Annotated in this window: 109 protein-coding genes and 1 riboswitch (2 of these 110 only partly in view); of the genes, 50 read left to right on the top strand and 59 right to left on the bottom strand. The window is 70.6% G+C overall.

What is annotated here, in order from left to right:
- A protein-coding gene (gene aroA, locus ACZ66S_RS05915; protein ID WP_469899962.1) for a 3-phosphoshikimate 1-carboxyvinyltransferase crosses the window boundary here: on the bottom strand, nt 1-979 show its 5' portion. Its footprint begins 347 nt before the window's first position; 979 of the gene's 1,326 nt are visible here — the first part of the coding sequence; the start codon lies at nt 977-979; the stop codon falls past the left edge of the window.
- A gap of 84 nt (nt 980-1,063) precedes the next feature.
- Nucleotides 1,064-1,777: a M50 family metallopeptidase gene (locus ACZ66S_RS05910; protein WP_469899961.1), complete on the bottom strand. Its 714-nt coding sequence runs from the start codon at nt 1,775-1,777 to the stop codon at nt 1,064-1,066.
- A 50-nt stretch (nt 1,778-1,827) separates the two neighbouring features.
- Here ACZ66S_RS05910 and ACZ66S_RS05905 point away from each other — a divergent pair, with 50 nt between their 5' ends.
- The 10 genes from ACZ66S_RS05905 to ACZ66S_RS05860 all read left to right on the top strand — a co-directional run bounded on the left by ACZ66S_RS05905 (nt 1,828) and on the right by ACZ66S_RS05860 (nt 11,863).
- The gene (locus ACZ66S_RS05905; protein WP_469899960.1) at nt 1,828-2,640 is read left to right on the top strand and encodes an SOS response-associated peptidase; all 813 of its coding nucleotides are present in this window, start codon (nt 1,828-1,830) and stop codon (nt 2,638-2,640) included.
- Between the two features lies 1 nt (nt 2,641).
- Nucleotides 2,642-3,280: an alpha/beta hydrolase family protein gene (locus ACZ66S_RS05900; RefSeq protein WP_469899959.1), complete on the top strand. Its 639-nt coding sequence runs from the start codon at nt 2,642-2,644 to the stop codon at nt 3,278-3,280.
- 257 nt (nt 3,281-3,537) lie between these two features.
- Nucleotides 3,538-4,221, top strand: a complete 684-nt coding sequence (gene sigR / locus ACZ66S_RS05895) for an RNA polymerase sigma factor SigR (protein ID WP_053847920.1) — start codon at nt 3,538-3,540, stop codon at nt 4,219-4,221.
- Nucleotides 4,218-4,529: a mycothiol system anti-sigma-R factor gene (gene rsrA, locus ACZ66S_RS05890; protein WP_469899957.1), complete on the top strand. Its 312-nt coding sequence runs from the start codon at nt 4,218-4,220 to the stop codon at nt 4,527-4,529. The genes sigR and rsrA overlap by 4 nt, the downstream gene beginning before the upstream one ends.
- A 133-nt stretch (nt 4,530-4,662) precedes the next feature.
- Complete coding sequence (locus tag ACZ66S_RS05885; RefSeq protein WP_469899956.1) at nt 4,663-6,003, top strand: HD-GYP domain-containing protein; 1,341 nt, start codon at nt 4,663-4,665, stop codon at nt 6,001-6,003.
- Entirely contained in the window at nt 6,000-7,268 is a 1,269-nt protein-coding gene (locus ACZ66S_RS05880) for an HD-GYP domain-containing protein (protein WP_469899954.1), read from the top strand. Before ACZ66S_RS05885 ends, ACZ66S_RS05880 begins: the two co-directional genes overlap by 4 nt.
- A gap of 104 nt (nt 7,269-7,372) precedes the next feature.
- Nucleotides 7,373-8,353: a tetratricopeptide repeat protein gene (locus ACZ66S_RS05875; protein WP_469899953.1), complete on the top strand. Its 981-nt coding sequence runs from the start codon at nt 7,373-7,375 to the stop codon at nt 8,351-8,353.
- Between the two features lie 125 nt (nt 8,354-8,478).
- On the top strand, nt 8,479-9,129 hold the full coding sequence (gene def, locus ACZ66S_RS05870; protein ID WP_469899952.1) for a peptide deformylase: 651 nt from the start codon (nt 8,479-8,481) through the stop codon (nt 9,127-9,129).
- Nucleotides 9,130-9,410: 281 nt separating this feature from the next.
- A complete protein-coding gene (gene cyc1 / locus ACZ66S_RS05865; protein WP_469899950.1) occupies nt 9,411-10,496 on the top strand; it encodes an epi-isozizaene synthase in 1,086 nt (361 codons plus the stop codon).
- Complete coding sequence (locus ACZ66S_RS05860; RefSeq protein WP_469899949.1) at nt 10,493-11,863, top strand: bifunctional albaflavenone monooxygenase/terpene synthase; 1,371 nt, start codon at nt 10,493-10,495, stop codon at nt 11,861-11,863. The genes cyc1 and ACZ66S_RS05860 overlap by 4 nt, the downstream gene beginning before the upstream one ends.
- 4 nt (nt 11,864-11,867) lie before the next feature.
- Here ACZ66S_RS05860 and ACZ66S_RS05855 read toward each other — a convergent pair whose 3' ends face one another.
- Nucleotides 11,868-12,830 (bottom strand): GlxA family transcriptional regulator, encoded by a 963-nt coding sequence (locus tag ACZ66S_RS05855; RefSeq protein WP_469899948.1) that lies wholly within the window; start codon nt 12,828-12,830, stop codon nt 11,868-11,870.
- Nucleotides 12,831-12,922: 92 nt separating this feature from the next.
- Here ACZ66S_RS05855 and ACZ66S_RS05850 point away from each other — a divergent pair, with 92 nt between their 5' ends.
- Nucleotides 12,923-13,093, top strand: a complete 171-nt coding sequence (locus ACZ66S_RS05850) for a hypothetical protein (protein ID WP_469899946.1) — start codon at nt 12,923-12,925, stop codon at nt 13,091-13,093.
- A 26-nt stretch (nt 13,094-13,119) separates the two neighbouring features.
- Here the strand turns inward: ACZ66S_RS05850 and ACZ66S_RS05845 are convergent, their stop codons facing one another.
- From ACZ66S_RS05845 to ACZ66S_RS05815, 7 genes are all read right to left on the bottom strand, one after another.
- A complete protein-coding gene (locus ACZ66S_RS05845) occupies nt 13,120-13,653 on the bottom strand; it encodes a hypothetical protein (RefSeq protein ID WP_469899945.1) in 534 nt (177 codons plus the stop codon).
- 71 nt (nt 13,654-13,724) lie between these two features.
- Complete coding sequence (locus ACZ66S_RS05840) at nt 13,725-14,738, bottom strand: ribonucleotide-diphosphate reductase subunit beta (RefSeq protein WP_469899944.1); 1,014 nt, start codon at nt 14,736-14,738, stop codon at nt 13,725-13,727.
- Nucleotides 14,738-17,110, bottom strand: a complete 2,373-nt coding sequence (locus tag ACZ66S_RS05835) for a ribonucleoside-diphosphate reductase subunit alpha (protein ID WP_469899942.1) — start codon at nt 17,108-17,110, stop codon at nt 14,738-14,740. The genes ACZ66S_RS05840 and ACZ66S_RS05835 overlap by 1 nt, the downstream gene beginning before the upstream one ends.
- A 122-nt stretch (nt 17,111-17,232) precedes the next feature.
- Nucleotides 17,233-17,361: riboswitch (cobalamin riboswitch) on the bottom strand.
- Between the two features lie 52 nt (nt 17,362-17,413).
- Nucleotides 17,414-17,917, bottom strand: a complete 504-nt coding sequence (locus tag ACZ66S_RS05830) for a GNAT family N-acetyltransferase (RefSeq protein WP_469899941.1) — start codon at nt 17,915-17,917, stop codon at nt 17,414-17,416.
- Nucleotides 17,918-18,024: 107 nt separating this feature from the next.
- The gene (mctP, locus tag ACZ66S_RS05825) at nt 18,025-19,635 is read right to left on the bottom strand and encodes a monocarboxylate uptake permease MctP (RefSeq protein WP_469899940.1); all 1,611 of its coding nucleotides are present in this window, start codon (nt 19,633-19,635) and stop codon (nt 18,025-18,027) included.
- The gene (locus ACZ66S_RS05820; protein WP_053847906.1) at nt 19,632-19,883 is read right to left on the bottom strand and encodes a DUF3311 domain-containing protein; all 252 of its coding nucleotides are present in this window, start codon (nt 19,881-19,883) and stop codon (nt 19,632-19,634) included. The genes mctP and ACZ66S_RS05820 overlap by 4 nt, the downstream gene beginning before the upstream one ends.
- Before the next feature lie 504 nt (nt 19,884-20,387).
- The gene (locus tag ACZ66S_RS05815) at nt 20,388-21,152 is read right to left on the bottom strand and encodes a GntR family transcriptional regulator (RefSeq protein WP_469899938.1); all 765 of its coding nucleotides are present in this window, start codon (nt 21,150-21,152) and stop codon (nt 20,388-20,390) included.
- 307 nt (nt 21,153-21,459) lie between these two features.
- Here ACZ66S_RS05815 and ACZ66S_RS05810 point away from each other — a divergent pair, with 307 nt between their 5' ends.
- The 4 genes from ACZ66S_RS05810 (at nt 21,460) to ACZ66S_RS05795 (ending at nt 26,187) form a co-directional block, all read left to right on the top strand.
- Entirely contained in the window at nt 21,460-22,743 is a 1,284-nt protein-coding gene (locus ACZ66S_RS05810) for an extracellular solute-binding protein (protein WP_469899937.1), read from the top strand.
- A 124-nt stretch (nt 22,744-22,867) separates the two neighbouring features.
- Nucleotides 22,868-23,848: a carbohydrate ABC transporter permease gene (locus ACZ66S_RS05805; RefSeq protein WP_469899936.1), complete on the top strand. Its 981-nt coding sequence runs from the start codon at nt 22,868-22,870 to the stop codon at nt 23,846-23,848.
- Nucleotides 23,845-24,696, top strand: a complete 852-nt coding sequence (locus ACZ66S_RS05800; RefSeq protein WP_469899934.1) for a carbohydrate ABC transporter permease — start codon at nt 23,845-23,847, stop codon at nt 24,694-24,696. The genes ACZ66S_RS05805 and ACZ66S_RS05800 overlap by 4 nt, the downstream gene beginning before the upstream one ends.
- 9 nt (nt 24,697-24,705) lie before the next feature.
- On the top strand, nt 24,706-26,187 hold the full coding sequence (locus ACZ66S_RS05795; protein ID WP_469899932.1) for a glycoside hydrolase family 3 protein: 1,482 nt from the start codon (nt 24,706-24,708) through the stop codon (nt 26,185-26,187).
- Nucleotides 26,188-26,324: 137 nt separating this feature from the next.
- Here ACZ66S_RS05795 and nagB read toward each other — a convergent pair whose 3' ends face one another.
- Entirely contained in the window at nt 26,325-27,110 is a 786-nt protein-coding gene (gene nagB / locus ACZ66S_RS05790; protein ID WP_469899931.1) for a glucosamine-6-phosphate deaminase, read from the bottom strand.
- A 237-nt stretch (nt 27,111-27,347) separates the two neighbouring features.
- Here nagB and ACZ66S_RS05785 point away from each other — a divergent pair, with 237 nt between their 5' ends.
- Nucleotides 27,348-27,989 (top strand): TetR/AcrR family transcriptional regulator, encoded by a 642-nt coding sequence (locus ACZ66S_RS05785; RefSeq protein ID WP_469899930.1) that lies wholly within the window; start codon nt 27,348-27,350, stop codon nt 27,987-27,989.
- A gap of 369 nt (nt 27,990-28,358) precedes the next feature.
- Nucleotides 28,359-29,825 (top strand): sensor histidine kinase, encoded by a 1,467-nt coding sequence (locus tag ACZ66S_RS05780; RefSeq protein ID WP_469900860.1) that lies wholly within the window; start codon nt 28,359-28,361, stop codon nt 29,823-29,825.
- A gap of 176 nt (nt 29,826-30,001) precedes the next feature.
- Here the strand turns inward: ACZ66S_RS05780 and ACZ66S_RS05775 are convergent, their stop codons facing one another.
- A complete protein-coding gene (locus tag ACZ66S_RS05775; RefSeq protein ID WP_006142322.1) occupies nt 30,002-30,259 on the bottom strand; it encodes a WhiB family transcriptional regulator in 258 nt (85 codons plus the stop codon).
- A 321-nt stretch (nt 30,260-30,580) separates the two neighbouring features.
- The gene (locus ACZ66S_RS05770; RefSeq protein WP_469900859.1) at nt 30,581-31,549 is read right to left on the bottom strand and encodes a diacylglycerol/lipid kinase family protein; all 969 of its coding nucleotides are present in this window, start codon (nt 31,547-31,549) and stop codon (nt 30,581-30,583) included.
- 169 nt (nt 31,550-31,718) lie between these two features.
- Between ACZ66S_RS05770 and ACZ66S_RS05765 the strand changes: the two genes are divergently transcribed.
- Nucleotides 31,719-32,168 (top strand): hypothetical protein, encoded by a 450-nt coding sequence (locus ACZ66S_RS05765; RefSeq protein WP_469899928.1) that lies wholly within the window; start codon nt 31,719-31,721, stop codon nt 32,166-32,168.
- A gap of 185 nt (nt 32,169-32,353) precedes the next feature.
- On the opposite strand, the gene ACZ66S_RS05760 is transcribed toward ACZ66S_RS05765, so the two are convergent.
- The 3 genes from ACZ66S_RS05760 to ACZ66S_RS05750 all read right to left on the bottom strand — a co-directional run bounded on the left by ACZ66S_RS05760 (nt 32,354) and on the right by ACZ66S_RS05750 (nt 34,450).
- Nucleotides 32,354-33,499 carry an RNA polymerase sigma factor SigF gene (locus ACZ66S_RS05760; RefSeq protein ID WP_469899926.1) on the bottom strand — a complete coding sequence of 382 codons (1,146 nt, stop codon included), beginning with the start codon at nt 33,497-33,499 and terminating at the stop codon, nt 32,354-32,356.
- Between the two features lie 17 nt (nt 33,500-33,516).
- On the bottom strand, nt 33,517-33,930 hold the full coding sequence (locus ACZ66S_RS05755) for an ATP-binding protein (protein WP_469899924.1): 414 nt from the start codon (nt 33,928-33,930) through the stop codon (nt 33,517-33,519).
- A 259-nt stretch (nt 33,931-34,189) separates the two neighbouring features.
- On the bottom strand, nt 34,190-34,450 hold the full coding sequence (locus ACZ66S_RS05750) for a UBP-type zinc finger domain-containing protein (protein ID WP_469899922.1): 261 nt from the start codon (nt 34,448-34,450) through the stop codon (nt 34,190-34,192).
- Between the two features lie 85 nt (nt 34,451-34,535).
- Here ACZ66S_RS05750 and ACZ66S_RS05745 point away from each other — a divergent pair, with 85 nt between their 5' ends.
- A complete protein-coding gene (locus ACZ66S_RS05745; RefSeq protein ID WP_469899920.1) occupies nt 34,536-36,134 on the top strand; it encodes a Na+/H+ antiporter in 1,599 nt (532 codons plus the stop codon).
- A 26-nt stretch (nt 36,135-36,160) separates the two neighbouring features.
- On the opposite strand, the gene ACZ66S_RS05740 is transcribed toward ACZ66S_RS05745, so the two are convergent.
- Nucleotides 36,161-37,054 carry a 1-aminocyclopropane-1-carboxylate deaminase/D-cysteine desulfhydrase gene (locus ACZ66S_RS05740; RefSeq protein WP_469899919.1) on the bottom strand — a complete coding sequence of 298 codons (894 nt, stop codon included), beginning with the start codon at nt 37,052-37,054 and terminating at the stop codon, nt 36,161-36,163.
- Between the two features lie 22 nt (nt 37,055-37,076).
- Nucleotides 37,077-37,667: an N-acetylmuramoyl-L-alanine amidase gene (locus ACZ66S_RS05735; RefSeq protein ID WP_469899917.1), complete on the bottom strand. Its 591-nt coding sequence runs from the start codon at nt 37,665-37,667 to the stop codon at nt 37,077-37,079.
- A 313-nt stretch (nt 37,668-37,980) separates the two neighbouring features.
- Between ACZ66S_RS05735 and ACZ66S_RS05730 the strand changes: the two genes are divergently transcribed.
- The 3 genes from ACZ66S_RS05730 to ACZ66S_RS05720 all read left to right on the top strand — a co-directional run bounded on the left by ACZ66S_RS05730 (nt 37,981) and on the right by ACZ66S_RS05720 (nt 41,497).
- Nucleotides 37,981-39,387 (top strand): family 2B encapsulin nanocompartment shell protein, encoded by a 1,407-nt coding sequence (locus ACZ66S_RS05730; RefSeq protein WP_469899916.1) that lies wholly within the window; start codon nt 37,981-37,983, stop codon nt 39,385-39,387.
- 167 nt (nt 39,388-39,554) lie between these two features.
- Nucleotides 39,555-40,724 carry a family 2 encapsulin nanocompartment cargo protein polyprenyl transferase gene (locus ACZ66S_RS05725; RefSeq protein ID WP_469899915.1) on the top strand — a complete coding sequence of 390 codons (1,170 nt, stop codon included), beginning with the start codon at nt 39,555-39,557 and terminating at the stop codon, nt 40,722-40,724.
- Between the two features lie 167 nt (nt 40,725-40,891).
- Nucleotides 40,892-41,497 carry a GNAT family N-acetyltransferase gene (locus ACZ66S_RS05720; protein WP_469899913.1) on the top strand — a complete coding sequence of 202 codons (606 nt, stop codon included), beginning with the start codon at nt 40,892-40,894 and terminating at the stop codon, nt 41,495-41,497.
- A 112-nt stretch (nt 41,498-41,609) separates the two neighbouring features.
- Here ACZ66S_RS05720 and ACZ66S_RS05715 read toward each other — a convergent pair whose 3' ends face one another.
- A complete protein-coding gene (locus ACZ66S_RS05715; protein ID WP_469899911.1) occupies nt 41,610-42,200 on the bottom strand; it encodes a TetR/AcrR family transcriptional regulator in 591 nt (196 codons plus the stop codon).
- Between the two features lie 117 nt (nt 42,201-42,317).
- On the opposite strand from ACZ66S_RS05715, the gene ACZ66S_RS05710 reads away from it, so the two are divergent.
- The 4 genes from ACZ66S_RS05710 to ACZ66S_RS05695 all read left to right on the top strand — a co-directional run bounded on the left by ACZ66S_RS05710 (nt 42,318) and on the right by ACZ66S_RS05695 (nt 43,762).
- Entirely contained in the window at nt 42,318-42,902 is a 585-nt protein-coding gene (locus ACZ66S_RS05710) for a dihydrofolate reductase family protein (RefSeq protein WP_469899909.1), read from the top strand.
- A 38-nt stretch (nt 42,903-42,940) separates the two neighbouring features.
- Entirely contained in the window at nt 42,941-43,138 is a 198-nt protein-coding gene (locus tag ACZ66S_RS05705) for a hypothetical protein (RefSeq protein WP_469899907.1), read from the top strand.
- Nucleotides 43,139-43,208: 70 nt separating this feature from the next.
- On the top strand, nt 43,209-43,532 hold the full coding sequence (locus tag ACZ66S_RS05700; protein WP_469899906.1) for a DUF952 domain-containing protein: 324 nt from the start codon (nt 43,209-43,211) through the stop codon (nt 43,530-43,532).
- Nucleotides 43,529-43,762 carry a hypothetical protein gene (locus ACZ66S_RS05695; RefSeq protein WP_469899905.1) on the top strand — a complete coding sequence of 78 codons (234 nt, stop codon included), beginning with the start codon at nt 43,529-43,531 and terminating at the stop codon, nt 43,760-43,762. The genes ACZ66S_RS05700 and ACZ66S_RS05695 overlap by 4 nt, the downstream gene beginning before the upstream one ends.
- On the opposite strand, the gene ACZ66S_RS05690 is transcribed toward ACZ66S_RS05695, so the two are convergent.
- From ACZ66S_RS05690 to ACZ66S_RS05680, 3 genes are read right to left on the bottom strand one after another with little or no spacing between them, the layout of a single operon-like run.
- Nucleotides 43,752-44,492 (bottom strand): VOC family protein, encoded by a 741-nt coding sequence (locus ACZ66S_RS05690; protein ID WP_469899904.1) that lies wholly within the window; start codon nt 44,490-44,492, stop codon nt 43,752-43,754. The genes ACZ66S_RS05695 and ACZ66S_RS05690 overlap by 11 nt on opposite strands.
- A 53-nt stretch (nt 44,493-44,545) precedes the next feature.
- A complete protein-coding gene (locus ACZ66S_RS05685) occupies nt 44,546-44,959 on the bottom strand; it encodes a VOC family protein (RefSeq protein ID WP_469899903.1) in 414 nt (137 codons plus the stop codon).
- 9 nt (nt 44,960-44,968) lie between these two features.
- Complete coding sequence (locus tag ACZ66S_RS05680) at nt 44,969-45,364, bottom strand: helix-turn-helix transcriptional regulator (RefSeq protein WP_387722747.1); 396 nt, start codon at nt 45,362-45,364, stop codon at nt 44,969-44,971.
- 103 nt (nt 45,365-45,467) lie between these two features.
- On the opposite strand from ACZ66S_RS05680, the gene ACZ66S_RS05675 reads away from it, so the two are divergent.
- The 5 genes from ACZ66S_RS05675 (at nt 45,468) to ACZ66S_RS05655 (ending at nt 50,502) form a co-directional block, all read left to right on the top strand.
- Nucleotides 45,468-46,622, top strand: coding sequence for an inorganic phosphate transporter (locus ACZ66S_RS05675; RefSeq protein WP_469899902.1), 1,155 nt, complete (start codon nt 45,468-45,470; stop codon nt 46,620-46,622).
- Between the two features lie 17 nt (nt 46,623-46,639).
- On the top strand, nt 46,640-46,876 hold the full coding sequence (locus ACZ66S_RS05670) for a hypothetical protein (protein ID WP_469899900.1): 237 nt from the start codon (nt 46,640-46,642) through the stop codon (nt 46,874-46,876).
- A gap of 28 nt (nt 46,877-46,904) precedes the next feature.
- Nucleotides 46,905-47,777 carry a polyphosphate kinase 2 gene (gene ppk2, locus ACZ66S_RS05665; protein ID WP_469899899.1) on the top strand — a complete coding sequence of 291 codons (873 nt, stop codon included), beginning with the start codon at nt 46,905-46,907 and terminating at the stop codon, nt 47,775-47,777.
- Nucleotides 47,778-47,929: 152 nt separating this feature from the next.
- Complete coding sequence (locus tag ACZ66S_RS05660; RefSeq protein ID WP_469899898.1) at nt 47,930-49,702, top strand: aminotransferase class I/II-fold pyridoxal phosphate-dependent enzyme; 1,773 nt, start codon at nt 47,930-47,932, stop codon at nt 49,700-49,702.
- Entirely contained in the window at nt 49,699-50,502 is an 804-nt protein-coding gene (locus tag ACZ66S_RS05655) for a phosphatidate cytidylyltransferase (protein WP_469899897.1), read from the top strand. The genes ACZ66S_RS05660 and ACZ66S_RS05655 overlap by 4 nt, the downstream gene beginning before the upstream one ends.
- 92 nt (nt 50,503-50,594) lie before the next feature.
- On the opposite strand, the gene sodN is transcribed toward ACZ66S_RS05655, so the two are convergent.
- The gene (gene sodN / locus ACZ66S_RS05650; protein ID WP_020136639.1) at nt 50,595-50,990 is read right to left on the bottom strand and encodes a superoxide dismutase, Ni; all 396 of its coding nucleotides are present in this window, start codon (nt 50,988-50,990) and stop codon (nt 50,595-50,597) included.
- A 145-nt stretch (nt 50,991-51,135) separates the two neighbouring features.
- Here sodN and sodX point away from each other — a divergent pair, with 145 nt between their 5' ends.
- Nucleotides 51,136-51,573, top strand: coding sequence for a nickel-type superoxide dismutase maturation protease (gene sodX, locus ACZ66S_RS05645; RefSeq protein WP_469900857.1), 438 nt, complete (start codon nt 51,136-51,138; stop codon nt 51,571-51,573).
- On the opposite strand, the gene ACZ66S_RS05640 is transcribed toward sodX, so the two are convergent.
- Complete coding sequence (locus ACZ66S_RS05640) at nt 51,477-52,106, bottom strand: CGNR zinc finger domain-containing protein (protein ID WP_469899896.1); 630 nt, start codon at nt 52,104-52,106, stop codon at nt 51,477-51,479. The genes sodX and ACZ66S_RS05640 overlap by 97 nt on opposite strands.
- Before the next feature lie 98 nt (nt 52,107-52,204).
- Here ACZ66S_RS05640 and ACZ66S_RS05635 point away from each other — a divergent pair, with 98 nt between their 5' ends.
- On the top strand, nt 52,205-52,963 hold the full coding sequence (locus ACZ66S_RS05635) for a class I SAM-dependent methyltransferase (protein ID WP_469899895.1): 759 nt from the start codon (nt 52,205-52,207) through the stop codon (nt 52,961-52,963).
- A 57-nt stretch (nt 52,964-53,020) separates the two neighbouring features.
- Here ACZ66S_RS05635 and ACZ66S_RS05630 read toward each other — a convergent pair whose 3' ends face one another.
- The 3 genes from ACZ66S_RS05630 to ACZ66S_RS05620 are packed head-to-tail and all read right to left on the bottom strand — an operon-like array spanning nt 53,021 to nt 55,710.
- Nucleotides 53,021-53,782 (bottom strand): amino acid ABC transporter ATP-binding protein, encoded by a 762-nt coding sequence (locus tag ACZ66S_RS05630; RefSeq protein WP_469899894.1) that lies wholly within the window; start codon nt 53,780-53,782, stop codon nt 53,021-53,023.
- The gene (locus tag ACZ66S_RS05625; protein ID WP_469899892.1) at nt 53,779-54,720 is read right to left on the bottom strand and encodes an amino acid ABC transporter permease; all 942 of its coding nucleotides are present in this window, start codon (nt 54,718-54,720) and stop codon (nt 53,779-53,781) included. The genes ACZ66S_RS05630 and ACZ66S_RS05625 overlap by 4 nt, the downstream gene beginning before the upstream one ends.
- A gap of 30 nt (nt 54,721-54,750) precedes the next feature.
- On the bottom strand, nt 54,751-55,710 hold the full coding sequence (locus ACZ66S_RS05620) for an ABC transporter substrate-binding protein (protein ID WP_469899891.1): 960 nt from the start codon (nt 55,708-55,710) through the stop codon (nt 54,751-54,753).
- 643 nt (nt 55,711-56,353) lie between these two features.
- On the opposite strand from ACZ66S_RS05620, the gene ACZ66S_RS05615 reads away from it, so the two are divergent.
- From ACZ66S_RS05615 to ACZ66S_RS05600, 4 genes are all read left to right on the top strand, one after another.
- Entirely contained in the window at nt 56,354-57,577 is a 1,224-nt protein-coding gene (locus ACZ66S_RS05615) for an NAD(P)-dependent malic enzyme (protein WP_469899889.1), read from the top strand.
- Between the two features lie 530 nt (nt 57,578-58,107).
- The gene (locus tag ACZ66S_RS05610; RefSeq protein WP_469899887.1) at nt 58,108-59,073 is read left to right on the top strand and encodes a zinc-binding dehydrogenase; all 966 of its coding nucleotides are present in this window, start codon (nt 58,108-58,110) and stop codon (nt 59,071-59,073) included.
- Nucleotides 59,074-59,178: 105 nt separating this feature from the next.
- The gene (locus ACZ66S_RS05605; RefSeq protein ID WP_007384656.1) at nt 59,179-59,388 is read left to right on the top strand and encodes a helix-turn-helix domain-containing protein; all 210 of its coding nucleotides are present in this window, start codon (nt 59,179-59,181) and stop codon (nt 59,386-59,388) included.
- Complete coding sequence (locus ACZ66S_RS05600; RefSeq protein WP_469899886.1) at nt 59,388-59,963, top strand: Clp protease N-terminal domain-containing protein; 576 nt, start codon at nt 59,388-59,390, stop codon at nt 59,961-59,963. The genes ACZ66S_RS05605 and ACZ66S_RS05600 overlap by 1 nt, the downstream gene beginning before the upstream one ends.
- A 92-nt stretch (nt 59,964-60,055) precedes the next feature.
- Here the strand turns inward: ACZ66S_RS05600 and ACZ66S_RS05595 are convergent, their stop codons facing one another.
- Complete coding sequence (locus tag ACZ66S_RS05595; RefSeq protein ID WP_469899885.1) at nt 60,056-61,135, bottom strand: PadR family transcriptional regulator; 1,080 nt, start codon at nt 61,133-61,135, stop codon at nt 60,056-60,058.
- A gap of 1 nt (nt 61,136) precedes the next feature.
- Nucleotides 61,137-62,159, bottom strand: coding sequence for a DUF4097 family beta strand repeat-containing protein (locus ACZ66S_RS05590; RefSeq protein WP_469899884.1), 1,023 nt, complete (start codon nt 62,157-62,159; stop codon nt 61,137-61,139).
- 146 nt (nt 62,160-62,305) lie between these two features.
- On the opposite strand from ACZ66S_RS05590, the gene ACZ66S_RS05585 reads away from it, so the two are divergent.
- Complete coding sequence (locus ACZ66S_RS05585) at nt 62,306-63,151, top strand: hypothetical protein (RefSeq protein ID WP_469899882.1); 846 nt, start codon at nt 62,306-62,308, stop codon at nt 63,149-63,151.
- Between the two features lie 639 nt (nt 63,152-63,790).
- Here the strand turns inward: ACZ66S_RS05585 and ACZ66S_RS05580 are convergent.
- From ACZ66S_RS05580 to ACZ66S_RS05560, 5 genes are all read right to left on the bottom strand, one after another.
- Entirely contained in the window at nt 63,791-63,970 is a 180-nt protein-coding gene (locus ACZ66S_RS05580; RefSeq protein WP_319295185.1) for a DUF6104 family protein, read from the bottom strand.
- Nucleotides 63,971-64,057: 87 nt separating this feature from the next.
- Nucleotides 64,058-67,894, bottom strand: coding sequence for a multifunctional oxoglutarate decarboxylase/oxoglutarate dehydrogenase thiamine pyrophosphate-binding subunit/dihydrolipoyllysine-residue succinyltransferase subunit (locus tag ACZ66S_RS05575; RefSeq protein WP_469899880.1), 3,837 nt, complete (start codon nt 67,892-67,894; stop codon nt 64,058-64,060).
- A 291-nt stretch (nt 67,895-68,185) separates the two neighbouring features.
- The gene (locus tag ACZ66S_RS05570) at nt 68,186-69,295 is read right to left on the bottom strand and encodes a HAMP domain-containing sensor histidine kinase (protein ID WP_469899878.1); all 1,110 of its coding nucleotides are present in this window, start codon (nt 69,293-69,295) and stop codon (nt 68,186-68,188) included.
- On the bottom strand, nt 69,292-70,029 hold the full coding sequence (locus ACZ66S_RS05565; RefSeq protein ID WP_031038660.1) for a response regulator transcription factor: 738 nt from the start codon (nt 70,027-70,029) through the stop codon (nt 69,292-69,294). The genes ACZ66S_RS05570 and ACZ66S_RS05565 overlap by 4 nt, the downstream gene beginning before the upstream one ends.
- A gap of 123 nt (nt 70,030-70,152) precedes the next feature.
- Nucleotides 70,153-70,830, bottom strand: a complete 678-nt coding sequence (locus tag ACZ66S_RS05560; RefSeq protein WP_469899876.1) for a spermine/spermidine synthase domain-containing protein — start codon at nt 70,828-70,830, stop codon at nt 70,153-70,155.
- Nucleotides 70,831-70,968: 138 nt separating this feature from the next.
- On the opposite strand from ACZ66S_RS05560, the gene ACZ66S_RS05555 reads away from it, so the two are divergent.
- On the top strand, nt 70,969-71,751 hold the full coding sequence (locus tag ACZ66S_RS05555) for a rhomboid-like protein (protein ID WP_469899874.1): 783 nt from the start codon (nt 70,969-70,971) through the stop codon (nt 71,749-71,751).
- Between the two features lie 979 nt (nt 71,752-72,730).
- Here the strand turns inward: ACZ66S_RS05555 and ACZ66S_RS05550 are convergent.
- Complete coding sequence (locus tag ACZ66S_RS05550) at nt 72,731-73,384, bottom strand: GNAT family N-acetyltransferase (protein ID WP_469900855.1); 654 nt, start codon at nt 73,382-73,384, stop codon at nt 72,731-72,733.
- 189 nt (nt 73,385-73,573) lie between these two features.
- On the opposite strand from ACZ66S_RS05550, the gene lon reads away from it, so the two are divergent.
- A complete protein-coding gene (gene lon, locus ACZ66S_RS05545; protein WP_469899872.1) occupies nt 73,574-75,988 on the top strand; it encodes an endopeptidase La in 2,415 nt (804 codons plus the stop codon).
- A 74-nt stretch (nt 75,989-76,062) separates the two neighbouring features.
- On the opposite strand, the gene ACZ66S_RS05540 is transcribed toward lon, so the two are convergent.
- Nucleotides 76,063-76,899: a lysozyme gene (locus ACZ66S_RS05540; protein WP_469899871.1), complete on the bottom strand. Its 837-nt coding sequence runs from the start codon at nt 76,897-76,899 to the stop codon at nt 76,063-76,065.
- Nucleotides 76,900-77,134: 235 nt separating this feature from the next.
- On the opposite strand from ACZ66S_RS05540, the gene ACZ66S_RS05535 reads away from it, so the two are divergent.
- Nucleotides 77,135-77,629, top strand: coding sequence for a MarR family winged helix-turn-helix transcriptional regulator (locus tag ACZ66S_RS05535; RefSeq protein WP_469899870.1), 495 nt, complete (start codon nt 77,135-77,137; stop codon nt 77,627-77,629).
- A gap of 235 nt (nt 77,630-77,864) precedes the next feature.
- Here the strand turns inward: ACZ66S_RS05535 and ACZ66S_RS05530 are convergent, their stop codons facing one another.
- Nucleotides 77,865-78,653, bottom strand: a complete 789-nt coding sequence (locus ACZ66S_RS05530) for a protein phosphatase 2C domain-containing protein (protein WP_469899868.1) — start codon at nt 78,651-78,653, stop codon at nt 77,865-77,867.
- Nucleotides 78,654-79,025: 372 nt separating this feature from the next.
- Here ACZ66S_RS05530 and ACZ66S_RS05525 point away from each other — a divergent pair, with 372 nt between their 5' ends.
- The 5 genes from ACZ66S_RS05525 to ACZ66S_RS05505 are packed head-to-tail and all read left to right on the top strand — an operon-like array spanning nt 79,026 to nt 84,563.
- A complete protein-coding gene (locus tag ACZ66S_RS05525; RefSeq protein ID WP_469899867.1) occupies nt 79,026-81,746 on the top strand; it encodes a sensor histidine kinase in 2,721 nt (906 codons plus the stop codon).
- A complete protein-coding gene (locus ACZ66S_RS05520) occupies nt 81,743-82,246 on the top strand; it encodes a roadblock/LC7 domain-containing protein (protein WP_469899865.1) in 504 nt (167 codons plus the stop codon). The genes ACZ66S_RS05525 and ACZ66S_RS05520 overlap by 4 nt, the downstream gene beginning before the upstream one ends.
- A complete protein-coding gene (locus tag ACZ66S_RS05515) occupies nt 82,243-82,647 on the top strand; it encodes a DUF742 domain-containing protein (protein ID WP_356028179.1) in 405 nt (134 codons plus the stop codon). Before ACZ66S_RS05520 ends, ACZ66S_RS05515 begins: the two co-directional genes overlap by 4 nt.
- Nucleotides 82,628-83,284 carry a GTP-binding protein gene (locus tag ACZ66S_RS05510; RefSeq protein WP_469899863.1) on the top strand — a complete coding sequence of 219 codons (657 nt, stop codon included), beginning with the start codon at nt 82,628-82,630 and terminating at the stop codon, nt 83,282-83,284. The genes ACZ66S_RS05515 and ACZ66S_RS05510 overlap by 20 nt, the downstream gene beginning before the upstream one ends.
- Before the next feature lie 25 nt (nt 83,285-83,309).
- On the top strand, nt 83,310-84,563 hold the full coding sequence (locus ACZ66S_RS05505) for a styrene monooxygenase/indole monooxygenase family protein (RefSeq protein ID WP_469899862.1): 1,254 nt from the start codon (nt 83,310-83,312) through the stop codon (nt 84,561-84,563).
- On the opposite strand, the gene ACZ66S_RS05500 is transcribed toward ACZ66S_RS05505, so the two are convergent.
- The 4 genes from ACZ66S_RS05500 to ACZ66S_RS05485 all read right to left on the bottom strand — a co-directional run bounded on the left by ACZ66S_RS05500 (nt 84,512) and on the right by ACZ66S_RS05485 (nt 87,731).
- Nucleotides 84,512-85,606 carry a C40 family peptidase gene (locus ACZ66S_RS05500; protein WP_469899860.1) on the bottom strand — a complete coding sequence of 365 codons (1,095 nt, stop codon included), beginning with the start codon at nt 85,604-85,606 and terminating at the stop codon, nt 84,512-84,514. The genes ACZ66S_RS05505 and ACZ66S_RS05500 overlap by 52 nt on opposite strands.
- Before the next feature lie 103 nt (nt 85,607-85,709).
- Entirely contained in the window at nt 85,710-86,012 is a 303-nt protein-coding gene (locus ACZ66S_RS05495) for a hypothetical protein (protein WP_469899858.1), read from the bottom strand.
- Nucleotides 86,005-86,652: a TetR/AcrR family transcriptional regulator gene (locus ACZ66S_RS05490; RefSeq protein WP_469899857.1), complete on the bottom strand. Its 648-nt coding sequence runs from the start codon at nt 86,650-86,652 to the stop codon at nt 86,005-86,007. The genes ACZ66S_RS05495 and ACZ66S_RS05490 overlap by 8 nt, the downstream gene beginning before the upstream one ends.
- Nucleotides 86,653-86,792: 140 nt before the next feature.
- Nucleotides 86,793-87,731 carry an AurF N-oxygenase family protein gene (locus tag ACZ66S_RS05485; RefSeq protein WP_469899856.1) on the bottom strand — a complete coding sequence of 313 codons (939 nt, stop codon included), beginning with the start codon at nt 87,729-87,731 and terminating at the stop codon, nt 86,793-86,795.
- A gap of 90 nt (nt 87,732-87,821) precedes the next feature.
- On the opposite strand from ACZ66S_RS05485, the gene ACZ66S_RS05480 reads away from it, so the two are divergent.
- Nucleotides 87,822-88,925, top strand: coding sequence for a ferritin-like domain-containing protein (locus tag ACZ66S_RS05480; protein WP_469899855.1), 1,104 nt, complete (start codon nt 87,822-87,824; stop codon nt 88,923-88,925).
- A gap of 6 nt (nt 88,926-88,931) precedes the next feature.
- On the opposite strand, the gene ACZ66S_RS05475 is transcribed toward ACZ66S_RS05480, so the two are convergent.
- The 7 genes from ACZ66S_RS05475 to ACZ66S_RS05445 form a co-directional block, all read right to left on the bottom strand.
- Nucleotides 88,932-89,441, bottom strand: coding sequence for a DUF3291 domain-containing protein (locus ACZ66S_RS05475; protein ID WP_469899854.1), 510 nt, complete (start codon nt 89,439-89,441; stop codon nt 88,932-88,934).
- 45 nt (nt 89,442-89,486) lie between these two features.
- A complete protein-coding gene (locus ACZ66S_RS05470; RefSeq protein ID WP_469900853.1) occupies nt 89,487-90,950 on the bottom strand; it encodes a peptidoglycan D,D-transpeptidase FtsI family protein in 1,464 nt (487 codons plus the stop codon).
- Between the two features lie 23 nt (nt 90,951-90,973).
- Nucleotides 90,974-92,335, bottom strand: a complete 1,362-nt coding sequence (locus ACZ66S_RS05465; protein WP_469899853.1) for an FtsW/RodA/SpoVE family cell cycle protein — start codon at nt 92,333-92,335, stop codon at nt 90,974-90,976.
- A gap of 52 nt (nt 92,336-92,387) precedes the next feature.
- Nucleotides 92,388-92,837, bottom strand: a complete 450-nt coding sequence (locus ACZ66S_RS05460; protein ID WP_469899851.1) for an SH3 domain-containing protein — start codon at nt 92,835-92,837, stop codon at nt 92,388-92,390.
- A 93-nt stretch (nt 92,838-92,930) separates the two neighbouring features.
- The gene (locus tag ACZ66S_RS05455) at nt 92,931-94,166 is read right to left on the bottom strand and encodes an ATP-binding protein (RefSeq protein ID WP_469899849.1); all 1,236 of its coding nucleotides are present in this window, start codon (nt 94,164-94,166) and stop codon (nt 92,931-92,933) included.
- A complete protein-coding gene (locus tag ACZ66S_RS05450; protein WP_469899847.1) occupies nt 94,163-94,930 on the bottom strand; it encodes a hypothetical protein in 768 nt (255 codons plus the stop codon). The genes ACZ66S_RS05455 and ACZ66S_RS05450 overlap by 4 nt, the downstream gene beginning before the upstream one ends.
- Before the next feature lie 92 nt (nt 94,931-95,022).
- Nucleotides 95,023-95,529 (bottom strand): protein-tyrosine phosphatase family protein, encoded by a 507-nt coding sequence (locus ACZ66S_RS05445; protein ID WP_469899846.1) that lies wholly within the window; start codon nt 95,527-95,529, stop codon nt 95,023-95,025.
- Nucleotides 95,530-95,649: 120 nt separating this feature from the next.
- Here ACZ66S_RS05445 and ACZ66S_RS05440 point away from each other — a divergent pair, with 120 nt between their 5' ends.
- Nucleotides 95,650-96,453 (top strand): nuclease-related domain-containing protein, encoded by an 804-nt coding sequence (locus ACZ66S_RS05440; protein ID WP_469899844.1) that lies wholly within the window; start codon nt 95,650-95,652, stop codon nt 96,451-96,453.
- Nucleotides 96,454-96,658: 205 nt separating this feature from the next.
- Here the strand turns inward: ACZ66S_RS05440 and ligD are convergent, their stop codons facing one another.
- Nucleotides 96,659-97,540: a non-homologous end-joining DNA ligase gene (gene ligD / locus ACZ66S_RS05435; RefSeq protein ID WP_469899842.1), complete on the bottom strand. Its 882-nt coding sequence runs from the start codon at nt 97,538-97,540 to the stop codon at nt 96,659-96,661.
- Between the two features lie 61 nt (nt 97,541-97,601).
- Between ligD and ku the strand changes: the two genes are divergently transcribed.
- Nucleotides 97,602-98,621, top strand: a complete 1,020-nt coding sequence (ku, locus tag ACZ66S_RS05430) for a non-homologous end joining protein Ku (RefSeq protein WP_469899841.1) — start codon at nt 97,602-97,604, stop codon at nt 98,619-98,621.
- 51 nt (nt 98,622-98,672) lie between these two features.
- On the opposite strand, the gene ACZ66S_RS05425 is transcribed toward ku, so the two are convergent.
- The 7 genes from ACZ66S_RS05425 to ACZ66S_RS05395 form a co-directional block, all read right to left on the bottom strand.
- On the bottom strand, nt 98,673-99,173 hold the full coding sequence (locus tag ACZ66S_RS05425; RefSeq protein WP_469899840.1) for a peptidylprolyl isomerase: 501 nt from the start codon (nt 99,171-99,173) through the stop codon (nt 98,673-98,675).
- A gap of 96 nt (nt 99,174-99,269) precedes the next feature.
- Nucleotides 99,270-99,671 (bottom strand): hypothetical protein, encoded by a 402-nt coding sequence (locus ACZ66S_RS05420; protein ID WP_469899839.1) that lies wholly within the window; start codon nt 99,669-99,671, stop codon nt 99,270-99,272.
- An 8-nt stretch (nt 99,672-99,679) separates the two neighbouring features.
- Nucleotides 99,680-100,192: a SigE family RNA polymerase sigma factor gene (locus ACZ66S_RS05415; protein WP_469899838.1), complete on the bottom strand. Its 513-nt coding sequence runs from the start codon at nt 100,190-100,192 to the stop codon at nt 99,680-99,682.
- A 377-nt stretch (nt 100,193-100,569) separates the two neighbouring features.
- On the bottom strand, nt 100,570-100,728 hold the full coding sequence (locus tag ACZ66S_RS05410) for a hypothetical protein (RefSeq protein ID WP_469899836.1): 159 nt from the start codon (nt 100,726-100,728) through the stop codon (nt 100,570-100,572).
- A gap of 297 nt (nt 100,729-101,025) precedes the next feature.
- Nucleotides 101,026-102,090: an acyltransferase family protein gene (locus ACZ66S_RS05405; RefSeq protein WP_469899835.1), complete on the bottom strand. Its 1,065-nt coding sequence runs from the start codon at nt 102,088-102,090 to the stop codon at nt 101,026-101,028.
- A 164-nt stretch (nt 102,091-102,254) separates the two neighbouring features.
- Complete coding sequence (locus ACZ66S_RS05400) at nt 102,255-103,145, bottom strand: SDR family oxidoreductase (RefSeq protein ID WP_469899833.1); 891 nt, start codon at nt 103,143-103,145, stop codon at nt 102,255-102,257.
- A gap of 93 nt (nt 103,146-103,238) precedes the next feature.
- Entirely contained in the window at nt 103,239-103,904 is a 666-nt protein-coding gene (locus ACZ66S_RS05395; protein ID WP_469899832.1) for a hypothetical protein, read from the bottom strand.
- 695 nt (nt 103,905-104,599) lie between these two features.
- Here ACZ66S_RS05395 and ACZ66S_RS05390 point away from each other — a divergent pair.
- Complete coding sequence (locus tag ACZ66S_RS05390; RefSeq protein ID WP_469899831.1) at nt 104,600-106,528, top strand: DNA cytosine methyltransferase; 1,929 nt, start codon at nt 104,600-104,602, stop codon at nt 106,526-106,528.
- Nucleotides 106,529-107,206: 678 nt separating this feature from the next.
- On the opposite strand, the gene ACZ66S_RS05385 is transcribed toward ACZ66S_RS05390, so the two are convergent.
- The 3 genes in view from ACZ66S_RS05385 to ACZ66S_RS05375 are tightly spaced (each overlapping or abutting the next) and all read right to left on the bottom strand, a layout consistent with a single transcriptional unit that may run on beyond the window.
- Nucleotides 107,207-109,207 carry an AIPR family protein gene (locus ACZ66S_RS05385; protein WP_469899829.1) on the bottom strand — a complete coding sequence of 667 codons (2,001 nt, stop codon included), beginning with the start codon at nt 109,205-109,207 and terminating at the stop codon, nt 107,207-107,209.
- Nucleotides 109,200-110,204, bottom strand: coding sequence for a PD-(D/E)XK motif protein (locus ACZ66S_RS05380; RefSeq protein ID WP_469899828.1), 1,005 nt, complete (start codon nt 110,202-110,204; stop codon nt 109,200-109,202). The genes ACZ66S_RS05385 and ACZ66S_RS05380 overlap by 8 nt, the downstream gene beginning before the upstream one ends.
- Nucleotides 110,201-111,424: the 3' end of a Z1 domain-containing protein gene (locus tag ACZ66S_RS05375; protein WP_469899827.1), read on the bottom strand. 1,572 nt of this gene lie beyond the right edge of the window; only the last 1,224 of its 2,796 coding nucleotides appear in the window; its start codon lies off the right edge, out of view — the gene reads right to left on this strand; its stop codon occupies nt 110,201-110,203. The genes ACZ66S_RS05380 and ACZ66S_RS05375 overlap by 4 nt, the downstream gene beginning before the upstream one ends.

Genomic DNA, 111,424 nt, shown 5'->3' with positions numbered 1-111,424 from the left:
GCTCGCCGACCTCGCCGAGGTCGACATCGATGCCGTGGATCCCACCCGAACCGGTGAACACCAGGCCGTAGTCGGTGAGTTCGCAGGAACCGCCCATCTCGGTGAAGATCTCGCGCAGCCGGTCACCTGGCTGGGTGGTGCGGGCCGGCCAGTCCGGGACCACCACCTTGCCGCCGGTCACCAGGGCCGCCGCCAGGAACGGCTGGGCGTTGGAGAGGTCGGGCTCGATCGTGAGGTCGCGGCCCAGCAGGGCGCCCGGCGTGACCCGCCAGACGTTCGGCTCGCCGCCCGACTCCGGGGTGTCCACCTGGGCGCCGACCGCGCGCAGCATGTCCACGGTCATCCGGATGTGCGGCAGCGACGGGAGGGTCGCACCGACGTGCCGGACCTCGACGCCCTGGTTGAAGCGCGGGCCGGAGAGCAGGAGCGCCGAGACGAACTGGGACGAGGAGGACGCGTCGATCTCGACCGTCCCGCCGTCCAGGGCGCCCCCGCCGTGCACCGTGAGCGGCAGCGCGCCGCGGCCGTCGTCGTCGATCCGCGCCCCGAGGACGCGCAGCGCGTCGATCACGCCGTGCAGCGGGCGCTCGTACGACCTCGGGTCGCCGTCGAAGCGGACCGGGCCGTCGGCCAGGGCGGCGACGGGCGGGAGGAAGCGCATGACGGTGCCGGCGTTGCCGACGTCCACCGTGGCGGGGCCGCGCAGGCCCGCCGGCAGGACCCGCCAGGTCTCCCCGGTGCCGTCCGGGCCGACCCCCTCCTCGATGCCCACGCCCATCTCGCGCAGGGCCGCCGCCATCAGGAGGGTGTCGCGGGAGCGCAGGGGGCGGCGGAGCCAGCCCGGCTCACTGGCGAGGGCGGCCAGGACGAGGGCCCGGTTGGTGACTGACTTCGACCCCGGTACGTGGACCGTCGCGTCGACGGCTGCGCTCGCGTGGGGGGCGGGCCAGAGGGCGGTGTCTGAGGGGTTCGAAGCCATGGGGTCACTTTAGTCGGGGGGTGGGTTCCCGGTGCGGCGCCGTCCGGCCCGCGGCGCCACGGTGACGCCCCCTCCGGGACCGCGTCACACCTCCAGCAGCCACCTGCCGCCGCCGATGAGCGAGCACAGGCTCACCGCGTGGAACAGGAACAGCCACAGCCCCGCGGGCACGTTCGTCAGACGGGACAACTGGTCCGCGTCCGAGTCGCCCGCCCCACCCCTCGTCCGCTTCGCCTGTAGCTCGAAAGCGGGACGCACCCCGCCCAGCAGCAGGAACCACACCACCGCGTACGCGAACGCCGCCTGCACCTGGGGGCCGGCGAGCCAGGACACCACCACGAACGTGCCGCCGGTGAGCAGCACCGTCAACGCCCCGTACGCGTTGCGGATCATCACCAGCATCGCCACCAGCAGGGCCGTCGCCGCCCACAGCAGCAGGGTGATGCGGCCGGCGGCCAGCAGGGCGGCGCCGCCGAGACCGAGCAGCGGGGGAGCGGTGTACCCGGCCGCGGCGGTGAGGATCATGCCGAGGCCGTGCGGCTTGCCCCGGCTGACCGTGAGGCCGCTGGTGTCGGAGTGCAGCCGTATCCCGGTGAGCTGACGGCCGGTCAGCAGGGCGACCAGACCGTGACCGCCCTCGTGGGCGATGGTGATGGCGTTGCGCGACAGCCGCCACAGCGGATGCGGGACCACTATGGCCAGCGCCGCCGCCAGGGTGGCCAGCACCACCCACAGGTCGGGATCGGGCTGGAGCCCGGTGAGTTCGTCCCAGAGAGAGGTCGCTGTGCTGGTGTCCATGTTGCGCGGTGGCTCCCTCTCGTCGTACGGAGTCTGGCAGTGTGGCACGTATGTGCGGACGGTATGCAGCCAGTCGTGGGCCCGAGGATCTCGCAGGAATCTTTGAGATCGGGACGGGGGTCCCGGAGATCCTGGAGCCCGACTACAACGTGGCCCCGACCAAGGAGGTCTATGCCGTCCTCGACCGTCCTCTCAAGGACGTCGAGGACCCGCGGCCGGTTCGGCAGCTCCGCAAGCTGAGGTGGGGGCTGATCCCGAGCTGGTCGAAGACGCCCGAGGGCGCGGCCCGGATGATCAACGCCCGCGCGGAGACCGTGCACGAGAAGCCGTCCTACAAGCGGGCCTTCGCCACCCGGCGCTGCATCATCCCGGCCGACGGCTACTACGAGTGGGTCACCGGCACCGGCGAGCGGGAGCTGGAGGTCGAGGGGAAGAAGAAGCGGCCGCGCAAACAGCCCTACTTCGTGCTGCCCGCCGACGGTTCGGTGTTCGCGATGGCCGGGCTGTACGAGTTCTGGCGGGACAGGACCCTGCCCGACGACCACCCGCAGGCATGGTGGGCCACCTGCTCGGTGATCACCACCGAGGCGGAGACCGGCCCGCTGGCCGTCTCCCCGGCCGAGGGCCCGCGCTCCCTGGCCGACATCCACCCCCGGATGCCGCTGATGCTGACCCCGGACCGCTGGGACACCTGGCTCGACCCCTCCCGCACCGACCTCGGCGAGCTGCGCTCCCTGCTCGCGCCGCCGCCCGAGGGGCTGATGCGGGCCTACCCGGTGAGCACGGCCGTCAGCAACGTCCGCAACAACGGGCCGGAGCTGCTGAAGGAGCTGGACGGTCCCGAAGAGGGCACACTCTTCTGACGTGACCCAAGAGACCACCGAGATCATCGGCACCGAGACCGGGGACGCCCGCGTCACCTGGCACCCGGCGGAGCAGGCACGGTTCGTGCTGGCCGTCGGTCACGGCGCCGGCGGCGGCATCGAGGCGCGGGACCTCCAGGCACTCGCCCGGGTCCTCCCCGGCCACGGGGTGAGCGTGGCGCTCGTCGAGCAGCCCTGGCGGGTGGCCGGCAAGAAGCTCGCGCCCGCGCCGAAGACGCTGGACGTGGGATGGCGGGGACTCTGGCCCGCCCTGCTGGAGCCGGGGCTGCCGGTGATCTCCGGCGGCCGCAGCGCGGGCGCCCGCGTCGCCTGCCGTACGGCCGCCGAGCTGGGCGCCCGTGCCGTGCTCGCCCTCAGCTTCCCGCTGCACCCGCCGGGCAGGCCGGAGAAGTCCCGCGCCGCGGAACTGCTCGGGTCCGGGGTGCCCACCCTGGTCGTCCAGGGCGGCAACGACCCGTTCGGGAAACCGGAGGAGTTCCCGGCCGGCTCCTTCGAACTGGTCGAGGTGGCGCACGGCGACCACGGCTTCGCCGTGCCGAAACGCGCCCCGATCACCCAGGAGGAGGCCGTGACGGTCATCACGGACGCGGTCGTGAAGTGGGTCGGGTCACTGGGGTGAAACCCCGGGAATGTTGAGCCGCGAACCTCTGTTGAGGCGGACAGAAGCGCTGAGGAACAGCGCAGACCGTCGTAGGAGAGGAAGTCCGCCGCATGGGTTCGACCTTCTGCCCGAGCCGCAGCAGCCGCGCTGACCTGGACTGGACGGTGCTGCATGCGGCCAAGACCACCCCCATTCGAGGGGCGGCCGGGACGGGTAGTCGTCTATCCTCCAATTCCGGTGGCACCGGTTTCGTTGCTGCCCGGAATCTTGAGGAGGTGGGTCCGGTCACTGGGATCGACGCAGGGACCGACAACGGCCAGGCGGAGCTGCCCGAGGGCCAGGGCGCGAGCACGGAGTCGACCGCGGAGCGCACCGCGCGCTTCGAGCGGGACGCGCTCGAATTCCTCGACCAGATGTACTCGGCCGCCCTGCGCATGACGCGCAACCCGGCCGACGCCGAAGACCTGGTGCAGGAGACGTACGCCAAGGCGTACGCGTCCTTCCACCAGTTCCGTGAGGGGACCAACCTCAAGGCGTGGCTGTACCGGATCCTCACCAACACGTTCATCAACTCGTACCGCAAGAAGCAGCGCGAACCCCAGCGCTCCGCGGCCGAGGAGATCGAGGACTGGCAGCTCGCGCGCGCCGAGTCGCACATGTCGACGGGCTTGCGCTCCGCCGAGTCGCAGGCGCTCGACCACCTGCCCGACTCGGACGTGAAGGAAGCGCTGCAGGCGATCCCCGAGGAATTCCGCATCGCCGTCTACCTCGCTGACGTAGAGGGCTTTGCGTACAAGGAGATCGCGGACATCATGGGGACACCCATCGGTACGGTGATGTCCCGCCTGCACCGCGGCCGCCGTCAACTGCGCGGCATGTTGGAGGACTACGCGCGCGAGCGCGGGCTCGTCCCGGCCGGTGCCGGGGAGTCGAACGAAGCGAAAGGCTCGGGCTCATGAGCTGCGGAGAGCCGCACGAGACGGACTGCAGTGAGGTACTCGATCATCTCTACGAGTTCCTCGACAGCGAGATGCCGGACGTCGACCGCGCCAAGTTCAAGCAGCACTTCAGCGAGTGCTCGCCGTGCCTGGAGAAGTACGGCCTCGAAGAGGCCGTGAAGAAGCTCGTCAAGCGCTGCTGCGGTCAGGACGACGTGCCGACCGACCTGCGCGCCAAGGTCCTGGGGCGGCTCGACCTGATCCGCTCGGGACAGGCCGTGCCCGAGCACGACGTGGCGGCCTCGCCGGCGACCCCGCAGGAGTCCTGAGCACGGCGCCGGACTCCCGGGCCCGCCCGGTCGTCGTTCACCCGAACGTGCTAATCGGCAGGCGCACCCCGCGCCGCCTCCCCTCGCCGCCCTAGGCTCCTCGCAACTGTGCGGACTGGGCTGGAGGGGCGACATGGAGGCGGTACCGGCACGCGCGCGTGCGTACGTCGCCTGTGTCGCCGCGGTCGCACTGCTCTGTCTGCTGCCGCTGCCGGACACCCGCACCCCCTGGTGGGCGCTCGCCCTGCTCGCCGCGCTGTACGCGTGCTGCGAGCAGGCCGCCGCCCGGTGGCGGTTCGCCGGCACCTTCCACCCGGTCCTGCTCGCCGGCGCCTTCCTGCTGCCGCCCCCGGCCGCCGCCCTCGTGGCGCTGCCGGGGGCGCTGCTGTCCCCCGTCGAGCGGCGCCCGCGGGGGCTGCGCCGGGTCTGGCGGGCCGCGCAGCTCGCGGTGAGCGTGTGGGCGGCCGCACGGGTGCACGGGGCGCTGGGCGGCCGGGACGCGGTCGCCGCCGCCCACTTCCCGTACGCGCTGCTCCCGGCCGGGCTCGCGGTGCTCGTCTTCTGCCTGCTGCTGAGCGCGCTGGACGGCGGGATCCTGGCGCTCGCCGTGGGCGCACCTCCCACGCCGTTCGGGCAGTGGGGGAGGATTCCGGTACGGCGGGCCTGGCGCGGTCTGTTCCTGCGCTCCCTCGCCCCCGTCGCCGTCCACGGACTGGCCGGGCTGATGATGGCCGTGCTGTGGCGCAGCCCCTACGGTCCCGGCGCCGCCCTGCTCGTGCTGCTGCCGATGTGCGTGTCGTGGTGGGTGTTCGCCCAGTACCACCGGGAGCGGGCCGCCCACCAGGCCACCATCCGGGCGCTGGTGCAGGCCGTCGACATCAAGGACGAGTACACCCGCGGGCACAGCGAGCGGGTCGGACAGGCGTCCATGATGATCGCGCGGGAGCTCGGCATGGACGACGCCCGGGTCGAGGTGCTGCGGTTCGCCGGCATCCTGCACGACGTGGGCAAGCTCGGGGTGCCGACCCGGCTGCTCAGGAAGGACGGCCCGCTGACCCCGCAGGAGCGGCGGATCATCGAACTGCACCCGGAGTACGGGCACGAGATGGTGCGGGGCATCTCCTTCCTCGGCGAGGCGCGGGCCGCCGTACTGCACCACCACGAGCGGCTGGACGGCAGCGGGTACCCGTACGGACTGGTGGGGGGTCAGATCCCGGAGTCGGCCCGGGTGGTGGCCGTCGCCGACGCCTTCGACGCGATGACCTCCACCCGCTCCTACCGGCGGGCCCGGCCCGTCGGCGCCGCGCTGGAGGAGCTCGAGCGGTGCGCGGGCAGTCAGTTCGACCCACGGATGGTGACGGCCCTCGTCCAGGCGCTGACCCGGCACGGCTGGCACCCGGCGGTCACGGCCGACGAGGCCCCCGTGCCGCACCCGCGGCCGAGCGTCCCGGGGCGGCCGGGGGTGCGCCGGTGAGCGCCCCCGGCGCGCCGAGGCCGTCCCGACGGCGCCCGCCGCTCCTCGTCCTCGTCCACGGCTCCGCCGCCCTGCTCGCCCTCGGCTCCCTCGGTCTCGTCCTCTGGACCGGCCTGGAGGAGCGCGGCACCGCCCTCGCCTTCGGGGTCCTGATCACCGTCGGTGAGCTCAACCGGCGCGGCGGCCCGTACGTCCGGCAGGCCGCGCCGCTCGGCGCCGCCGGGGCGCTGTCGTACGCCCTGCTCGGCGAGAACGCCGGCACGCCCTCCCATCACGGCGCCGCCCAGGCCGTCACCGTCGTCCTCGCCGCCACCCTCGTCGGCAGCGTGCCGCACGTCGGACGCGGGCAGGGGCCCACCGCCGACCAGACGGCCCGCCGTGTCCTCACCGTCGGCTTCGCCGCCGTGTGCTTCCAACCCCTCTACAACCAGGGCACGTTCAGCCAGTGGGACGGCCCCTTCTACGCCCTGCTCCTGCTCGCGCTGCTGTCGCTCACCGCGCTGTGCGACGCGCTGCTCGCGGCCGCCCTCGCGCACTCCCGCACCCGCTGGCCCTTCGGCCCGCTGCTCCGGGACGAGCTGCGCGCCCTGCTCGGCATCGGCTCCGCGGTCGTCGCCACCGGGGCCGTGATGGCGCTCGCGGTGGCCGTCGCGGGACTGTGGGCGCTGCCCGTCTTCTCCGTGCCGCTGCTGCTCACCCAGCTCTCCGTCCGCCGGTACGCCGCCGTTCGCTCCACCTACCGGCAGACCATCGCCTCCCTCGCCCGGGCCACCGAGATCGCCGGGTACACGCCCGCCGGGCACGCCCGCAGGGTCGCCGCGCTCAGCCGCGAGGTCGGGCGGGACCTGGGGATGTCCCGGCCCGAACTCACCGTCCTGGAGTACGCGGCCCTCATGCACGACATCGGCCAGCTCAGCCTCGTCGATCCGGTGCCCGCCGGTGCCACCGCCGCCCTGCCCCTCGCCGAGCAGCGCCGCATCGCACTCCTCGGCGGGGCCGTCGTCCGGCAGACGGGCGTCGACGCGGCCGTCGCCGTGGTCGTGGAGCGGCAGGCCGACCCCTGCCGGGAGCAGCCGATGGCCGCGCGGATCGTGCGGGCGGTCAACGCCTACGAGGAGAAGGCGCGCGACGCCGGCCCCGGCGGGCCGCTGACCGCGCTCGAGGAGCTGCGCCTCGGCACCGCGGGGGACTACGCTCCGGAGGTCGTGGAGGCGCTGGCCCGGGTGCTGTCGAGAGACTGTCTGACCTCGCCCGTGACGGGGTAACCCATGGGTAATGAGCGCCCTTCCGAGCACACGTGGTTGGATGCGGGAGAGAGGGTGTCCGGGGGCACAGCCAGCCCACTCGACGGAACCGGCAGGCGGGAATCGTGAGGATCTTCGGCAAGGGACGGCACCGGCCCTCCGCCTCCTGGCGGCAGGCCACGGACCGCGCGTTCACGCTGATCGGCGACGGTCGGTACGAGGACGCGGGCGCGCTGCTGACACGTGCAGCGGACCTGGAGCCCTGGCTGTCCGAGTCCTGGTTCAACCTCGCCCTGCTGCACAAGTTCCGGCACGACTGGGAGCAGGCGAGGGCCGCCGGACTGCGTGCCGTGGCCCTGCTCGACCGGGAGACCGGGGCGCCCGACTGGTGGAACGTCGGCATCGCCGCGACCGCGCTCCAGGACTGGCCGCTGGCCCGGCGCGCCTGGCAGGCCTACGGGCTGCGGGTGCCCGGTGGGGCCACCGCGTCCGGTGAGCCGCTCGGCATGGACCTCGGCAGCGCGGCCGTACGACTGTCCCCGGAGGGCGAGGCCGAGGTGGTCTGGGGGCGGCGGCTGGACCCCGCCCGTATCGAGGTGCTGTCCATCCCGCTGCCGTCCTCGGGGCGGCGCTGGGGCGAGGTCGTGCTGCACGACGGGGTGCCGCACGGCGAGCGGACCACGACCGCCGGGCACGCCTACCCCGTCTTCGACGAGATCGAGCTGTGGGCGCCCTCGCCCGTGCCGACCTGGGTGGTCCTCCTGGAGGCGGCCACCGAGGCCGACCGGGACGCGCTGGAGCAGCTCGCGGCCGACGCCGGGTTCGCCGCGGAGGACTGGTCGTCGTCGGTACGGCTGCTGTGCCGGATGTGCTCCGAGTCGCGGATGCCGTCCGACGAGGGCGACGGGGAGCATCTCGATCCGCACGACCACAGTGAGCCGGGTCATCCCGGGCCGCTGGGGCACCGGACGGACGGGCAGCTCTGGGTGCCGGAGCGGGAGTGCGGGGTGGCCGCGCCGGCTTCGCTGGTTCGGGGGCTGCTGGACGGGTGGGTGGCGGACAGCCCTGACTCCCGGGACTGGCGCGATCTCGAAGAGGTGTGCTGACGGCTCTCGACCGCGGGTCCGTTGCGGCTGGTCGCGCAGTTCCCCGCGCCCCTGTGGGGCACGGCCCCCTTACCCTGTATCAGCAGCTCCCCCTTAGTTCTTGTTCAGGAAGGCATCCGTAGGTCATGGCCCAGCAGGACACCGATCAGCAGCAGGCGGGCGTGCTCCCCGTCGACGACGAGGGGTTCGTCGTCGACACCGAGAACACCGAGGAGCGGGAGAACGCCTGGCGTGAGCGCGGCACCTCGCGGCCCATCACCGTCGTCGGGAACCCCGTGCTGCACAAGGAGTGCAAGGACGTCACGGAGTTCGGCGAGGAGCTCGACCGACTGGTCGCCGACATGTTCGCCAGCCAGCGCACCGCCGAGGGCGTCGGCCTCGCCGCCAACCAGATCGGCGTCGACCTGAAGGTCTTCGTGTACGACTGCCAGGACGACGAGGGCCGGCGGCACGTGGGTGTCGTGTGCAACCCGAAGCTCGTGGACCTGCCCGCCGACCGGCGCCGGCTCGACGACAGCAACGAGGGCTGCCTCTCGGTGCCCACCGCGTACGCGCCGCTCGCCCGTCCCGACTACGCCGAGGTCACCGGGCAGGACGAGAAGGGCAACCCGGTCAAGGTCCGCGGCACCGGCTACTTCGCCCGGTGTTTGCAGCACGAGACCGACCACCTCTACGGCTACCTCTACATCGACCGGCTCTCCAAGCGGGAACGCAAGGAGGCCCTGCGGCAGATGGCCGAGAACGAGCCCCGCTACCCCGTGGTCGCCAACGACTGACGTCCCACGACCCCCGTCCGCACGGCGCCTGTTCAGGAAGCACTCCCCGAACAGGCGCCGTTCGCATGTGCGTCGCACGTTCGATCGGATGTGCTCACTTAGTGATCCGATTCAAGTCACACATGGGGAGAATCTCGACACTGTGGGGTAGTGAATGAAGCAAATCCGTTCCCAGAATGGTCAGTTGTGGTGCTGAATAGGAAGTGCGGGGATACGCAACGGCGCACGCCCGGTTCAGCGGCAGGGGCGTGCGCCAACTGGCGGCTGGAAGGGGTTTGTTCGTGCCTGCTTTCCCACACAGCACCACATCGACGCCGACGGCGATCGCGGTTCCACCGTCGCTCTCCCTCCCGGTGATCGAGGCAGCGTTTCCCAGGCAACTGCATCCGTATTGGCCCAGGCTCCAGGAGAAGACACGCACCTGGCTTCTGGAAAAACGGCTCATGCCGGCGGACAAGGTTGCGGAATATGCCGACGGACTGTGCTACACGGACCTCATGGCGGGGTACTACCTCGGCGCCCCGGACGAGGTCCTCCAGGCGATAGCGGACTACAGCGCGTGGTTCTTCGTCTGGGACGACCGGCACGACCGTGACATCGTCCACCGCCGTCCCGGCGCTTGGCGGCGGCTGCGGTTCCGGTTGCACGCGGCGCTCGACTCGCCACGGGATCATCTGCACCACGAGGATCCGCTGGTCGCCGCCTTCGCCGACAGTATGGTGCGGCTGTACTCGTTCCTGCCGCAGACGTGGAACACCCGGTTCGCCGGACACTTCCACGAGGTGATCGAGGCCTACGACCGGGAATTCCGCAATCGCACCAGGGGAATCATCCCCACGGTCGAGGAATACCTGGCGCTGCGCCGCCTCACCTTCGCGCACTGGATCTGGACGGATCTGTTGGAGGCGAGCGCGGGACGCGAACTCCCGGACTGGGTTCGGAAACACTCGGCCTACCGGCGGGCGGCACTGCTGAGCCAGGAGTTCGCCGCCTGGTACAACGACCTCTGCTCACTTCCCAAGGAAATAGCGGGAGACGAGGTCCACAATCTCGGCATCAGTCTCATCAAACACGAGGGGCTCACCCTCGAAGAAGCGGTCCGGGAAATGCGGCGACTGATCGACAAATGCGTGGACGCATTTCTCGTGGCCGAGGCGGACGCCCTCCGATTCGCCGACGGTCTCGACGACGGCACCGCGCAGGGAAAGGAACTGAGCACCGCCGTCCGGGCCTGCGTCCGCAATATGCGCAACTGGTTCAGCACCGTCTACTGGTTCCACCACGAGTCCGGCCGTTACATGGTCGAAAGCTGGGACGACCGGTCCACGCCCCCGTACGTCAACAACGAAGCGGCAGGTGAGAAATGACCGTCGAATCCGTGAAACCCGGAACCACGGTGGCTCCCGGGTCGGGTGAGCCGCCCATCGCCGGCGGGGGCGTCCCCGTCCTCGGCCACGGCCTGCGCCTGGCCCGTGACCCGCTGACCTTCCTGGCCGGGCTGCGGCGGCACGGCGACGTCGTCCGCCTCCGGCTCGGCCCCAAGACGGTGTACGCGCCCACCACCCCCGAACTGACCGGGGCCGTGGCCCTCAACCCCGACTTCATCATCGCCGGACCGCTGTGGGAGTCCCTGGAGGGGCTGGTCGGCAAGGAGGGCGTGGCCACCGCGAACGGCCCCCAGCACCGGCGTCAGCGGCGCATCATCCAGCCAGCGTTCCGGCTCGACGCGATACCGGCCTACGGGCCCATCATGGAGGAGGAGGCGCAGGCGCTGGCCGAGCGCTGGCAGCCCGGCGAGACCGTCGACTGCACCCTGGAGTCCTTCCGGGTCGCCGTGCGGATCGCGGCCCGCTGTCTGCTGCGCGGCGACTACATGGACGAGCGCGCCGAGCGGCTGTGTGTCGCGCTCACGACCGTCTTCCGGGGGATGTACCGGCGGATGGTGATACCCGCCGGGCCGCTGTACCGACTGCCGCTGCCGGCCAACCTCGCATTCAACCGAGCGTTGGCCGATCTGCATCTCGTGGTGGACGAGATCGTCGCCGAACGCCGGGCATCCGGTCAAAAGCCGGACGATTTGCTGACGGCATTGCTGGGGGCGAAGGACGCGAATGGCGACCCCATCGGGGAACAGGAGATCCACGACCAGGTCGTCGCGATACTCACCCCCGGCGGCGAAACCGTCGCGTCCACGATCATGTGGCTGCTTCAGGTGCTCGCCGAACATCCGGAACACGCGGACAAGGTGTGCGCGGAAGTCGAATCGGTCACCGGTGGTCGTCCCGTGGCATTCGAGGACGTACGGACACTCAGGTACACGAACTATGTGGTGGTCGAGACCATGCGTTTGTGGCCGGCGGTATGGATATTGACGCGACGGGCGGTACGCGACACCGAACTCGGTGGCTATCGCATTCCGGCCGGGGCCGACATCGTCTACAGTCCGTACGCGATCCAGCGCGATGCGAAGTCCTTCGACGACAGCGCCGTTTTCGACCCGCTGCGCTGGAGTCCCGAACGGTCCGGGTCGGTTCCGAAACACGCCATGAGTCCGTTCAGCACCGGCAACCGGAAGTGCCCGAGCGACCACTTCTCGATGGCCCAGCTCACGCTCCTCACGGCGGCGCTGGCGAGGAAGTACCGCTTCGAGCAGGTGCCCGGCTCGGACGACACCCCCCGGCCGGGCATCACCCTGCGACCGAACCGGCTCCTGGTGCGGCCCGTGCCCCGGTGACGGGTCAGGCCGCCTCCGGACCCTGGAAGGTGCGCCGGTAGGCGTTCGGGGTGGTGCCCACCGCGCGCAGGAACTGGTGGCGCAGCGCGGCCGCGGTGCCGAACCCGGCGCGGCCCGCGATCGCGTCCACCGTCTCGTCCGTCGCCTCCAGCAGCCGTTGGGCCAGCAGTACACGCTGGCGCAGGATCCAGCGGTAGGGAGTCGTCCCCGTCTCCTGCTGGAAGCGGCGGGCGAACGTGCGCGGGGACATGTGCGCGCGCTCGGCGAGCTGCTCGACGGTGACCTCCTCGTCGAGGTGCTCCTCCATCCACACGAGCACCTCGCCGACGGTGTCGCACCTGGACCGGGGCAGCGGGCGCTCGATGTACTGGGCCTGGCCGCCGTCCCGGTGGGGCGGTACGACCATGCGCCGGGCGATCTTGTTGGCGACCTCGGTGCCCTGCTCCTTGCGCACGATGTGCAGACAGGCGTCGATGCCGGCCGCGGTGCCCGCGGAGGTGATCACCGGGTCCTCGTCGACGTACAGGACGTCCGGCTCGACGGTCAGCCGCGGGTACGCGCGCGCCAGTTCCTCCGCGTGATGCCAGTGCACGGTGCAGCGCCGGCCGTCGAGCAGTCCGGCCGCGGCGAGCACGAAGACGCCGGAGCACACGCTGAGCACCCGGGCCCCGCGGTCGACCGCGCTCCGCAGGGCGTCGAGCAGCTCGGGCGGGAACTCCCGCGTCTCGTAGCCGGCGCAGGCCGGCACGGTGATCAGATCGGCCGACTCCAGCCGCTCCAGGCCGTGTTCGAGGTGCAGGGCGAAGCCCGACCGGGAGGACAGCCTGGGGCCCTCGGCCGAGACGACCGCGAAGTCGTACACGGGCAGGCCGTCGTCACTGCGGTCGGTCCCGAAGACCTCGCAGACGACTCCGAGCTCGAAGGGGTTCACGCCGTCCAGGACGACGGCGGCCACGTTCTTCAGCATGCTGCCAGTGTGCCCCAGGGCTGGCAGTAAATCGAGGGTGTGCGGCAGTCCTGCCACTGTTGGTAAGGAGTCTGCGGCGCGACAGTAGTGACATGACTTCAGCGCAGACAGAAGGACTGATCGCCATGCTGACTGTTTTCGCCATCTTCGTCCTCCTGATCCTCCCCTCGGTGATCGGGATCGTGCACGACAAGCGAGTCGACCGTCAGATCAGGAAGGCACGCGAGTACCGGGCCGCCCACGGGGCCGCTCGCACGGTCTGACCTGTCGGCCGGGGACGCGGTCGTGCTCAGGTGACCAGGACGGTGACCCGCCACTCCTGAATGCCCTTGCAGGAGACCCGGCCGGTCTCCGTCGCGCACAGGGGGCGCTGTGAACTCAGCTCCACCCGGCCGGCCGAGACCGCCTTGTACGCGGCATTCGCGTCACCCGGCAGCAGCACGATCCCGCTGTTGGTGGCCTCCAGCCCGCCGCCCTCGGTGCTGACCGGTTTCCAGGGGCGGTCCTTCGTGCCGTCCAGCGAGACACGGACGGTCTCGCCCACCGCGAGACAGACCGTGCTGCCGCTGTCACCGGCGTCCAGCTCCGCGGCGTCCGTGCACTCCGAGGACGACGACGGCGGCGGCGACAGCGAGGCCGACGGTGAAGGTGACGGTGTCGGCGAGGCAGACGGTGACGCGGACCGGGGCGGGGACGACGACGAGGGCGGCGGCGACACCGTGTCGCCGTCGCCCCCTTCGCTTCCGGCCCCGGTCCCGCACCCCGCGAGCAGCAGGGTCAGTGCCGCCAGGGCGAGGGCTGTGCGGTGGGTCGTAGGGCGCATGGGGGTGGCCTCCTCGTCGATGAGACGTGCCGCACGCGTACCCGGATCCACCGAGTTTTGAAGCGAACCTGTCAGAAATCCTCGTCCAGGTCGACCGTGCCCTCCACGGCCACCTGGTACGCGGACGGACGCCGCTCGAAAAAGTTGGTCAGCTCCTGGACGCCCTGGAGCTCCATGAAGGAGAACGGGTTCTCCGAGCCGTACACCGGGGCGAAGCCGAGGCGCGTCAGACGCTGGTCGGCGACGCACTCCAGGTACTGCCGCATCGACTCGGTGTTCATGCCCGGCAGTCCCTCGCCGCACAGGTCCCGCGCGAACTGGAGCTCCGCCTCGACCGCCTCCGCCAGCATGTCGGTGACCTGCTGCTGGAGCCGGTCGTCGAAGAGCTCCGGCTCCTCCTTGCGGACGGTGTCGACCACGTCGAAGGCGAACGACATGTGCATGGTCTCGTCGCGGAACACCCAGTTGGTGCCGGTGGCGAGACCGTGCAGCAGACCCCGGCTGCGGAACCAGTAGACGTACGCGAAGGCACCGTAGAAGAAGAGGCCCTCGATGCACGCGGCGAAGCAGATCAGGTTGAGCAGGAAGCGGCGGCGGTCGGCCTGGGACTCCAGCCGGTCCAGCTTCTCGACCTCGTTGATCCACTTGAAGCAGAACTCGGCCTTCTCGCGGATCGAGGGGATGCTCTCGACGGCGTCGAAGGCCGCCGCCCGGTCCTCCGGGTCGGGGAGGTAGGTGTCCAGGAGCGTCAGATAGAACTGGACGTGGACGGCCTCCTCGAAGAGCTGCCTGCTCAGGTACAGGCGCGCCTCGGGGGAGTTGATGTGCTTGTAGAGGGTCAGCACCAGGTTGTTCGCCACGATCGAGTCGCCCGTCGCGAAGAACGCGACCAGCCGGCCGATCAGGTGCTGCTCCTTTGGGGACAGCTTCGCCAGGTCGGCGACGTCCGAGTGGAGGTCGACCTCCTCGACGGTCCAGGTGTTCTTGATGGCGTCCCGGTAGCGCTCGTAGAAGTCCGGGTAGCGCATGGGGCGCAGGGTCAGCTCGAAGCCCGGGTCGAGAAGGTTCTTGGCTTCGGTGGTCATCACTGGCAGGCCTCGCAGGACTCGGGGTTTTCCAGGGAGCAGGCGACGGCGTCCTCCGGGACCGCCTGCTGGACGGGGACCGTCGCCTGAGCGGCGCGGGCGATACGGGTCGCCGGGCGCGAGCGCAGGTAGTACGTCGTCTTCAGCCCGGACTTCCAGGCGTACGCGTACATCGAGGAGAGCTTGCCGATGGTCGGCGTCTCCAGGAAGAGGTTCAGGGACTGGGACTGGTCGAGGAACGGGGTCCGCGCCGCCGCCATGTCGATCAGGGAGCGCTGCGGGATCTCCCACGCCGTGCGGTACAGCGCCCGTACGTCCTCGGGGATCCACGCGAAGCCCTGCACCGAGCCGTTCGCCTCGCGCAGCGCCTCACGGGTGCGGGCGTCCCAGACGCCGAGCTTCTTCAACTCGGCCACCAGGTAGGAGTTGACTTGGAGGAACTCCCCGGACAGCGTCTCGCGCTTGAACAGGTTGGAGACCTGCGGCTCGATGCACTCGTACACCCCGGCGATCGAGGCGATGGTGGCCGTGGGCGCGATGGCGAGCAGGAGGCTGTTGCGCAGGCCCGTGACGGCCATGCGCTCGCGCAGCGCCGCCCAGCGCTCCGGCCAGGTGAGGTCGCAGGCGTAGTGGTCCGGGTGCAGGACACCCTGCGCGGTACGGGTCTTCTCCCAGGCCGGCAGCGGGCCGTTGCGCTCGGCGAGGTCGGCGGAGGCCTCGTAGGCGGCGAGCATGATCCGCTCGGCGATCCGGGTGGAGAGCGCCTTGGCCTCGGGGGAGTCGAAGGGCAACCGCAGTTGGAAGAAGACGTCCTGGAGGCCCATCGCGCCCAGGCCGACCGGGCGCCACTTGGCGTTGGACCGTCCGGCCTGCTCGGTCGGGTAGAAGTTGATGTCGACGACCCGGTCGAGGAAGGTCACGGCGGTACGGACGGTGGCGTCCAGCCGCTCCCAGTCGATGTCGCCGGTCGCCGTGTCGACGAACGCCCCGAGGTTCACCGACCCCAGGTTGCAGACCGCCGTCTCCCCGTCGTCCGTGACCTCCAGGATCTCCGTGCACAGATTGGAGGAGTGGACCGTGTGGCCGGGCAGGGCCGTCTGGTTGGCGGTGCGGTTGGCGGCGTCCTTGAAGGTCATCCAGCCGTTGCCGGTCTGCGCGAGGGTGCGCATCATCCGGCCGTAGAGGTCACGGGCCGGGATGGTCCTGCGCGCGAGCCCGTCGGCCTCGGCCTTCCGGTAGGCCGCGTCGAACTCCGCGCCCCACAGGTCGACCAGCTCGGGCACGTCGGCCGGTGAGAAGAGCGACCACTCGGCGTCCGCGTTCACCCGGCGCATGAACTCGTCCGGGATCCAGTGCGCGAGGTTCAGGTTGTGCGTACGGCGGGCGTCCTCACCGGTGTTGTCCCGCAGCTCCAGGAACTCCTCGATGTCGGAGTGCCAGGTCTCCAGGTAGACCGCGGCCGCGCCCTTGCGCCGGCCGCCCTGGTTCACCGCGGCGACACTCGCGTCCAGCGTCTTCAGGAACGGCACGATGCCGTTGGAGTGCCCGTTGGTGCCGCGGATCAGCGAACCGCGGGAGCGGATGCGGGAGTACGCGATGCCGATGCCCCCGGCGTGCTTCGAGAGGCGGGCGACCTGGTGGTAGCGGTCGTAGATGGAGTCGAGCTCGTCCTTGGGGGAGTCGAGGAGGTAGCAGGACGACATCTGGGGGTGCCGGGTGCCGGAGTTGAAGAGGGTGGGGGAGGAGGGGAGGTAGTCGAGGCGGCTCATGAGGCCGTAGAGCGCGGCGACTTCGTCCAGGGCGTGCACGGTGTCGTCCTCGGCGAGGCCGGCGGCCACCCGGAGCATGAAGTGCTGGGGGGTCTCGATGACCTTGCGGGTGATCGGGTGCCGCAGCAGGTACCGGCTGTGCAGGGTGCGCAGGCCGAAGTAGCCGAAGCGGTCGTCGGCTTCGGTGTCGACCAGCGCGTCGAGCTTTTGCGCGTGCACCCGCACGAACTCGGCGGTCCGGTCGGCGACGAGGCCCTCGCGGTGGCCGGCGGCGACCGACCCGGTGAACGAGGTGACGCCCTGCGAAGCGGCCTCGGCCGCGATGGAGATCGTCAGCAGCCGCGCGGCCAGCCTGCTGTAGGCGGGGTCCTCGGAGATGAGACCGGCCGCCGCCTCGGTGGCCAGCTCGCGCAACTCCGCGATCATCTCGGCGGAGGTCCCCCGCGCGGACCGGCCGCGCAGCGCGGCGGCGGCGACCCGGCCGGGGTCGGCGTCGGGGAGGTCGGCGGTCAGCGCGGTCAGGGTCCGCAGCAGGGCGGTTCCGGGACCGTCCTCGTCCACCGGGGTGGTCGCTGAAGCCGGATCGGCCGGCGCGATGGTCACGTGGGGCTCTCCCTCGCTGGGCACGGGGCCTTGCGGGCAGGGGGCAGCACACGAGCGCGCGGGGCGTCGCGTCCACCGGCCCATTCCACGAGGCCCGGACGTCGGAACACCCGGGCCGGTGCGGCACGGGCGTACTGTCGGCAGGTCCTCGGACTGACGCTCATGTGCGCTTATGCACGCATGAGTACACCGTTGCGGGACAGTTCCGGATTCACACCGGATTCCCCTGCGGCGACAGCGAGCATGAGCATACATCTTGTGCCGGGTGGTGGAAGCAGGCCCATATGTTGTGTCGCGCTGACTTCAGAGCGTCAACTTGTAGGTGAGGAGCGTGAAGTCGGGGGACTCCGGGACCGGGTGCCAGTCTCGTTCCGGGACGCGGGTGAAGCCCAGACGCTCGTAGATGCGGTGGGCCGCCCGCATGGTGGGCTGGGTGCACAGGACGAGGTCCGCGCCGGAGGCCGCCGCGCGGTCGACGCAGGCCTGCACGAGGGCCTGCCCGACGCCCTTGCCGCGGGCCTCGTGGGACACCGCGAGCATGCGGATCTCCGCCTCGCCGGGGCCGGCGAGTTCGGCCAGCGGGCCGCCGGCGGGGACGTAGGTGACTCCGCCGAGGATGCGGTCGCCGGCTGCGGCCACGAGGACCTGCGCGGTTCTCGCCCGCTCGGCCACGTCCTTGAGTTCGGTGAGGTACCAGTCGTCCTCGCCGCCGAAGGCGAGGAGGCCGTCGTCCAGGTAGGCCCTTGCGGTGATCTCGCCGAGGCGTTCGTAGTCGGCGGGTTCCGCGGGGCGGATCAGTATGTTCATGGCGGTGAGTGTGCACGAAGGGAGCGGGCCGCCGAGGGTCTTGCTCTCGGAGGCCCGCTGCCGGTTGTGTGTGGTTGCTCGCGCAGTTCCCCGCGCCCCTGGGTGGGTCAGTGCGAGGTTCCTGAAGTGGCCGGCGGAAGCTCCACCTCGACCCCCGGGTCGCCCGCGTCCGCCGTGTAGTCCTCCGGGCTGGTCTCGTCCACGCCGTCGGGGGCCTTGGCCGCCTTCAGGACGAAGGTCAGGACCACCGTGACCAGGACGTTGAGCACGAACGCCGTCAGACCGATGTAGCCGATCTCGCCGATGCCCGGGATCTCCTTCGCCGAGCCGCCGAAGTGCTTCTGGGTCGGGGAGGCGACGCCGTACGCGGCGACCGTGCCGTAGACCATGCCGACGGCCCAGCCGGCGAGCAGGGCCCAGCGGTGGAACCAGCGGGTGAACAGACCGCCGACCAGGGCTGGGAAGGTCTGGAGGATCCAGATGCCGCCCAGGAGCTGGAAGTTGATGGCGACCGTCTTGTCCATCGTCAGGACGAAGACCAGGGCACCCACCTTCACCAGCAGGGACACCAGCTTGGAGACCTTCGTCTCCTGGGCCGGGGTCGCGTCCGGCTTGATGAAGTCCTTGTAGATGTTGCGGGTGAACAGGTTCGCGGCCGCGATCGACATGATGGCCGCCGGGACGAGGGCTCCGATGCCGATCGCCGCGAAGGCCACGCCCGCGAACCAGTCCGGGAACATGTCCTCGAAGAGCTGCGGGATCGCCAACTGCGGGTTGGTGACCTTGACCCCGGCCGCGATCGCCATGAAGCCGAGCAGCGCGAGCAGGCCCAGCATCAGCGAGTACAGCGGCAGGATCGTGGTGTTGCGGCGGATCACCTCACGGCTGCGGGAGGAGAGCGTCGCGGTGATCGAGTGCGGGTACATGAACAGCGCGAGCGCGGAGCCCAGCGCCAGCGTGGCGTAGGTCCACTGACCGGCCTCCAGCGGGACCAGCCCGCCCGCCTTGGCCGCGGTGTACTTGTCGCTCGCCGCGCCGAAGACGTCGTCGAAGCCGCCCAGCTTGATCGGGATGTAGATGATCGCCACCGCGATGACGATGTAGATCAGCGTGTCCTTCACGAACGCGATCAGCGCGGGGGCCCGCAGACCGGAGGAGTACGTGTAGGCCGCGAGGACACCGAAGGCGATCAGCAGCGGGAGGTCCTTCACGAACCAGTTGGTGTTCTCGCCGCCGCCGACGCCCATGACGTCCAGGACGGCCTGGATGCCGACCAGTTGGAGCGCGATGTACGGCATGGTGGCGAGGATGCCGGTGACGGCCACCGCCAGCGACAGGCCCTTCGAGCCGAAGCGGCCGCGCACGAAGTCCGAGGTGGTCACGTATCCGTGCTTGTGGGAGACCGACCACAGGCGGGGCAGGAACGTGAAGATCAGCGGGTACACGAGGATGGTGTACGGCACCGCGAAGAAGCCGGCCGCGCCCGCCGCGTAGATCGCCGCGGGGACCGCGACGAAGGTGTACGCCGTGTAGAGGTCGCCGCCGAGCAGGAACCAGGTGATCCAGGTGCCGAAGGACCGGCCGCCCAGGCCCCATTCGTCCAGCGAGTGCTCGTTCTCCGCCTTGCGCCAGCGCGCGGCCAGGAAGCCCATGACCGTGACGGCCAGGAAGAACAGGATGAAGACGGTGAGAGCCACACCGTTGACGCCGTCGTTCACTTGGTGCCTCCCCGACGGGCGCGCTGGTCACGCTGCCAGAGCTGGTACGCGATCATCGTCAGCGCGGTGGAGATCAGCACCCACAGCATCTGGTACCAGTAGAAGAACGGGATACCGATGAACGTGGGGTCGACCTTGGCGTACGAGCCGACCCACAGCATCGCCACGAACGGGGCGAGCAGGCAGAGGGCGATCACGACCCGTACCGGTGTCACCACCGGGGGTCTCACTTCAGGTGCATCCGACATGTCGCGATTCCTACCCCTCACTGATCAGCGTTGATCACCTGTAACGCGCAGGCAATCTAGGCGCTGGTGTCGCGAGAGCGGAAGACCTCGTCCGCATATCGGTATGTCGATTCTGTGAAGTGCCGCTCCAACCGCCGATCAGCAGGACGGGGCGGTCCTCCCGTCCGGACGGATTCGGGAGGACCGTAGAGCAGGAAGCGCGGTTGCGCCACCAGGTGCGCGTCAGTCGACGGGCCTCTTGAGGCGGGCCACGCTGCATTGTCCCGGGGGGCGACCCTCGGACGCCCAGCCGACCCCGCTCGCACCCCCGGGTGCCTTACTCCATCGGCCTCTTGAGGCGGGCCACGCTGCATTGTCCCGGGGGGCGACCCCCGGACCCCCAGCCGACCCCGTTCGCACCCCCGGGTGCCTTACTCCATCGGCCTCTTGAGGCGGGCCACGCTGCATTGTCCCGGGGGGCGACCCCCGGACCCCCAGCCGACCCCGCTCGCACCCCCGGGTGCCTTACTCCATCGGCCTCTTGAGGCGCGCCACGAACTTGTACCGGTCGCCCCGATAGACCGACCGCACCCACTCCACCGGCTCGCCCTTCTTGTCGAACGAGTGGCGGGACAGCATCAGCATCGGCAGGCCCACGTCGGTGCCGAGCAGACCGGCCTCGCGCGGGGTGGCCAGGGAGGTCTCGATGGTCTCCTCGGCCTCGGCGAGATGGACGTCGTAGACCTCGGCCAGGGCCGTGTAGAGGGACGTGTACTTGACGAGAGACCTGCGCAGGGCCGGGAAGCGCTTGGCGGAGAGGTGGGTCGTCTCGATGGCCATCGGCTCGGCGTTGGCCATGCGCAGGCGCTCGATGCGCAGCACGCGGCCGCCGGCGGTGATGTCGAGGAGCTCGGCGAGGCGGTCGTCGGCGGTGATGTAGCCGAGGTCGAGGAGCTGCGAGGTGGGTTCGAGACCCTGGGCGCGCATGTCCTCCGTGTAGGAGGTCAGTTGCAGCGCCTGCGAGACCTTGGGCTTCGCGACGAAGGTGCCCTTGCCCTGGATGCGCTCCAGGCGACCCTCGACGACCAGTTCCTGGAGGGCCTGGCGCACGGTGGTGCGGGAGGTGTCGAACTCGGCGGCGAGGGTGCGCTCGGGCGGTACCGGGGTGCCGGGCGACTGCGTCTCCGTCATGTCGAGCAGGTGCTTCTTCAGGCGGTAGTACTTGGGCACGCGCGCGGTACGGACGCCTGCCCCGCCCTCGGTCTCCGCACTGCTGACGTCGCTGCTCATGGTCTGCCTTCCCGGCTCCGGATGCGGGTCACATCGTGATCCCTTCTATATACCGTCGCCACCTCTTTTGGTCTAGTCCACAGAGGTGAGTGGTCTAGCGGACGAGAGTACTCCGGTGCCGCTGTTTTCGCTGGCTTCTTTAGTAATGGTTCCTGCATATGTAGCTCGTATAACGGCTGGTCAGGGCCGTTTCGAGCACCCTTGACAGGCTTCCTGGTCTGGTCCAAGCTCCCCCTACTGGTCTACACCATTGGTCCAGGTCCCGGCCTGTGGGCGGGGGGGTGTGGGCATCCCTGAGGAGGGTGGCGTGAAGCGCAAGCTTGCAGCCGCGATCGGTATCGCGGGCATGGTGGTCTCCGTCGCGGCGTGCGGTGGCAGCGACAGCGGAAGTTCGGACAAGAGCGGCGCGGACGCCAAGGAGCTGACCGTCTGGCTCACCGTCGACGCCCAGAACAACTGGCCCGAGCTGGTGAAGGCCGCGGACGCCGCGGTGCAGAAGAAGCACCCCGGAATCAAGATCAACCACGAGTACTACGGCTGGCCGGACAAGAACGCCAAGCTCGACGCGGTTCTCGCCACCGACAAGGCCCCCGACGTGGTCGAGATGGGCAACACCGAGATGCTCGGCTACATGGTCAAGGGCGCCTTCGCGCCCCTGGACACGGCCAAGTTCACCAACTCCTCGGCCTGGCTCGACGGCCTCAAGGCCTCGGTGACCTACGACGGCAAGGTGTACGGCGTCCCCTACTACGCGGGCGGCCGGGTCGGCAACTGGCGCAAGGACGTCTTCGCCTCGGTCGGCGTCAAGTCCACCCCGAAGACCTACGCGGAGCTCACCGCCGCCCTGGACAAGGTCCAGAAGAAGGAGGGCGACAAGTTCTCCGCCTGGTACCAGCCCACCCGTGACTGGTACGCGGCCATGTCCTTCGTCTACGACGCCGGCGGCTCCATCGCGGTCGAGTCGGGCGGCCAGTGGAAGGCCAACCTCTCCTCGCCGGAGTCCGTCAAGGGCCTCACCGAGTTCAAGAACGTCGTCGACAAGTACATGCACGGCGACAAGACCAAGGACGAGTCCGACCGTTACATCGTCTACGGCCAGGGCAAGTCGGGCATGATCTTCGGCGCGGCCTGGGAGGGGGCGACCTCGGCCGACCCGAAGAACGACAAGACCGGCAAGCTCAAGGACAACCTCGAGAACTTCGTGGTGCCGGGTCCGTCCGGCAAGAACATGCCCGTCTTCCTGGGCGGTTCGGACCTCGCCGTCCCGGTGAAGTCCAAGGCGCAGGCCGTCGCCGCCGAGTGGATCAACGCCTTCACCGGTCCCTCCGGCCAGAAGGGCCTGATGGCCAAGGGCAACCTGCCCAACAACAAGACCGACCTCGCCACCCTGAAGAACGACCCGGCGACCGTCGTCCCGGCCACCGCGGCCGAGTCCAACTGGTTCGTGCCGATGGCGCCCGGCTGGGGCCAGGTCGAGAAGGCGCAGGTCCTGCAGACCATGCTCCAGAGCATCGGTACCGGCAAGAAGTCGGTCGAGGCCGCCGCGAAGGACGCGGACACCGCGATCGACAAGGTCATCAACACCAAGTGACCGCAGGCAGGGCCCCGTTGAGACCGGCGGGGCCCTGCTTCCCGTACGGCCGTGCGGGCTTCGCTTTCGTACGGCCGTGCGGGCTTCGCTTCGTACGACCAGAGGGACCGCTGAGGAGCGCGCCATGAGTGCCGCAGACACCACCACCCCCACCGAGGTGCCGCCGCCGATGTCGGTACCACCGCCGTCCAGGCAGGCCCCACCCGGCAGAAAGCGGGCCTTCAACACCACGCCCTGGCTGCTGCTCGCGCCCTGTCTGCTGATCCTGGTGCTGGTCCTCGGCTATCCGCTGGTCCGCCTGGTCGGGCTGTCCTTCCAGAAGTTCGGGCAGTCCCAGCTCTGGGGCTTCCAGCCCGCCGAGTGGGTCGGCTTCGACAACTTCACCGGCGTGCTGGGCGACAGCGAGTTCTGGGCGGTCGTCGTACGGACCGTCGTCTTCGCGGCCGGCTGCGTCATCTTCACGATGGTCGCCGGCATGCTGATCGCCCTGCTGCTCCAGCGGGTCTCCGGCTGGGTGAAGACCCTCGTCAACATCGCCCTGGTGGCGAGCTGGGGCATGCCGATCATCGTCGCCACCACGGTCTTCAAGTGGCTGTTCGACGCGGACTACGGCATCCTCAACGCCCTGCTCAGCAGGTTGCCCGGGGTCGAGATGATCGGCCACAACTGGTTCGCGAGCGGCCCCGAGGGCCTGGCCGTGATCATGCTGCTCGTGGTGTGGGGCGCGGTGCCCTTCGTCGTCATCACCCTCAGCGCCGGACTCACCCAGGTCCCGGCGGAACTGGAGGAGGCGGCCCGGCTGGACGGCGCGAGCGCCTGGGGCGTCTTCCGCTACGTCACCGTGCCCATCCTCAAACCGATCATCGTGATGCTCACGACCCTCTCGGTGATCTGGGACATGGGCGTCTTCCCGCAGGTGTTCGTGATGCGCAACGGCCACCCCGAGCAGGAGTTCCAGCTCCTGACCACCTACTCCTACGACCGCGCCTTCGTGGTCAACGACTACGCGCAGGGCTCGGCGATCGCCCTCATCACCGTGCTGCTGCTGCTCGGGGTCGTCGCCGTCTACATGCGGCAGATGCTGAAGATCGGAGAGGTCGAATGAGCGCACTCGCCCCGGCCGGCGGCCGTCGCCGCGGCAAGTCCAAGGCCGGCTGGAACCTCCTCGGCCTGCTCGTCTTCCTGACGGCCGGCTTCCCGGTCTACTGGATGCTCAACACCGCGTTCAAGCCGGCCAAGGACGCGATCGACCCCGACCCGAGCCTGCTGCCGACGGGGCTGACGCTGGACAACTTCAGCCGCGCGCTGGACATCGCCGACTTCTGGGGCCCGGTCGGCCGCAGCCTGGTCGTCTCCCTGGCGGTCGTGGCCATCGGCATCCTCGTCGGCACGCTCGGCGCCCTCGCCATCTCCCGCTTCTCCTTCCGCGGCCGGAAGATCGTGATCGTGGGCATCCTGGCGGTCCAGATGGTCCCGCTCGTCGCGATGATCATCCCGGTCTTCCTGCTGCTGAACGACCTCGACCAGTACGACAAGCTGTCGGGCCTGATCATCACCTACCTGACCTTCATCCTCCCCTTCACGGTGTGGACGCTGCGCGGTTTCATCGTCAACATCCCCAAGGAGCTGGAGGAGGCGGCGATGGTCGACGGCTGTTCCCCCACCGGCGCCTTCATGCGGGTGGTCTTCCCGCTGCTGGCCCCCGGCATGGTCGCCACCTCGGTCTACGGCTTCATCCAGGCCTGGAACGAGTACCTGTACGCCCTCATGCTGCTCAGCCAGAAGAACCAGACCGCGACCGTCTGGCTCGGCAACTTCACCACCAAACACGGCACCGAATACGCCCCGATGATGGCCGGTTCCACCATGATGGCCGTGCCGATCGTGGTCCTCTTCCTCCTCGTCCAGCGCAAGATGGCCGCGGGTCTCACCGCGGGCGCCGTGAAGGGATAACGCCCCCCGATGACGACATTCGCCAGCGGCACCGACACCTTGACGCGGGACGCCCTCACCGTCCTCCAGCCCGGCTTCACCGGCACCACCGCCCCCGACTGGCTGCTGCGCCGCCTCGGCGAGGGCCTCGCCTCGGTCGGCCTGTTCGGCCGCAACATCGCCTCGCCGGAACAACTGGCCGCCCTGACGGCCCAGTTGCGCGCCGAACGCGACGACGTCCTGGTCGCCATAGACGAGGAGGGCGGTGACGTGACCCGCCTGGAGGTGCGCACCGGCTCCTCCTTCCCCGGCAACCACGCCCTCGGCGCGGTGGACGACCTGGAACTGACGAGGCAGGTGGCCGCGGAGCTCGGCCGCCGTCTCGCGGCCTGCGGGGTCAACCTCAACTGGGCCCCGTCGGCCGACGTGAACTCCAACCCGTCCAACCCGGTGATCGGCGTCCGCTCCTTCGGCGCCTCCGCCGACCTGGCCGCCCGGCACACCGCGGCCTACGTCACCGGGCTCCAGTCGGCGGGCGTCGCCGCCTGCACCAAGCACTTCCCGGGCCACGGCGACACCGCGATCGACTCCCACCACGCCCTGCCGCGCATCGACGTGGACGAGTCGGTCCTCCTGGAACGCGAACTGCGGCCCTTCCGCGCCGCCATCGCCGCCGGCACCCGCGCGGTGATGACCGCCCACATCCTGGTCCCCGCCCTGGACCAGGACCGACCGGCGACGCTGTCCCCCAAGGTGCTGACCGGCCTGCTCCGCCGCGAGCTCGGCTACACCGGCCTCATCGTCACCGACGGCATGGAGATGCAGGCCATCGCCGGCACCTACGGCATCGAACGCGGCAGCGTCCTGGCCGTCGCCGCCGGGGCCGACGCGATCTGCGTGGGCGGCGGCCTCGCCGACGACGAGACGGTACGGCGGCTGCGGGACGCCCTGGTCTCGGCGGTCCGCTCGGGCGAACTCCCCGAGGAGCGGCTCGCGGAGGCGGCGGAACGCGTGCGCACGCTGGCCCACTGGACGGCGGCCGGCGCGGCCGACGCCCACCTGACGGCCGACGAGGAGGTGGGACTGCGCGCCGCCCGCAGGGCACTGCGCATCACCGGCGACGGCTTCACGCCCCTCACCGCGGCGCCCTATGTCGCCGCCTTCACCCCGGTGGCCAACGTGGCCGTCGGTGACGAGACGCCCTGGGGTGTCACGGCCGAACTGGCCCGCCTGCTGCCCGGCACGGAGACGGGCAGCTTCGCCGGCGAGGACGCCGGGCTCGCCACCTTGGCCGCGGCCGGCCCCCGCCGCATCGTGGTCGTGGTCCGCGACGAGCACCGCCACCCGTGGATGGGGGCCGCCCTGGACACCGTCCTGCGCACCCGCCCCGACACGATCGTGGTCGAGATGGGTCTGCCTCAGGCCCCCGCCCGAGGAGCCCTGCACATCGCGACCCACGGCGCGGCCAGGGTCTGCGGCCGGGCGGCGGCGGAAGTCATCGCGGGGGAGTAGGGACTACGACACGAAGGGCGCCGTTCCCCTGCGGGGGAGCGGCGCCCTGGGTGTTTTCAGGGGCGCGGGGAACTGCGCGACCGGCCACGACGAACCCGCACTCCGCGGACGGCGGAACCCGGCAGACGAAGCCGCCCTCAGATCCCCTGCCAGTCGGGCTTGTTGACGAAGGTGTGCCGGAAGTAGTCGGCGAGCTTCAGCTTGGAGGCCGCCCCCTCGTCCACCACCACCGTCGCGTGCGGGTGCAATTGCAGCGCCGAAGCGGGACACACCGCGGCGACCGGTCCCTCCACCGTCGCCGCCACCGCGTCCGCCTTCCCCTCACCCGTGGCCAGCAGTACCAGGTGCCGGGCCTCGAGGATCGTCCCGATCCCCTGAGTGATCACGTGGTGCGGCACCTGGGAGATGTCCCCCTCGAAGAAGCGCGCGTTGTCCACCCGGGTCTGCTCGGTCAGCGTCTTGATCCGGGTCCGCGAGGCCAGCGAGGAGCACGGTTCGTTGAACCCGATGTGCCCGTCCGTCCCGATCCCGAGCAACTGCAGGTCCACGCCGCCGGCGTCGGCCAGCGCCGCGTCGTACGCCTCGCACGCCCCGGTGATGTCCTCAGCCGTCCCGTCCGGCCCCATGAACGACGTCATCGGGATCCCCAGCGGCTCCAGCACCTCGCGCCGCAGCACCGACCGGTACGACTCCGGATGCTCGGCCGGCAGCCCCACGTACTCGTCGAGCTGGGCTATCCGCGCCCGCGAGGCGTCCACGGCACCGGAGCGCACCTTCGCCGTCAGGGCCTCGTAGATGGGCAGCGGGGTGGAGCCGGTCGCCACACCGAGCAGGGCGTCGGGCTTGCGCCGGAGGAGCTGGGCCATGGCCTCGGCGATGAGCTCGCCACCCGCCTTGGCGTCCGGAACGATGACAACTTCCACGCTGGGCCTGCCGATCTGAGGAAACGGTCTGATCTGTAGAAACGGTCTGAACGGAGAGGGCTCGACCGGACCCGGTACGGCCCATGTGGTTTAGACCAATCTAACAGAATGGGGCTCTTCGGCCCAGGGAGCGGTACGGACATGTCGAACCCCCTCCCCATTGCCTAGCGGACGCTACAGAAAGAACGTACAACAGTCCGCCCCTCTTTCTCTAGCACTCGCTATACAATTCACTCCATGGTGAGCAGTCGCAAGACGAAAGCGCAGGTCACATCCGCTTCGTCGGCGTCCAGGCCACGCGGCCGCCCCCGTTCCTTCGACCGCGAGACCGCGCTGGAGAAGGCGATCCTGGCCTTCTGGGAGCACGGGTACGAGGCCACGTCCGTCTCCGACCTCACACGTGTGATGGACATCGGCGCCCCGAGCCTGTACGCGGCCTTCGGCGACAAGCGCACCCTCTTCGAGGAGGCCGTGAGCGTCTACGACGCCCGCTACGCCGCCTTCACCGACCGCGCCCTGACCGAGGAGCCCACCGCCCGGGCCGCCGTAGAACGGGCCCTGAGGGAAGCCGCCCGCACCTACACGGACCCCGACCGCCCGCACGGCTGTCTCATCGCCCACGCGGCCACCAACTGCACCACCCCCGAGGTCGCGCAGTCCCTGCGGAACCGGCGCAACGCCCTGATCGCCGCCTTCGAGAGCCGGATCAGGGCCGGCATAGCCGCAGGTGAGCTGCCCTCCGGTACCGACGCCCGCGCACTCGCCCGGCACAGCGGCGCGATCGTGCACGGCATGTCCCAGCAGGCGCGCGACGGCGCGAGCCGCGAGGAGTTGGAGGCCATCGCGGAAATTGCCATGGCTGTCTGGCCGCGCACATGAACCCACACGCGTTAGGCTGCGTGGAGGTTGTTAGGGCGTCCGAGTAAGTGACTCCCGCAAGGGAAAGCTCCAACAACAAACAGGCTCCAACGCATGGACACACCTAGTGGTCTAGTCCACAATTGAACGCGTGACTTCCGTCTTCCCCGCACAGGAAGGCGGACCGAGGAACCGGAGCTCTCTGCCCTGACTGCCCCGGGTCCTCATCCTCGGCCGACCGGGACCGCACACCCCACGGCCGATATTGCTCCGGGCTGCGGTGCCGGGAAGGTTGAGGGTCCTTCCCAGGCGCCGCGGCCCGCGGGTGTCCCAGGACCGGTGTTTTCAGGTCACGCGCATACCGCGGGTACGCTCGCAGACGTGCCCTCCATGAACGAACTGGTCCGCCAGCACACCGCACTCGACGACTCCGACCTCGAGTGGCTGCACCTGCTGGTCTCGGAGTGGCAGTTGCTCTCCGACCTCTCCTTCGCCGACCTCGTCCTGTGGGTCCCCACCCGCGACGGCACCCGCTATGTCTCCGTCGCCCAGATGCGGCCCAACACCGGCCCCACCTCCTACCAGGACGACATGGTCGGCCACCTCGTCCCGCGCGGCCGCCGCCCGCTGCTGGACGCGGCGCTCGACGAGGGCCGGATCGTGCGCGAGGGCGACCCGGAGTGGCGCGAAGAGGTCCCGGTCCGCGTCGAGTCGATCCCGGTACGACGGGAGGGGCGCGTCCTCGGCGTCATCGCGCGCAACACCAACCTGCTGACCGTGCGCACCCCGAGCCGACTCGAACTGACCTATCTGCAGAGCGCGTCGGACCTGGCCCAGATGATCGCGGCCGGCTCCTTCCCGTTCCCCAACCAGCAGATGGACATGGACGCCGCCCCGCGCGTCGGCGACGGCCTGATCCGCCTCGACGCGGACGGCCTCGTGCAGTACGCCTCCCCGAACGCCCTGTCCGCCTACCACCGCATGGGCCTCGCCTCCGACCTCGTCGGCCAGCACCTGGGCCGGACCACCGCCGAACTCGCCCCGACCCGCGGCCCGGTGGACGAGGCGCTCGCCAAGGTCGCCAGCGGCTGGGCCCCCCGTGAGTTCGAGATCGAGGCGCACGACGGGGTCATCCAGTTCCGGGCGATCCCGCTCAAGCCCAAGGGCACCCGCATCGGTTCACTGGTCCTGCTGCGGGACGTGACCGAACTGCGCCGCCGTGAGCGCGAGTTGATCACCAAGGACGCGACCATCCGGGAGATCCACCACCGGGTGAAGAACAACCTCCAGACGGTGGCGGCCCTGCTCAGGCTCCAGGCCCGGCGCATCGAGTCCGACCGCGGCCGCGAGGCCCTCGAGGAGGCGGTCCGCCGCGTCGGCTCGATCGCGATCGTGCACGAGACGCTGTCTCAGAACCTGGACGAGCGCGTGGAGTTCGACGAGATCGCCGACCGGGTGCTCGCCATGGTCGCCGAGATCTCCCCGGGCAAGGTCACCGGCCGGCGCAGCGGTCGCTTCGGCATCCTGGACGCCGAGGTCGCCACCCCGCTGTCCATGGTCCTCACCGAAATCCTCCAGAACGCCCTGGAGCACGGCTTCCGCGAGGGCGAGACCGGCACGGTCGAGGTCACGGCCGTGCGCGGTGGCACCACCAAGGAGGCCCGCCTCCTCGTCACCGTCCAGGACGACGGCGTCGGTCTGCCCGAGGGCTTCGACCCGCACACCGCGGGCAACCTGGGCCTGCAGATCGTACGGACGCTGGTGGAGGGCGAGTTGGGCGGTACGTTCGACATGGTCCCGGCGCCGGAGGGCGGCACCCGCGTGATCCTCGACGTGCCGGTGCAGGCGCAGAAGTAAGGCTGTACGCGGTCCGGGGCGCAGCAAAAAGCCCCGGACCGTTCAGGGGTCCGGGGCTCAAATGCTCGTTGCCAGCGTGTGCTGCGCATCGGGGGTACTGCGCGCTGCGGCTCGGGGGCGGGAGAAGCGTACGCGGTGTACGCGCCGCCAAGCTCAGGCTGTGCGGGGCGGGTGTGTCAGGCGGAGGCCTGACGGGCCCGGTTGCGGGCGGCACGGCGCTTCATCGCGCGACGCTCGTCCTCGCTGAGACCACCCCAGACGCCGGAGTCCTGACCGGACTCGAGCGCCCACTGCAGACACTGATCCATAACGGGGCAGCGACGGCAGACGGCCTTGGCTTCCTCGATCTGCAGCAGCGCAGGACCGGTGTTGCCGATGGGGAAGAAGAGCTCGGGGTCTTCCTCGCGGCAAACGGCGTTGTGACGCCAGTCCATGGCTGCTACCTCTCCTTGGTATTACGTGCAAGTTGCTTGTGAATGTGAACGCTTTCACGAATCCCTCAACAAGTGAAGGGCCGTCCACCGAGTCTTCCTCGGCGTGGTCCTGTGGATTGAAGAGGGGTTCCGGTGGTCTGTGGACGCCGGTGTTGCGGGCTGTCCCGACCGCCACGTAGAGACTCGCAAACCTCAGCGGCGGATACAACCCCTTCTGGAAAGTTTTTTTTGATTCCTCGGTGTCGACTAGGTCACAGCCGTACTTCCATGGGGTGGACCCTGGCCTAAACGTTCGAGTGAAAGGACTTTAGCCCCTTCTGCTCACACAATCACACGCAGTGCACGGCGTACGCCTGTGAACGTCACGCTCGTACGCAGTCCGAGGTGGTCGCCGTCCATCTGGAGGGGTAGAGGCACCTTCGAATGCAAGGTGAACTGGTCCAGGTCGTGCAGCGACACCGCGTGCTTGCCATGGGGGCCGCGTTCGGGGGACGAAGTGAGCAACTGGGTGCCATATCGGGCGATCGCGGTCGTCGTCATACGGCTGAGACCGAGTACGTCGAGCCCTTTATCGAACGAGGCCTTAGGCGACGCGTACATCGGGTGATTGCCCAGGAAGGTCCACGGAGAGGTGTTCGAGACTATGGAAAGGACCAGATCGGTCACCGGCTCCGCATCCGGACGTTCCACGGTGATCGTCCCGTGCCGGCGGTGCGCCTCGCCGAAGAACTGGCGCAATGCCTGACGGACGTAGAGAGCGTGTGTCGATTTCCTGCCGCGCTCGCGCTGCTGTTCCACCCGGCCGACCACACCGGCGTCGAAGCCGAGTCCCGCGTTGAAGGTGAACCAGCGTCCCGGCACGGCTTCGTCCTCGGTGCCCGGCGTGCCCGAGGTCAGCCCCAGGCCGACGGTGCGTTCGCTGCCCTCGCGCAGTGCGTCCAGGAGGGCGCCGGTGGCCTCGACGGCGTCGTTGGGCAGGCCGAGGGCGCGGGCGAAGACATTGGTGGAGCCGCCGGGGACCACGGCGAGGCCGGGCAGGTGCCCGGGATCGGGGCCGGCGTGCAGGAGGCCGTTGACGACCTCGTTGACCGTGCCGTCGCCGCCCAGGGCCACGACCAGGTCGATGTCCTCGCTCTCCGCCGCCTGCCGGCCCAGGTCGCGCGCGTGGCCGCGGTACTCGGTGGTGACCGCTTCCAGTTTCATCTCGCTGGCGAGCGCGTGGATCAGGACATCGCGCGTACGTGCGCTTGTGGTGGTTGCCGCCGGATTGACCACGAGAAGTGCACGCATGGGTTGCAGCGTACCTACTGGGTGGTACCGGGCACAGGTCGAGGTAGGGATCACGTAAGACTTCGGTGCGTGAACCTTGCCACGGGGGCGTGGGGCAACCCGCACGCGACGGTGTGCGTTGCCCCTGCCTCACGCCGGGGGCCGGGGAGGCGAGGGCTACCCTTCAGGGGTGAGCAGCGAGCAGACCCCCACCGCCCCGGAGACCGCAGGTCCGCGCCCGCGGCGCCTGACCTACGCCGCCGCCCTGGCCGCCCTGGAGGGGCTCGCGCTCGTCGCGGGCGGTGTCTGGATGCTCGTGGAGGGCCTGGCCGGCGACCCGGACGACCGGCAGTCCGCCGTCACCGGGGGCATCACGCTGATCGTCCTCGCCCTGCTGCCGCTCCTCGCCGCGCGCGGGCTGCTCGCCCGGCGCAGTTGGAGCCGGGGCCCGGCGGTCATCACGCAGATCATGGCCCTGCCCGTCGCCTACAACCTCCTCCAGACCGACAGCGTGGCGATCCCGGCGGGCATCGCCCTCGCGGTCGTCGCGGTGGCCGCGCTGGTCCTGCTGATCAACCCGGCGACGACCCAGGCGCTCGGCATCAGGGGCCCGGGGCGGACGCAGGACGGCAAGCAGTAGCCGTACGCCGAAGACGCGGTCGCGGTCGCGAGATGACGGCCGAGGTGGCCTGTCGCTGTGGTGGCTTGTCACTGTCGTGCGGACGTCGGGGCCGAGGCCGCGGGTGGCGGACCGGGCGACGACGTGGGCCCGGGTCCGGCGGTGCGCCGGACGCCCGGACCTCGCTGAGGGAGGGGCCGGTCGGCCTACTCCTCCACCAGCAGCTTCTCCCGGAGCTGGGCCAGGGTGCGGGCCAGCAGGCGGGAGACGTGCATCTGGGAGATGCCGACCTCCTGCGCGATCTGCGACTGGGTCATGTTGCCGAAGAAGCGGAGGAGAAGGATTCGCTTCTCGCGCGGGGGCAGGTCCTCAAGGAGCGGCTTGAGCGACTCCCGGTACTCCACGCCCTCCAGCGCCTCGTCCTCCGCGCCGAGGGTGTCCGCGACCGCAGGGGACTCGTCGTCCGTGTCGGGGACGTCCAGGGACAGCGTGGAGTACGCGTTGGCGGACTCCAGGCCCTCCAGGACCTCCTCCTCCGAGATGCCCAGCTTCTCGGCCAGTTCATGAACCGTGGGGGAGCGGCCGTGCAACTGGGAGAGCTCCGCGGTCGCCGTGGTGAGCGCCAGACGCAGCTCCTGGAGCCTGCGCGGGACGCGGACCGCCCAGCCCTTGTCACGGAAGTGCCGCTTGATCTCGCCCACGACCGTGGGGGTCGCGTAGGTCGAGAACTCCACCCCGCGGTCCGGGTCGAAGCGGTCGACCGACTTGATCAGACCGATGGTGGCGACCTGGGTGAGGTCATCCAGCGGCTCGCCGCGGTTGCGGAAGCGGCGCGCGAGGTGCTCGACGAGCGGCAGGTGCATCCGGACCAACTGGTTCCGCAGCTCCGCGTACTCCGGGCTGCCGTCCTTCAGCGCGCGCAGCTCGACGAACAGGGCCCGTGCCCCGCTGCGGTCCTGTGGGTCGTGCCGCGGGACCGGCGTGTTGTTCGCGCCCGCCGCGCCGTCCTCTGCGTTTCGCTCGTGCTCGCTCATCGTCCCGCCCGTCGCCCTTCCACGAGCCCTCGCCTCCGTCGGCACCGGGATGATCCCGGTCGGCCCTGCCGGAGGCGCACCCTGCACGGCACCTTTCCGATCACGCTGCCCGTCGTCCAGGAGGCCGGTCGCCGTCGTGCCGACGACGTCCTGCTCCGGATGCGGCCGGGCCTGCTCGGGGATGCCGTCGATGCCGTCCGCCGTACGACGCGGACCGCCGGGGCCGTCGTCACCCAGGCTGTCGGCGCCGCTCGGGCAGGGAGGGCGGTGTCCGCCCTCGGCCGGCAGCTCCCGTGTGCCGCGCTCTTCGTCCCGCACCGGCCCGTCCCCGTTCCTCACGCCGGCCCGGGTCCCGCGCCGCGCTGTTTGTAGAGGCTGATCGAAACGGTCATGTCCTCGTCCACGGCCGAGGAGACCTTGCCCGCGAGGGCCGAGAGGACGGTCCAGGCGAAGGTGTCCCGGGACGGTGCGTGACCGTCCGTGGTCGGGGCCGAGACGGTGACCTCCAGCGAGTCGTCGACGAGTCGGAACACACAGCTCAGCACCGAGCCGGGCACGGCCTGCTGGAGCAGGATCGCGCAGGCCTCGTCCACCGCGATGCGCAGGTCCTCGATCTCGTCGAGGGTGAAGTCCAAACGGGCTGCGAGGCCGGCCGTGGCCGTCCGCAGCACCGACAGGTAGGCACCCGCGGCCGGCAGCCGGACTTCCACGAAGTCCTGGGTCGCGGGCTCGCCTGCGATCTGGGACACCCTCACCTCCAAGGTGGTACAAGCTTTACGGGGGCCGAGGGTCGCCCCCCGGAGTAACGCGACGTGTGGTTCAGCGGTGACGCTACCGCGCTCTCTACTTTCCTGTCCCCGGGACCCCAACCCCTGCCGTTACTCACAGTAAAACTGTGGACACGCTCCGTGTCTAGGGGTTTGCGGCTCCAATTGGGAAGAACGCGCGCCGGGTTGACGTACCCAGACGTCAGACGGTCGAACCGTCCTGGAACCCGGGCGTCCAGGGTCACACAAGGACGTGGTCCGCGAAGCACCAACGCCAGTTCTCGCCCGGTTCGTGGGTCCGCATGACGGGGTGGTCGGAGTCCTTGTGGTGCTTCGTCGCGTGTTGTCCCGGCGAGGAGTCGCAGCAGCCGACATGACCGCAGGACAGGCACAGGCGCAGTTGAACCGGGTGGGTACCGTCCCTCAGGCACTCCGGGCACGTCTCGCTGAGCGGCTCGGGCTCCGGGTGCGGCAGCGCGTCGGCGTGCGTGCACTGTTTCATGATTGCCAGGTTACGACGGCCGCGCGGGCGGCCGCGCGGAAAAAGAGGGCGGGCGCACGACGATGAACGAGGGCGGGCGAGAGTCATGGACGTGATGCCACTGCTGTTGCTGGTGGCGGGCAGCGCGGCGGTCGCCGCGGCCGCCCGGCGGACCCCCGTACCGGCGCCGCTGCTGCTGGTCGCGGCCGGACTGCTGGTCTCGTACGTGCCCGGGGTCCCCGGGTACACGCTCGATCCGGACGTGGTCCTGCCCCTCATCCTGCCGCCGCTGCTGCACTCCGCGGCCACCGACAGCTCCTATCTCGACCTCAGGGCGCAGATGCGGCCCGTGGCCCTGCTGTCGGTGGGATACGTGCTCTTCGCGACCTTCGTCGTCGGCTGGGCGGCGTACCAGATCGTGCCGGGGCTCTCGCTGACCGGGGCGCTCGTGCTGGGCGCGGTGGTGGCGCCGCCGGACGCGGTCGCGGCGACGGCGGTGGCACGCCGCGTGGGACTGCCCTCGCGGATCACCACCATCCTCCAGGGCGAGTCCCTGGTGAACGACGCGACCGCGATCACCGCCTACCGGGTCGCGCTCGCGGCCGCGATCGGCGAGGGCGCCACCTGGGCCGGCGGCATCGGCGAGTTCCTGCTCGCGGCGGTCGGCGGCGTCGCGGTCGGCCTGGTGCTGATGGTCCCGATCCACTGGCTGCGCACGCACCTGAAGGAACCGCTGCTCCAGAACACGCTCTCCCTGCTGATCCCGTTCGTCGCCTACGCCGCGGCCGAGCAGTTCCACGCCTCCGGAGTGCTCGCGGTCGTCGTGGTGGCCCTCTTCCTCGGACACCGCGCGTGGGAGGTCGACTTCGCGACCCGGCTCCAGGAGGACGCCGTCTGGAAGATGGTCGCCTTCGTCCTGGAGTCGTCGGTGTTCGCCCTCATCGGACTGCAACTGCCCGTCGTGCTGAAGGGCCTCGGGGAGTACGAGGGCGGCCGCGCCGCCTGGTACGCGGTCGCCGTCTTCCTCGTGGTCGTCATGTCGAGATTCGTGTGGGTCTACCCCGCGACCTTCCTGCCGCGCATCCTGTCCGCGCGGATCCGCGCGCGTGAGGACGACCCCACGTGGAAGGCGCCGTTCGTCATCGCCTGGGCCGGGATGCGGGGCGTGGTCTCGCTGGCGATCGCCTTCTCGATCCCGGAGCGCCTGCACGACGGCGAGCCCTTCGAGGGCCGCAACCTGATCCTGTTCCTCACCTTCACGACGGTGATCGGCACGCTCGTCGTGCAGGGCGTCACCCTGCCCCCGCTGATCCGCCTGCTCAAGCTCCCCGGACGCGACCAGCAGGCCGAGACCCTCGCCGAGGCCAACGCCCAGGCGCAGGCTTCGCGGGCCGCCGAACGGCGCCTGGACGAACTCCTCTCCGACGAGCGCAACGCACTTCCGCCGCCCCTCGCCGACCGCCTGCGTATGGTCCTGGACCGCCGCCGCAACGCCGTCTGGGAACGCCTCGGCCAGTCCAACCCGCTCACCGGCGAGACCGTTGACGACACCTACCGCCGGCTGTCGAGGGAGATGATCGGCGCCGAGCGCTCGGTGTTCGTGAAGCTGCGGGACCTGCGCTACATCGACGACGAGATGCTGCGGATCCTGCTGCGCAGGCTGGACCTGGAGGAGGCGGCGGCCTATCGGGAGGCGGCCGAGTAGGGCCGGACGGACAGGCCGGGTGGAGCTCAGGGAAACGGGCGGCCGGTGATCACCGCCGCCACCGACGTCCCGCGCGGGAAGGCACCCTCCTCGGCGAGAGCGGCGATCCCGTACAGCAACTTGGCGACATACAGACGCTCCACCGGGACGCCGTGGCGGTGCTCGAAGTCCTCGGCGAAGGTGTCGAGAGCGGGGGACGTACGCGCGTAGCCGCCGAAGTGGAAGCGGTCGTCGAGCGTCCAGTCGCCGCGTCGCGCGCCGAAGGCACGGCGTTGCAGGGACTCCGTGTCGGCGCCGAGGAAGCCGCCCTTGAGGACCGGGACGCCCAGACAGCGCTGGTCCGGGGCCAGTCCGGCCGCCAGGCCCGCGAGGGTGCCGCCGGTGCCGCAGGCGATCGCGACGACGTCGGCCCGCCCCGCCAGCTCCTCGCCGAGCGCGCGGCACCCCTGTACGGCGAGCGGGTTGCTGCCGCCCTCCGGGACGACGTACGCCTCCTCGGCGCCCGCCGAGCGCAGCACGCGCGCGAGGACGTCCGGTTCGGTCTTGCGGCGGTACGTCGACCGGTCGGCGAAGTGCAGCCGCATGCCGTCGGCCGCGCACCTGGCCAGGGAGGGGTTCAGCGGGCGGTCGGCCAGTTCCTCGCCGCGGACGACGCCGACCGTGGGCAGGCCCAGGAGGCGACCCGCGGCGGCCGTGGCACGCAGGTGGTTGGAGTACGCGCCGCCGAAGGTGACGACCGTACGGCCGGCGGCCGCGGCGAGGTTCGGCGCGAGCTTGCGCCACTTGTTGCCGACGAGTTCGGGGTGGATCAGGTCGTCGCGCTTGAGGAGGAGACGCAGGCCGCGCCGGGCGAAGCGGGGGTCCGACACTTCCTGCAGGGGCGAGGGCAGGCGGGGGCGCAGGGTGTCGAGGCCGGTCACGCCCCCATTGTGACCTGCGGGGTCACTGCAGGCGCTGCCGGATCCGGCCCCGCAGCCAGGACATCGTGAAGCCCCGCGGGTCCACCTTGCCCGGCTGCCACTCCAGGTGGCCGATGACCGAGCGTTCCGTCCAGCCGTGGTGGCGGCACACCGCGGCGGAGACCCGCTCGATCGCCGTGAGCTGGGCCGCCGGCCAGGGGTCCGCGCCGTCGCCGAGGTTCTCGCACTCGAAGCCGTAGAAGTGGCGGTTGCCGTCGGTGTTGGCCTCGTTGTCGGCGGGGAGCGCCGTCTCCGCGATCACCGCGCGCAGGACGTCGTCGTCGCCGAGCCCCGCGTGGTTCGCGCGGCCGTAGCCGACGAGGTGGACGGTGCCGTCCTTGGTGATGACGCCGTGGCACAGCGGGCCCGGCAGGCCGGTGTAGCCCTTGCGGCACAGCTCGACCGTCGCCGCGCTGCCCCTGGTCACCGTGTGGTGGATCATCACGCCGTGCACCGGACCCCAGGCGCCGACGTGATTGCGGTTGTGGTGCTCCCAGTCGCCGACCTCGACGACGGTGGCGCCCTCCGCCCGCAGCACGGCCAGGAATCTGCCCGCGGACATGGGTGAGGCCATGGCTGCCTCCTTCGCACTCGCGGGCCGGCCACCGGGCGCGGTCGGCCCTCACAGGTGCTTGTACCGAAAGCGGCGGCCTCCGACTCCTCGTTCGCACAGCGTGCGAGCTGATTCGGACACCCAAATTCCGTTCGCGGACCTGGAATTGACCCGCCGTCAGCGGATAGGAAACGCGCATATGCCCAGCCCCGTGGTGATCCATTCCCCCTCTTTCGGGTAATAGCACCGCCACGCTCCGTGAGGAAGGCTTGCTCCTGCACATCGATGCCCGGGCGAGATCGCGTCCGGGCATGTACCGGGAGGGCAATTCCTTATGTCGGTAGGCGAAGAGGTCCGCACCGAGCAGGACCGGCCGCAGCAGAGCCTCGGCACAGCGGCCGCGCGGAACCTGGCCACCACCACCAAGTCCGCACCACAGATGCAGGAGATCAGCTCCCGCTGGCTGCTGCGCATGCTGCCCTGGGTGAACGTCCAGGGCGGTACGTACCGGGTGAACCGACGCCTGAGCTACGCCGTGGGCGACGGCCGGGTGACCTTCGTGAAGACCGGGGACCAGGTCGAGGTGATCCCCGCCGAGCTGCGCGAGCTGCCGGCGCTCAGGTCCTACGAGGAAGACGAGGTGCTCTCCGAGCTCGCCCAGCGCTGCCAGCAGCGGGAGTTCGCCCCTGGTGCGGTGATCGCCTCGTTCGGCGCCCAGGCCGACGAGGTGTACCTGCTGGCGCACGGCAGGGTGGAGAAGGTCGGCACCGGCCCCTACGGCGACGACGCGGTGCTCGGAGTTCTCGCCGACGGTGCCTACTTCGGCGACCAGGCGCTCCTCGACCCGGACGCCATCTGGGAGTACACCGCCCGCGCGGCCACCGCCTGCACGGTCCTCGTGCTGCCCCGCCAGGACGTCGACCAGGTGGCGGAGCGTGCCGAGGCCCTGCGCGAGCACCTCCGGGAGCAGCGCGCGATCCCCTCGCAGCGCACCAACAAGTACGGCGAGAAGGCGATCGACCTCGCGGCGGGCCACGAGGGCGAACCCGACATCCCGCACACCTTCGTCGACTACGACGCCCGGCCCCGCGAGTACGAACTGAGCATCGCCCAGACCGTGCTGCGCATCCACACGCGGGTGGCGGACCTCTACAACCAGCCGATGAACCAGACGGAACAGCAGATCCGGCTGACCGTCGAGGCCCTCAAGGAGCGCCAGGAGCACGAACTCGTCAACAACCGTGAGTTCGGCCTGCTGAACAACTGCGAGTACGACCAGCGGCTCCAGCCGCACGACGGCGTGCCCAGCCCCGACGACCTCGACGAACTGCTCAGCCGCCGCCGGGGCACCAAGCTGCTGCTCGCCCACCCGCGGGCGATCTCCGCGATCGGCCGTGAGCTGAACAAGCGGGGACTGGTCCCCGAGACCATCGACGTGGGCGGCAACCGCATCCCCACCTGGCGCGGAGTGCCGATCTACCCGTGCAACAAGATCCCGGTCACCCCGGAGCGCACCACCTCGATCATCGCCATGCGTACCGGTGAGGCCGACCAGGGTGTCATCGGCCTTCAGCAGGCCGGTATCCCGGACGAGATCGAGCCGAGCCTGTCGGTGCGGTTCATGGGCATCAACGAACAGTCGATCATCAAGTACCTGGTGACGGCCTACTACTCGGCGGCCGTCCTGGTCCCGGACGCGCTCGGAGTCCTGGAGAACGTCGAGATCGGCCGGTGGAGGTGACGTTCCTGCACCGGGAAGCCGTGTCCCCGCCCGCCGGGGCGGGTACACCCCGGTCGGACACCGGGGTGGAGGCACCCCGGTCGGCCTTCGGAGTGGAGACACCCCGGAGGAGCGCGCCCGCCCAGCGGGAGGGCGCCACCGTCCGCGGACTGACCGAGGGGGGTTCCATGGCCGAGTTCACGACGGGCACACAGGCACTGGCGGCACCGGCGACGGAAGGAACGGAAGCGGGGCTACCGACCACCGGGGGGACGGGGAAGAGGGCCGCGGCGGGGGAGGGGGCCTCGTTCGGCGGACCCGAGTCGCGCCCGCCCGACGGGCACGAGGCCGCGGTGATCCTGGAGCGGGTCCGGGCGGCCGTCGACCCCGAGCTGCGGGCCGCGCTGGAGTCGTTGCCGCGCTCGCTGCGCCGGGTCGCGCTCTACCACTTCGGCTGGGAGGAGGCCGACGGCACCCCGGCCGCGGGCAACGCGGGCAAGGCGATCCGGCCCGCGCTCGTCCTCACCGCGGCCGCCGCCCTCGGCGGGGACCGGGCGCGTGCGGCGGCCGTCCGGGCGGCCGTGGCGGTGGAGTTGGTCCACAACTTCACGCTGCTGCACGACGACGTGATGGACCGCGACGCCACCCGCCGGCACCGCCCGACCGCATGGACCGTGTTCGGCGACGCCGACGCGATCCTGGCCGGGGACGCCCTCCAGGCGCTGGCGCTCCGGCTGCTGGCCGAGGACCCGCACCCCGCGGCGCGAGCGGCCGCCGCCCGGCTCGCGGCCTGTGTCGTCGAGCTGTGCGAGGGCCAGCACGAGGACACCGCCATGCAGGGGCTCGCTCCCGGCGAGGTCACCCTCGACCGGGTGCTCGTGATGGCCGAGGCCAAGACGGGGGCGCTGCTCGGGTGCGCCTGCGCGCTCGGCGCGTTGTACGCGGGCGCGTCCGCCGCGGACGTCGGCGCGATGGACGCGTTCGGCCGGGAGGCGGGGCTCGCCTTCCAGCTCATCGACGACGTGATCGGCATATGGGGCGACCCGAGCCGCACCGGCAAACCGGCCGGCGCGGACCTCGCGGCCCGCAAGAAGTCCCTGCCGGTGGTCGCCGCGCTCACCTCCGGCACCGCCGCGGCGGCGGAACTGGCCGCGCTGTACGCGGCCCCGTACGCCGAGGAGGACCTGGCGCGGACGGCCCACGCCGTCGAGGAGGCCGGCGGCCGCGACTGGGCGCAGGTGCAGGCGGCCGACCGGATGGCTCTGGCCGTGGGGCAGCTCGCCCGTGCGGTGCCCGAGCCCGAGGCGGCGGACGGGCTGCTCTCCCTGGCGGAGTTCGTGACGCGGCGCAGCGCCTGAGACCCCGGAGCGCCCGGCACCGTGCGGTCCTGACCCCACGCGGTGCCGGGGGCTCCGGCCGGCGGGTCCCGCACATCCCCACGGTGTGCGGGGCCCGCTTCCGCATGCCCACCGGATAGTCTCAACCACCCTTGTGTCCAAGGGTGGTTGAGTGGAAGGGGTGGGGCATGGGCGTGGCGGTACGGACGGCCGGCGACAGCGATCGGGAGCTGGTGGCAGGGCTGCTGGACTCGGCTTTCCAGGACGATCCGGTCAGCGGGTGGATCTTTCCGGGGGAGGAGCACCGCCGTACGACGCATCCCCGGTTGATGGCCGCGTTCGTGGACATCGTGATGGCCGAGGGGTGGGTGGACGTCACGGAGGAGGGGACCGCGTGCGCCTTGTGGCTGCCCGTGCCGGCGGACGGGGGTGACGTGCAGGACGAGGAGGACGGGTTCGCCGCGCTGCGGGAGGCTCTCGATCCGGGCAACGAGCGCATCGAGCTGATCGGTCGCCTCACGGCCGAGGTGCATCCGGCGGGGCGGGCCCACGAGTACCTGTGGATGATCGGCGTGGCTCCCGAACGGCAGGGGGAGGGTCTCGGCACCGCGCTCATCGGATCGGTCCTGGAGCGCTGCGACCGGGAGGGGCTGCCCGCGTACCTGGAGGCGAGCAGCGCCCGCAGCCGCGGACTGTACGAACGGCTCGGCTTCGAGCTCGTGAACCGACCGCTCGATCTGCCGGACGGCCCGCAGATGTGGCCGATGTGGCGCGAGCCGGGCGCCTCGCGGTAGGGCGGGCGGGGATGCCTCGCGCCGGCGACGGCCGGGGTTCCGCCGCGTGGTCATGGGCCGCGATCGCCGTCCACTCGACCGAGCCCCCTCGCTCAGGGGGTCGCCCCCCGGCCTAGCCCTCCGGGACCACCGTCGCCACGATCCGTTCCACCAGGCCCTCCGGGACGCCCACCCCCGGCAGTACCCCCTCCAGGGCTTCGGGCAGGGTCAGGTGGTCCAGGAGCAGGCCCAGCATGGCCAGGTAGAGCACGGTGACCGTCTCGGCGCCGCCCGGGAGGCCCGTCTCGTGGTGGAAGCGGATGCCCTCCTCCAGGTCCGCGCGGACCGACCTGGTGAAGGAGGCGCGGAGTGCGGGGCGGCGGGTGGCCTCCAGGCGCATTTCCAGCAGGGCCAGATAGCCCGTGCGGTCGTGGGTCGCGCGGGCCATGAGGTCGTGCATGAACGCGGCGACCAGGGACCGGTCCTTCGGCCGGGTCAGCAGGTCGGCGAGCTTGGCCGGGTCCGGGGCGAGCCGGATGTGGAGACGGGTGTCGATCTGCCGCAGCAGGTCGTCGCGGTCGGCGAAGTAGTTCGAGGCCGTCCCCACCGGGACCCCCGCCTCCGTGTCGACCGCGCGGAACGTCAGCCCGCGCGCCCCCTCGCGGGCGAGAACCTCGACCCCCGCGTCCACGAGCGCGGCCCGGCGCTCCGGATTGCTGGCCATGCGGAATCCCCTCTCCCAGTTGCCCCGGGCTTCAGAAACGCCCTTGCAACCACTACATCTGAAGTACTACAACTGAAGTAGTTCACATCGGAGCGCAGCCTACGAGAAGAGACCCGCTTGCGAAAGCTCACGTACTTCGTCGCCTGCACGATCGACGGCTTCATCGGCGACGAGAGCGGCGACGCGTCGTTCATGTACCGGTTCGTCGACGAGGAGTTCCTCGCCTACCTCAAGGCCGAGTTCCCGGAGACCCTCGCGGCCCAGGGCCGCAGGGCGCTCGGCATCCACCACCTGGCGCACCGCAGGTTCGACACGGTCGTCCAGGGCCGCGGCAGCTACGAGGTGGCCCTGAAGGAGGGCATCACCAGCCCGTACGACCACCTGCGCGAGTACGTCGCCTCCCGCACCCTCACCGAGTCGCCCGACCCGAACGTCGAGATCATCCGCGACGACCTGGTCGGCAAGGTGCGCGAACTGAAGGCCGAGGACGGCGAGTTCGGCATCTACCTGTGCGGCGGCTCCCGGCTCGCGGGCGAACTCCACGACGAGATCGACGAACTCGTCGTCAAGACGTACCCCGTCGCCCTCGGCACCGGGATGCCGATGTTCGCCTCCGGGTTCTCCGTCACCGGGTTCACGCTCGACGAGGTGCGCGTCTTCGGCAACGGCGTACTGGTGCGGACGTACGGCAGGGAAGGCTGAGGCAAGCGCGCGCGGCTTCTTCGTCCTACCCTGAGGACATGGGCAGCGACGAACACGTCTGTCCCGTTTGCGGACAGCCGGTCGAGACAGTCGTACGGCGTCACAAGACGCTGGGTGCGTGGGTCCCCGTGTGGACGGACGGCCCGTGCCGCAACCCCGAATGTGAGGCGTACCCCGACAGGGCCGCCGAGCCCGAGGAGGACCACGGCGGCACCCCGGCCGAGAAGAGTTCCTGACCTCCGGGGCCGACCCGAGCAGCGCTGTGTGCGGGAGCGGGCGGCACGGCTGAGGCCGTACCGTGACGGCATGTCCACACCCAGCCACATCGTGCACCTGACCGAACGCTCGCTCTGGGAGGAGGCCCGCGCCCGGGGCACGTACGAGATCTCGACCCGCGGCCGCACCCTCCGGGAGGAGGGGTTCATCCACTGCTCGACGCGCGAGCAACTGCCGGACACGGCCGCGCGCTTCTTCGCCGGTGTGCCGGATCTGGTGCTCCTCGTCATCGACCCCGCGCGGCTGGACGTACCGCTGAAGTACGAGGCCCCCGCACCCGGCGCCGAGGAGTTCCCGCACATCTACGGGCCGCTCCCGGTGGCCGCGGTCGTCGACGTGGAGCCGTGGGGGTGAGCGGCCGCCGTCGGCCGTGGCTGTGGGCCGTGGCGGTCTGGGCGGCTGTCGTGGTCGTCGCGGGCGGACTCACGCTCTGGCTCCAGGACCCGGCGGAGCCGCCGGGGCCGTACGGTTCGGAGAAGAGCAGTCCGACGCCCTCCCTGCCGGAGGGGTGGAAGTCCGCGTGCGCCGACGCCACCCCCGACGAGGAGGGCCGGACCCTCTGCTTCGTCAGGATCACCCGCTAGGCACCCCGCCCGTCTCCGGGTCCCGCCCCGTCAGGCAGTACAGGCCGCCCGCCGGGTCCCTCATCACCGTCCAGTTCCCGCCCTCGGTGACGAACTCGGCGCCCAGCCGCTCGTGTTCGGCCCGTGTCGCCGCCACGTCCGCGCAGGCCAGGTCCAGATGGGCGGAGGCGGGGCGTTCCTCGTCGAGGCGCTGGAGGAGGATGCGGACCGGGAGGCCGGCGGGCGGCTTGAGGACGTGGAACTCGGGGAGCGAGCCGGGCCGCGACTCCCAGTCGGGCAACAGGGCGGCCCAGAAGGCGACTTCGGCCTCGTACAGGGAGGGCGGGACGTCCAGGCAGACCTGGTCGAGGCGGCTGCCGCGGACGACGGGCGAGCGGGTCGACTGCCCGCGCCAGGGATCGGTGCAGAACAACTGGCCGGCGGGGGAGCGCAGCACCACCAACGTGCCCTGGTCGGCGACCACATGGGCGCCCAGCCCCTGCGCCGCCTTCGCGAACCTGCGTACGTCGTCGACGCAGAAGTCGAGATGGGCCCCGCCCGGCCCGGAGGCGACGGCCTGCGCCTTGACGCAGGCGTCGGCCCCGCCGGAAGGCACCAGCGTCACGAACTCCCGCCGCTCACCCCGGAATTCGGACAGGTGGGCCCCGGTGACGCCGGTCCAGAAGTCACAGGCCTGCGCGAAGCGGGGGACGGGCCGATCGACGAAGGCGTAAGTCCAGCGGGTAGTCATGCGGTGATCGTAGGCTTCACCGCTTCCGCGCCTCCATCACTTCGGCGGCTCCGTCACTTCGGTGTCTCCATGAACCGCAGCAGGTTGCCCGCCGGGTCCCGGAACGCGCAGTCCCGCACGCCGTACGGCATGTCCGTCGGCTCCTGGACCACCTCGGCGCCCGACTCCCGCACGCGCGCGAACAACGTGTCGCAGTCGGTGGTGGTGAAGTTGACGGCCCGCAGCAGCCCCTTCGCCAGCAGCCGGGCCATCGCCTCCTTGTCCGCCGGGGACGCGTCCGGGTCGGCGGCGGGCGGCTCCAGGACGATGTCCACGTCCGGCTGGAGCGGCGAGCCGACCGTCACCCAGCGCATCCCCTCGTACCCGACGTCGCCGCGCACCTCCATGCCCAGGACGTCCCGGTAGAACGCGATCGCCTTGTCGTGGTCGTCCACCGCGATGAAGCAGTTCTTGAGCTTGATGTCCATGGCCCCACGTTAGGCCCGCCGGGGCCGGGTGTGCCTGCGCACGACGCACGGCGGGATCCCGGCGATCTCCTCGTGGGAGCGGGCCCGGTACGCGCTCGGCGTCTCGCCCACCAGCTCGGTGAACCGCGAGCTGAAGGAGCCCAGGGAGGTGCACCCCACCGCCATGCAGACCTCGGTGACGGACAGGTCGCCGCGCCGCAGCAGCGCCTTCGCCCGCTCGATGCGCCGGGTCATGAGATAGCCGTACGGCGTCTCGCCGAACTCCGCGCGGAAGCTGCGCTGGAAGTGGCCCGGTGACATCAGCGCGGTGCGGGCGAGCGCGGGCACGTCGAGCGGCTCGGTGTACTCGCGGTCCATCCGGTCGCGCGCCTGCCTCAGCCGCACCAGGTCCTCGATGCTCACCATCACGCCAGCATCGCACGATGCTCACCGGCTCGGTGCGTGTACCTGGAACGGGCTTTGCCTCGCGTTCTCCTGCCGTACGGAAGCCCTTGCTCCCATGGGAGGCATGGACCACATCACGTTCCTCGTGGCGGTCGTCATCGTCACGGCTCTGGCCTTCGACTTCACCAACGGATTCCACGACACGGCCAACGCGATGGCGACCTCCATCGCGACCGGCGCGCTGAAACCCAGGACCGCGGTGCTGGTGAGCGGCGTCCTGAACGTCGTGGGCGCCTTCCTGTCCACCGAGGTCGCCAGGACGATCTCCGGCGGCATCGTGGACGACAGCCTGGTCTCGCCCGCAATGATCTTCGCGGGGCTGGTCGGGGCGATCCTGTGGAACCTGCTGACCTGGCTGGTCGGCCTCCCGTCGAGCTCCTCGCACGCCCTGTTCGGCGGACTCATCGGCGCCGTGTGGGTGGGTGCGGGCTCGCACGGGGTGCACTTCGACAAGGTCGTCGAGAAGATCCTGATCCCCGCGGTGGCCTCCCCGGTGGTGGCGGGCGTGGCGGCGCTGATCGCCACCTACCTCGCCTACCGGCTCACCGCCCGCGCCCGCAAGGACTCGGTGACCAAGGGGTTCCGGCTCGGCCAGATCGCCTCGGCGTCCCTCGTCTCCCTGGCGCACGGCACCAACGACGCCCAGAAGACCATGGGCGTCATCACGCTGACCCTCATCTCGGCGGGCGCGCTCGGCCACGACGCCGGGCCACCGGTGTGGGTCGTCGCCGCCGCGGGTCTCGCGATCGGCCTCGGCACCTACCTCGGCGGCTGGCGGATCATCCGCACCATGGGCAAGGGCCTCACCGAGATCCAGTCCCCGCAGGGCTTCGCCGCCGAGACCGCGTCCACCACGGTCATCCTGACCTCCGCCCACCTCGGTTTCGCCCTGTCGACCACGCAGGTCGCCTCGGGCGGCATCCTCGGCGCGGGCCTGGGCCGCAGGCTGGCGGAGGTCCGCTGGGGCATCGCCGGGCGCATGGTCGCGGCCTGGCTGATCACCCTCCCGGCGGCCGCGCTGGTCGGCGGCGTCTCCGCGAGCGCCGTGAAGCACGGCGGCAACGCCGGCACGGTCGTCGTCGCCCTGGCCGGTGCCGCCGTCGCCGCGGGCATCGTGCTCGTCTCCCGCCGCAACCCGGTGAGCGCGCACAACGTCAACGACGCCCACGAGGTCACCCTCCGCACCGACCCGCCGGCCCGTGTCGGCACGGCCGCCTGAACCCCGGGAGTTCTGTGATGAGCATCGACTGGACCGCACTCGGCCAGGTCAGCGCGGTGAGCGTCGGCGTCACCATCGCGGTGGTCGTGGTCTTCGCCCTCGGGGTACTCGGTCTCGCCCGTACCGAGGCGGCGAGGGAGGATGGCGGTGGTGGAACCTCCCCACTCGGCGTCGCCCAGTCCGGCCTGTGCTTCCTCGCCTGCGCGGCGGTGGTGGCGTACGGCATCTACCTGATCGTGCCGCAGTTCCACTGAACCACCGAGAGGAGAGGGGAGCAGCGAGGTGACCCCCCTGCTGACCGACCTGAAGGTCGACTACACCGACCCCGACGACCCCGTCCTCATCCGCCCGGACGGCAGCCCGATCGACACCTGGCGGGAGAACTACCCCTACGCGCACCGCATGGAGCGCAAGGAGTACGACTGGCACAAACGGCTCCAGCAGATCGAGCTGCTGAAGCTCCAGAGCTGGATCAAGGAGACCGGGCGCCGGCTCGTCATCGTCTTCGAGGGGCGGGACGCGGCCGGCAAGGGCGGCACCATCAAGCGCTTCACGGAGCACCTGAACCCCCGCGGCGCCCGCGTGGTCGCGCTGGAGAAGCCGAACGAGCGCGAGCGCGGGCAGTGGTACTTCCAGCGGTACGTCGAACACCTGCCGACCGCGGGCGAGATCGTGCTGTTCGACCGGTCCTGGTACAACCGGGCCGGGGTGGAGCGGGTCATGGACTTCTGCACGGACGACGAGTACCGGCGCTTCATGCGCCAGGCCCCGCTGTTCGAGCGGATGCTCGTGGACGACGGCGTGGACCTGCTGAAGTTCTGGTTCTCGGTCTCCCAGGGCGAGCAGCGCACCCGCTTCACGATCCGTCAGATCGACCCCGTACGGCAGTGGAAGCTGAGCCCCATGGACCTGGCCTCCCTGGAGCGCTGGGACGACTACACCGCCGCCAAGGTCGCCATGTTCCGGGAGACGGACACCCGGTTCGCGCCCTGGACGGTGGTCAAGAGCAACGACAAGAAGCGGGCCCGCGTCGAGGCCATGCGCACGGTGCTGGCCCGCTTCGACTACGCCGACAAGGACGAGGAGGTCGTCGGCACGCCCGATCCGCGGATCGTGGGCGAGGCGGCGGGGCTGCTGGAGGCGGGCGAGGCCTAGGGGCCGCCGGCGGGGGCGGGCCGGGTGCCGATGCACACGGGGCGCGGGTGCGCCTGAGTACCCGTACTCAGTCCGGTGGCGGTGCTCGGCCCTGGTGGGGGCGGCGCGGGTTCTCGATGATGCAACCCACCCGCGTCGAAAGAGGTTGCCCCATGGCTCGTGACCTGGAGCTGCGTACCGCCACTCCGGAGGATCTCGACTGGATTTACGAACTGCGTCACCGGGTGTACGCCCGCGAGTTGGGTCAGCACCCGCCGGATCCGGCCGGGCGGCTGCGCGACGGACTCGACGGTGACAACGTCTACCTGGTCGCGGCGCGCGGCACGACCCGGATCGGCTTCGTCAGCCTGACCCCGCCCTGGCTGGGGCGGTTCGGCCTGGACAAGTACCTGACCCGCGACGAACTGCCGGTGCTGGACGGCCACGACGTGTTCGAGGTGCGCGTCCTCACCGTCGAGCCGCGCCGGCGCACCACCTCGGCGGCGCCCCTGCTGATGTACGCGGCGCTGCGCTGGATCGCCTCCCGCGGCGGGCGCAGGGTGGTGGCGATGGGGCGTACCGAGGTGCTCGGCATGTACCGGGCCGTCGGCCTGCGCCCGGCCGGCCGGACCGTCCGCAGCGGCGCGGTGACGTTCGAGGTGCTGACCGGCGAGGTGCCCGAACTGACCCGGCGGGCGCGCGAGCGCTACGGCAGCGCCCTGGAGCGGCTGCGGTCCGTCGTCGACTGGCGGCTGGACATGCCCTTCGCGCCCCGGCCGGACGGCTGCGAGCACGGCGGTGCCTCGTTCACCGCCCTCGGCACCGACTTCCGCACCCTGCACCGGCGGCGGGACATCGTCATGGCCGACGTGCTGGACGCCTGGTTCCCGCCCGCCCCCGGGGTGCGGGCGACCCTCGCGGACGACCCGGCCTGGGCCGCCCGCACCTCGCCGCCCTCCGGCGCCGAGGGACTGTCGGCGCAGATCGCCGCCGCCCGGGACCTGCCCCCGGACACGCTGGCGGTGGGCGCCGGCTCCTCCGACCTGATCTTTCGGGCGTTCGGCCGCCGGCTGACCCCGCGCAGCCGGGTGCTGCTGACCGACCCCTGCTACGGCGAGTACGCCCATGTCACGGAGCGGGTCATCGGCTGCCGGGTGGACCGGTTCCCGCTGCGCCGCGAGGACGGCTGGCGGATCGACCCGCAGCGGCTGGCGGCCGCCGTCGGCTCCGGCCGCTACGACCTCGTGGTGGTGGTCAACCCGAACAACCCCACGGGACGGCACGCACCCGCCGCCGGGCTGCGCGAGATCGTCCAGGCCGCCCCGGACCGCACCCACTGGTGGATCGACGAGGCGTACCTGGGTTATGTCGGCCTGGACGAGTCCCTCGCCGGCCTCGCCGCGACCGACCCCCGGGTGACCGTCTGCACCTCGCTGTCGAAGATGTACGCGCTGTCCGGCATGCGGGCCGCTTACGCCGTCGCCGAACCGTCCGCCGCGGCCGAGCTGCGCCGCTGGACCCCGCCCTGGACGGTCGGCCTGCCGGCCCAGATGGCCGCCGTGGCGGCGCTGCGCGACCCCGGGTACTACCGGGACCGCTGGCTCGCCACCCACGCCCTGCGCCGCGGACTGGCCGCGGACCTGGCCGAGGCGGCGCCCGAGGCGACCGTCGAGGAGTCCGTGGCCAACTTCCTCTCCCTCGTTCTGCCCAAGGGCGGACCGAGTGCCGCACAACTCGTCGACGAGTGCCGCCGCCACGGCGTGTACCTGCGCGACCTGTCGCCGCTGTCGCCGCAGTACGAGGGGCGCACCGTGCGCGTCGCGGTCCGGGACACCGCCGAGAACGCCCGCATCGTGGCGGCCTGCCGGACCGCCCTGGAGGTGCTGCGGCCGGCGCCCGCCGCGCTCGTGGCGCAGCCCCTGGGCGCCGCGGGCACCGCCCGGTGACGAGCGTGGGCTCGCTGGCGCCGTACCTCGGTGGGGCGCTGGCCCTGGGCGGTGTCGCGGTGGCCGCGTCCGGTCGACGCGAGCTGATGGTCCGCTGGTGCGCCTGGGCGGTCGGGGTGCCGCTGGTCACCCTGGCGTTCTGGTGGGGCGAGCCGGGTGCCGCGGCCGTGGCCGTGCTGGTCGGGGTGATCGCGGTGCTGGAGTTCGGCGGGCTGCTGATGCTCGGCCGGCTGGACCGCGCGGTGCTGGCCGCGTCGGTGACGGGTGTGGTGCTGACCGCCTGGCTGGCGCCCGGGGAGGTGCTCCGGGCCCTGGGTGCCGGGGCGCTGGCGGTGGCCGCGGTGCCGCTGCTGGACGGCGACGCCGACCACGGTCTGCGCCGGCTCGGCGCCGGGCTGCTGGGGCTGGCCTGGCTGAGCGTGCCGGCCGCCTTGGTGCCGCTCGGGGCGGACGGACTGGCGCTGTTCGTGGCGGTCTCGGTCGCCGACATCACCGCCTACTTCGCCGGGCGGCGGCTGGGCGGCCCGCGGTTGTCGCCGCTGTCGCCGGCCAAGCGGTGGAGCGGGACGCTGGCCGGGGCGGCGGCCGGGCTCGGTGTGCTCGCGGTGCTGTCCGCGGCGAGCCTGCCCATGGCGGTCGCCGTGGCGGTCGGCGGGCCGGCCGGAGACCTGCTGGAGTCCATGGTCAAGCGCGGTGCGCGGGTCAAGGACGCCGGTCACTGGCTGCCCGGCTCCGGTGGCCTGCTGGACCGGATCGACTCCCTGCTCGTCGCCCTGGCCGTGCTGCTGGTGCTGAGCTGACGAACCGGGGCACGCCCACGGGGGCCGCGGAACGAGAAAGGGGCCCGGGCCGGCGTGCAGCCGGCCGAGCCCCTTCCCGCGGGCAGGTCGCCTCAGGCCTTCTTGGTCTCCCAGAAGATCTTGTCGATCTGGGCGATGTAGTCCAGGGCCTTCTGACCCGTGGCCGGGTCGGTCGACGCCTTGGCGGCCGAGAGGGCCTTGAGGGTGTCGTTGACGAGCTGGTGCAGCTCCGGGTACTTCTCGAAGTGCGGGGGCTTGAAGTAGTCGCTCCAGAGCACGGAAACGTGGTGCTTCGCGAGCTCGGCGCGCTGCTCCTTGATGACCGTGGCACGCGCCTGGAAGTGCGGGTCGTCGTTGGCGGCCATCTTCTCCTGCACGGCCTTCACCGACTCCGCCTCGATGCGGGCCTGGGCCGGGTCGTACACACCGCAGGGCAGGTCGCAGTGTGCGCTGACCTTGACCTTGGGGGCAAACAGGCGGGAAAGCATGGAGCATTCCTTCCTCGTGATCGTCTTCTCAGGTGCGACATTACTCCCTGCGAGAGGCGAAATCGCGGGTGCCCCCATGGGCTTAGGACAAAAGTCCGGGGTCAGACTGAGACTGGTGGACGAACGTACCGGGGAGGTGCCGGGGATGCCGGAGCTGTCGCAGGAGACCGAGCGGGAGAGGTCGTTGCTGCCCTTCGTGGGGGTGGCCGAGGTGACCGGGCCGTCGATGGTGCCCACGCTCCAGCACGGGGACCGGCTCGTCGTGCACTGGGGGGCGCGGGTCGTCCCCGGCGACATCGTGGTCCTGCGGCATCCGTTCCAGCAGGACCTGCTCGTCGTCAAGCGGGCCGCGGAGCGCCGCGAGGGCGGCTGGTGGGTGCTCGGGGACAACGCGTTCGCGGGCGGCGACAGCACGGACTACGGCGTCGTACCGGAGGAGCTCGTGCTGGGGAAGGCCCGGCTGCGGTACCGGCCGCTCAGGACCGCTCAGCGCTCCCCGCTGGCCGCCGTGCGCTGGGCGCTGTCCGCCGTGCGGCCCGTCTTCCCGGACCGGTCGGCCTCCAGGCGTTTGCGGGCCCGGTAGGCGGCCACGTTGGCGCGGGTGGCGCACCGGTCGGAGCAGTAGCGGCGGGAGCGGTTCGTCGAGGTGTCGAGGTAGGCGTTGCGGCAGGGCGCGGCCTCGCACAGGCCCAGCCGGTCCACGCCGTACTCGGTGAGGTGGAACGCCAGTCCCATGGCCGCGATCGCCGCGTAGCCGGCGGTGGCGTTGGACGGGTGGTCCGCCAGGTGCATGTGCCACAGCGGGCGGCCGTCGTCGTCGCGGAAGTCGTGCCCGGAGATCTGCGGGCTGACGGGGAACTCCAGCAGGAGCGAGTTCAGCAGGTCCACCGCGAGCGTCTCCTCGCCCCGGTCCGCCGCCTCGAAGACCGACCGCAGCCGGGCCCGCACCGAACGGAACCGGGTGACGTCGGCCTCGGTGGCGCGCCGGGCGCCCGTGCCGTTGCCGCCGAACAGGTCGCGGACCGCCTCCACCGAGGTCAGGGTGTCCTTGCCCCGGGCCGGGTCCTCGCTGTTGACCAGACGTACGGCGTAGTCCGAGTAATAGGCCAGTTCCACTTGTAGTCCTTACGGAGGCGTTCTATCGTCGTGGTGCGGTCGGGTAAGAGCTGATCGTGCTTCCAGAGTATTACGACAGTGAGCGGACAGGGGGCTCCATGACGACCGGTGTCGGAACCGACTGGCAGGCCTGGCAGGAGAGCTGGGACCGCCAGCAGGAGTGGTACATGCCGGACCGCGAGGAGCGGTTCCGGGTCATGCTGGACATGGTCGAGGCCCTCGTCGGGCCCCGGCCGCGCGTGCTCGACCTCGCGTGCGGCACGGGAAGCATCACGGCCCGGCTGCTCGCCCGGTTCCCCGAGGCCACCAGCACCGGCGTCGACCTCGACCCGGCGCTCCTCACCATCGCCGGCGGCACGTTCGCGGACGACGAGCGGGTCACCCTCGTGACGGCCGACCTCAAGGACCCGGACTGGCCCACGCGCCTGCCGTACGACTCCTACGACGCCGTGCTGACCGCCACGGCCCTGCACTGGCTGCACAGCGAACCCCTCGCGGATCTCTACGGCCGGATCGCGGAACTCGTCCGCGACGGCGGTGTCTTCATGAACGCCGACCACATGATCGACGAGACCACGCCCCGGATCAACGCGGCCGAACGCGCGCTGCGGCACGCGCACATGGACCGCGCCAAGCGCGACGGCGCCCTCGACTGGGCCGCGTGGTGGCAGGTCGCCGCCGAGGACCCGGTCCTCGCCGGTCCGACGGCGCGCCGCTTCGAGATCTACGGCGAGCACGCCGACGGGGACACGCCCTCCGCCGCGTGGCATGCCCGTGTGCTGCGCGAGAAGGGCTTCGGGGAGGCCCGGCCGGTGTGGTGCTCGCCCTCGGACACCCTGCTGCTCGCGCTCAAGTAGGCGCGTGCGAAAGGGGCGGTACGGGAATCCCGTACCGCCCCTTTCGACGTCGTACCGCTAGAGGACCTTCGACAGGAACGCCTGGGTGCGCTCGTGCTGCGGGTTCGTCAGGACCTCGCGCGGGTCGCCGGACTCGACGACCACGCCGCCGTCCATGAAGACCAGGCTGTCGCCCACCTCGCGGGCGAAGCCCATCTCGTGGGTGACGACGACCATCGTCATGCCCGACTCGGCGAGGTCGCGCATGACGTCGAGGACGTCACCGACCAGCTCCGGGTCGAGGGCCGAGGTCGGCTCGTCGAAGAGCATCAGTTTCGGGTCCATCGCCAGCGCCCGGGCGATCGCCACCCGCTGCTGCTGCCCGCCGGAGAGCTGCGCCGGGTAGCTGCCCGCCTTGTCGGCCAGGCCCACCCGGTCCAGCAGCTCCCGCGCCCGCTCCCGGGCCTCGGACCGGCTCGTGCCCTTGACCTGGACCGGTGCCTCCATGACGTTCTCGACGGCCGTCATGTGCGGGAACAGGTTGAACCGCTGGAACACCATGCCGATGTCCCGGCGCTGGAGCGCGACCTCGCTGTCCTTGAGCTCGTACAGCTTGTCGCCCTTCTGGCGGTAGCCGACCAGCTCGCCGTCGACGTACAGCCGGCCGGCGTTGATCTTCTCCAGGTGGTTGATGCACCGCAGGAAGGTCGACTTGCCGGAGCCCGAGGGGCCGATGAGGCAGAAGACCTCGCCCTGCTTCACTTCCAGGTCGATGCCCTTGAGGACCTCGACCAGACCGTAGGACTTGTGGACGCCCTCGGCCCTGACCATGGCCGTCATACCGCCGCACCCCCCTGGTTCCGGAGCGACAGCAGGTTCGCCCTGATCTTCTGGAACGGCGTCGCCGGCAGGTTCCGCGACGAACCGCGGGCGAAACGGCGCTCCAGGTAGTACTGGAAGACGCTGAACACGCTGGTCATGACCAGGTACCAGATGGACGCCACGAACAGCATCTCCATCACGGCGTACGAGGTCGAGCCGATCGTCGAGGTGGCCCGCAGCAGTTCGTTGTAGGTCACCGCGTACACCAGCGACGAGGTCTTCAGCATGTTGATGAACTCGTTGCCGGTCGGCGGCACGATCACGCGCATCGCCTGCGGGATGACGATCCGGCGCAGCGTCTTGCTGTGGCTCATGCCGAGCGCGTGCGCGGCCTCCGTCTGGCCCTCGTCGACGGCCATCAGACCGGCGCGGCAGATCTCCGCCATGTACGCGGCCTCGTTCAGACCCAGGCCCAGCAGGGCGCACATGAACGGGGTCATCACGTCCGTCATCTCGTCCTTGTAGAGCGGACCGAGATTCAGCATCGGGAAGATCAGCGCCAGGTTGAACCACAGGAGGAGCTGGACGTACACCGGGGTCCCGCGGAAGAACCAGATGTAGACCCAGGCCACCCAGCTCGTCACCGGGTTCTTGGAGAGCCGCATGACGGCCAGCAGGACGCCGAGGACCACGCCCACGATCATCGCGAGGACGCTGATCAGCAGGGTGCGGCCGGCGCCCGCGAGGACCGTGGAGTCGAACAGCTTGTCGCCGACGGCGCTCCACTGGATCTTCTCCGCGGTGGCGAACGCGTTGACCAGCAGGGCCACCAGGGCCAGTACGACGACGGCGCTGACGTAACGGCCGTAGTGGCGGACCGGGATGGCCTTGATGGTCTCCGGGGCGGCAGCCGGCGGGGACGTGTCCGCCGGCCCCTTGTCGATCTTGTCAGTCACAGTGACTGCCCTTCAGTGGTGCGGGGTCCGTCACTTGCCGCCGTTGACCGCGGCCTTGTCGATGGCGCCGGTCTCGGCGCCCCACTTCTCCAGCACCTTCTTGTAGGTGCCGTCCTCGATGATGGCGTTCACGGCCGCCTCCAGGGCGCTTGTGAGCTCCTTGTTGTCCTTGTTCACGGCGATGCCGAACGGACCGGCGTCGACCTGCTCGCCGACGACCTCGAAGGCGTTGCCGCCGTCGGCCTTGCGGGCGAGGTCCACGGCGACCGGGTAGTCGTTGACGCCCGCGACGGCGCCGCCCGACTTCACGCGGGTCTGGGCCTCGGTGTCGTTGTCGAAGGACTCGATGTCGAGCTTCTTCTTGCCGTCCTTCGTGCACGCCGCGGACTGCTTCTGCAGGGCCTGCTCGTAGGTCGTGCCGCGCTGCACGGCGACCTTCTGGCCGCAGAGGTCCTCGATCGAGCCGATCTTCTTGGGGTTGCCCTTCTGGACGTAGATGGCGGTGCCGGCCGTGAAGTAGTCGACGAAGTCGACACCCGGGCCGAGCTTCTTGCCGTCGTCGTCCAGGCCCTCCTGGCGCGCCTTGGTGTCCGTGATGGAGGACATGGCGACGTCGTAGCGCCCGGAGTTCAGGGAGGTGATCAGGCCGTCGAAGGAGCCCGAGGTGAACTGGAACTCGACACCCAACTGCTTGCCCAGCGCGGCCGCGATGTCGGGGTCGACGCCGACGATCTTGCCGCTCTCCTGGTACTCCATGGGGGCGTACTCGGCGTTGGTGCCGACCTTGATGACGCCGGCCTTCTGGATCTTGGCGGGCAGCTTGTCGAACAGCGGGGCCTTGCTGGACGAGGCGGATTCCTTGGTGCTGCTGCCGCTGTCCGTCTGGTCACCGCAACCGGTGAGAATCAGGGCGCCTGCGACCGCGATCGCACCTACCGCGGCTGTCCTGGTGCGCGCGGCGGTCGTACGACGGGTGGAGCTTGCGGTCATGGTGGGTTCCTCCGGCGGATGGGTGGAGTTGCCGATGGGCGGGGCGGCTGCCGATCGGGCCGGCAGCGCTGCCTTCATTCCTCAGGTCGACGAGAGCACACGCCTTCGAGTGTCGCGACCTCGTGTGATGACGGCATCTTGCCATTCGGACTCGACCATTCAGGGGGCCGGTCATGTCAAAATCGGATAACGGGTGACCCCCGAACCGCACCATGTCCGTACATCACGACCGGACCATCTGCGGGAATCTGGCATTCCGGCCGGAAGATCTCCGGTGCGGGCCACGGAGCGGACGACCTGCCCGGCCGCGCCCACCGGCACGAGAGCGGCTCCCCCTTGATCGTCAAGGGGCCGCTGATGGTTTGTCCGGATGGCGTCCCATGATTCATGTCACCGGTCTCCGGTGATCGATGATCGATTTCCGTTTCGGCGTGTGACCTTGGACGTATTCGACTCGTCCTCGGCGCGGGTCGTCCGGTAAGAAGGTTCTTTACACCCCTCATCCGGGGCTCAGGGCGCGTGTGCGGCGCGCCCGTCGCGACCGGCCCGTACGCATCAGTGACAGGGCCGTACGCGGTGCCCGCCCACTTCTCAACCAGGAGTGGCCACCCTCAAACCATGAAGACCTAAGGGGTAAGACAAAGTGGCAGCGGAGATCGTCAATCCTCGCAGCGACAGCGATACGGGACAGGACGGAGGGGCGGAGCCCCTCGATTCCTTCGACCCCGCGTTCGCGCTGCACCGCGGCGGCAAGATGGCTGTGCAGGCCACCGTGCCGGTCCGTGACAAGGACGACCTGTCCCTCGCGTACACACCCGGCGTGGCGAAGGTGTGCAGCGCCATCGCCGAGCAGCCGGACCTCGTCCACGACTACACGTGGAAGTCCTCGGTCGTCGCCGTCGTGACGGACGGTACGGCCGTGCTGGGGCTCGGTGACATCGGGCCCGAAGCCTCCCTCCCGGTGATGGAGGGCAAGGCGATCCTGTTCAAGCAGTTCGGCGGGGTGGACGCGGTTCCGCTCGCGCTGGCCTGCACCGACGTCGACGAGATCATCGAGACCGTGGTCCGTCTCGCGCCGTCCTTCGGCGGCGTGAACCTCGAGGACATCTCGGCTCCCCGGTGCTTCGAGATCGAGCGGCGGCTCCAGGAGCGGCTCGACATCCCCGTGTTCCACGACGACCAGCACGGGACCGCGGTCGTGACGCTGGCCGCCCTGCGGAACGCCGCGCGGCTCAGTGGGCGGTCCATCGGAGATCTACGTGCGGTGATCTCCGGTGCGGGCGCGGCGGGCGTGGCCATCGCCAAGATGCTCGTCGAGGCGGGCATCGGGGACGTCGCCGTCGCCGACCGGCGCGGAGTGGTCTCCGCTGACCGGGACGACCTCACGTCCGTGAAGCGGGAGCTCGCCGGGTTCACCAACAAGGCCGGTCTGTCGGGGTCCCTGGAGGACGCGCTGGCCGGCGCGGACGTCTTCATCGGCGTGTCCGGCGGTACGGTCCCGGAGTCCGCGGTCGCCTCGATGGCCAAGGGTGCCTTCGTGTTCGCGATGGCCAACCCGAACCCCGAGGTGCACCCGGATGTCGCGCACAAGTACGCGGCCGTGGTGGCGACCGGGCGGTCCGACTTCCCGAACCAGATCAACAACGTGCTGGCGTTCCCGGGCATCTTCGCGGGGGCGCTCCAGGTGCGGGCCTCCCGGATCACGGAGGGCATGAAGATCGCGGCGGCGGAGGCGCTGGCGGCGGTCGTCGGTGACGACCTCGCGGCGGACTACGTGATCCCGTCCCCGTTCGACGAGCGGGTGGCTCCTGCGGTCACTGCGGCGGTTGCCGCGGCGGCTCGGGCGGAGGGGGTCGCTCGGCGCTGAGCGGTTCTGTGACGTGAGGTGGCCCTGTCCGGGTGTTTCTCCGGGCGGGGCCATTTTTTGCCTGGGGGTACGGCTGGGGGAGTGACGGGGGTGCGACGGGGGTGGTTCGTCTTGTGCGGGTGCGGCTGGGTGGGGGCGGGCGTTTTGCGCAGTTCCCCGCGCCCCTGAGATGCCTGCGGCGGCCTGCTGCTGTCCGGTGGGGGTTCGTGTAGCGCGTGCGGTTGTGGTGTGGGTCGGTGCCGGGGTGGGGGGTATCCGTCCTCGGTCCGGCGCCTCGGCTGCTTTGGCTGTGCCCTGTAACGGACGCCGGCCGCTGCGGGCGGACACCCCCCACCCCGTCCCCTCACGTCCGTATGCGTCTGCACGAGCGTCCAGATGGCCCACCCAGGGGCGCGGGGAACTGCGCGATCAGCCCCCACCGGGGCCGCGGTCGAAGCCGGCACCCTTACAGCCGCACGGTTTCGCAAGAGGGTATGTGTCACAACGCGGTCCGGTTCCCCGGGTCGGCGGTGGACCCTATCGTCAAGGTCATGTTCGCTGTCTACGCCGCCCGAATCGACCGCGACAACCCGCTCTCGGGACTGGAGCTGGGGGAGCGCCCAGCCCCCGAAGCCCGCCCGGGTTGGAGCGTCGTCGACGTCAAGGCCGCTTCCCTCAATCACCATGACCTCTGGTCCCTGCGTGGCGTCGGCCTCGCGGAGGACAAGCTTCCGATGATCCTCGGCTGTGACGCCGCCGGTGTCGACGAGGACGGCAACGAGGTCGTCCTGCACTCCGTCATCGGCCAGAGCGGGCACGGCGTCGGCCCCAAGGAGCCGCGGTCCATCCTCACCGAGCGCTACCAGGGGACGTTCGCCGAACAGGTGGCCGTGCCGACCTGGAACGTCCTGCCCAAGCCGAAGGAGCTGTCCTTCGCGGAGGCCGCCTGTCTGCCCACGGCCTGGCTGACGGCGTACCGGATGCTGTTCACCAACGCCGGCGTGCGACCCGGTGACTCCGTGCTGGTGCAGGGCGCCGGCGGCGGTGTCGCCACGGCCGCGATCGTGCTGGGGAAGGCCGCCGGGCTGCGGGTGTTCGCGACGAGCCGCGACGAGGCCAAGCGGAAGCGGGCGAGGGAGCTCGGTGCCGTGGAGGCGCTGGAGTCGGGCGCGCGGCTGCCGCAGCGGGTGGACGCCGTCATCGAGACCGTGGGGGCGGCCACCTGGTCGCACTCCGTGAAGTCGCTCAAGCCAGGCGGCACGCTGGTCATCTCCGGTGCCACGAGCGGTGACCGCCCCTCGCACGCCGAACTGACCCGGATCTTCTTCCTGGAGCTCAAGGTCGTGGGCTCGACCATGGGGACCAAGGACGAGTTGGAGGATCTGCTCTCCTTCTGTGCCGCCACCGGTGTGCGGCCCGTCATCGACGAGGTGCTGCCCATGGACCGTGCCCGTGAGGGGTTCGAGCGGGTGGCGTCAGGTGAGCAGTTCGGGAAGGTCGTGCTCACGAACGGCTGATCCCTTCCTGTTTCAGCTTGGCGGCGGCCGGTCCGGGTGCGGATCGGTCGCCGCCGTTTGTCAACTACGGTTGACGGGTGGGCTCTGTCAACGTAAGTTGACGTCATGACCGAAGCAACGGATCTCGCCGAGCGCGCCGGTGATCGCGATCCCCGGGTCGGACTGCGCGCCGTCGCCGCACTGCGCAGGCTGCTGGAGCAGCTCGAGTCGGTGCAGGTGCGCAGCGCGCGCAATCAGGGCTGGTCGTGGCAGGAGATCGCCGCGGAACTCGGAGTGAGCAGGCAGGCCGTGCACAAGAAGTACGGGAGGCATTGATGTTCGAGCGGTTCACGAAGGGCGCCCGGGCTGTGGTCGTGGGCGCGGTCGAACAGGCCGAGGCGACGGGAGCGGCGTCCGTGGACGCCGAGCATCTGCTCCTGGCCCTGCTGGACGGGGAGGCCGGCCGGGGCTCCTTCGCCCTGGCCGCCCTCGGGCTCGGCGAGCGCGCGGACACCGTACGTGAGGCGTTGGGCGAGGCGCGGCGCCGGGCCGGACTGTCCCAGTCGGACGCCGAGGCGCTGGCCGGTCTCGGGATCGACGTCTCCGAGATCGTCGCCCGGGTGGAGGAGGTGCACGGTGTCGGAGCGATGTCCGGTGACCGGAAGGGCAAGGCATGGCGGTCCGGTCGGCGCCCCTTCGGACGGGACGCCAAGGAGATCCTGCAGAAGGCGTTGCGGATCGCGGTGGCCCGGCGGGACCGCCATGTCGGCGACGAGCACCTCCTGTTGGCGTTGACGGTCCGGCCGGGCGTGCCCGGGGAGGTGCTCGCCGATCACGGGGTGACCTACGCGTCGGTCGTGCGTGTCCTCTACGGCGAGGGCGAGGGTGGGGGAGAGGCGAAGGCCGGCTGAGAGGGCCCGCCCGGTCCGGCAGTACGGCCCGGCCGGCGGGGTCGGAGGCGTCGTACTGCCGGAGGTGTCGTACTTGCCGGAGGCCGGCCGGTTCAGGCCTTGGGCGCTCGCAGGAGTGCTCCTATGTGGGCCGCCGCCGTCGACAGATGGCGGCGGGCGTCTCGGAACTGCTCGGCTGTGATGCCGTGGTCGCGGGCCGCGTCCCGGATGTCGTCCCGGAAGCGGTCGAGCAGGCGGTCCAGGTCGCGGGCCGGGTCCCCGGTGGAGTCCTCGTGGGCCCAGGCCGGTTCGTACTCGGCGGGGAAGTCCTCCGGGGTGTATGCGTACTCGGGGCCGGGCGGTGCCGCCTCGGCCTTCTCGGACCTCGCGCCGCCCCGGCCGAAGCCGAAGTCCTTCCCGAGCCCCTTGCCGTAGTCCTTCCCGAACTCGCCGAACTCCTTGGCCAGTTCGGTCAGTCCCTCGCGCACCCCTGTCGGCCAGTCGCCGCGCGCGAAGTGGTCCTGCACCTGCTCCTGCACCCGCCGGGCGATCCGCTGCACCTCCTCCTGCGCCTGCTCCCGGGCCCGGTCCTGGGCCTCCTTGGCCTGGCGGCGGGCCCGCTGGGCCTCCTCGCGGGCGCGGCGGCTCTCGTCCTTGGCGCGCCGGGCCTGTTCCTTCCACTCCTGCTTGACGCGGCGCATCTCCTCCTTGGCGGCGCGCCACGCCTCCTTGTCGGTGTGCTCCGTGAAGTCCCCGAACGGGGCCTCGTGCTCGCCGGTGCTCCTGGCTCCGCTGCCGGAGCCCCGGCGGGCCTCGGTGGCGGCCGCCCGCATCTCGCGCCGCAGATCACCCGCGGCACCCCGCACATCGGCCCTGATGTCGGCGGCGAGCTCGGCGACCGACTCGCGGATCTCCAGCTCCAGGTCGGCCAGTTCACCGCTGCGGTCGGCCAGCTCGGCGCGGCCCGCGTCCGTGATGGCGTACACCTTGCGGCCGCCCTCGGTGGTGTGGGTGACCAGGCCCTCCGCCTCCAGTTTCGCCAGCCGCGGGTAGACGGTGCCCGCCGAGGGGGCGTACAGGCCCTGGAAGCGCTCCTCCAGGAGGCGGATCACCTCGTAGCCGTGGCGCGGGGCCTCGTCCAGCAGCTTCAACAGGTAGAGGCGGAGGCGGCCGTGGGCGAAGACGGGGGGCATGTCAGAGCACCTTCTTGTCGGTCGTGCCGTCGGCCGGGCCGCGGGTCGGAGCGTCCGTGGGGTCGTCCGTGGGGTGGGGGCCGTCGGCCGGGCCGGAAACGGAATTGTCCCCCGGCACGCCGTGCACGTCGTCCACCGGGTCGGCGGTGTCGGCCCGTCCGGTGCCCGGGGCGCCGTCCTTCATGAAGGGGTCCGTCTCCCACGGCTCCTCCTCGTCCTCCCGGGGCGGGCGGCGCAGCAGGGCGATGGAGCCCGAGACGGTGGTCGCGCGGAGCTTGCCGGTACCGGCGCCCAGACGGCCCGTGACCTTGTGGGCGCCCCACTGGCCGCGCACCCGCAGGCCCTCGAAGGCGTTGGAGATCGTCCCGCTCGCGGTGTTGGCCTCCACCTCGGCGTCGGCGGGCTGGGGGAGCCGGATGGCTATCTCACCCGAGACGCTGGTCAGCCGGACGTCGGTGGGTCCCTCCGGGTCCAGGTCGACGATCATCGAGCCGCTGACCGAGTCGGCCCGCACGGAGGGGCCCGAGCCCTCCACGACGGTGAGGTCGCCCGAGACCGAGTTGAAGCGGAGGTCGCCGGTGACGGCCTGGGCCTCCAGGTTCCCCGAGACGGTGTCGGCGCGGACCGGGCCGGAGAGGCCGACGAGGGTGGTGTCGCCGTTGACCCCCTTCACCACGGACGGGCCGCGCACGCCCGAGACGACGGCCGCGGCGCTGACCACGCCCACCTCGACGCGGGTGTCGGCCGGAACGGCCAGCGAGACGACCGCGCTGCGCCGCCAGCCCTTGCGGTCGAGCCACTTGAGGAAGCCCTTCCAGGGCAGGTCCTCGTAGGCCACCGTGAGCGTTCCGCCCTCCTGGGTGACGATCAGGGGCGGTCCCTCGATCTCGGACACCTCCAGGCGTGCGGAACCTTCTTCGGTGCCCACCACGTTCACCGTGCCGTTGACGATGCGTACGTGGAGTTCGTGCACGGGCTCGTCGAAGGTGAGCTTCCTGGGCTCCGTGACGGACCACTCGGACATGGTGCAGACCTCCCCGTAGCAACGCGCCATATCGCGTCTCCTGCAATTCACGATATATCGTGGGGGTCGAAAGTCAAGGCACTCATTTCGGGGAACCGGGGGATGAAAATATGACCAATCACCGTGAAGCGACCTAGCGTGTGACCATGTCGACGGACGCCACCTCCCGCACCGGCCGCACCGCTCCGGCCACCGGCGCCCTGCTGCTCTGCCGGGCCGCACCCGACTCCGTCGCCCCCGCCGCCCGGCTGCTGCGCGAGCGGATGCTGCTCACGCGCGCGGGGCAGGGGTGGAGCGTCCTCGTCCCGGAAGGCGGGCCGTGGCTGCGCGGTGAGGACCCCGTCGACCGGGTCATGACGGGCTGGGCCACCGCCCTCGCCGTCGGCGCTCCCTGGCCCGTCCTCGCGCTGTGGTGGGACGCCGACCGCGGCGGCTACACCCTCGCGTCCGGCTTCCGCCGGCCCGTCGGCTACGTCTGGCTCAGCAACGGCACCCCGGCCGGCGAGGACGAGGCCATGCGCACCTTCGCGGCCCGGCTGGCCCTCGACCCCGTCCTGGACGTCCAGTCCCTGGACCGGCTCACCGCACCGGACCCCGCCGCCGACGCCCGCGCCCGACTGCGCGGCCTGCTCGCCGTCCTCACGCGCGTGGGCCTGGCCCTCCCTGCCGGCCTCGCCCCCGGCGAACCGGCCGACCGCCTCCGCGAGGCGGTACGGGACCGGCCGGACGCCCGCCCCATCGAGGCGGAGGACCGGCCGGACACCGTCCGCGGCGAACTCGAGGCGGTCGCGGCCCGCCGCCTCACGCCCTGGCTCCCCTGGTCCGGCGACCCGAAGGCCCGCGCCCTGGCCCTGGCCCAGATGGCGGCCGGCCTCCCACTGGCCGCCTGGGGCCTACGACACCGCAGCGCCGGCTGGCTCACGGCCGGCACCCTCCTACTGGCCCACGGCACGCTCGCCCTGTCCTACGACCTGACACACCCACGCGACTGACCCGGGCGGGCGGGGCAGCGCAGAGGGCATCCCTAAGCTGCCGGACTGACGTCGGGGGCCGGCCGGCCCCCGACGGCCTCGTGTTGGCGTACGGCCGGATGCGCCTGCGGCACTGACCCGGGCGGCGCAGGTCAAGGGGCGCCACCGGGGAGCGCCTGAGCCTGTACCGGGGGGCTGTCGTCGGGGTAGGCCTCCGGGGGCGGCGCCGCTATCGGCGTATGGCGTGCTCGGGCTGACGTAGGGCTTGGTGCGCCTGCGGGACTGACTTGGACGGTGCAGCTCAAGGGGTGCCACCGGGGAGCTTCTGGGCCTACATCGGGGGCTGCCGTCGGGGTTGGCCTCCGGCGGGGCGCCGCTGTCGGCGTACGGCGGGCTCGGGCTGGCATACGGCCTGGTGCACCCGCGGGACTGAGGGCGTCAGCGGGAGCGCCGGGGTGGCGTCGGGCCCCAGTCGTCGAGGTGGCCTCCGGCGCACGGCCGGCACGGGCCGGCGTACGGCCTGGTGCAACTGCGGGACTGAGCGCGGCCCACAGCACATAGAGCGCCAACGGAGTGCCGGGACTGTCGGCGGGGGACCCTCAGGGCGGCGTGCGGGCCGGGGTATGGCGAAGGGCGCCCCGGCCTGCAGAGCGCCCCGTTCTACTCGTCGTCCTCGTCGTCCAGGCGGGCCAGCCACGTGGCCAGTCGTTCCACCGGCACCTCGAAGTCGGGATTGAGGTCGACGAACGTCCGCAACTGCTCGGCGAGCCACCCGAAGGTGACCTCCTCCTCGCCGCGCCGCTTCTCCAGTTCTTCGATGCCACGGTCCGTGAAGTACATGCCGTCAAGGATAAGTGGGCCGAAACGGCCGGGCCGCACCCCTCCGAAGAGGGATGCGGCCCGGTCACGCACTGCTCGCGAGGCTGGTTACGCCTCGAACACCTCACGCACGAGCTGCTCCTGCTCGGCCTGGTGCCGCTTCGCCGAGCCCACCGCCGGGGACGACGAGTGCGGGCGGGAGATCCGCCGCAGCCGCTCCCCGTGCGGAACCTCCGCGCCGACCGCCAGGTCCAGGTGGTCGATCAGGTTGAGGGCGATGAAGGGCCACGCGCCCTGGTTCGCCGGCTCCTCCTGCGCCCACAGGTACTTCTCGGCGTTCGGGTACTTGGCGATCTCCGCCTGGAGCTCGGCACCCGGCAGCGGGTACAGGCGCTCGATACGGATGATCGCCGTGTCCGTGATGCCGCGCTTCTGACGCTCGGCCTCCAGGTCGTAGTACAGCTTGCCCGCCACGAAGACGACCTTGCGGACCGCGGCGGCGTCCACGGACGCGTCGCCGATGACCGGGCGGAACTGACCCGAGGTGAACTCCTCCGTCCGCGACGCGGCGGCCTTCAGGCGCAGCATCGACTTCGGGGTGAAGACCACCAGCGGCTTGTGGTGCGGGTTGTGCACCTGCCACCGCAGGAGGTGGAAGTAGTTCGACGGCAGGGTCGGCATCGCGACCGTCATGTTGTTCTGCGCGCAGAGCTGGAGGAACCGCTCGACACGGGCCGAGGAGTGGTCCGGGCCCTGGCCCTCGTAGCCGTGGGGGAGGAGGAGCGTGACACCGCTCGTCTGGCCCCACTTCTGCTCCGCCGCCGAGATGTACTCGTCGACGATCGTCTGCGCGCCGTTGACGAAGTCGCCGAACTGCGCCTCCCACAGCACGAGCGCGTCCGGGCGGGCCAGCGAGTAGCCGTACTCGAAGCCCATGACCGCGTACTCGGAGAGCAGGGAGTTGTAGACGTTGTAGCGGGCCTGGTCCTCGTTGAGGTACTGGAGCGGGGTGTGCTCCTCGCCCGTCTCGCGGTCGATGAGGACCGCGTGCCGCTGGCCGAACGTGCCGCGCTGGGAGTCCTGGCCGGACAGCCGGACCGGGGTGCCCTCCAGGAGCAGGGAGCCGACGGCCAGCGTCTCGCCCATGCCCCAGTCGATCGTGCCGTCCTCGACCATCGACGCCCGGCGCTGGAGCTGCGGCAGCAGACGCGGGTGGACGTGGAAGGTGTCGGGGATGTTGACCTGGGACTCGGCGATCCGCTTCACGGTCTCCGCGGTGATCGCGGTGTTCACCGCGACCGGGAACTCGGCCTGCGGGTCGGAGACGGGACCGGCGGCCGGCTGGGCCGTGACGGCCTCGCGGACCTCGGTGAAGACCTTCTCGAGCTGACCCTGGTAGTCCTGGAGCGCCTGCTCGGCCTCTTCCAGGGTGATGTCGCCGCGACCGATGAGGGACTCGGTGTAGAGCTTGCGCACCGAGCGCTTCTTGTCGATCAGGTCGTACATCAGCGGCTGGGTGAAGGCCGGGTTGTCCGACTCGTTGTGACCGCGGCGGCGGTAGCAGATGAGGTCGATCACCACGTCCTTGTTGAACGCCTGGCGGAACTCGAAGGCGAGCCGCGCGACGCGGACCACGGCCTCCGGGTCGTCGCCGTTCACGTGGAAGATCGGGGCCTCGATCATGCGGGCCACGTCCGTCGCGTACATGGAGGAACGCGAGGACTCCGGGGCGGCCGTGAAGCCGACCTGGTTGTTGATGACGATGTGGACCGTGCCGCCGGTGCGGTAGCCGCGGAGCTGCGACATGTTCAGGGTCTCGGCCACCACGCCCTGGCCCGCGAAGGCCGCGTCACCGTGCAGGGCGACCGGCAGGACCGTGAAGTCCGTGCCGCCCTTGTTGATGATGTCCTGCTTGGCGCGGACGATGCCCTCGATGACCGGGTCGACCGTCTCCAGGTGGGACGGGTTCGCGGCCAGCGAGACCTTGATCTGCTCGCCGTCGAGACCGGTGAAGGTGCCCTCGGCGCCCAGGTGGTACTTGACGTCGCCGGAGCCGTGCATCGACTTCGGGTCGAGGTTGCCCTCGAACTCGCGGAAGATCTGCGCGTACGACTTGCCGACGATGTTCGCCAGGACGTTCAGCCGGCCGCGGTGGGCCATGCCGATGACAACCTCGTCCAGGCGGGACTCGGCGGCCGAGTCCAGCACCGCGTCGAGCAGCGGGATGACGGACTCGCCGCCCTCCAGGGAGAAGCGCTTCTGGCCGACGTACTTCGTCTGCAGGAAGGTCTCGAAGGCCTCCGCGGCGTTCAGCCGGCGCAGGATGCGGAGCTGCTCCTCGCGCTCCGGCTTGGTGTGCGGGCGCTCGATGCGGTCCTGGATCCACTTGCGCTGCTTGGGGTCCTGGATGTGCATGAACTCGATGCCGGTGGTGCGGCAGTACGAGTCGCGCAGCACGCCGAGGATGTCGCGCAGCTTCATCAGGGACTTGCCGGAGAAGCCGCCGACGGCGAACTCGCGCTCCAGGTCCCACAGGGTGAGGCCGTGCTCGGTGATGTCCAGGTCGGGGTGCTTGCGCTGGCGGTACTCCAGCGGGTCGGTGTCGGCCATGACGTGGCCGCGGACCCGGTAGGAGTGGATCAGCTCGAAGACACGGGCGGCCTTGGTGACGTCGTCGTCGTGCGAGGCGTCGATGTCCTTGAGCCAGCGGACCGGCTCGTAGGGGATGCGCAGCGCCTCGAAGATCTCGTCGAAGAAGCCGTTCTCGCCGAGGAGGAGGTTCGCGACGATCCGCAGGAACTCGCCGGAGGCGGCGCCCTGGATGACCCGGTGGTCGTAGGTCGACGTGAGCGTCATGACCTTGGAGATGCCGAGCTTGTTCAGGGTGTCCTGGGAGGTGCCCTGGAACTCCGCCGGGTAGTCCATGGAGCCGACGCCCATGATCACCGACTGGCCGGGCATCAGACGCGGCACGGAGTGGACCGTGCCGAGGCCGCCCGGGTTCGTCAGGGAGACCGTGACGCCCGAGAAGTCGTCCATCGTCAGCTTGCCGTCGCGGGCGCGGCGGACGATGTCCTCGTAGGCCTGCCAGAACTCGAAGAAGTTCAGCGTCTCGGCCTTCTTGATGCCCGCGACGACGAGCTGGCGGTCGCCGTTGGGCTTCACCAGGTCGATGGCGAGGCCGAAGTTGACGTGCTGCGGCTTGACGAGGGTGGGCTTCCCGTCCTTCTCCGCGTAGTGCCAGTTCATCGACGGCATGGCCTTGATGGCCTGCACCATCGCGTACCCGATGAGGTGGGTGAAGGAGATCTTCCCGCCCCGGGCGCGCTTGAGGTGGTTGTTGATGACGATGCGGTTGTCGAAGAGCAGCTTCACCGGGACCGCGCGCACGGACGTGGCCGTGGGCAGCTCCAGGGAGGCGTTCATGTTCTTCGCGACCGCGGCGGCGGGGCCGCGCAGCGTCACCATCTCCGGGCCGTCAGCGGCGGCACCCTCGGCGGCCGGCTTCGCGGCGGGCTTGGCAGCGGCCGGCTTGGCGGCCGGAGCCGCCTGGGCCGGGGCGGCCGGAGCGGCGGCCTTGGCCGGGGCCGGAGCAGCGGCGGCCGGCTGGGGAGCCGGAGCGGCGGCCGGAGCCGGCGCCGGAGCCTGGGCCGGGGCGCTGGGCGCCGGGGCGGCAGCGGTGGTAGTCTCCGCGGCCCCCGCGGCCGCGGTACCCGCCGCGGCCGGAGCGGCGGCCCCCGACTTGTAGTCGGCGAAGAAGTCCCACCAGGCACGGTCTACCGAGTTCGGGTCCTGGAGGTACTGCTGATAGATCTCGTCGACGAGCCACTCGTTCGGGCCGAACGCGGCAGCGGGGTTCTTGCCCGCTTGGTCTGCGTCGGTCGTGGAGGCACCGCCCGGCCGAAGGCTGGGGGAGCTCGAGTTACTGGGGGACTGTGGCGACACGGCGGCAACCGCCCTCTTCCGCTTCACAAGGTGATGGACAGCGGAAATAAAGGCTACGCCCCCGAGACGGTGAAGGTCAGGCCGGGCCCGTCCATCGTCGTGTAAGTCACATCAAAGAGCGGGTTTCGGGGGTGAAAATGGCGGGAAACAAGCGTGGTTCCGCTAGGTGAACCCGCGTGAGGGAAGCGCCGAGCGGGGCTCTGCGCGACGGCGGCGCGGCCCTCTGCCTGATCACACGTGTCCGTCAGCGCGGACAGAGATGGATCTTGTGGCTCCGCTTCGAACTTTACGTCAACTTGGCACAGAGGGAAGTCCCGGAAGGGTGACAAGAATCCTGCATCCGCGCTCGGATTCGGCCACTCCGATCCGGCCGCCGTGCAGATCCACCGCCCAGCGGGCGATCGCCAGCCCGAGCCCGGTGCCGCCGTCGCTGCCCGGACCGTGCGGCCGCATGATCTGACCGCGGTTGAACCGCTCGAAGACGCGGTGCCACTCCGACCGCGGGATGCCGGGACCCTCGTCGAGGACCTCCAGCTCGAGGGACTCGGGCAGCGCCCCGCGCCGCGCCTTGACGGTCACCCGCCCGTGGGCCGGGCTGTGCTTGACCGCGTTGTCGATCAGGTTGGCCACGACCTGGTGGATGCGCTCCGGATCGGCGTGCGCGGTCAGCTCCGGCGGGGACACGTCGAGGTGCAGATGGACGTCCGTACGCGTGTGGCTGCCGGAACCGGAGGCGATGCCCCCGCGCGCCGAGGCGACCATGTTGGCCTCCTTCAGCACGCCCGAGAGGTACGGCCACACCTCGAAGCGGCGCTTCTTCAGCGGGACGACGCCGTTGTCGAGGCGGGACAGGTCCAGCAGCGTCTCCACCAGCCGGCCGAGCCGCTCGGTCTGCTTCAGGGCCGTGCGCATGGTCTCGGGGTCGGCCTGGGTGACCCCGTCGACGATGTTCTCCAGCACGGCGCGCAGGCCCGCGATGGGCGTGCGCAGCTCATGGGAGACATTTGCCACAAGTTCCTTGCGCTGGCGTTCCTGGGCCTCCAGGTCGTCCGCCATGCGGTTGATCGTCTGGGCCAGGTCGCCGAGCTCGTCCCGGCGGTTCTCGCGGACCCGGCGGGTGTAGTCGCCGTGCGAGATGGACCGGGCGACCGCGTTCATGTCGTCCAGGGGCGCGGTGAGCGAATGCGCCACGAACTGCGTGATCAGGAGGGTGGCGATCATCGAGAAGACCGTGATGAAGCGCAGCTCCGTCGCCGTGCGCATCGCGATCATCATCAGCCCGGTGGTGATGAGGACCGCGATGACGACGAGGACGCCCAGCTTGGTCTTGATCGAGAACGGGCTCACGCCGCCCCAGGGCTCCCTGGGGCCTTCTCTCCGGCCGGCCGGACCCTCGCTCATGGCGTCGGCGTCTCCAGGGCGTAGCCCACGCCGTGCACCGTGCGGATCCGCTCGGCGCCGATCTTCCGGCGCAGTGCCTTGATGTGGCTGTCGACCGTGCGGGTGCCGGAGGCGTCCGCCCAGTCCCACACCTCGGCCAGCAGTTGCTCACGGGAGAGCACCGCTCGCGGGGTGTTCGCCAGGCACACCAGCAGGTCGAACTCGGTCGGCGTGAGGTGGACGTCCTCGCTGCGCACCCGCACCCGGCGCTGCGCGTGGTCGATCTCCAGCTCGCCGAGCCGGAGGATGCCGCTCCTGGGCGTCGCGGCGGCCAGCGCGGCCCGCTCGACGCGGCGCAGCAGGACGTGCACGCGCGCGGCCAGCTCACGCATCGAGAACGGCTTGGTCATGTAGTCGTCGGCACCGACGCCGAGCCCGACCAGCATGTCGGTCTCGTCGTCCCGCGCGGTGAGCATCATCACCGGCACCGGACGGGCGGCCTGCACACGGCGGCAGACCTCCAGACCGTCGAAGCCGGGCAGCATGATGTCGAGGATCAGCAGGTCCGGCTGCCAGGCCTCGGCCGTGTCCACCGCCGACGGACCGTCGACCGCCGTTTGCACGAGGAATCCCTCGGCGCGCAGGCGGGTCGCGATGGCGTCGACGATCGTCGGATCGTCCTCGACGACCAGGACCCGGCGCTGGGCGCCCGGGGTAGCCGTCGAACCGTTGTGGGAGGTGTGTGTCTGCTCCATCGCCCGCCCCTGGGGAGTGCTTTCCGGAACCATGTGGGGTGATTCCTTGTCTGCGCATGACTGCGATTGACGCTTGAATGATCGGCGTAGGGAAGCAGAGTACGGGGAGTCATCACCCCTTTGCTATCCAGGTCGGACGGCGAGATGGACGACGTCCGGTACGCCCCGGGCAACCGGGATCTCCTCGGTACGTACGTGTTGGAACCCGGCATTTGCTAGGGATCCCTCAAATTCCGCAGAGGGTTTCGCCGACCACACGGCCAGTACCCCGCCCGGCTTCAACACCCTTGCGCAGCTTGTGAGTCCGGTGGGTGTGTAGAGGCCGTGGTTGCCGTCCGTGACCGTCCAGTCGGGGCCGTTGTCGATGTCGAGGCACAGCGCGTCAAAAGTGGCGCATGTCTCATTGACGAATCCGACTAGATCCGTTTCCAGAATGTTCGTCCGGGGATCGGCGAGCGCCTCCGCGGAGAGCGCCGAGAGCGGGCCCGTGCGGTGCCAGTCGATGATCGCCGGTTCCCGCTCGACGACCGTGATGCGGCCCCAGCGCGGGTTCGCGGCCGCGTGTGCGAGCGAGAAGCCGACGCCCAGACCGCCGATGAGGACGTGCGGATCGGGCCGGTCGTCGAGCGCGGCGAGCGCCGCGTCGACCAGCGTGCGCTCCGAGCGGCCGTCCGAGGTGTCCATCAGGAAGCAGCCGTTGGCGATGATCTGGAGCAACTCGCCGTGCCGCCGCAGGACCACCTCTCCGTACGGGCCCTCGCGACGGTCCAGGACTTCGGGGATGTCGTACGAGGTGGGCATCGGCCCATCCTGGCAGGTCCGGCGGCCGGACCGGGGCCCCTTGAGAAGTCCCTGTGAATCGGGGCCGGGGTGGCGCGGGTCACAGACAGGGGGCGGGTGGGGCGCGAAGGGTGGGGTGCGACGGAAGGAGCAGCCCCTTTGGAACGGACCGTGCCCCCAGCCCCTTCCGGCGCGCCTGCCCCGGACCCGTGCCTCGCGGACGTTTCCGGACTGCTCGACGGGATGCCCCGGCAGCGGGAACGGACCGGGACGGCCGCCGAGGCACCCACGACAACGCCCGCTCCCGGCAGGCGACTTCGCGTCCCCCGGCTCCGGCGTCTGCTCCCCACCCCCACCGGGACGCCGTTCACCTTCGGCTACGGCGCCGTCCTGGCCGCCGTCTCCCTGGTCGCGGCGCGGCTGGACCCCGCCCTCGTGCACACCCTGCACCAGGGCTCCAGCACCGATGTCGTCCACCTCGCGCGGATGCCCGTACTGGTCCTGGTGGCCAGCGCGTTGTGGATCGCGGGCGGGATTTTCTCGCCGTACGCCCTCGCCCTGCTGTTCGTGCTCACCGCGCTGGAGCGGCGGATCGGCGCTGCGCGCACGGCCGGTGTCTTCCTGCTCGGGCACATCGGGGCGACCCTCGCCACGGAGGTTCCCACCGGCCTCGCGGTCCTCGCCGGGCACCTGCCCGCCAGTTCGCTGCACCGCCTCGACTACGGCGTCAGCTTCGGCGTGGCCGCGTGTTTCGGCGCGCTGGCGGGACTGCTCGGGCCGTGGCTGCGCTGGCCGTTGCTCGCCCTCTTCGGCTGGGCGCTGGTGACCGACCTGATCGCGTTCACCGACCCGATGACCGACTGGGGTCACCCGATCGCCCTGCTGATCGGCGTCGCGACCTGGCCGCTGGTGCGGCGCGCGCACCGGACCCGACGGCCTTAGGCCCGACGCCCGGTCAGGGAGCCGGCGAGGTCCAGGCGTACGGCGCGGCCGTGGTCACCACGCGGAAGCGGAGCTGTCTTAGCCCTGGTACTGGCCACCCGCGCGGCGCGCGCGTCGTCGGCGTGGGTGGGGCGGAGGGAGCGTGAAGGGCCGCCGGGCTGCGGTGAGCGGGACGGGCGCTGCGGCCCACGGGCAGGGTCCGGCAGGCGCTCCCGGTGTGACTGTGTCGGGGGTCCGCGCTGTTCCGAGCGGTGAGGGCGAGGCGGTGTCTTCCCTGGCGGCGGTCCGCAGCGAGCCCGTGTCCGGTCCCGCCGTTCCCGCGCGTGGGTGGTTCGGGGGTGGTGACCGCGGGGGCTCCCGGTGTGATCGTGTCGGGGGTCTGCGTCGATCCCAGTGGCGAGGCCGGGGCGCGGCGGTGGAGGCGCGTACCGCGCCGGTGTCCGGGTCCCGCCGGTCCCGGGACTCGGTGGCTCGGGGCAGCGACCGCAGGCGCTCCGCCTGTTTCGGGAGTCCGCGTCGATCTGGTTGGCGGTGTCCGGCACGGCGGTGGAGGCGCGTACCGCGCCCGTGTCGGGGTCCTGCCGGTCCCGGGCCTGGGTGGCTCGGGGGCAGTGACCGCGGGTGCCCCCAGTGTGTGATCGTGCCGGGGGTCCGTGTCGATCCCGGTGGCGTGGCCGGGGGTGGTGTCCAGGACCGCGGCCCGTACCGTGCCCGTCGTTGCCGGGCTCCGGTGGCACCGGGCTGGTGAGGCTGCCCGGGCTCCCGACCCGTTGCTTCCGCCTCCGTCCAGGCCAGGTTCGGGTCTCGGTCTCGGTCGGCACGAGCAGCGGGCTCCGGGCCCCGGCGTGCCATCGGCGCTGGTTCGGAGGGGCGGGAAGAGGCGGTGGTCGTCGGGTGTTGTCGGTGGGGCCCGGCGAGGTGTCGGGGCGGTCACCGGCGCCGTATGACAGAGCCCCTGCCGGGGAGCCGTGACGGACGGTCACCCGGGGTCGCGGCCCACGAACTTGGCACTGGTGAGCGGAGCTTGCACATGCCAGCCCAGAGACTCGTACAGGGCCCGTCCCGCCGGGGTTCCGGCGAGGACGCCGGTCCGCGCCCCCGCGGCGGCCGCCGCGCTCTGGAGGGTGCGCATGACGACGCTGCCCAGGCCCCGGCGCCGGTGCGCGGGCGCGGTCTCGATCTGGTCGAAGACGGCGGTGGCGCCGGTCGGGGCCGTCTGGCCGCGCGCGGCGAGGGAGCCGTCGGGGCCGGCGAGGAGCACGCGGGTGACCCCGCCGACGGACCACACGCGCTTCCGGTAACCGGAGGGCACGGCCTCGGCGCCGGTTCCGGTCAGCGGGACCGTCATCAGGAAGCCCGGCTCGGGGTCCACCCACCAGCCCTCGCCCAGCCAGTCCCCGACGACCTCCGGGTCCTGGAACACCTTGAGCCACACCCCGGTGCCCGTCACCCCGTCCGCCACCTTGCGTACGAGCCGCTCGTCCACCTCGTCGCCCAGCGCCTCGAAGACGTGCCGCGAGACCTGCGCGAGCTGGCCCACGTCGACGGTGAACCCCCAGGGTTCGCGCTCCGGCGGGGCGGCCCCGCGCGACACGACCCAGCCGGTCACCCAGGCCCGTACGACTCCGTCCACGACATCCCCCAAAAGCCATCGGTAATGACCGATCACCGCGTGTGTCTATTACGCGACGACCATAGGTCCGGAACCGCTGATTCCGGCAGCCGTGATCGCCGACAGCGAACAGGCAAGCGGCCGGGGAACATTCGCAGGGTCACATGCATTGAGTCGGCATAGCTCAACTTGACTGCCGAAGGGGAGATCATGGCTTCGACGTCCACACCGCTCACTCTGCCTGTGCTGCCGCTCGACGACGAGGTCGTGCTGCCCGGAATGGTGGTCCCGCTCGACCTGAACGACACCGACGTCCGCGCCGCGGTGGAGGCCGCCCAGGCCGCCGCCCGCTCGGAACCCGGAAAGCCGAAGGTCCTCCTGGTGCCACGCATCGACGGCACCTACGCGAGCACCGGTGTGCTCGGCACCGTCGAGCAGGTCGGCCGACTGGCCGACGGCGACCCGGGCGCGCTCATCCGCGGCCGGAGCAGGGTGAAGATCGGTGCGGGGACCACCGGCCCGGGCGCCGCCCTGTGGGTCGAGGGGACCACGGTCGAGCAGACCGTCCCCGAACCGCTGCCCGGTCACGTCACCGAACTGGTCAAGGAGTACAAGGCCCTCGCGACCGCCTGGCTGCGCAAGCGCGGCGCCTGGCAGGTCGTGGACCGGGTGCAGGCGATCGACGACGTGTCCGCCCTCGCCGACAACTCCGGTTACTCGCCGTTCCTGACCACCGAGCAGAAGGTCGAACTGCTGGAGACCGCCGACCCGGTCGCCCGCCTCAAGCTCGCCACCCAGCAGCTCCGCGACCACCTCGCCGAGCAGGACGTTGCCGAGACCATCGCGAAGGACGTCCAGGAGGGCGTCGACAAGCAGCAGCGGGAGTTCCTGCTGCGCCGTCAGCTCGAAGCCGTCCGCAAGGAACTGCGCGAACTCAACGGCGAGCAGGAGGGTGAGGAGTCCGACGACTACCGCGCCCGCGTGGAGGCCGCCGACCTGCCCGAGAAGGTGCGTGAGGCCGCCCTCAAGGAGGTCGACAAGCTGGAGCGGTCCTCCGACCAGTCGCCGGAGGGCTCCTGGATCCGCACCTGGCTGGACACCGTCCTCGAACTGCCGTGGAACGAAAGGACCGAGGACGCCTACGACATCCAGGGCGCCAAGGCGGTCCTCGACGCCGAGCACGCGGGCCTGGAGGACGTGAAGGAGCGCATCACCGAGTACCTGGCGGTGCGCAAGCGCCGCAACGACCGGGGGCTCGGGGTCGTCGGCGGCCGGCGCGGCGGTGCCGTGCTCGCCCTCGTCGGTCCGCCCGGTGTCGGCAAGACCTCCCTCGGCGAGTCGGTGGCGCACGCCATGGGCCGAAAGTTCGTCCGCGTCGCCCTCGGCGGTGTGCGGGACGAGGCGGAGATCCGCGGCCACCGGCGGACGTACGTCGGCGCGCTGCCCGGCCGGATCGTACGGGCGATCAAGGAGGCCGGTTCGATGAACCCGGTCGTCCTGCTCGACGAGATCGACAAGGTGGGCTCCGACTTCCGCGGCGACCCCGCGGCGGCCCTCCTGGAGGTCCTGGACCCGGCGCAGAACCACACCTTCCGCGACCACTACCTGGAGGTCGAACTCGACCTGTCCGACGTGGTGTTCCTGGCCACGGCGAACGTCCTGGAGGCCATCCCGGAGGCCCTGCTCGACCGTATGGAGCTGGTCCGCCTCGACGGCTACACCGAGGACGAGAAGATCGTCATCGCCCGTGACCACCTGCTCCCGCGCCAACTGGAGCGGGCCGGGCTCGCGAAGGACGAGGTCGTCATCGACGAGAGCGCGCTGCGCAAGCTCGCCGGCGAGTACACCCGCGAGGCGGGCGTGCGCACCCTGGAGCGGTCCGTCGCGAGGCTGCTGCGCAAGGTGGCGGCCCAGCACGAACTGGGCGAGCGGGAACTGCCGTTCACCATCACGGACGCGGACCTGCGCGGTCTGATCGGCCGGCCGCACCACGTGCCCGAGTCGGCCCAGGACCCCGCGGAGCGCCGTACGGCGGTCCCGGGCGTGGCGACCGGACTCGCGGTCACCGGAGCCGGCGGGGACGTCCTCTTCGTGGAGGCGTCGCTGGCCGACCCGGAGACGGGCGCGGCGGGTCTGACGCTGACCGGCCAGCTCGGTGACGTGATGAAGGAGAGCGCGCAGATCGCCCTGAGCTTCCTGCGCTCGCATGGCGCGGAGCTCGAACTGCCGGTCGGTGACCTCAAGGACCGGGGTGTGCACATCCACTTCCCGGCGGGCGCGGTCCCGAAGGACGGGCCGAGCGCGGGCGTCACCATGACGACGGCGCTGGCGTCGCTGCTCTCCGGCCGGCTGGTCCGCACGGACGTGGCCATGACCGGCGAGGTGTCGCTGACCGGCCGGGTCCTGCCGATCGGCGGTGTGAAGCAGAAGCTGCTCGCCGCGCACCGCGCCGGGGTGACGACCGTGATCATCCCCAAGCGCAACGAGGCCGACCTGGACGACGTCCCGGCGGAGGTGCTGGACAAGCTCGACGTCCACGCCGTCACCGACGTCCGCCAGGTCCTGGAGCTGGCGCTGGCCCCGGCCACCAGTGGGGCGGCGCCGGAGGTTCCGGTGGCGGCGTGACGGACGTCGCCGGATGAGGTGAAGGCCCGGGTTCTCGTGAGGGAGGCCCGGGCCTTCTCCGTACACGGGGGCGGTCAGCCGTTGGCGAGGGCCTGCACGCGGTCGAGCGCTCCGTTGAACCGGTCGTGGTCACCGACCGTCGGGCCCGTGGAGGTGTACTGCCACATGGTGTACGTGCTCCAGCCGGCCGGGAGGGTGCCGGGCGTCGAGGCGTAGCGCGCGATCCACAGCGGGGTGGTGGCGGCGAAGCCGCCGTAGTTGCCGGTGCACTGGGTCCACCAGGTCGTGGCGGTGTAGAGGACGGCCTGCCGTCCGGTGCGCGCCTTGTACTGGTTCAGGAAGTCGCGGATCCAGGTGACCATCGCGCTCGGCGTCTTGCCGAAGCAGGCGTCGCCGTACGGGTTCCACTCGATGTCGAGGACGCCGGGCAGGGTCCTGCCGTCCCTGGACCAGCCGCCGCCGTGGTCGACGAAGTAGTCGGCCTGGGTCGCGCCGCTCGTGGTGTCCGGGGTGGCGAAGTGGTAGGCGCCGCGGATCATGCCGACGCCGTAGGAGCCGGTGTACTGCTGGGAGAAGTAGGGGTTCGTGTAGTACGTCCCCTCGCTCGCCTTGGTGTACGCCCACCGGACGCCGCTGTTCCACAGGGTGGTCCAGGCGACGTTGCCCTGGTAACTGGCGACGTCGACCCCCTCCGTCTGGGTGGCGCGGGTGCCGGCGGGAAGGCCGCCCTGCCCGTCGTGCGCTACGACGCCCATACCCATGTGGGCGGAGCCGCGGGCGGGGGTGGCGGTGGCCTCGGGGGACTGCTCGGCCGAGGCGGGGGAGGTGGGGAGCAGGGCGAACGCAGTGAGCAGGAGTCCGACGAGGAAGAGGCGTCGGGGACGTATCGGTCCGGGTCTGTGCACGGGCATGGCGTGCCTCCGAAGGCTCGGTGATGCTCGGTGGGGGGAACAGGGAAGACCGTGCCAGGCTGACGTGGGCATGCCAGCCGCCGCTCGGTCAAGACGCTACGTACGGGGACGACGGGGTGGGAAGAGGGACCGGAGGCTGCCGTTGGTCTAGCCCTGCGAAATACTTACGGAGCTGCGGTGATGTCGCAATCTGGCGGAAACTTTCACGACCGGGAAATCCAAGGCAGGGGCTGACGTGCACGAAGAGGGAAACGGCGACGGTGGCCGGGGCGGGGCCGACCAGGCGCCGAGCGGTGTGGACCAGCCCGGATTCCTGGCGCTGGAACGCGAGTTGACCGTCCTGCTGCGCCGCGCCCGGGCCAACCAGGGGGAGATGGCCCGCGAGGTCCATCCCGACCTGGAGTCGGCGGCCTACGGGCTGCTCGTCCGTCTGGATGAATGCGGCCGTCAGCGTGCCACGGAACTGGCCGGCTACATCGGGGTCGGCAAGGCCACGATGTCCCGCCAACTGCGGGCCCTGGAGGACCTGGGCCTCGTCACCCGCGAACCCGACCCCGCGGACGGGCGGGCCTGGCTGGTCGACCTCACGGAGGAGGGCCGCTCCCGGGTGCACCGGGTCCGCGACGCCCGCCGGGCCCGGTACGCGGGCCGTCTGGCCCACTGGAACCCACGGGAGGTCACCGAACTGGCCCGCCTGCTGCACCAGCTCAACCGGGGCATGGAGAAGTAGCCCCACGCGTGCCGTTCCACCGGACGGGCTATCCGGAGCCGACCATGTGGGTTACGCGGACTGACGCGAGCCACCCCGGCCCGCCCGGGCGCCCCCGCACTGCTCCACCGACGTGAGCCACCCCGCCCGGACGCCCGCATACAGCTCCGCCGAAGCGAGCGGACGCGGGCCGAGGTGAGCTGTCTCGGCCGGTCCCCTCACAACTCCGCCGACGCGAGCCATCCCCCACACACCCTCAAAGCTCCGCATACACCGCCGAAGCGTCGTCGTGGGTCTTGCTGCGGCGCAGGTGCACCCGGGGCCCCGCGTCGGCACGTTCCAGTTCTCGGACGCGGTCCACGAGGGACTGGGCGCCCTCCTTGCGGACGAGGGCGAGGCAGTCCGGCCAGTCGCCCTCGTGGAACTTCTCGACCCACCGGGCCGCCCCGTCCGTCAGGGCCAGCAGGGCGCGCACCGACGAGCGCGGCAGCACCCCGGTCACCGCGCGCCCCGCCACCGAGGGATCCGCCGCCGCCGTGAAGAAGCCGCCCTCCTTGTTGCGGAGGTGCGCGTCGATCAGCGCGTCCGTGGCCAGGGAGGCGCGGGGCAGCCGGGAGAGGCGGTCGTCCAGCACCGCAGAGACCGTGCCGTCCGGCGCCGCCACCAGCAGTGCCGAGTCCGACAGCACCAGGTACTCGACCGACTCCGGGGTCCACCGCGCCGTCACCACCGTCGCCTGCGGCGTACGCGGGTGAGAAAGGTCACAACCTTCACCATGTGTCTCCGCTGTGCGCGCGATCGCCCGGGACAGCACCTCGGCCAGGGGAACATCCATGAGCGAAACGGCCAGTTCGGTCAGCGCCCCGCCGAGCCGGGCCGTGAACCACGGGACCGAATGCAGACAGCCCGTCGGACCCTTGGGCGGAGTGACCCCGTCGAGGAGGACCAGGACGCCGCCCCGCCCGGAAGCGGGCAGCGCGACACTCGCGAAGTCCTCGTTGGGCCACTGGACATCGCCGGGTTCCGAGACAAGTTCCGTACGCATCCAGCCAGTCTGCACGAGCCCTTCACAAGCTTCGCCAAAGCGTGGCAAGGATCGCGGAATTGACGTAGTCGCGCAGGTCAGGCGCCAGGTTTGGGCTGGAATGGCTGACTCCGGGCACGCGTGGTGGCGAATACTGCCATCGGTCCTCGCCGACGTCCAACCGGCCCGCCGCACAGGGCCGGTGCGTGTGCCGGAGGAACTTGCCCGCCAACTCCCCTCCGAGGTTCACTCCTTCGGGTGGCGGCTCAGGCGATGCGCGACCACCGCCCACCGGCGCTGGGAGGGTCGGGAACCGTACCCCGGTGTGCACACCAGTTGACGGAGCGTCACCCCGGGCCCATGGGTATCACGAGTTCAGGAATGCGAGCAGCGGTGCAGAAGACGCGGCCTCGTCGCACAGGCAAGCAGACGGCCTCCGGCAACGGCGCGGAGCGCACAGCCGCCACGCCCGGCGCCCCCGGGACTCCCGTCGGCAAGGGCCGCCCCACCCACGTCCGCACCCGGCTGATTCTCGCCGTAGCCGTCGTGGCCGCCGCGATCGCCGGGGCCGGCGCCCCCTCCCTCGTCACCGCCTCGGGGGAACTCCACGACTCCCAGGACCTGGTGACGCTCGCCGAGCAGACCCAGGACGCCCTCGACCTCGCCCACGCGCTCGCCGACGAACGCGACGAGGTCACCTCCTACATCGCGGCCGGACGGCCCAGGGCGAAGGCGCCCGGCGAGCAGGCGAGCGCCCGCGTCGACCGCCAGGCCGAGGAACTGCGCGCCGACACCGACCTGTCCGCCGCTCTGCGCGGCGACCTCGACGACATCGCCGCCGTACGCCGCTCCGCGCTCACCGGCAGGACCACCGCGCTGGAGACGCACAACGCCTACTCCGCCGCCATCACCGAACTGCACGGCCTCGCCGAGGAACTGGCCGCGCGGATGCCGGCCCGAGCGGGCTCCGGCGCCTACTCGCTCGCCGAGCTGGACTCCGCCGTACAGCAGGCCGCCGCCACCCGCGGACTCCTGCTCGCGGCGCTCAGCGTGCCGACCACGACCAGCAACGTCTACGACCCGATCACCGGCCTGACCAAGACCGAGAAGGTCTCCTCGAAGGCCGACGCCGCCCGGCGCGACGCGCTCGGCGCCGCCGCCCAGCAGGCCCGGCTGCGCTCCGACGCGGCCCTCGCCGACTTCCGGGACTCCGCGCCCGCCGCCGCCAAGGCGAGCTACGACTCCACGGTCACCGGCCCCGAGGTCAACTCCGCCGACAAGTACCTCGCCGCCCTCACCGACCAGCCCACCCTCTCCGACGGCGAGCTGAACACCAACACCGCCAAGCTCGACGCCGCCCTCTCCGCCCGCGTCGACCTGATGCGCGGCGCCGAGTCCGCGCTCTACGACCGCCGGGTCAAGGCGCTCGCCCAGCTCCGCGACGACGACGTCACCGCGCTGGAGGCGCGGGTCGCGATCCTCGGCGCCCTGATGCTGCTGGCGGTCGGCATCAGCACCGCCATGGCCCGCACCCTCACCCGGCCCCTGTCGGTGCTGCGCCGCGGTTCCGCCCGGCTCGCCGGCGCCGAGGACCCCACCACCGAGGAAGCCGTCTCCTTCACCGGCCGCAACGACGAGTTCGCCCAGGTCGTCCGCTCCGTCAACACCCTGCACGCGCACGCCGTGTCGCTCGCCGAGCGCATCAACACCCTGGAGTCCGACCGCAAGCACCTGGTCGGCCAGCGCCAGAAGATGGCGGACGCCCGCGAGCAGCTCAAGAGCGAACTCGCCGACTCCGCAGCGGAGTTGGAGCGGCTGCGCACCACCATCGGCGCCACCTTCGTCAACCTCGCACTGCGCACGCTCGGCCTGGTCGAGCGGCAACTCGCCGTCATCGAGGGCCTGGAGGAGCGTGAGCAGGACCCGGAGCGCCTCGCCACCCTCTTCAAGCTCGACCACTTCGCCACGGTCATGCGCCGCCACAGCGAGAACCTCCTCGTCCTGGCCGGCACGGAGCACGTGCAACAGAGCGCCGGCCCGGTCCCGCTCGTCGACGTGGTCCGCGCCGCGGTCAGCGAGATCGAGCGCTACGAGCGGGTCCGTATCGCCGCGCTCCCGCCCCACGCCCACGTGGTCGGCTTCGCCGCGGACGACCTCTCCCACCTGCTCGCCGAACTGATGGAGAACGCCACCTCGTTCTGCCCGCCCGACGTGCCCGTCGAGGTCTCCGGCTGGCTCCTGGAGAGCGGTGAGGTCATGCTCTCCGTCCAGGACGAGGGCATCGGCATGACCGCCGAGCGGATGACCACCCTCAACTCCCGCCTCGCCGACTTCGACCCCGAGGCCGCCTACGAGTCGTACGACGAGGGCGACGAGGGGCTGGGCCTCGGCCTGTACGTCGTGGCCCGCCTCGCCCACCGGCACGGGGTCCGGGTGCAACTGCGCGAGCAGAAGCAGGGGGGTGTGGCCGCCGTGGTGGTCCTCCCCAAGGCGCTGCTCACCGCCGCGCCCCCGGCCGCCGTACCGGCGGCCTCCGGCACCGGCACCGGCCCGGTTTCCGGCGCGGCCCACTCCTTCTCGCTTCCCGGCGCGGACGCGGAGGTCAACTCCAACGTCCTGAACGGCCGTTCGCAGGACGACCCCTTGGTGGCGATGGCCGAGAAGGCCGTACGCCGGGCGGAGGCGGAGACCCCCGCCGAGACGACGATGGAACTCCTGGCCCCGATACCGGCCCAGGGGGAGCCGGACCCGGTGCGGCCGGACCCCCTGCCGGACGAGCCGCCGGCGCCCGATCCCGAGCCCGCGCCCGACGCCGAGGCGGAGACCGAACACACCCGCGCCGAGGAGGAGCCCCTCACCGACAAGGGCCTCCCCAAGCGCACCCCCAAGATCACCGCACCCGCCGCCCCGGCCCCGCGCCGGCGCAACGCGTCCGTGGACGCCGACGCGCTCCGTCGCAGGCTCGGCGGCTTCCGCAGGGGGGCGGAGGCCGGCTACCGCGACGTGGAGGCGGAGATCAAGGAACAGACCGGCGAGACCAGACTGCCGGCCGCAGAACAACGCACCGCATCCGAAGAAGCCACGGGGGGCACAGCCGAGGAGGCAAGCAGTTGACCGCGCCCAGTACCTTCGGACTGAGTCGTGAAGCCCGCAATCTCCACTTCCTGCTGACCAACCTCGTGGAGGAGGTGCCCGGCGTCCAGTCCGTCGCCGTGGTCTCCTCCGACGGCCTGCTCCTGCTCTCCTCCGACGCCGAGCGGAACGCGGAGGCCCGCGAGGCCCGTGACGGGAAGCCCACCGGCCCGCGCGGCTCGTCCGCCGACCTCGCGACCATCGTCTCCGGCATCGGCAGCCTCACCCTCGGCGCCGCCAAGCTCATGGACTTCGGCACGACGAAACACACCATGATCGCGATGGACGAGGGCAGCCTGTTCGTCATGTCGATCAGCGACGGTTCGCTGCTCGGCGTGCACGGCTCCGCGGACTGCGACATGAGCGTCGTCGCCTACCACATGGCGCTCTTCGTCGGCCGCGCCGGACACGTCCTGACCCCCGAACTCCGCAGCGAGCTGCGCCAGTCGCTGGAGCACGACGAGACAGGGAGCGCCCGATGACGAACAGGCCCGAGCTCCCGGTCCGCGGCGGCGACCGCAAGGCCGCCCGGGTCCGCCCGTACTCCCTCACCGGCGGCCGGACCCGCTTCGGTCACGTCCTGCTCGTGGAGACGTTCGTGGCGGCTCTGGAGGCTCCCGAGGAGCGCAAGGAGCTCACCAACGGCTCGCTGAAGTCGGTCATGCCGGAGCTGCGGGCCATCGTCGAACTGTGCCGCCGGATGCGCACGGTGGCCGAGATCGCCGCGCTGCTGAAGATGCCGCTCGGCGTGGTCCGGGTGCTCCTCAGCGACCTCGCGGACCAGGGAAAGATCCGTGTGTACGGCACCGGGACCGGTCATGGCACGGGCCGTCCCGACCGCGCTCTGCTGGAAAGGGTGCTGAGTGGACTCCGCCGTCTCTGACGCCGCCGCCTCCCGGGAGGCCGGCGTCACCCCGTTCGTCGACGTCGAGACCGACGACGACCTCAAGTCCTGGCAGACGGACCGCACCCGGGCCCCCATCGCCACGAAGATAGTCGTGGCCGGCGGCTTCGGCGTCGGCAAGACCACCCTGGTCGGCACCGTCTCGGAGATCGAGCCCCTCCAGACGGAGGCGCTGATGACCGAGGCCAGCGAGCAGGTCGACGACCTCTCCGGCACCCCGGAGAAGGTCACCACCACCGTGGCCATGGACTACGGCCGCATCACGCTCGACGACGACCTCGTCCTGTACCTCTTCGGCACCCCCGGCCAGGAGCGGTTCTGGTTCATGTGGGACGACCTGGTGCGGGGCGCGATCGGCGCCGTCGTCCTGGCCGACACCCGCCGCCTGAAGGACTCCTTCCCCGCGCTGGACTACTTCGAGAGCTGCGGACTGCCGTACGTCGTCGCGGTCAACCACTTCGACGACAGCGAGCTGTTCGAGCCGGAGGACGTGCGGGAGGCCCTCAGCGTCCCCCGGCACATACCTGTCATGATCATGGACGCGCGGCGGAAGATCTCGGTCATCGAGACCCTGCTGTCCCTCGTCGGCCACGCGCTGGACGAGACCCCCGAGTAGTCCACCCTTAGGAGCCAGCACCCGCATGCGGAAGATACTCGTCGTCGGAGCCGGCCAGTCCGGACTCCAGCTCGCCCTCGGCCTCCAGTCGCACGGGTACGAGGTCACCCTGATGTCCAACCGGACCGCGGACGAGATCCGTTCCGGCCGGGTCATGTCGACGCAGTGCATGTTCCACACGGCACTCCGGCACGAGCGCGATCTCCAGCTCAACTTCTGGGAGTCCCAGGCCCCGAAGATCGAGGGACTCGGCGTCTCGGTGGCGGCACCCGGCTCGTTCGACCCGGGGCCCTCGCAGCGCGCGATCGACTGGCTGGGCAGGCTCGACGGGTTCGCGCAGTCGGTCGACCAGCGCGTGAAGATGGCCGGCTGGATGGAGACCTTCGCCCAGCGCGGCGGCCAGCTCGTCATCCACGGCGCGGCGGTCGGCGACCTCGACTACTTCTCCCGCACCTACGACCTGGTCCTGGTCTCGGCCGGCAAGGGCGAGCTGGTCTCCATGTTCGCGAGGGACCCGGAGCGCTCCCCGTACCGCGAGCCGCAGCGCGCCCTCGCCGTCTCCTACGTGCACGGTCTGGGCCCGCGCCCCGAGCACCCGGACACCGAGGCCGTCCGCTGCAACCTCGTCCCCGGCGTCGGCGAACTGTTCGTCATGCCGACGCTCACCACCTCCGGGCGGGCCGACATCCTGTTCTGGGAGGGCATACCCGGCGGCCCCGTCGACGTCTTCAACGGCGTGAAGGACCCGGCGGAACACCTCTCCCTGACCCTGGGACTCATGGAGAAGTTCCTGCCCTGGGAGTACGCGCGCGCCACGAACGTCGAACTCACCGACGCCGGCGGCACCCTGGCCGGCCGCTACGCGCCCACCGTGCGCAACCCGATAGGCCGCCTGCCCGGTGGGGGACTGGTCCTGGGCGTGGCCGACGTCGTCGTCGCCAACGACCCGATCACCGGGCAGGGCTCCAACTCCGCGTCCAAGTGCGCGGCCTCCTACCTCGCCTCGATCCTGGAGCGCGGGGAGAAGGAGTTCGACGAGGAGTGGATGCGCGGGACCTTCGAGCGGTACTGGGCCACCGCCCAGCACGTCACCAAGTGGACGAACGCGATGCTCGCGCCCCCGCCGGAGCACGTCCTGAACCTGATCGGCGCGGCCGGGCAGTTGCAGCCGGTGGCGGATCGGTTCGCCAACGGCTTCGACAACCCGGCCGACTTCGAGAACTTCTTCTACGAGCCGGACAAGGCGGAGGCCTTCGTGGCCTCGGTGGCCGGGGCCTGAGCCCTGTCGTCCGGACGTACGGCGCCGAGGAGCGGGTGAGCGGCGATCGGGGACACCCTGATCCGCTCGCCCGTCCGCGGGGCCTCGATGACCTGGCCCTTCCCGACGTACAGCGCCACATGGGTGGCCCCGGGGAAGTACAGGACCAGATCACCCGGACGCAGCCGCTTCAACGGGACCCTCGGCAGCCGGGCCCACTGCTCCTGGCTGGTCCTCGGGATCGGCGTGCCGGCGGACGCCCACGCCTTCGACGTCAGCCCCGAGCAGTCGTACGTCCTCGGGCCCTCCGCGCCCCACTGGTACGGCTTCCCTAGCTGCCGGCGGGCGTACCGCAGGGCCCGCTCGCCCGCCGTGGACGGCTTGCGCGCGTCCTCACCCAGGGCGCCGGACGTCGTCAGCTCCCGCTGCGCCTTCTCGACGCCCTTCTCCTCGAACTCCGCCAGCGCGGTGAGCTGTTCGGCACTGAGGGAGGCGAGCAGCTTCTCCACACCGTCGAGCTTCGCCCGTACGGCGTCCCGCTCCTTCTTCTGCCGGGCGGCGAGCGTGAGTTGCTGGTCGAGGGCCGTGCGCGCCTTGCGGGCCAGTGCGTCGGCGTGCCGCTCGGTGCCGGTCAGCCGGCCCACCGTCCTGGCCCGGCCCCGCGCCAACTGGCCGATGACGTGACCCTGTTCGATGGCGTGCTGGGGGTCGCGGGCGAGCAGGAGACGGACGTACGGCGAGATGTCGGTGCTGCTCTGGTACTGCTGGCGGGCCAGCCGGCCCGCGGCACGCCGGCTGTCGTGCAGCGAGAGCCGGACCTCGGAGAGCGCCGCGTCCAGACGGTTCACCTCGGCACGCTTCGCCTTCAGCTTCTCCTCGGTGGCGTTGTACGTCTCGGTGGCCTCCTCGGCCTCCCGGTACAGCCCCTGAAGATCCGTCAGCAGATCCGCGACGGAGCGCTCACGCGGCTCCGGCTCCGGCACGGCGGCCGCGGGCAGCGGCGCGAGAGCGGTGCCGGCCGCCACCGCCGCCGTACACACCAGACGCAGAAGCCTTCCTGACACGCCATCACCTCCCGTGCGGAGCAGCCCCTCTGTTCCGCACGGCGAGCATCGGACGCGGTCGCCGTCCGCGCGCGCCGAGTGTGGGCGGTTCGGCGCAACCTCGTCACCCGTCGGTGTCAGCCGGCCTGTCGGGCTTGGACCACGGCCACCTCGGCCGCTCGCCCGCCCGGCCCTCGGGGTCGTAGGTGTACTTCCACCCCTTCTGGATGCCCAGCCTGTTGTGCCCCCTGGGCACCCGGCGGTAGACCAGCACGCCGGGCGGGCCGCCGGCCGCGTCCGGGACGGGGATGCGGTACGTCTTCGGCGGGTGACCGGTCGGTCCCAGCAGCACGGGCAGCACCCGGCCGTCCATGGGACCGCCCTCGAAGGGGGTGTCTTCGCTCTTCACGGCACCAGTGTCAGTCATCCGCCGCGAGGGCCGTGACCAGCTCGGCGGTCTGCGGGTCGCGGTTCGCGGTCACCGAGAGCACGGCGACGAACTGGTCGACCAGCCAGTCCCGCAGCTCCAGGACCGGGGGCTGCTTGCTCTCGTCGAGCCAGATCAAGGAGGCCGCCTCCACCGCGGTGATCCACATCCGTACGGTCATGCGCAGCCGCAGGCCCGGTTCGGTGACACCGAGGTGGCGCAGGATGTGCTCGGCGGCGGCCCGGCGTACCCCGTCGACGATGGCGGTGGTCCGGGACGTCTCGACGACGCTGCCGCCCTGGAGCAGGGCGCTGAAGCCGGCGTCGTGCTCGTCGACGAAGGCGAGGTAGCGGTCGAGGGCGCGGGACAGGCGATCGAGCAGGGGGCCGTCCCGGGGCTCGTCGAAGCACTGCTCCAGTTCGTCCGCGGCGGACCGCAGCGCGGCCTCGTAGAGCTGCTGCTTGCCGCCGGGGAAGTACCGGTAGACGAGGGGACGGGAGACTCCGGCCGCTTCGGCCACGTCGTCCAGGGACACGTCCTCGGGGGCGCGGTGCGCGAAGAGGCCGAGGGCGGCCTCGAGGAGCTGGCTTCTGCGCTCCTCGACGCCGAGTCTCCGGTAGGCGGGCGCGGATGGGGTCATGAGTGCAGCGTAGTCGGCGTCCGCGGGAGCGTCGTGGCTGGTCGCGCAGTTCCCCGCGCCCCTTGAAGGCCGGACCGGTGCATGTCGTTCAGGGGTGCGGGGAACTGCGCGACCAGCCCCTGCCGGTCCGCGCACGACCGTCAGGCCAGCAGTCCCGAGGACTTCCACAGTCGGCGCCCGACGCCCCGGAGCACACCGATGTCGTCCAGGAAGTCGGTCAGCCGCTTCGCACCCGTCTGCATCACTTCCCGCCGGTGCCCGCTCGCTTTCACCTGCGCCAGCGCCTCCCGCTGGTCCAGGCCGACGTTCGTGTAGACCTCGGGGTTCACGAAGGCGACCGAGAACACCCGGGCGAACTCCCCGGACGTCACCCGGGTGAACTCCTGGGACCACCGCGGGGCGGAGACCATCTGGCGCCGCAGCTCCTCCCGCGCGTAGCGCACGTGCCGCGCCTCCTCCACGACGTGGATCCGCGTCACGCCCCGGATCAACGGCTGCACGCGCTCGTCCGGGAACGTCAGCCGCTGCATCCAGTCGAGGATCTCCTCACCCAGCAGCGTCGCCGTGAACGACCCCGGGGTCGTGGAGATCGTCTTGAACAGCCGCCCGAGCTGCTGATGGGTCCGGCTCACCGGGTACCAGGGCGTGTCGCCCCGGGTGATCAGCCGCGCGAACATCTTCGAGTGCCGGCACTCGTCCTCGATCTCGGTGAGGGCGTACCGCACATGCGCGCTCGTGGCCGCCTTGTCGTAGATGTGACGGCACAGGAGCTGCATGAGGATGATCTCGAACCAGATCCCCAGCGAGGCCAGCGCCGCGGCCTCGTGCCGGGAGAGCAGGATCCGCTGCTCCTCGCTCATCCGCCGCCACATCGGGGTGTCGTAGAGCGACACCAGCTCCGGCGGCCAGTACCACAGGCCGTCCTCGAAGGGCGCGTCCCAGTCGAGTTCCTTGTCCGGGTCGAAGGAGTGCTTGGCGGAGGAGTCGAGCAGCCGCTCGGCGACCTGCTCCCGGTCCTTGAGCAGGCCGAGGGCGTCACGCAGCCCTTCGAGCGCGTCGACATCTGTCAGACTCGTCATGGCTCTTATGAGACTGCTTGTCAGCAAGGCCGTCAATCCCTCGCGCACGACTTGTTGACCCGGCGTCTACAAAGGGGCAGCCTGCGGAACATGCCGACTTTCGACCTGTACACCACGGATCCCGGGGACCCCCACTGGCAGGTACCGGCCACGGGTCAGGCCCGTTTCGCCTGGGAGTACGACGACGGCCGCGAACGCCTCCTCGCCCTGTACCAGAAGGGCAAGGACAAGCAGTGGGACGGGCAGAAGCGCATCGACTGGGACCTCGAAGTCGATCCCACCGACCCCCTCGGCACCCCCGACGAGTCCATCTCCGTCTACGGCACCAAGTACTGGACGAAGTTCACCGACAAGGACAAGGGCGAACTGCGCAAGCACCTGGCCTCCTGGCAGTTCAGCCAGTTCCTGCACGGCGAGCAGGGCGCGATGGTGTGCGCCGCGCGGATCGTGGAGTCCGTGCCCGACCTCGACGCCAAGCTCTACTCGGCGACCCAGGTGATGGACGAGGCGCGGCACGCGGAGATCTACGGCCGCTTCCTCCACGAGAAGATCGGGATGCTGTACCCGATCAACGACAACCTCCGGTCGCTGCTGGGCGACACGCTGAGCGACTCCCGCTGGGACATGCCCTACCTCGGCATGCAGGTCCTCATCGAGGGCCTCGCGCTGGCCGCGTTCGGCATGATCCGCGACACCACCGACAAGCCCCTGCCGAAGCAGATCCTCGCCTACGTCATGCAGGACGAGGCCCGGCACGTGGCCTTCGGGCGCATGGCCCTGCGGGACTACTACCGGCAGCTCTCCGACGCCGAACTGCGCGAACGCGAGGAGTTCGTCATCGAGGGCTGCCACCTCATGCGGGACCGGCTGCGCGGGGTCGAGGTGCTGGAGAACTTCGGCATCCCGAAGGCGGAGGCCGAGGAGTACGCCGAACGGTCCGAGTTCCTCGCCCTCTTCCGCCAGTTGCTCTTCTCCCGGATCGTCCCCTGCGTCAAGGACATCGGCCTGTGGGGCAAGCGCCTCCAGCAGGCCTACGTCGACATGGGCGTATTCGAGATGGGCAACTCCAACCTCGACCTCCTCATGGCCCAGGACGAGGAGATCGCCGAGAAACTGGACGCGGAACGCTTCGCGGCCGAGGAGCGGGAACGGGTCGCGGAGGTACGGGAGACGATCGCGGCCGGGGAGGGGTGAGCGGCCCTAGACCGAGCAGCCCAGGTCGTCGGGTAGTTCGAGGACGGTGGCCGGCTCCGCCCCCTGCGCCGGATACGGCCTGCGCAGCGTGAAGGCGTACGGTGTCGGGCCGTGCGTGCGCAGGTGCAGCAGCCGCGACTCGGCCTCGGCGACCGTGGGGCGGTGGCCGGCCGGAACCCACCACAGGGCCACCATCGCCTCCTGGACCCGCTCGAAGAACTCCCGGCGGCGGGCGAGCATCGCGCGGTGCCGGCCCTGGTACATGTACGACGTCAGCGCGTCGGCGTCCCGCCACACCGACATGTTGATGATCAGCCACTCGTCGCCGAAGACGGCGATGTCGGTGGCGTCGCCCGCCTCGCCCTCCAGCCGCCAGACGAAACCGTCTGCGGCGTCCGCGTCGGCGTTCACGGGATCGAGGTGGTCGACGAAGTCCTTCAACTGCGCGGAGTCCAGCGGGGCTGTGAGACGGCCGATGTTCACCTGGGCGAGTTGGTACGCGGTCGCTTCAGTCATGGACCGAACGGTAGGTCGGCCGCCGAAGGCCCCTCAACCCCCGTCTCACTCCTTGGAGTTGAGCACCGCCTTCATCACCGCCCGCGCGATGGGCGCGGACACCCCGCCCCCGGTGATGTCCCCCCGGTCCGCCGACGCGTCCTCCACCACCACCGCCACGGCGACCTCGGGCTCCATGTCCCGCTCGCCCTGCGCCCACGCCACGAACCAGGCGTACGGCATCCCGGAGTTGTCGATGCCGTGCTGGGCGGTGCCGGTCTTGCCGCCCACGATCGCGCCGGGGATGGCCGCGTTGGTGCCGGTGCCCTCGGTCACCACCTGGGTCATGAGCTCCTTCAGCACCGCGGCCGTCGCCGGTTCCATCGCCTGCCGCACCGGCCGCGGACCCGCCGTGTCCACGATGCTGCCGCCCGCCGAGGTGGTCCGCTCCACGAGGTAGGGCGTGCGGATCTGGCCGCCGTTGGCGACGGCCGCCGAGACCATCGCCATCTGGAGCGGGGTCGCGCGGGTGTTGTACTGGCCGATCGACGACAGGGCGAGCTGCGCCCGGTCCACGGTCGGGTCGAAGGTGCTGCGGGCCACCGAGAACGGAATGCGCAGCGCGGGGTCGTTGAAGCCGAAGGCGCGCGCGGTGGCCGTCATGTCCCGCACCCCGACGTCCACCCCGAGCTTCGCGAACACCGTGTTGCACGACCACCGGAAGGCCTCCCGCAGGGACAGGTCCCGGCAGCCCTCGGACTCGTTGCTGAGCGAGGTGGTGGTGCCGGGCAGCGTGTACGGCGCCGGCGAGTCGGTCGGCGCGTCCACGTCCTCGATCACCTTCGCGTCCAGCGCGGCCGCCGCGGTGACCACCTTGAACGTCGAACCCGGCGGATAGGTCTGCCGGACCGCCCGGTTGAGCATCGGCCGGTCCGGGTTGCCGTTGAGCCACGCCCAGGACTGGCCCACCCCCGCGTTGTTGCCCGACAGCACCCCCGGGTCGTACGACGGCGAGGACACCAGCGCGAGGATGCGGCCCGTCGCCGGCTCCACGGCCGCCACCGCGCCCTTGCGCCCGGCGAGCCCGCGGTAGGCCGCCCGCTGCGCGGCCGCGTCGAGCGTCGTGACGACGTCCCCGCCCGGGTTGCGGCTCCGCGTGAAGTCGTTCCACAGCGGGAAGGGCCTCAGCATCGGGTCCGTGCCGGACAGGACCGCGTCCTCGCTGTGCTCCAGCAGACTCGTGCCGTACTCCTGCGAGGCGAAGCCGGTCACCGGCGCGTACAACGGCCCGTCCGTGTACGTCCGTTCGTAGCGGAGCTGCTCCCCGGTGTCCCGGGAGCCGGTGACCGGCCGCCCGCCGACCAGGATGTTCCCGCGCTCCCGGCCGTACCGGGCGATGTTCTCGCGGCGGTTGGCCGGGTTGTCGGCGTGCGCGTGGGCCTCGAAGACCTGGACGCGGGTGGCGTTGACGAGCAGTGCGGTGAGCAGCAGGACGCAGAAGCAGGCGGCGTGCCGGATGTAGCGGGCCATACCGGGGCCGGGGCCTGGTGTCGTCACGGGGTCTCCTTGCCGTCGTACTGGCGGCGGGCCGAGTCGCTCACCCGGATCAGCAGGGCGACGATCGCCCAGTTGGTGACGACCGACGAGCCGCCCTGGGCGAGGAACGGCATCGCCATGCCGGTGAGCGGGATCAGTCCGCCGACCCCGCCCGCGATCACGAACACCTGGAGCGCGACGATCGAGGCGAGGCCGACCGCCAGGAGCCGTCCGAAGGGGTCGCGCAGGGCGAGGCCCGCCCGGTAGCCGCGCTCCACGAGCAGGGCGTACAGCAGGAAGACGGCGGACAGTCCGGCCAGGCCCAGTTCCTCGCCCGCCGTCGCCAGGATGAAGTCCGACTTGGCGGCGAAGCCGATCAGGACGGAGTGGCCGAGCCCGAGCCCGGTGCCGAGGACCCCGCCCGCCGCGAAGGCGAACAGGGACTGCGCGAGCTGGTTGGGTCCCTGGCCCGCCTCGATCGAGGCGAAGGGGTGCAGCCAGTCCTCCACCCGGCTGTGCACGTGCGGTTCCAGCCAGCCCACGGCGAAGGCGCCGACGGTGGCCAGCAGCAGGCCGATCGCGATCCAGCCGGTGAGGCCGGTGGCGACGTACAGCAGGACGACGAACAGCCCGAAGAACAGCAGCGAGGTGCCGAGGTCGCGCTCCAGGACCAGGACCCCGACGCTGAGCAGCCAGATGGCGAGCAGCGGGCCCAGCACCCGGCCGGTGGGCAGTTGGAGCCCCCAGAACCGCCGTCCGGTGAACGCCAGCGCGTTCCGGTTGGTCGCGAGATAGGCGGCGAAGAACACGGCCAGCAGCACCTTCGCGAACTCGCCCGGCTGGATGGAGAACCCGGCGATCCGGATCCAGATGCGGGCGCCGTTCACGGCCGGGAAGAGGATCGGCAGGATCAGCAGGGCGAGCGCGGCGGCGACGCAGACGTAGGCGTACCGCTGGAGCACGCGGTGGTCGCGCAGCATCAGGACGATCACGGTGAACAGGGTCACCCCGACCGTGGACCACACGAGCTGGGTGGGGGCGGCGCGGTCGCCGGGCGTCTCCAGGTCGAGCCGGTAGATCAGCACCAGGCCCAGGCCGTTGAGCAGCACCCCGATGGGCAGCAGGAGCGGATCGGCGTACGGCGCCCTCAGCCGCACCGCCAGATGGGCGACGAACGCGAGCACACCGAGCCCGGCGCCGTATCCGGCGGCGCCGGGCGGGACGGTGCCGTTCCTGGCGAGGCCCACCGCGCAGTAGCCGTACACCGACAGGAACACGGCGAGGGCGATGAGGGCCAGTTCGATGCCACGGCGCCGGGGCAGGCGTACCGCGCGAGCGGAGGTGTCCGCGGGGGCCACGGTGGTTCCGGCCTTGGTCATGTCCGGAACTTACCCAAATAGCACGTGATGTCTGCCTAGCCTGCGGGAGATGTCAGCACCAGCGTGGCGCCGAACCGATGGTCCTGATGTACCGGGCCGACCCCCAGGCCCAGGTGCCGTCCGTGAGGAGGTACCACTGGCGGTTGCCCTGGACGCTCTGGCCGTTGGTCCGGCAGAAGATGGAGACGACCTCACCCCGTTCGGCCCAGCGGATGATCTGGCCGCCCCGGTTGGGCGCGCTGCGCAGCGCCAGCGAACTGGCCGTCACGACACCCCGGGCCAGGCGTGAGTTCTGGTTCTGGCCCTGGTTCTGCCCTTGGTTCTGGCCTTGATTCTGGCCCTGGTTCTGGCCCTGGTTCTGGCCCTCGTTCTGGTGGTTCCCCGAGGAGCTCTGGGGGTCGTCGTCGCCCCACTCGTCACCGGCGACGGCAGGCGTGGCGAGGGCGGTGACGGCGAGGGCGCAGGCGGCGACGGCTATGGGGAGACGGGAGCGCAGGGACATGGGGGGACCTCCGTTGGGGGCGGACCTGACTGTTCGCCACGTTAGGAGGCGTGCGGACCGGTCGCCCTTTCAGATGGGCCATAGGAGCAGCGCCTACCGCAACGTCAGCGTCGCGACCGCCCCGCCGTCCTCCGCGTTCGAGAACGAGAGCCGGGCCCCGAGCACCTCCGCCTGTCCCACCGCGATCGTCAGCCCCAGCCCGTGCCCCCGGGCCCCGCCCTCCGTGCGGAACCGCTGCGGGCCGTGCTCGACGAGATACGCCGGGAACCCGTCCCCGTGGTCCCGTACCGTCACCACCGCCCCGTCGACCGTCAGCGACACCGGTCCCCGCCCGTGCCGGTGCGCGTTGGCCACCAGGTTGCCCAGCACCCGCTCCAGCCGCCGCCGGTCCGTCTCCACGGCCAGATCCCGTACGACGACGACCTCGGTGTCGGTCCCGGACGCCCGCACCACCCGCTCGGCCACCGCGCCCAGGCGCTCTGCGTCCAGCTCCAGCTTCTCCCGGCCGGTGTCCAGCCGGGAGATCTCCAGCAGGTCCTCGGTCAGCGTCCGCAGCGCGGCCACCCGGTCCCGCACCAGTTCGGTCGGCCGTCCCGGCGGCAGCAGCTCGGCCGCCGCGTGCAGCCCCGTCAACGGCGTCCGCAGCTCGTGCGCCACATCCGCGGTGAACCGCTGCTCGCTCAGCAGCTTCCCCTGCAACGACCCCGCCATGGAGTCCAGCGCGGCGGCCACCGCGGCCACCTCGTCCTGCGGCCGCGAGGGATCCTTCGTCCGCGGATCGCCGACACGCGCGTCGAGATCGCCCGCGGTGATCCGCCGGGCCACCCGGGCGGTCGTGTGCAGCCGGGTCGTCACCCGGGTGACCGCGAACGCTCCCACCAGCAGCGTCGCCGTGATCGCCAGCGCCGACGACCACAGGATCGCCCGGTCGAGGCCCGCGATCGTCCGGGCGCCCTGCGAGTAGTCGACCTCCACGGCCAGCGCCCGTTTCCCGTCCACCGGTCCCGCCGCCCACATCGTGGGGCGTCCTCGGTGCACGCCGACCATCGTGCCGCGGTCGCCGGCCACCGCCAGCGCCCGCAGCGAGCCCGGCAGGTCCGGCGGGTCCACGCCCGCGTCCCAGCGCAGGGTGTCCCCGGCCTCGTACGCCTCGGTCGCGTCCTTCAGCCGGCTCAGGGCCAGGTGCCGGGCCTCGCCGACGGTCTGGTTCGTCACCGAGACGTGCACGAGGACCCCGAGCAGCGCGGCCAGGGCGCAGCACATCACGGTGATGAACACGGCGGCCTTCACCGCGAGCGTGCCGGACCAGCGGGGCAGCGCGAGCCTCATCGCGAACTCGCCGACGGGCTGGGCGTCGGGCTGAGCGTCGGGCCGGGTGTCAGGCTGGGCGTCGGGCTCGGCGCGTCCCCGAGGGCCCGGCTGCCGGTGCGGAGCATCTCGTCGTGCGTGAGGAGCATCGACTTCTGCTGCGGGTCCCAGGTCCACTGGAGCCGGTACTCGTACCCGGCCACCTCGCTCGGCGACCGGATGATCACCGAGTGCCCGGCCAGCTCGACCCCGCTGACCGCGTCCTCCCAGTGCATGACCCGCACCAGCCGGTGCTTCGCCACGGTGTAGACGCGGACGGCGGTGACATTGCCGGGCAACTGGAGGAAGCCCAGCGTCAGGTCCTCGTGCCCGTCACCGGTCAGATCGCGGTAGTACGGCTTCAGCACGGGACACCGCTTCCCGGCCGCCCCCGCCTTCCCGCAGTCGGCCATCCGGCGGGCCGTCTCGGCGTACCCCGCGCCGGCGTAGGTGCCGGGGTCCTCGCGGATCTCGGCGCGCACCAGCGCGACCGGGTCCACCGTGCGGATGTCGTCGCCGGGCACGGAGACGCCCGCCACGGTCTGCGAGTCCACCTCGCCGATCTCGAAGGCCGGGCTGGAGGCGGGCGTCAGCTCCGGCCACAACCGGTCGGGGCTGATCGCGGTCGGCGTCGAGCCCGCGCCCACCAGGTCGCCCGCGTCACCACAGCCTGCCGCGGCCACGAGCAGCACGGCGACGGCGGCTGCGGCACGGGCCGTACGGGGTGCGCGGCGGGCGGGTGGCACTGTGCTCCTGGGGTCGGGGCCGTCGGGGGCGTCGGCCCCGTACACATTATTCGTACGGACGTCCTTTTCGCCGTCCGGCGGTACCGGGCGGCCTACTCGGTCAGCTCCTCCAGCAGCCGGGCCGTGGACAGCCCGGTGCGGAGGTACTCGACGAACAGCTCGTTGTGCAGCGCCCACGGCGAGCGCCGGCCGCGGATCAGCCGGATCGCCGCGTCGGGGCTCTGTCCCCGGCGGACCAGGGCGTGCGCGACGACCAGGCCTGCGCGGTTGTAGCCGTGACAGCAGCGGACGAGGACCCTGCGGCCCTCGTCCAGCGCGTCGCACGCGGCCTGTGCCAGGCGTATCACGCCCGCCAACTGGGTCCCGTCCAGCGGACCGTCCGGAATCGGCCACACATGGTGCTCGACACCGGGATCGGGGCCGTGGCCCGGCAGCCGCAGCAGCGTCTGCACGACCTCGAACTCGTCCCGTACGACGGCGAACTCCCGTTGCCCGGACCGGCCCTGGAACTCGTGTCCGCCCATCCACAGCCCGGGCACGATCTCGTCCCACGCCGTGTCCGGAGCCGGTACGTCGGGTTGCATCCTGCGGGTCCGCAACAGCGCCTCCCCAAGCCCCTGCGCCAAGCCCTGCAACTCATGGCAACTCACCCCAAAGGTAACCGGCTTCTTGCCTGTGCAGCACCCCGCCTGTTCCCATGGTCCATGGGGTGATGGTGCATGAGCGGACTGCGCGTCGTACCGACCTGGCGCCATGGCCAGGAGCGGCTCTACGTCTGCCTCACGGACGGCAGGAACATCGCCTGGTACGACCGTGAGGCGGCCCGGATCAACCTGCTGAGCGAGGACCGCAGAGCGGACGTGCTCGACGCCCTCGGCCCCTTCCTCACCGGCCGGGTGGCGGTGGGCCCGCCCCCGGTGCCGACGCCCGTCGAACTGGCCCGGCTCTCCCTCCACCCGGACGACGACCTGGCGCCCAACCGGCCCGGCGAGGCCCTCCAGATCGCCCTGGACCGGGACCCGGGCCCCGGCCACCGGCTGCGCCGCGACCCGCGTCGGCGTGCCCTGGAGGCCGAGCAGGCCGTGGGCGAGGCGCTGGACCGGCTCGACGGCGCGGGCTGGCACACCCTGCACTCCGTCCCGCTGCCCGGCGGCGACCGCGTCCACCATCTGGCGATCGGCCCGGGCGGACTGTTCGCCGTGCACACGCTGTACGCCCGCAAGCAGCGGGTCACGGTCGCCGACCCGATGGTCTCCCTCGGCCGCCGCGACCCGCAGCCCCTGCTGCGCCGCGTCCGCGCGGACGCCGACCGCGCCTCCTACGCCCTGACCGCCGAGGTCCACCCGGTCCTCGCCCTGCTCGGCCCCTCCGACCTCGCGGTCACCCTCCCGCCCCGCGGCATCCGCGTCCTGCGCGACACGGACCTGGAGTCCCTCACCCACCTCGGCGCCACCCTCAAACCGGCAGACGTGGAGGCCCTGCACGCCATGGCAAGAGACCGACACACGTGGACCAAGGTCTGAACACCGTGTGGTGCGGGTGGGGCTGGGGCGCGGGGGCGGGGAGGTCTGGACGCCGTCTGGTGGAGCCCACTCAGGGGCGCGGGGAACTGCGCGACAAGCCCCCACGCACCCGCAGCCGCCCGACGACCCGCCCCGGCACCCCCCTCGCGCCCCCACTCACCCGCAGCCGCCCAACGACCCGACCCGCCCGCCCCCCGTCGCGCCCTCACGGCAACGGTGACGCCCGCTCACCGTCCAACAGAGGAGCGAGCAGATCACCGTAGTCCTGCACCCGCGGCCCCACATCCCCGGCCTCGAAGGCCAGTTGCCCCGGCGCCGCACACTCCTCCACCTCCGTCCAGGTCACCGGCGCCGACACCAGAGGCCGCGCCCGGGCCCGCAGGGTGTACGGCGTGGCCGTGGTCTTGCGGGCGGCGTTCTGACTCCAGTCCACGAAGACCTTCCCGGGCCGCAGACTGCGGGTCATCCGGTGCAGGGCCAGCCGCGGCAGCGCCCGCTCCGCCTCCACGGCGAGCTGCTTGGCGTACTCCGACACCTGGTCCGAGGAAGCTCCCCGCACCGCCGCCAGCAGGTGCAGCCCCTTGGAGCCGGCGGTTTTCGGGTACGCCTCGATGCCGTCCGCCGCCAGCCGCTCCCGCAGCCACAGCGCCACCTCGCAGCACTCGACGACCGTCGCGGGCGGGCCCGGGTCGAGGTCGAGGACCAGACGGTCGGCCTCGTCGGGCGATTCGACCAGCCACTGATGGGTGTGGAACTCGGTGACCAGGTTGGCGGCCCACATCAGGCTCGCCAGGTCCTGGACCAAAACCATCCGGGCCGGGCCCTCGGAGCGGGGCACCTCGGCCGTGGTGACCCAGTCGGGCGTACCCGGCGGCACGTTCTTGGCGAAGAAGACCTGGCCCTCGGGACCGTCCGGATAGCGCAGGAAGGAGACGGCACGGTCACGCAGATGGGGGAGGAGGACGTCGGCCGCGGTGGCGTAGTAGTGGAGCACCTCGCCCTTGGTGAAGCCGGTGGCCGGGTACAGCACCTTCTCCAGATTGCTGAGCGCGAGCCGTCGTCCCTCCACCTCTGTGATCGGCGTCATACGATGAGAATCTCACGCAAACAGGGATAAAACGGCGTAATACCCCAGAAAGGGGCTGCTGGTGAGATCCATATGGAACGGCGCCATCTCCTTCGGCCTGGTCAGCATCCCGATCAAGCTGGTCAACGCCACCGAGAGCCACTCGATCTCCTTCCGCCAGATCCACACCGAGGACGGCGGCCGGGTCCGCTACCGCAAGGTCTGCGAACTGGAGGACCGGGAGATCAGCCAGGCGGAGATCGGCAAGGGGTACGAGGACGCGGACGGCACCATCATCCCGATCACCGACGAGGACCTGGCCCACCTGCCGCTCCCCACGGCCAGGACGATCGAGATCGTGGCCTTCGTGCCGGCCGACCGGATCGACCCGCTCCAGATGGACGCGTCGTACTACCTCCAGGCCGGCGGCGCCCCCGCGGCCAAGCCGTACACCCTGCTCCGGGAGGCCCTCAAGCGCAGCAACAAGGTGGCCATCGCCAAGTACGCGCTGCGCGGCCGCGAGCGCCTCGGCATGCTCCGGGTGGTCGAGGACGCCATCGCCCTGCACGGACTGCTGTGGCCGGACGAGGTCCGCGCGCCCGAGGGACTCGCCCCCGACACCAAGGTCACCGTCAGCGACAAGGAGCTCGACCTCGCCGACGCCCTGATGGACACCCTCGGCGAGATCGAGCTGGACGAACTCCACGACGAGTACCGCGAGGCGCTGGAGGAGGTCGTCGCCGCGAAGGCCGCGGGGGAGGCCCCGCCGGAAGCCCCGGAACCGGCCCGCAGCGGCAAGGTGCTCGACCTCATGGCCGCGCTGGAGAAGAGCGTGCGGGAGGCCAAGGAGTCGCGGGGCGAGGAGCCGGGGGAGGTCAGACAGTTGCCGCAGCGGAAGTCGGCGCGCACCGCGCCGAAGCAGACCGACGGGAAGAAGTCGACCGCCAGGACCGCCAGGAGCACCACGACGAAGAAGACGGCCGCGGCCAAGAAGACGACGGCGAAGTCGTCCCAGGGGACGAAGAAGACGGCGGCCAAGAAGGCGACGACCGCGAAGAAGACGGCGGCCAAGAAGACGACCGCCCGCAAGAGGACCGCGTGACCTGCGCACCGCCGTCGGCACCGCGCAGGTCGCGTCAGTCGTGCGGAGAGGTCAGTCGACGACCTTCGCGGACTCGATGATCACCGGCTGCGTCGGCACGTCGCCGTGACCGCGGCTGCTGCCGGTCCGTACGCCCTTGATCTGGTCGACGACGTCCTGGCCCTCGGCGACCCGGCCGAACACGGTGTAGCCCCAGCCGTTCGGGCTCTTGGCCGTGAAGTTGAGGAAGTCGTTGTCCGAGACGTTGACGAAGAACTGCGCGGTCGCCGAGTGCGGGTCGCTGGTGCGCGCCATCGCCACGGTGTACGCGGTGTTCTTCAGACCGTTGTCGGCCTCGTTCGGGACCGGCGCGAGCGTGGGCTTCTGCACCATGTCCGGGGTGAAGCCACCGCCCTGGACCATGAAGCCGTTGATCACCCGGTGGAAGATCGTGCCGTCGTAGTGCCCGTTGCCGACGTACTTCAGGAAGTTCTCGACGGTCTTGGGCGCCTCGGCGTCGGCGAGCTCGAGGACGATACGGCCGAAATTAGTGGTCAGCTCGACCCTGGACATGGGAATCGTCCCTTTCTGGTGGGGCATGACCGAAGCATCTTGTCACACGGCGGTGCCGATGCCCGGGGCGTTCCCCTCCTCGCGGGCCGCCGGCCGTCACGGCGAGGGCGAGGCCACCGGGGCGACACCCGTGCTGATGCCGGTCGTGCCGGGCCTCGGTGACGGAACGACCGAGGGTTCGGAGGGAGCGGTCGACGGGGGCGCCGGGCCGGTGCCGGTCGGCGGGGCACTGCTCGCCGGGGCCAGCGGCACCGACGGTTCCGAGGAGCGGCCGGGCCCGGTGCCGGGCAGCGCGGCCACGACCCCGGCCGCGAGGGCGGCGGCCACCACCGCTCCCACGGCGCCCGAGACCGCCGTACGACGGCGGCGGATCCGTCGGCCGCCGGCGACAGCCGCGTCGGTGACGCTGGGCAGGGCCGGTTCCCGCGTGCCGTCGAGGATGACCTCGAAGGCGTCCCGCACGCGGCCGCCCTCCCCGTACTCGTCCGTGTCGTACATCTGCCGCCTCACCTCCCGCTCGTCTCGCCCGCCAGGCCCTCGACGAGCCCGCGCAGCCTGACGAGCCCGCGGGCGCTCTGGCTCTTGACCGTGCCCGGCGTCACGCGCAGCGCCTCGGCGGTCTGCTCCACACTCCAGTCCTCCCAGAACCGCAGTACCAGGACCGCCCGGTAGCGGGGCGGCAGTTCCATCAGCGCGGCCTGCATCACCAGCCGCAGCTCGGGCGTGACCGGCGGCTCCGCGGACACCGGCTCCGGCACCTCCTCCGTCGGCTCCTCCCGCCACGTGCGCTTGCGGTACTGGTCGATGAAGACGCGGGTGAGGATCGTACGGGCGTACGCCTCGACATTGCCGTCGCGGCGGACCCGTCCCCAGGAGGCGTACAGCTTCATCAACGTCGTCTGGGTGAGGTCCTGGGCCTGGTGCCAGTCCCCGCACAGCAGATACGCGCTGCGTCGGAGCTGCCCCTGCCGGGCCTCGGCGAACTCCCGGAACTCCCGCTCCCGGACTGCTTCCCGCACCCGCCCCGACCCTCCGCCGAACCCGTCACACCTGTCCCTCAGAGGTACGGCGGAACGCTCCACGAGGTTGCACGCCCCGCGAGAAAACTTTCCGCGCCGGTCCGTGCAACCCGTCCCGGCCGCCGCCCCGTACTCCTCTCACGCAAGCGACCGACCACAGAGGAGCCAGCCTTGACGAACCGCCGTGCCATCCGACCCACCCGCCGCCTCCTGATCGGAGTCCTCGCGGGAACCGCCGTGGCCGTGGGCGGCTGGACCGCCCTCGCGGGCGCCGCGACGGGCTCCGCGAACCCGTCCCCGGTCCCGTCCGCGGCCCCCTCGACCGTGCCGTCACCGGTCCCCTCCGAGGGACCGGCCGAGCCGAGCCCGGTTCCTTCTCACGGGGCGTCCGAGCCGAGCCCGGTCCCGGCCGAGCCGACGACTGTGCCGAGCCCGGTGCCGTCGGTGTTGCCGAAGGAGCGACCGTCGACCGCCCCGAGCCCCGCCCCGGCCAGGCCGACGGCACCGAGCCCGGTGCCGTCCGTCGCGGAGCGCACGTCGAAGTAGCCGACCCGGAGTGCCGGCCCCGGCGGGGGTGGTTCCTGCGCCGGTCCGGGGCCGGGGCCGGCCGGGGGTGCGGGCCGGGTTGTCGTTGTGGTTGGGCGGAGACCCGGGCGATCGGGGGACTGGTTGCTGGTCCCAGTACAGGTGGTCTTTGCTCAGGGGGCGGTGCTGCTGGCAGAGGTCGCTGGCAGGCGGTCGCCGGACCCACTTGACCACGAGCCCGGAGCCGATGGCAGACGGGTCCCGGTCAGCTTGGGCACGGGCCCGGAGCCGATGGCTCGCCGTGTTGGTCAGGGGTGGGCCGGTCGGGGGGATTCTCGGCGGAAGGCCCAGCGGAGTTCCGGTTCCACCACGCACCGCAGGGCGCGGCGGACCGGTGGGGTGCACAGGGCCGTCACGACGGTCGCGGCGATGAGGGTGAGGACTGCCACGCCGAGCGGGGTGTGAGGGGTGTACCAGCCCCAGGAGCGGGCGGCCTGGATGAGGAAGCCGTGCAGCAGATAGCCGTACAGGGTGCCCGCGCCCAGCGCGGTGAAACAGGTCCGCCGGCCCGGCACCAGCGCGAGGAAGCACGTGACCAGGACCAGCGAGCACCCGAAGGTGACCAGGGTCATCACCGGCCCCGACCAGGCGGGCCCGCCCAGTTCGCGGGCGCTGTCGCGGTGGTAGAGCCAGGCCCCGCTCATCCGCGGCACCGCCCAGTACGCCACGACCAGCGCACCCGCGAACACCGGCCCGGCGAGCAGCCGTACCGCCCGCCGGCGCACCAGCCGGAAGTGCTCGGGCCGGAGCGACAGGCCCAGCACGAAGTACGGCAGGAACTGCAGGACCCGCTGGAGGTCGAGGTCGTCGCCGATGGAGGGCGTGAGCGTCGCGAGCATCGCCACGGCGAGGGCGACCGGCACCGGATGCCGCAACCGCCGCCACAGAGGTGTGGTCAGCCGCCACACGAACAACGCCACCAAAAACCACGTCAGATACAGCGGGTCCAGCAGACTCACCGGCCGGTCCGGCGCCCGGTCCGTCCACCGCGTGAACAGCGTGTACGCCGTCTCGAACACGACGTACGGCACGACGAGCCCGGTCACCAGCCGCCGCAACCGCCCCGGACTCGCGTCGAAGTTCCGCGAGAAGTAGCCGGAGACGACGATGAACGCCGGCATGTGGAAGGCGTACACCAGCAGGTACAGCGCGGACACGCCCCGGCTCCCGTCGCGCAGCGGCTCCCACGCGTGCCCCACGGCGACCAGGACGATGGCCAGGTACTTGGCGTTGTCGAAGAAGGCGTCGCGCTCCGCGGGCCGCTGCGCCGCGAGTCTCTGCCGGTGGGCGACCGTGACAAGTTGCTCGTGCATCCCCGGCGCCTCACCACTGCGGGAACAGCCCAAACTCCGTACCTGTGTGCGAGCCGTCCCCCGCGGGGCCGACCCTCAGGCAGCCGCCCGCTTCTAGCAGAGCGCGGCGGGCGCAGGCTTCGGAGCACCGCCGGAATGCCGGAACTCCAGCGATGCACGGCCGATCAGGGCAGGGGCGTGCCACCGGTGACGTTGAGGATCTCCGCGGTGACGAAACTCGCCTCCTGAGAGGCCAAATACACGTAGGCCGGGGCCAGTTCGACGGGCTGGGCCGGGCGGCCGAGCGGACTCTGCTTGCCGAACTCCGCGGTGTCGGGCAGCGTCGCGGGAATCAACGGCGTCCACACCGGGCCCGGCGCCACCGCGTTGACGCGGATGCCGCGCTCGGCGAGCATCTGGGCCAGCCCCTGGGTGAAGGTGACGATCGCGCCCTTCGTCATGGCGTAGTCCAGCAGGTGCGGGCTGGGCTTGTACGCCTGCACCGACGTGGAGTTGATGACGCTGCCGCCCTTCGGGATGTGCGGCACGGCGAACTTGGTCAGCCAGAACATCCCGTACAGGTTGGTGCGCATCACCCGGTCGAACTGCTCGGTCGTGATGGCCTCGATGCCGTCGGGCTGCGACATCTGGTACGCCGCGTTGTTCACCAGCACGTCGATCCGCCCGAACTCGGCGACCGCGCGCTCCACCAACGCCCTGCAGTTGTCCTCCTCACGGATGTCACAGGAGACGGCGACCGCCTTGCGGCCGGCGTCCTCGACGAGCCGGGACGTCTCGCGCGCCTCGTCCGCTTCCTCCGGCAGGTGCGTGAACAGCACATCGGCACCCTCACGGGCGTAGGCCAACGCCACCGCCCGCCCGATCCCGGAGTCCCCACCCGTGATGACGGCCTTGCGCCCCTCCAGCCGCCCGGAACCGCGATACGACTCCTCACCGTGATCCGGCGGCGGATCCATCGGCCCGGTCCAGCCCGGATGCGGCTGATCCTGCGCCGGAAAATCGGGCTGCGGATGCTGCGTCACGGGATCCTGCTGGGCACGCTCCTGCTCGGCCACGGCGGCCTCCTCGAAGTAGGCGGAACACGGACGAGGAGACGGGTTCCCCAGGCGACCACCGCGAAAAGCGATCAAGGCCCTTCACCGGTGCACTCATGCACTCGTCGGATAGCCGATCTCCGCGATGTCCTCGGCAAGGTCAGCCAGGGAGATCTCCGAGTTCAACGCACGGACCACGTCTTCACTGAGAGGACGCGAGGAGAAGACGTGCCGAACGGCCGCCAGGTCCACCGGAACCTCGTAGTAGTCCTCGGCCCACTCCTGAAACGCCTCGGGTGACCGGTCCACCAACAGGTGAAAGAGAAAGTCGGCACCGTCCGGATCACCCGTCACCCCGTCGGGAAAGTCGATGGCCCCGGTGCTCCACCCGTCGTCCCCTGCCAGGCGCCACAGACACGCGGTGACACACGGCAGACCGTCATCGCAGAACGCGGGCTCCACAACGTACGCCCGGAAGACCTCGGGAACGTCGTCGATCACCCCGGGCCAGGGCCCGTCCTCCACATAGGGACTCATGGGCGATTCATGATCGAACCCCCGAACGTAAGCCCCGGCGGCCGAGAAAACGATGGAGTACTCATCCCCCGACCCGTTCTGCATCGAAGCCAACGACTCCCCGAGGGCCCAGCGATCGTCATACGAGCGATACCGATACGCCCCCTCACGCTGGAGCACGGCCTCCACCATGGCCAGAGAACGACAGTGCTCACGAAGAACATCAATCTCCGGCAACCGCAGAACAACATCCCGAACAGTCACCGCCCCATCCAACCGCAGGCCAGTCCTACCCCCGACCACGCCCACTCCGCCCGCACATACGCGAAGACCCCGGCCTCAGCGTTTCCGCTGGTGACGGGGTCTTTGGGCACCTAATCCAAGGTGCCCCCGGCAGGATTCGAACCTGCGCACACGGCTCCGGAGGGCCCATGCGCTTCACGGAAGCCCGCTGGTCAAGAGGCCCACATGTCGCCCTGGACGCGAGGCCGTCCACGGGTAGTCCACGAGTGCTGCGCGACTGGCGTAGGCGCTTTGGCTGCTTCTGAGGGCAGAAATATCTATCATTCGGCGTACCTCCGTACCCTGGCGTGACTGCGGCATCGCACATGGTGAGGGGAGCAGGGTGCTCTCAGATCGATTGGGAGCCTCCTCAGCCTCTCCGTCAGGTAAGACTCAAGATCGCTCACACTGAGCGGATTGGTCACGAGACGCTGGACTCTGGGGGAGAGGCGGCAGAACGCAACGTAGGATCTTCACCTCAGGGTTCGTTGGCTACAGATCTGTGGGCGGATGAACGGGGCACTACGACACTGCGCCCAACCCTCACGGATCCTGCTGTTGGGTCGGCGAAGTATCCGGTGTGCGCAGTACTGTTTGCCCCGCGAGGCCGTTGCTTCGAGTGGCCGTCTGTGCTCTCCTGGTGCTCGTCGATCCCGTCTGTGTAGGAGGGCTGTGCGGTGACAAAGGGGAAGTACGGTGTTCCCCTGGAGCGGTCTGACTACCTCAAGCTTCCCCGGCACCCGGAGAGCTGCACTGAGGAGGATTTTGCCGAGTGGCTGGAACGCCACGCTGGCGAGCGCCTTGCTGTCGACCTGTTCTCGGGTGCGGGTGGCCTGAGCCTCGGCCTCGAGCAGGCCGGCTGGACCGTCGCTGCAGGAGTCGACTTCGACGAGCGTGCGCTTGAGACGCACGCCGCCAACTTCGCTGGCCTCAGCCTCCACATGGACCTCGGAAACCCGGATGTGCGTGACAGGCTGGTCGCTCTTCTGCTGCAGGCTGAGATCGACTTGGTGGCTGGCGGACCGCCGTGCCAGCCGTTCAGCCGCGCCGGACGCAGCAAAATCAGGGACTTGGTCCGCAATCATGGACGGGATCCACAGGACCACCGCAAGCAACTGTGGCGGGCTTATCTGGACGTTGTCACTCGTGTACGTCCACGCGCCGTTCTTATGGAGAACGTGCCGGATATGGGCCTCGGAGACGACTTCGCCGTCGTCCGCATCATCGAGGAGAAGCTTGAGGACTTGGGCTATGCCACCCAGCTCCGTCTCGTCGACGCCTGGCAGTATGGGGTCCCACAGCACCGCAAGCGGCTGATACTGCTGGCCCGCAACGACGTCGAGCAGTTCGACTGGACACCGAAGCAGGACACGCCCGTGTCGCTTCACGAAGCGATCTCCGACCTGCCGAAGCTTGAAGTCGAGCCGCGCAAGCGTGTCGGTGAGCGTGAGCTGCCCTACCGGGAGCCCGATAAGCTATCCAGGTTCGCTTTCCTCATGCGGAGGGACGTACCGCAGGATGATGTGGTCCACGACCACATGACCCGCAGGGTGCGAGAGGACGATTGGGAGATCTTCTCCCGGCACATGAACTCCAGGACCCTGTACTCGGACCTGCCGCCGGAGCTGCGCCGGTACCGTGCGGACAGCTTCACTGACAAGTACAAGAAGCTCGACTGGGAAGAGCTCAGCCGGTCGATCACCGCGCACATTGCCAAGGACGGCTACTGGTACATCCACCCCGAGCAGCCTCGCACCCTCACAGTGCGGGAGGCTGCCCGCATCCAGACCTTTCCCGACCGGTTCCGGTTCGCTGGCACCCGAAGTGACGCGTTCCGGCAGATCGGCAACGCGGTACCATCGCTGCTGGGAAAGGCTGCAGCTTTGGCTGTTGCCCCTGTCGAGGGAAAGTCTCCTGCCGCGGGGCTCACCCCGCACTGGCGACGGGTCCGGGACGAGTTGAGCCGCTGGGCCGAGGCCGCCCGCGAACAGGACGGCTGGTACCAATACCCCGGACCGGAGATGTCGTCCCCGCAAGCTGCAGTGGTGGCGCTGCTGTCTGGCAGCCGCCTCAAGCAGGGCGAGCTCCGCGACATCATGCAGACAGTCAGGGGCATGAAGTGCGTCACCAAGAAGGTGTTCGAGCGGCTTTTGGAGCAGGCACCCACGAAGGCAGCCCTGGACAAGCTGACCCGCCTCACGCCTCTTGTCGACGACCGGTACGGCTGGCGTGACGAGAAGAAGCACGACGTGCCCGAGCGTCTTGGTTTTAAGCCCTCCGAAGAGGCCCTGTACACACTTCTCCTCGGGGACCAAGACCTTTTGCTGGTGACGCAGGGCGCGCTGCGTGTCGGGGCCCGTGTCAACGACAGTGAGTCGGACCGCACGAACAAGCTGACCGACGGCAGAGTCAACCTGGTTCGTCTAGTGGGCGCGGGGACCAACGCTTCGTTGCGCATGGCCGCGCTCCGAGTCATCGGTAATGACTTCTGCAAGTCACGCGAGCCTGGATGCCCGTGGTGCCCGCTGGCAAAGCACTGCGTGGGGAAGCCGGCGGCGCAAGACCTGTACAGCGTTACCTTCGGTGACGAGGCTGCCGAAGACTAGGGTGTAGTTGAGCTCTTCGTTCTGCGGATGCTGAGCTGCAGAAGACGTTTGGCCGCACCCTCCGGATCGGCGCGCTCTTCGCACTCCCACACGTAGACCACGGCCCTTTCAACCATCTGACGTCAGCAGTGTTCCTCTGGCCTCGAGCCTTATTGAAGGCGATCTTCTCAGTCCATCGCTATGGTTCGGACCACGATGTACTGGGGCGCAATGGGTGGGGCACTGTGCCAGAAGCAACCGTCGACAACGAGGGCGATTCGGTGACGGGGCTGTGCGAAGTCCGCGATACGGCAGGGGCGACCTGCCGGTGGAGTCTGTAGCCGGCCCAGCCGGTGCACGGCGTTTCGCAGCGTGATCTTCGGCTTGCTGTTACCTGGACGGCGCCCCCAAAGGTGGTGGCTTCTCTCCGTAGATCCCCTGCCTCGGTTACCGCTCCTGTCGCCAGCCTCCTGCTGCCAAGCTACGACGCCTTCCACACTCTTCCGTTTGCACTCGTCATCCGCGACCAGGGCCAAGACGAACTGTCCTCGGGCTTCAGATGCAGGCCGGCGTGTCGCCGGGCACTCTCGTCTCTAAATGCCACGACGGTGAAGGCAGGATCGTGTCGTGTCCCGCAGAGAACTGTTCGGGATACTGTGGGAAGTAGACGCCGTGACAAGACGGCACTTCCTGTGTGAGCTAGAGGACACTGGGGTTGAACCCGATCCTGCACGCCTTGTCGTGAATCTCCAAGCCCTGTCTCACCTGGCTGGACGTGATCTTCCCGTTGGTCGCCAGCTTGGTGGCGACCAGGGTCGCCGCATGCTGCTCGGACGGGTCCAGGCTGCGAGTCTGGCGGGCCCACTCGCCCAGCGTCTCCCATTCCTCAGCCCCGATCTCCGTCAGGCGGGCTAGTCGCTCCGCCTCTTCCTCGCGCGTGTCCACGAGAAACTCGACCGGCCTGTCGAGAAGCTCGGCAGCGAGAGCGTCTGGCACCTGCCATTCGATCTGGGACACCTCATCCCAACACCTGCTGCTCTTCGCCCACTCGGTCACGTGCTTGCCCTCCTGGATGACCATCTCCATCACGAGGGGACAAAGCTCGGCCGCGGCATCATGCAGGGCCTCAGTGACTGTCTGCTCCCGCCAGATCCGGTCCAGGTCGATGCGCTTCTCCGTGGCCGCACAGAGACGAGCCATCGTGTAGGCGGTGACTAGGGCCTTGTGACTGCCTGCTTCGCACTCCTTGGCGACCGCGTCGATGGCCCTGAACAGGATGCTCATGGCGATGACTCGCTGGCAGTACGCGACGTCGACCACGGGCGGTGTCTGCTCGATCAGCAGTCGGAACTCGGTGAAATTCTTCTGTGCGCCCCGACTGACCAGGTACGGCAGCTGGTTCCACGAGTTGACGTACTTCGCGAGATCCGACTTGGCGAACTTCTGCCTCGGCGGGTGGGCGATCCTGAACTTCCGCTTGGCCGCGGGCGTCGTGTGCTTCGCCTCCTCCTCGGCGTACTGGCCGCGGGCCCTCTCGTAGAACCACCGGGTCTCCTGCCCTCCGCCCTCTACGGCCGGCGCCCACAGGGAGCGGCTGACCCTCTCGAAGTCGACATGGAACTGGTCGTTCGAGGAGAAGTCGACCAGCGTGACCTTGTTCTGCGTGTTCGAATATTCGGAGATCAGCGGGACGATCTCCATGAGGTCGGACGGTCGCACAAGGGTCAGCTTCATCTGCACTCCCACGCCCTCAAGGTCTTTCTTGTCTCCTTTGAAGACGTGGTGCAGCGTCGCGGTGGTCTGCCCGCCGTTGACGATCTGTAGGCCGGTCAGCCTACGGATGGCGGTCCGCTTCCCGTTCTCGTCCTCTTCGAACACGGCCTCCGAGGCGGTGGCAGTTATCCCGTTGTTGTACGCGAGGAACCGGCCGGGCCGGGTGAGGAGCGTGCGGCGGATCCCCCGGTTGACCTTTCCACGTGTCTGCAGGAAGGCGCGTACGTTCAGCTCCAGCAGTCGCGTTCGGTGTTGGTCGTACAACTCAGCGAGAAGTCTGCCGGGCAGCACGGCGAGCGTCACCGAGTGGTTGGGCTCGGTGCTGTCCGCCGACAGGCAGGGCAACGGGGGGTCGAAGTCGACGACGATCGGTTCCCCGAGGGAGCCCGAGGTCTCGTGCCGGTGCAGCCGGGCGAGGTCCCAAAGCTCGTACGTGACCGGAGTGCCCTGGTAATCCGTCGGCTCGGGCATGCTGCGGGCCGTGGACTCCCGGTTACTGAAAAGGAATAGCCGTACCTTCGACGCACCCGCGAACGCCTTCTCCACACCCTCGCAGAGCTGGTACACCTCGTCCGTCTCATGGAAGTTCGGGCGGATATTTCCGGCCTTGCGGAGGAAGGCGAGCAGTCTTCGGTAGGCGCGCTGTACCTCGTTCTTGGTCAGCTTGTCGACGGCCGGGTTCAGGTGGAAGTCGACGGTGTACAGGTCGAGGACGTCGCGGTCCTCACTCACGCCGAATCCGTAGACCATCACGCCGTGTTCGTCGTGGTAGGCGACGGTAGTGTTGGCGACGAAGCCTCCCTCTTCGAGCTGCTCCAGCACGCGCTGAGCGAACGTCCTGGGAATCGAACCGCCCTCCGCCTCCGCCTGCGACTGTATGTCATTCGTGAGCGTGCGGGCGTAGTCGGCAAGGGACAGCTCAACCATCAGTACCTCTGATCAATTCGGTGACCTCTTTGGCCGTGGCACGGTGACTCTCCAGCGCCGAGACGCTGATCTCGTACGAGCAGCTTCCGACCCCGTTCGGCAGGTCTGCCTCGACGAGGCGAGGAAAGCCACTGTTCACGTCCCACAGGTCGACACGGCGCAGCGTATAACGGGGCTCGTCGTACAGCTCCCGCTGGTGGGGGAAGTAGCCGCTGCGGACCAGCTGAGCGTCGAACAGGGCAGCGGCGGCCGGACTGTCCAGAAAAGAGCGGACACGGTCCACAGCGGTGTTGAGTGACTCTCCCGAGCCGCCGCGCCGCTCGTCGAGGGAGACCAGCAGGAGGAACAGACGGCTGACACCCGTGTCGTCGAGCTGCCTCTCGCTAGCGACCCGCAGCGTGACCGGGTTCTTTGTGCCGGTCGTCTTGACCTCGACGGCGCACGTCGGCAGTTGGAAGTCCTGGTTGGTGCCCTCGGGCCCAGTCCATGCCTCGACCGCCGTTACCTGGGGCAGGACGCTGAGAAGGTGTTCCCGCAGAAAGTACAGCTCTCCGTAGAGACCGCGCCGCGCTTCCTTGCCCAGTCCGTCAACCCCCACGGCGCGCATGAGCTGCTGCCAGTGCAGGAACCTGCGCACCGCCGCCTCCAGCACAGTGTCACCGGGGGCGTCTTTCACGGTCCGTGCAATGTCCTCCGCGAGAGGGGTGAACACCTCACGAAAGGCGTCGGCCGTGAGTGATACCTGCAGCTCGAAGTCACGCGCGGACAGGGAGCTGCAGGACAGATGCAGGCCGTGCGTTTGCGGCAGGTCGCTCAGCAGGGGACGGACGAGGTCGGCGGCCCGGGCGCCGGCACGCAGCAGCAGCATTCGGCGTCGACCCGGATGGGTCACCCCGAGGTGGATGTCGTGCGGGGAGTCAGGGAACAGACGTCGCGTGGACCGGCCGCTGTCTGGTTGGGGAGCCTCCAGTTCCCTCCACAGGTTCTCGTCGATCACTGCTCGCCCTCGTCCTCGTAGAGGTCGTCGTCCGTTTCTGGGCCCTCTGTCCACCACACGTCGTTGACGACGTACTCCGTCTTCCCCTGTAGCCCTGAAAACGGGAAGCTCGCGGCGAACCCGACGAGGGGGACCTTCAGCCCGGACCTCTCCGGCGCCTTGATGAGGTAGAGCAGCAGAAGCGGCTGGTTGGTGCGGCGCTGTGCGCGCAGCGGGGCACCCGTGGGTACAGAGGGGTCGCGTGGTTCACCGTTCCGCTTCAGCTTGCCCTCGGCAGCCCTCCTCGTCGCGTCCAGGGCGGCCTTCCGCTGGGCCTCGTCGAGGTCCAGCGACTCGTCGCGAGGGCTGAGGACACGTTTGATGGTGTGCCGGGTCTCGGACTGGAGGCCGGTTTTCGAGGCGGCCCGGGTGACAAGTCCGACCGTGTGCCCGGCGAGATCGACGGTATCCGCACCATCGCGGCGGGACACGATCCGGACTGTCCAGTTGCCGAGTTCTCCGAATCTGGCGCACTGGCGGATGTAGCCGCTGATGAACTTCGGGCGGATGCGGCTGGATTCCCGTGCGGCCTCGTAGGAGTCGAAGAACCCCGTGGCCACTTCCTCGGCTGGCACGTTCTTCCATACGAGGGCGCCCGTCCCCTCGTCGACTTTCGGGGGCGCCTGCTGCAGCAGGCGGGCGACGAACGTCTCCAGATTGTCGAAGTTCTTCTTCGGAACGCCGTTGCTGAGGGGGAAGATGGTGGACTCGGCGAGTTCCCCCGAGTAGCTGAGACGCACTTTTGTGCCCTGTCGCATCTTGTTCGCCGCGGTGATGCTCAGCCCGAGGGACGAGGTCCGTACCTTCAGGCCGAATTGGCGTGGAGTGAGGCCGAGAGCGGCCATCTCCTCTACGTCCCGGCGAAGTTCGTCCGTGGCGGCGGTGATCTCCTGGTAAGCAGACTCCAACGTGGGCGTCATGTACAGACGGCACAGGTCCTCGTAACCGGTCCTGTATCCGAACCAGCGTCCCATCTGCAGGAGCGTGTCGTAAGTTTTCGAGAAGCGTAGGTAGTAGCTGACGGACAGGCCCTCCAGAGTGAGGCCCCGGGACAGTTTCTGTCCACCGACAGCGATGACGGAGAGGCCCTTGTGCCGGTTCTCGTAGTAGTCGAGAGCATCCTTCGCAGCTCCGTTGATCGCCTTCACTTGGAACTTTTGAATGGCTGGCAGCAGTTCGGC

This window comes from Streptomyces sp. NPDC107471 (genome assembly GCF_055582845.1).
This window is presented reverse-complemented; position numbering and strand designations above follow the sequence as displayed.

What these genes read in the sequence shown, in the direction of transcription:
- ligD (WP_469899842.1), bottom strand. Translation starts at nt 97,540, where the DNA reads ATGACGCCGATCACAGAGGTGGAGGGACGACGGCTCGCGCTCAGCAAT.
- ACZ66S_RS05385 (WP_469899829.1), bottom strand. Translation starts at nt 109,207, where the DNA reads ATGGTTGAGCTGTCCCTTGCCGACTACGCCCGCACGCTCACGAATGAC.
- ACZ66S_RS05660 (WP_469899898.1), top strand. Translation starts at nt 47,930, where the DNA reads ATGGCTCGTGACCTGGAGCTGCGTACCGCCACTCCGGAGGATCTCGAC.
- ACZ66S_RS05630 (WP_469899894.1), bottom strand. Translation starts at nt 53,782, where the DNA reads ATGACGGCCATGGTCAGGGCCGAGGGCGTCCACAAGTCCTACGGTCTG.
- ACZ66S_RS05700 (WP_469899906.1), top strand. Translation starts at nt 43,209, where the DNA reads ATGTCCACACCCAGCCACATCGTGCACCTGACCGAACGCTCGCTCTGG.
- ACZ66S_RS05585 (WP_469899882.1), top strand. Translation starts at nt 62,306, where the DNA reads ATGTCGACGGACGCCACCTCCCGCACCGGCCGCACCGCTCCGGCCACC.
- rsrA (WP_469899957.1), top strand. Translation starts at nt 4,218, where the DNA reads ATGAGCTGCGGAGAGCCGCACGAGACGGACTGCAGTGAGGTACTCGAT.
- ACZ66S_RS05670 (WP_469899900.1), top strand. Translation starts at nt 46,640, where the DNA reads ATGAGCATCGACTGGACCGCACTCGGCCAGGTCAGCGCGGTGAGCGTC.
- ACZ66S_RS05745 (WP_469899920.1), top strand. Translation starts at nt 34,536, where the DNA reads ATGGACGTGATGCCACTGCTGTTGCTGGTGGCGGGCAGCGCGGCGGTC.
- ACZ66S_RS05420 (WP_469899839.1), bottom strand. Translation starts at nt 99,671, where the DNA reads ATGTACGACACGGACGAGTACGGGGAGGGCGGCCGCGTGCGGGACGCC.
- ACZ66S_RS05440 (WP_469899844.1), top strand. Translation starts at nt 95,650, where the DNA reads ATGAGCGGACTGCGCGTCGTACCGACCTGGCGCCATGGCCAGGAGCGG.
- lon (WP_469899872.1), top strand. Translation starts at nt 73,574, where the DNA reads ATGGCTTCGACGTCCACACCGCTCACTCTGCCTGTGCTGCCGCTCGAC.
- ACZ66S_RS05885 (WP_469899956.1), top strand. Translation starts at nt 4,663, where the DNA reads ATGGAGGCGGTACCGGCACGCGCGCGTGCGTACGTCGCCTGTGTCGCC.
- ACZ66S_RS05855 (WP_469899948.1), bottom strand. Translation starts at nt 12,830, where the DNA reads ATGCTGAAGAACGTGGCCGCCGTCGTCCTGGACGGCGTGAACCCCTTC.
- ACZ66S_RS05595 (WP_469899885.1), bottom strand. Translation starts at nt 61,135, where the DNA reads ATGCCCCCCGTCTTCGCCCACGGCCGCCTCCGCCTCTACCTGTTGAAG.
- ACZ66S_RS05685 (WP_469899903.1), bottom strand. Translation starts at nt 44,959, where the DNA reads ATGGACATCAAGCTCAAGAACTGCTTCATCGCGGTGGACGACCACGAC.
- sodX (WP_469900857.1), top strand. Translation starts at nt 51,136, where the DNA reads ATGCCGGAGCTGTCGCAGGAGACCGAGCGGGAGAGGTCGTTGCTGCCC.
- ACZ66S_RS05570 (WP_469899878.1), bottom strand. Translation starts at nt 69,295, where the DNA reads ATGAGCGAGGGTCCGGCCGGCCGGAGAGAAGGCCCCAGGGAGCCCTGG.
- ACZ66S_RS05635 (WP_469899895.1), top strand. Translation starts at nt 52,205, where the DNA reads ATGACGACCGGTGTCGGAACCGACTGGCAGGCCTGGCAGGAGAGCTGG.
- ACZ66S_RS05725 (WP_469899915.1), top strand. Translation starts at nt 39,555, where the DNA reads ATGGCCGAGTTCACGACGGGCACACAGGCACTGGCGGCACCGGCGACG.
- ACZ66S_RS05465 (WP_469899853.1), bottom strand. Translation starts at nt 92,335, where the DNA reads ATGACCAAGGCCGGAACCACCGTGGCCCCCGCGGACACCTCCGCTCGC.
- ACZ66S_RS05705 (WP_469899907.1), top strand. Translation starts at nt 42,941, where the DNA reads ATGGGCAGCGACGAACACGTCTGTCCCGTTTGCGGACAGCCGGTCGAG.
- ACZ66S_RS05620 (WP_469899891.1), bottom strand. Translation starts at nt 55,710, where the DNA reads ATGACCGCAAGCTCCACCCGTCGTACGACCGCCGCGCGCACCAGGACA.
- ACZ66S_RS05780 (WP_469900860.1), top strand. Translation starts at nt 28,359, where the DNA reads ATGAACGAACTGGTCCGCCAGCACACCGCACTCGACGACTCCGACCTC.
- ACZ66S_RS05425 (WP_469899840.1), bottom strand. Translation starts at nt 99,173, where the DNA reads ATGTCCAGGGTCGAGCTGACCACTAATTTCGGCCGTATCGTCCTCGAG.
- ACZ66S_RS05530 (WP_469899868.1), bottom strand. Translation starts at nt 78,653, where the DNA reads ATGCGTACGGAACTTGTCTCGGAACCCGGCGATGTCCAGTGGCCCAAC.
- ACZ66S_RS05820 (WP_053847906.1), bottom strand. Translation starts at nt 19,883, where the DNA reads ATGTCGGATGCACCTGAAGTGAGACCCCCGGTGGTGACACCGGTACGG.
- ACZ66S_RS05475 (WP_469899854.1), bottom strand. Translation starts at nt 89,441, where the DNA reads ATGACTGAAGCGACCGCGTACCAACTCGCCCAGGTGAACATCGGCCGT.
- ACZ66S_RS05405 (WP_469899835.1), bottom strand. Translation starts at nt 102,090, where the DNA reads ATGCACGAGCAACTTGTCACGGTCGCCCACCGGCAGAGACTCGCGGCG.
- ACZ66S_RS05750 (WP_469899922.1), bottom strand. Translation starts at nt 34,450, where the DNA reads ATGAAACAGTGCACGCACGCCGACGCGCTGCCGCACCCGGAGCCCGAG.
- ACZ66S_RS05680 (WP_387722747.1), bottom strand. Translation starts at nt 45,364, where the DNA reads ATGGTGAGCATCGAGGACCTGGTGCGGCTGAGGCAGGCGCGCGACCGG.
- ACZ66S_RS05795 (WP_469899932.1), top strand. Translation starts at nt 24,706, where the DNA reads ATGACGACATTCGCCAGCGGCACCGACACCTTGACGCGGGACGCCCTC.
- ACZ66S_RS05775 (WP_006142322.1), bottom strand. Translation starts at nt 30,259, where the DNA reads ATGGACTGGCGTCACAACGCCGTTTGCCGCGAGGAAGACCCCGAGCTC.
- ACZ66S_RS05715 (WP_469899911.1), bottom strand. Translation starts at nt 42,200, where the DNA reads ATGGCCAGCAATCCGGAGCGCCGGGCCGCGCTCGTGGACGCGGGGGTC.
- ACZ66S_RS05720 (WP_469899913.1), top strand. Translation starts at nt 40,892, where the DNA reads ATGGGCGTGGCGGTACGGACGGCCGGCGACAGCGATCGGGAGCTGGTG.
- ACZ66S_RS05675 (WP_469899902.1), top strand. Translation starts at nt 45,468, where the DNA reads ATGGACCACATCACGTTCCTCGTGGCGGTCGTCATCGTCACGGCTCTG.
- sodN (WP_020136639.1), bottom strand. Translation starts at nt 50,990, where the DNA reads ATGCTTTCCCGCCTGTTTGCCCCCAAGGTCAAGGTCAGCGCACACTGC.
- ACZ66S_RS05540 (WP_469899871.1), bottom strand. Translation starts at nt 76,899, where the DNA reads ATGCCCGTGCACAGACCCGGACCGATACGTCCCCGACGCCTCTTCCTC.
- ACZ66S_RS05485 (WP_469899856.1), bottom strand. Translation starts at nt 87,731, where the DNA reads ATGACGAGTCTGACAGATGTCGACGCGCTCGAAGGGCTGCGTGACGCC.
- ACZ66S_RS05840 (WP_469899944.1), bottom strand. Translation starts at nt 14,738, where the DNA reads ATGACCACCGAAGCCAAGAACCTTCTCGACCCGGGCTTCGAGCTGACC.
- ACZ66S_RS05730 (WP_469899916.1), top strand. Translation starts at nt 37,981, where the DNA reads ATGTCGGTAGGCGAAGAGGTCCGCACCGAGCAGGACCGGCCGCAGCAG.
- ACZ66S_RS05600 (WP_469899886.1), top strand. Translation starts at nt 59,388, where the DNA reads ATGTTCGAGCGGTTCACGAAGGGCGCCCGGGCTGTGGTCGTGGGCGCG.
- ACZ66S_RS05845 (WP_469899945.1), bottom strand. Translation starts at nt 13,653, where the DNA reads ATGCGCCCTACGACCCACCGCACAGCCCTCGCCCTGGCGGCACTGACC.
- ACZ66S_RS05905 (WP_469899960.1), top strand. Translation starts at nt 1,828, where the DNA reads ATGTGCGGACGGTATGCAGCCAGTCGTGGGCCCGAGGATCTCGCAGGA.
- ACZ66S_RS05610 (WP_469899887.1), top strand. Translation starts at nt 58,108, where the DNA reads ATGTTCGCTGTCTACGCCGCCCGAATCGACCGCGACAACCCGCTCTCG.
- ACZ66S_RS05515 (WP_356028179.1), top strand. Translation starts at nt 82,243, where the DNA reads ATGACGAACAGGCCCGAGCTCCCGGTCCGCGGCGGCGACCGCAAGGCC.
- ACZ66S_RS05480 (WP_469899855.1), top strand. Translation starts at nt 87,822, where the DNA reads ATGCCGACTTTCGACCTGTACACCACGGATCCCGGGGACCCCCACTGG.
- ACZ66S_RS05805 (WP_469899936.1), top strand. Translation starts at nt 22,868, where the DNA reads ATGAGTGCCGCAGACACCACCACCCCCACCGAGGTGCCGCCGCCGATG.
- ACZ66S_RS05800 (WP_469899934.1), top strand. Translation starts at nt 23,845, where the DNA reads ATGAGCGCACTCGCCCCGGCCGGCGGCCGTCGCCGCGGCAAGTCCAAG.
- ACZ66S_RS05455 (WP_469899849.1), bottom strand. Translation starts at nt 94,166, where the DNA reads ATGAGGCTCGCGCTGCCCCGCTGGTCCGGCACGCTCGCGGTGAAGGCC.
- ACZ66S_RS05605 (WP_007384656.1), top strand. Translation starts at nt 59,179, where the DNA reads ATGACCGAAGCAACGGATCTCGCCGAGCGCGCCGGTGATCGCGATCCC.
- ACZ66S_RS05590 (WP_469899884.1), bottom strand. Translation starts at nt 62,159, where the DNA reads ATGTCCGAGTGGTCCGTCACGGAGCCCAGGAAGCTCACCTTCGACGAG.
- ACZ66S_RS05560 (WP_469899876.1), bottom strand. Translation starts at nt 70,830, where the DNA reads ATGCCCACCTCGTACGACATCCCCGAAGTCCTGGACCGTCGCGAGGGC.
- ACZ66S_RS05580 (WP_319295185.1), bottom strand. Translation starts at nt 63,970, where the DNA reads ATGTACTTCACGGACCGTGGCATCGAAGAACTGGAGAAGCGGCGCGGC.
- ACZ66S_RS05860 (WP_469899949.1), top strand. Translation starts at nt 10,493, where the DNA reads ATGACCGTCGAATCCGTGAAACCCGGAACCACGGTGGCTCCCGGGTCG.
- ACZ66S_RS05490 (WP_469899857.1), bottom strand. Translation starts at nt 86,652, where the DNA reads ATGACCCCATCCGCGCCCGCCTACCGGAGACTCGGCGTCGAGGAGCGC.
- ACZ66S_RS05910 (WP_469899961.1), bottom strand. Translation starts at nt 1,777, where the DNA reads ATGGACACCAGCACAGCGACCTCTCTCTGGGACGAACTCACCGGGCTC.
- ACZ66S_RS05815 (WP_469899938.1), bottom strand. Translation starts at nt 21,152, where the DNA reads ATGAGCAGCGACGTCAGCAGTGCGGAGACCGAGGGCGGGGCAGGCGTC.
- ACZ66S_RS05470 (WP_469900853.1), bottom strand. Translation starts at nt 90,950, where the DNA reads ATGGCCCGCTACATCCGGCACGCCGCCTGCTTCTGCGTCCTGCTGCTC.
- ACZ66S_RS05690 (WP_469899904.1), bottom strand. Translation starts at nt 44,492, where the DNA reads ATGACTACCCGCTGGACTTACGCCTTCGTCGATCGGCCCGTCCCCCGC.
- ACZ66S_RS05735 (WP_469899917.1), bottom strand. Translation starts at nt 37,667, where the DNA reads ATGGCCTCACCCATGTCCGCGGGCAGATTCCTGGCCGTGCTGCGGGCG.
- ACZ66S_RS05565 (WP_031038660.1), bottom strand. Translation starts at nt 70,029, where the DNA reads ATGGAGCAGACACACACCTCCCACAACGGTTCGACGGCTACCCCGGGC.
- ACZ66S_RS05495 (WP_469899858.1), bottom strand. Translation starts at nt 86,012, where the DNA reads ATGACTGACACTGGTGCCGTGAAGAGCGAAGACACCCCCTTCGAGGGC.
- def (WP_469899952.1), top strand. Translation starts at nt 8,479, where the DNA reads ATGGCCCAGCAGGACACCGATCAGCAGCAGGCGGGCGTGCTCCCCGTC.
- ACZ66S_RS05505 (WP_469899862.1), top strand. Translation starts at nt 83,310, where the DNA reads ATGCGGAAGATACTCGTCGTCGGAGCCGGCCAGTCCGGACTCCAGCTC.
- ACZ66S_RS05850 (WP_469899946.1), top strand. Translation starts at nt 12,923, where the DNA reads ATGACTTCAGCGCAGACAGAAGGACTGATCGCCATGCTGACTGTTTTC.
- ACZ66S_RS05770 (WP_469900859.1), bottom strand. Translation starts at nt 31,549, where the DNA reads ATGCGTGCACTTCTCGTGGTCAATCCGGCGGCAACCACCACAAGCGCA.
- ACZ66S_RS05785 (WP_469899930.1), top strand. Translation starts at nt 27,348, where the DNA reads ATGGTGAGCAGTCGCAAGACGAAAGCGCAGGTCACATCCGCTTCGTCG.
- ACZ66S_RS05460 (WP_469899851.1), bottom strand. Translation starts at nt 92,837, where the DNA reads ATGTCCCTGCGCTCCCGTCTCCCCATAGCCGTCGCCGCCTGCGCCCTC.
- ACZ66S_RS05830 (WP_469899941.1), bottom strand. Translation starts at nt 17,917, where the DNA reads ATGAACATACTGATCCGCCCCGCGGAACCCGCCGACTACGAACGCCTC.